This window comes from Micromonospora sp. NPDC047756, from assembly GCF_055587245.1.
The window spans coordinates 561,510-675,320 of sequence record NZ_JBVJGQ010000005.1; the positions used below are offsets into that span (position 1 = coordinate 561,510).

104 protein-coding genes, 1 tRNA gene and 1 other RNA gene (1 of these 106 cut by a window edge) are annotated in these 113,811 nt (G+C 71.3%); 24 read left to right on the forward strand and 82 right to left on the reverse strand.

What is annotated here, in order from left to right; translation table 11 throughout:
* Window positions 1-1,070: 1,070 nt before the first annotated feature.
* Entirely contained in the window at window positions 1,071-1,835 is a 765-nt protein-coding gene (locus ACZ6NZ_RS19280; RefSeq protein ID WP_465859385.1) for an alpha/beta fold hydrolase, read from the reverse strand.
* A gap of 96 nt (window positions 1,836-1,931) precedes the next feature.
* On the opposite strand from ACZ6NZ_RS19280, the gene ACZ6NZ_RS19285 reads away from it, so the two are divergent.
* On the forward strand, window positions 1,932-2,369 hold the full coding sequence (locus ACZ6NZ_RS19285) for a VOC family protein (RefSeq protein ID WP_465859386.1): 438 nt from the start codon (window positions 1,932-1,934) through the stop codon (window positions 2,367-2,369).
* Between the two features lie 24 nt (window positions 2,370-2,393).
* On the opposite strand, the gene ACZ6NZ_RS19290 is transcribed toward ACZ6NZ_RS19285, so the two are convergent.
* From ACZ6NZ_RS19290 to ACZ6NZ_RS19310, 5 genes are all read right to left on the reverse strand, one after another.
* Window positions 2,394-3,614 carry a hypothetical protein gene (locus ACZ6NZ_RS19290; RefSeq protein WP_465859387.1) on the reverse strand — a complete coding sequence of 407 codons (1,221 nt, stop codon included), beginning with the start codon at window positions 3,612-3,614 and terminating at the stop codon, window positions 2,394-2,396.
* Window positions 3,615-3,700: 86 nt separating this feature from the next.
* The gene (locus ACZ6NZ_RS19295; protein ID WP_465859388.1) at window positions 3,701-4,096 is read right to left on the reverse strand and encodes a VOC family protein; all 396 of its coding nucleotides are present in this window, start codon (window positions 4,094-4,096) and stop codon (window positions 3,701-3,703) included.
* The gene (locus ACZ6NZ_RS19300; RefSeq protein ID WP_465859389.1) at window positions 4,093-4,839 is read right to left on the reverse strand and encodes an arsenate reductase/protein-tyrosine-phosphatase family protein; all 747 of its coding nucleotides are present in this window, start codon (window positions 4,837-4,839) and stop codon (window positions 4,093-4,095) included. The genes ACZ6NZ_RS19295 and ACZ6NZ_RS19300 overlap by 4 nt, the downstream gene beginning before the upstream one ends.
* Window positions 4,840-4,901: 62 nt before the next feature.
* Window positions 4,902-5,435, reverse strand: a complete 534-nt coding sequence (locus ACZ6NZ_RS19305; protein ID WP_465859390.1) for a WapI family immunity protein — start codon at window positions 5,433-5,435, stop codon at window positions 4,902-4,904.
* Window positions 5,436-5,480: 45 nt separating this feature from the next.
* A complete protein-coding gene (locus ACZ6NZ_RS19310) occupies window positions 5,481-6,626 on the reverse strand; it encodes a hypothetical protein (RefSeq protein WP_465859391.1) in 1,146 nt (381 codons plus the stop codon).
* 133 nt (window positions 6,627-6,759) lie between these two features.
* Here ACZ6NZ_RS19310 and ACZ6NZ_RS19315 point away from each other — a divergent pair, with 133 nt between their 5' ends.
* A complete protein-coding gene (locus tag ACZ6NZ_RS19315; protein ID WP_465859392.1) occupies window positions 6,760-8,337 on the forward strand; it encodes a gluconokinase in 1,578 nt (525 codons plus the stop codon).
* Window positions 8,338-8,343: 6 nt separating this feature from the next.
* On the opposite strand, the gene ACZ6NZ_RS19320 is transcribed toward ACZ6NZ_RS19315, so the two are convergent.
* Window positions 8,344-8,628 (reverse strand): putative quinol monooxygenase, encoded by a 285-nt coding sequence (locus ACZ6NZ_RS19320; protein WP_465859393.1) that lies wholly within the window; start codon window positions 8,626-8,628, stop codon window positions 8,344-8,346.
* A gap of 225 nt (window positions 8,629-8,853) precedes the next feature.
* Here ACZ6NZ_RS19320 and ACZ6NZ_RS19325 point away from each other — a divergent pair, with 225 nt between their 5' ends.
* Window positions 8,854-10,221 (forward strand): serine hydrolase, encoded by a 1,368-nt coding sequence (locus ACZ6NZ_RS19325; RefSeq protein ID WP_465859394.1) that lies wholly within the window; start codon window positions 8,854-8,856, stop codon window positions 10,219-10,221.
* Between the two features lie 7 nt (window positions 10,222-10,228).
* On the opposite strand, the gene ACZ6NZ_RS19330 is transcribed toward ACZ6NZ_RS19325, so the two are convergent.
* The 8 genes from ACZ6NZ_RS19330 to ACZ6NZ_RS19365 all read right to left on the reverse strand — a co-directional run bounded on the left by ACZ6NZ_RS19330 (window position 10,229) and on the right by ACZ6NZ_RS19365 (window position 19,098).
* Window positions 10,229-10,999 carry a hypothetical protein gene (locus ACZ6NZ_RS19330; RefSeq protein ID WP_465859395.1) on the reverse strand — a complete coding sequence of 257 codons (771 nt, stop codon included), beginning with the start codon at window positions 10,997-10,999 and terminating at the stop codon, window positions 10,229-10,231.
* 53 nt (window positions 11,000-11,052) lie between these two features.
* Window positions 11,053-11,811, reverse strand: coding sequence for a MerR family transcriptional regulator (locus ACZ6NZ_RS19335; protein ID WP_465859396.1), 759 nt, complete (start codon window positions 11,809-11,811; stop codon window positions 11,053-11,055).
* Window positions 11,812-11,861: 50 nt separating this feature from the next.
* Window positions 11,862-14,117, reverse strand: coding sequence for a putative bifunctional diguanylate cyclase/phosphodiesterase (locus ACZ6NZ_RS19340; protein ID WP_465859397.1), 2,256 nt, complete (start codon window positions 14,115-14,117; stop codon window positions 11,862-11,864).
* Window positions 14,118-14,432: 315 nt separating this feature from the next.
* Window positions 14,433-14,666 (reverse strand): zinc-ribbon domain-containing protein, encoded by a 234-nt coding sequence (locus ACZ6NZ_RS19345; protein WP_465859398.1) that lies wholly within the window; start codon window positions 14,664-14,666, stop codon window positions 14,433-14,435.
* Window positions 14,667-14,838: 172 nt separating this feature from the next.
* Window positions 14,839-15,708: an SRPBCC domain-containing protein gene (locus ACZ6NZ_RS19350; RefSeq protein ID WP_465859399.1), complete on the reverse strand. Its 870-nt coding sequence runs from the start codon at window positions 15,706-15,708 to the stop codon at window positions 14,839-14,841.
* Window positions 15,701-16,258 carry an ArsR/SmtB family transcription factor gene (locus ACZ6NZ_RS19355; RefSeq protein ID WP_465859400.1) on the reverse strand — a complete coding sequence of 186 codons (558 nt, stop codon included), beginning with the start codon at window positions 16,256-16,258 and terminating at the stop codon, window positions 15,701-15,703. Before ACZ6NZ_RS19355 ends, ACZ6NZ_RS19350 begins: the two co-directional genes overlap by 8 nt.
* 102 nt (window positions 16,259-16,360) lie before the next feature.
* A complete protein-coding gene (locus ACZ6NZ_RS19360) occupies window positions 16,361-17,704 on the reverse strand; it encodes a class I SAM-dependent methyltransferase (protein WP_465859401.1) in 1,344 nt (447 codons plus the stop codon).
* A complete protein-coding gene (locus ACZ6NZ_RS19365; protein WP_465859402.1) occupies window positions 17,701-19,098 on the reverse strand; it encodes an FAD-binding oxidoreductase in 1,398 nt (465 codons plus the stop codon). The genes ACZ6NZ_RS19360 and ACZ6NZ_RS19365 overlap by 4 nt, the downstream gene beginning before the upstream one ends.
* A 93-nt stretch (window positions 19,099-19,191) precedes the next feature.
* Between ACZ6NZ_RS19365 and ACZ6NZ_RS19370 the strand changes: the two genes are divergently transcribed.
* Together ACZ6NZ_RS19370 and ACZ6NZ_RS19375 are read left to right on the forward strand one after the other, a co-directional pair.
* Window positions 19,192-19,662, forward strand: a complete 471-nt coding sequence (locus ACZ6NZ_RS19370; RefSeq protein WP_366610492.1) for an aminoacyl-tRNA deacylase — start codon at window positions 19,192-19,194, stop codon at window positions 19,660-19,662.
* A gap of 64 nt (window positions 19,663-19,726) precedes the next feature.
* Window positions 19,727-20,440 (forward strand): RICIN domain-containing protein, encoded by a 714-nt coding sequence (locus ACZ6NZ_RS19375; RefSeq protein WP_465859403.1) that lies wholly within the window; start codon window positions 19,727-19,729, stop codon window positions 20,438-20,440.
* 48 nt (window positions 20,441-20,488) lie between these two features.
* Here ACZ6NZ_RS19375 and ACZ6NZ_RS19380 read toward each other — a convergent pair whose 3' ends face one another.
* Entirely contained in the window at window positions 20,489-21,844 is a 1,356-nt protein-coding gene (locus tag ACZ6NZ_RS19380; protein WP_465859404.1) for an MFS transporter, read from the reverse strand.
* 1 nt (window position 21,845) lies between these two features.
* On the opposite strand from ACZ6NZ_RS19380, the gene ACZ6NZ_RS19385 reads away from it, so the two are divergent.
* Window positions 21,846-22,853 carry a GlxA family transcriptional regulator gene (locus ACZ6NZ_RS19385; protein WP_465859405.1) on the forward strand — a complete coding sequence of 336 codons (1,008 nt, stop codon included), beginning with the start codon at window positions 21,846-21,848 and terminating at the stop codon, window positions 22,851-22,853.
* Window positions 22,854-23,318: 465 nt separating this feature from the next.
* Here the strand turns inward: ACZ6NZ_RS19385 and ACZ6NZ_RS19390 are convergent, their stop codons facing one another.
* The 8 genes from ACZ6NZ_RS19390 to ACZ6NZ_RS19425 form a co-directional block, all read right to left on the reverse strand.
* A complete protein-coding gene (locus ACZ6NZ_RS19390) occupies window positions 23,319-23,783 on the reverse strand; it encodes a hypothetical protein (protein ID WP_465859406.1) in 465 nt (154 codons plus the stop codon).
* A 28-nt stretch (window positions 23,784-23,811) separates the two neighbouring features.
* Window positions 23,812-25,764, reverse strand: coding sequence for a VWA domain-containing protein (locus ACZ6NZ_RS19395; protein ID WP_465859407.1), 1,953 nt, complete (start codon window positions 25,762-25,764; stop codon window positions 23,812-23,814).
* A gap of 2 nt (window positions 25,765-25,766) precedes the next feature.
* On the reverse strand, window positions 25,767-27,227 hold the full coding sequence (locus ACZ6NZ_RS19400; RefSeq protein WP_357206932.1) for a sigma 54-interacting transcriptional regulator: 1,461 nt from the start codon (window positions 27,225-27,227) through the stop codon (window positions 25,767-25,769).
* Between the two features lie 55 nt (window positions 27,228-27,282).
* Window positions 27,283-28,359 carry a hypothetical protein gene (locus ACZ6NZ_RS19405; RefSeq protein WP_465859408.1) on the reverse strand — a complete coding sequence of 359 codons (1,077 nt, stop codon included), beginning with the start codon at window positions 28,357-28,359 and terminating at the stop codon, window positions 27,283-27,285.
* 76 nt (window positions 28,360-28,435) lie between these two features.
* The gene (locus tag ACZ6NZ_RS19410) at window positions 28,436-29,086 is read right to left on the reverse strand and encodes a response regulator transcription factor (protein WP_355005536.1); all 651 of its coding nucleotides are present in this window, start codon (window positions 29,084-29,086) and stop codon (window positions 28,436-28,438) included.
* Window positions 29,083-30,327, reverse strand: coding sequence for a sensor histidine kinase (locus ACZ6NZ_RS19415; RefSeq protein ID WP_465859409.1), 1,245 nt, complete (start codon window positions 30,325-30,327; stop codon window positions 29,083-29,085). The genes ACZ6NZ_RS19410 and ACZ6NZ_RS19415 overlap by 4 nt, the downstream gene beginning before the upstream one ends.
* Before the next feature lie 55 nt (window positions 30,328-30,382).
* Window positions 30,383-30,880, reverse strand: a complete 498-nt coding sequence (locus tag ACZ6NZ_RS19420; RefSeq protein ID WP_465859410.1) for a hemerythrin domain-containing protein — start codon at window positions 30,878-30,880, stop codon at window positions 30,383-30,385.
* Between the two features lie 5 nt (window positions 30,881-30,885).
* Window positions 30,886-31,866 carry an aldo/keto reductase gene (locus tag ACZ6NZ_RS19425; protein ID WP_465859411.1) on the reverse strand — a complete coding sequence of 327 codons (981 nt, stop codon included), beginning with the start codon at window positions 31,864-31,866 and terminating at the stop codon, window positions 30,886-30,888.
* A 70-nt stretch (window positions 31,867-31,936) separates the two neighbouring features.
* Here ACZ6NZ_RS19425 and mgrA point away from each other — a divergent pair, with 70 nt between their 5' ends.
* Entirely contained in the window at window positions 31,937-32,932 is a 996-nt protein-coding gene (gene mgrA / locus ACZ6NZ_RS19430; protein WP_465859412.1) for an L-glyceraldehyde 3-phosphate reductase, read from the forward strand.
* A 142-nt stretch (window positions 32,933-33,074) separates the two neighbouring features.
* Window positions 33,075-33,197 carry a 50S ribosomal protein L36 gene (locus ACZ6NZ_RS19435; protein ID WP_030490864.1) on the forward strand — a complete coding sequence of 41 codons (123 nt, stop codon included), beginning with the start codon at window positions 33,075-33,077 and terminating at the stop codon, window positions 33,195-33,197.
* 88 nt (window positions 33,198-33,285) lie between these two features.
* On the opposite strand, the gene ACZ6NZ_RS19440 is transcribed toward ACZ6NZ_RS19435, so the two are convergent.
* From ACZ6NZ_RS19440 to ACZ6NZ_RS19450, 3 genes are all read right to left on the reverse strand, one after another.
* Window positions 33,286-33,648: an SdpI family protein gene (locus ACZ6NZ_RS19440; protein ID WP_465859413.1), complete on the reverse strand. Its 363-nt coding sequence runs from the start codon at window positions 33,646-33,648 to the stop codon at window positions 33,286-33,288.
* Between the two features lie 160 nt (window positions 33,649-33,808).
* Window positions 33,809-33,881, reverse strand: a tRNA-Ala gene (locus ACZ6NZ_RS19445).
* A gap of 88 nt (window positions 33,882-33,969) precedes the next feature.
* Window positions 33,970-34,560, reverse strand: coding sequence for a YqgE/AlgH family protein (locus tag ACZ6NZ_RS19450; RefSeq protein WP_112582369.1), 591 nt, complete (start codon window positions 34,558-34,560; stop codon window positions 33,970-33,972).
* Window positions 34,561-34,870: 310 nt separating this feature from the next.
* On the opposite strand from ACZ6NZ_RS19450, the gene mdlC reads away from it, so the two are divergent.
* Entirely contained in the window at window positions 34,871-36,466 is a 1,596-nt protein-coding gene (mdlC, locus tag ACZ6NZ_RS19455) for a benzoylformate decarboxylase (protein ID WP_465859414.1), read from the forward strand.
* 29 nt (window positions 36,467-36,495) lie between these two features.
* On the opposite strand, the gene ACZ6NZ_RS19460 is transcribed toward mdlC, so the two are convergent.
* The 10 genes from ACZ6NZ_RS19460 to pruA form a co-directional block, all read right to left on the reverse strand.
* On the reverse strand, window positions 36,496-37,449 hold the full coding sequence (locus tag ACZ6NZ_RS19460) for a hypothetical protein (RefSeq protein WP_465859415.1): 954 nt from the start codon (window positions 37,447-37,449) through the stop codon (window positions 36,496-36,498).
* A gap of 44 nt (window positions 37,450-37,493) precedes the next feature.
* Window positions 37,494-38,018: a hypothetical protein gene (locus ACZ6NZ_RS19465; RefSeq protein WP_465859416.1), complete on the reverse strand. Its 525-nt coding sequence runs from the start codon at window positions 38,016-38,018 to the stop codon at window positions 37,494-37,496.
* A gap of 159 nt (window positions 38,019-38,177) precedes the next feature.
* On the reverse strand, window positions 38,178-38,855 hold the full coding sequence (locus ACZ6NZ_RS19470) for a hypothetical protein (protein ID WP_465859417.1): 678 nt from the start codon (window positions 38,853-38,855) through the stop codon (window positions 38,178-38,180).
* Window positions 38,856-38,924: 69 nt separating this feature from the next.
* Window positions 38,925-39,300: a transfer-messenger RNA gene (gene ssrA / locus ACZ6NZ_RS19475) on the reverse strand.
* A gap of 104 nt (window positions 39,301-39,404) precedes the next feature.
* A complete protein-coding gene (smpB, locus tag ACZ6NZ_RS19480) occupies window positions 39,405-39,884 on the reverse strand; it encodes an SsrA-binding protein SmpB (RefSeq protein ID WP_357690599.1) in 480 nt (159 codons plus the stop codon).
* Between the two features lie 149 nt (window positions 39,885-40,033).
* Window positions 40,034-40,909 carry a permease-like cell division protein FtsX gene (ftsX, locus tag ACZ6NZ_RS19485; RefSeq protein ID WP_366610459.1) on the reverse strand — a complete coding sequence of 292 codons (876 nt, stop codon included), beginning with the start codon at window positions 40,907-40,909 and terminating at the stop codon, window positions 40,034-40,036.
* Window positions 40,910-40,976: 67 nt separating this feature from the next.
* Window positions 40,977-41,657 carry a cell division ATP-binding protein FtsE gene (ftsE, locus tag ACZ6NZ_RS19490; RefSeq protein ID WP_030331491.1) on the reverse strand — a complete coding sequence of 227 codons (681 nt, stop codon included), beginning with the start codon at window positions 41,655-41,657 and terminating at the stop codon, window positions 40,977-40,979.
* 118 nt (window positions 41,658-41,775) lie between these two features.
* Window positions 41,776-42,897 (reverse strand): peptide chain release factor 2, encoded by a 1,122-nt coding sequence (gene prfB, locus ACZ6NZ_RS19495; protein ID WP_366610458.1) that lies wholly within the window; start codon window positions 42,895-42,897, stop codon window positions 41,776-41,778.
* A gap of 121 nt (window positions 42,898-43,018) precedes the next feature.
* A complete protein-coding gene (locus ACZ6NZ_RS19500) occupies window positions 43,019-43,534 on the reverse strand; it encodes a PadR family transcriptional regulator (protein WP_091393967.1) in 516 nt (171 codons plus the stop codon).
* A gap of 176 nt (window positions 43,535-43,710) precedes the next feature.
* Window positions 43,711-45,339, reverse strand: coding sequence for an L-glutamate gamma-semialdehyde dehydrogenase (gene pruA, locus ACZ6NZ_RS19505; protein WP_465859418.1), 1,629 nt, complete (start codon window positions 45,337-45,339; stop codon window positions 43,711-43,713).
* A gap of 291 nt (window positions 45,340-45,630) precedes the next feature.
* Here pruA and ACZ6NZ_RS19510 point away from each other — a divergent pair, with 291 nt between their 5' ends.
* On the forward strand, window positions 45,631-46,758 hold the full coding sequence (locus ACZ6NZ_RS19510; RefSeq protein WP_465859419.1) for a hypothetical protein: 1,128 nt from the start codon (window positions 45,631-45,633) through the stop codon (window positions 46,756-46,758).
* Window positions 46,759-46,907: 149 nt separating this feature from the next.
* On the opposite strand, the gene ACZ6NZ_RS19515 is transcribed toward ACZ6NZ_RS19510, so the two are convergent.
* Window positions 46,908-47,417, reverse strand: a complete 510-nt coding sequence (locus tag ACZ6NZ_RS19515; RefSeq protein ID WP_465859420.1) for a DUF6912 family protein — start codon at window positions 47,415-47,417, stop codon at window positions 46,908-46,910.
* Between the two features lie 216 nt (window positions 47,418-47,633).
* Here ACZ6NZ_RS19515 and ACZ6NZ_RS19520 point away from each other — a divergent pair, with 216 nt between their 5' ends.
* Together ACZ6NZ_RS19520 and ACZ6NZ_RS19525 are read left to right on the forward strand one after the other, a co-directional pair.
* Window positions 47,634-47,861 carry a helix-turn-helix domain-containing protein gene (locus tag ACZ6NZ_RS19520; RefSeq protein ID WP_030490852.1) on the forward strand — a complete coding sequence of 76 codons (228 nt, stop codon included), beginning with the start codon at window positions 47,634-47,636 and terminating at the stop codon, window positions 47,859-47,861.
* A gap of 252 nt (window positions 47,862-48,113) precedes the next feature.
* Entirely contained in the window at window positions 48,114-48,704 is a 591-nt protein-coding gene (locus tag ACZ6NZ_RS19525) for an Rv3235 family protein (protein ID WP_465859421.1), read from the forward strand.
* Between the two features lie 104 nt (window positions 48,705-48,808).
* Here ACZ6NZ_RS19525 and secA read toward each other — a convergent pair whose 3' ends face one another.
* Window positions 48,809-51,736, reverse strand: coding sequence for a preprotein translocase subunit SecA (secA, locus tag ACZ6NZ_RS19530; protein ID WP_366610451.1), 2,928 nt, complete (start codon window positions 51,734-51,736; stop codon window positions 48,809-48,811).
* Window positions 51,737-51,904: 168 nt separating this feature from the next.
* On the opposite strand from secA, the gene ACZ6NZ_RS19535 reads away from it, so the two are divergent.
* Together ACZ6NZ_RS19535 and ACZ6NZ_RS19540 are read left to right on the forward strand one after the other, a co-directional pair.
* On the forward strand, window positions 51,905-53,068 hold the full coding sequence (locus ACZ6NZ_RS19535) for a GNAT family N-acetyltransferase (protein ID WP_465859422.1): 1,164 nt from the start codon (window positions 51,905-51,907) through the stop codon (window positions 53,066-53,068).
* Complete coding sequence (locus ACZ6NZ_RS19540; protein ID WP_465859423.1) at window positions 53,065-54,177, forward strand: GNAT family N-acetyltransferase; 1,113 nt, start codon at window positions 53,065-53,067, stop codon at window positions 54,175-54,177. The genes ACZ6NZ_RS19535 and ACZ6NZ_RS19540 overlap by 4 nt, the downstream gene beginning before the upstream one ends.
* Window positions 54,178-54,232: 55 nt before the next feature.
* Here the strand turns inward: ACZ6NZ_RS19540 and hpf are convergent, their stop codons facing one another.
* The 8 genes from hpf to efeU all read right to left on the reverse strand — a co-directional run bounded on the left by hpf (window position 54,233) and on the right by efeU (window position 63,675).
* Window positions 54,233-54,868 carry a ribosome hibernation-promoting factor, HPF/YfiA family gene (gene hpf, locus ACZ6NZ_RS19545; RefSeq protein WP_366610449.1) on the reverse strand — a complete coding sequence of 212 codons (636 nt, stop codon included), beginning with the start codon at window positions 54,866-54,868 and terminating at the stop codon, window positions 54,233-54,235.
* A gap of 245 nt (window positions 54,869-55,113) precedes the next feature.
* The gene (locus ACZ6NZ_RS19550) at window positions 55,114-55,788 is read right to left on the reverse strand and encodes a ComF family protein (protein WP_465859492.1); all 675 of its coding nucleotides are present in this window, start codon (window positions 55,786-55,788) and stop codon (window positions 55,114-55,116) included.
* Between the two features lie 37 nt (window positions 55,789-55,825).
* Window positions 55,826-57,604, reverse strand: coding sequence for an LpqB family beta-propeller domain-containing protein (locus ACZ6NZ_RS19555; protein WP_465859493.1), 1,779 nt, complete (start codon window positions 57,602-57,604; stop codon window positions 55,826-55,828).
* 32 nt (window positions 57,605-57,636) lie between these two features.
* The gene (gene mtrB / locus ACZ6NZ_RS19560; RefSeq protein ID WP_465859424.1) at window positions 57,637-59,394 is read right to left on the reverse strand and encodes an MtrAB system histidine kinase MtrB; all 1,758 of its coding nucleotides are present in this window, start codon (window positions 59,392-59,394) and stop codon (window positions 57,637-57,639) included.
* 12 nt (window positions 59,395-59,406) lie between these two features.
* Window positions 59,407-60,096: an MtrAB system response regulator MtrA gene (gene mtrA, locus ACZ6NZ_RS19565; RefSeq protein WP_030331519.1), complete on the reverse strand. Its 690-nt coding sequence runs from the start codon at window positions 60,094-60,096 to the stop codon at window positions 59,407-59,409.
* Between the two features lie 226 nt (window positions 60,097-60,322).
* The gene (efeB, locus tag ACZ6NZ_RS19570; RefSeq protein ID WP_465859425.1) at window positions 60,323-61,600 is read right to left on the reverse strand and encodes an iron uptake transporter deferrochelatase/peroxidase subunit; all 1,278 of its coding nucleotides are present in this window, start codon (window positions 61,598-61,600) and stop codon (window positions 60,323-60,325) included.
* A 19-nt stretch (window positions 61,601-61,619) separates the two neighbouring features.
* On the reverse strand, window positions 61,620-62,753 hold the full coding sequence (efeO, locus tag ACZ6NZ_RS19575; protein ID WP_465859426.1) for an iron uptake system protein EfeO: 1,134 nt from the start codon (window positions 62,751-62,753) through the stop codon (window positions 61,620-61,622).
* A 22-nt stretch (window positions 62,754-62,775) separates the two neighbouring features.
* Complete coding sequence (gene efeU / locus ACZ6NZ_RS19580; protein WP_465859427.1) at window positions 62,776-63,675, reverse strand: iron uptake transporter permease EfeU; 900 nt, start codon at window positions 63,673-63,675, stop codon at window positions 62,776-62,778.
* 136 nt (window positions 63,676-63,811) lie between these two features.
* Between efeU and ACZ6NZ_RS19585 the strand changes: the two genes are divergently transcribed.
* The gene (locus ACZ6NZ_RS19585; RefSeq protein ID WP_366610441.1) at window positions 63,812-63,958 is read left to right on the forward strand and encodes a hypothetical protein; all 147 of its coding nucleotides are present in this window, start codon (window positions 63,812-63,814) and stop codon (window positions 63,956-63,958) included.
* 228 nt (window positions 63,959-64,186) lie between these two features.
* Here ACZ6NZ_RS19585 and ahcY read toward each other — a convergent pair whose 3' ends face one another.
* From ahcY to ACZ6NZ_RS19640, 11 genes are all read right to left on the reverse strand, one after another.
* A complete protein-coding gene (ahcY, locus tag ACZ6NZ_RS19590) occupies window positions 64,187-65,686 on the reverse strand; it encodes an adenosylhomocysteinase (RefSeq protein WP_465859428.1) in 1,500 nt (499 codons plus the stop codon).
* A gap of 279 nt (window positions 65,687-65,965) precedes the next feature.
* Window positions 65,966-67,129, reverse strand: coding sequence for a mannose-6-phosphate isomerase, class I (gene manA / locus ACZ6NZ_RS19595; protein WP_465859429.1), 1,164 nt, complete (start codon window positions 67,127-67,129; stop codon window positions 65,966-65,968).
* 3 nt (window positions 67,130-67,132) lie between these two features.
* Window positions 67,133-68,140: a cation diffusion facilitator family transporter gene (locus tag ACZ6NZ_RS19600; protein ID WP_366610436.1), complete on the reverse strand. Its 1,008-nt coding sequence runs from the start codon at window positions 68,138-68,140 to the stop codon at window positions 67,133-67,135.
* 67 nt (window positions 68,141-68,207) lie between these two features.
* On the reverse strand, window positions 68,208-69,404 hold the full coding sequence (locus ACZ6NZ_RS19605; protein ID WP_366610435.1) for an SIS domain-containing protein: 1,197 nt from the start codon (window positions 69,402-69,404) through the stop codon (window positions 68,208-68,210).
* Window positions 69,401-69,586, reverse strand: a complete 186-nt coding sequence (locus tag ACZ6NZ_RS19610) for a Trm112 family protein (protein WP_091394023.1) — start codon at window positions 69,584-69,586, stop codon at window positions 69,401-69,403. Before ACZ6NZ_RS19610 ends, ACZ6NZ_RS19605 begins: the two co-directional genes overlap by 4 nt.
* A gap of 61 nt (window positions 69,587-69,647) precedes the next feature.
* Window positions 69,648-71,033, reverse strand: a complete 1,386-nt coding sequence (locus ACZ6NZ_RS19615) for a phosphomannomutase/phosphoglucomutase (RefSeq protein WP_465859430.1) — start codon at window positions 71,031-71,033, stop codon at window positions 69,648-69,650.
* Between the two features lie 69 nt (window positions 71,034-71,102).
* Window positions 71,103-72,164 (reverse strand): hypothetical protein, encoded by a 1,062-nt coding sequence (locus ACZ6NZ_RS19620; RefSeq protein ID WP_465859431.1) that lies wholly within the window; start codon window positions 72,162-72,164, stop codon window positions 71,103-71,105.
* A gap of 848 nt (window positions 72,165-73,012) precedes the next feature.
* Window positions 73,013-73,297, reverse strand: a complete 285-nt coding sequence (locus ACZ6NZ_RS19625; RefSeq protein ID WP_465859432.1) for a hypothetical protein — start codon at window positions 73,295-73,297, stop codon at window positions 73,013-73,015.
* Window positions 73,298-73,322: 25 nt separating this feature from the next.
* On the reverse strand, window positions 73,323-77,225 hold the full coding sequence (locus ACZ6NZ_RS19630) for a toxin glutamine deamidase domain-containing protein (RefSeq protein ID WP_465859433.1): 3,903 nt from the start codon (window positions 77,223-77,225) through the stop codon (window positions 73,323-73,325).
* A gap of 15 nt (window positions 77,226-77,240) precedes the next feature.
* The gene (locus ACZ6NZ_RS19635) at window positions 77,241-77,573 is read right to left on the reverse strand and encodes a hypothetical protein (RefSeq protein WP_366610425.1); all 333 of its coding nucleotides are present in this window, start codon (window positions 77,571-77,573) and stop codon (window positions 77,241-77,243) included.
* Window positions 77,570-77,992 carry a YbaB/EbfC family nucleoid-associated protein gene (locus tag ACZ6NZ_RS19640; protein WP_465859434.1) on the reverse strand — a complete coding sequence of 141 codons (423 nt, stop codon included), beginning with the start codon at window positions 77,990-77,992 and terminating at the stop codon, window positions 77,570-77,572. Before ACZ6NZ_RS19640 ends, ACZ6NZ_RS19635 begins: the two co-directional genes overlap by 4 nt.
* A gap of 78 nt (window positions 77,993-78,070) precedes the next feature.
* Here ACZ6NZ_RS19640 and ACZ6NZ_RS19645 point away from each other — a divergent pair, with 78 nt between their 5' ends.
* The 3 genes from ACZ6NZ_RS19645 to gabT all read left to right on the forward strand — a co-directional run bounded on the left by ACZ6NZ_RS19645 (window position 78,071) and on the right by gabT (window position 82,521).
* Window positions 78,071-79,318 carry an SUKH-3 domain-containing protein gene (locus tag ACZ6NZ_RS19645; protein WP_465859435.1) on the forward strand — a complete coding sequence of 416 codons (1,248 nt, stop codon included), beginning with the start codon at window positions 78,071-78,073 and terminating at the stop codon, window positions 79,316-79,318.
* Between the two features lie 311 nt (window positions 79,319-79,629).
* Complete coding sequence (locus tag ACZ6NZ_RS19650) at window positions 79,630-81,066, forward strand: gamma-aminobutyraldehyde dehydrogenase (RefSeq protein WP_465859436.1); 1,437 nt, start codon at window positions 79,630-79,632, stop codon at window positions 81,064-81,066.
* 147 nt (window positions 81,067-81,213) lie between these two features.
* Window positions 81,214-82,521, forward strand: coding sequence for a 4-aminobutyrate--2-oxoglutarate transaminase (gabT, locus tag ACZ6NZ_RS19655; RefSeq protein ID WP_465859494.1), 1,308 nt, complete (start codon window positions 81,214-81,216; stop codon window positions 82,519-82,521).
* A 63-nt stretch (window positions 82,522-82,584) separates the two neighbouring features.
* Here the strand turns inward: gabT and ACZ6NZ_RS19660 are convergent, their stop codons facing one another.
* The 14 genes from ACZ6NZ_RS19660 to ACZ6NZ_RS19725 form a co-directional block, all read right to left on the reverse strand.
* On the reverse strand, window positions 82,585-83,259 hold the full coding sequence (locus ACZ6NZ_RS19660) for a hypothetical protein (RefSeq protein WP_366610419.1): 675 nt from the start codon (window positions 83,257-83,259) through the stop codon (window positions 82,585-82,587).
* 58 nt (window positions 83,260-83,317) lie between these two features.
* Window positions 83,318-83,995 (reverse strand): M15 family metallopeptidase, encoded by a 678-nt coding sequence (locus ACZ6NZ_RS19665; protein ID WP_465859437.1) that lies wholly within the window; start codon window positions 83,993-83,995, stop codon window positions 83,318-83,320.
* The gene (locus tag ACZ6NZ_RS19670) at window positions 83,992-85,122 is read right to left on the reverse strand and encodes a D-alanine--D-alanine ligase family protein (RefSeq protein WP_465859438.1); all 1,131 of its coding nucleotides are present in this window, start codon (window positions 85,120-85,122) and stop codon (window positions 83,992-83,994) included. Before ACZ6NZ_RS19670 ends, ACZ6NZ_RS19665 begins: the two co-directional genes overlap by 4 nt.
* Complete coding sequence (locus ACZ6NZ_RS19675) at window positions 85,119-86,180, reverse strand: threonine ammonia-lyase (protein WP_465859439.1); 1,062 nt, start codon at window positions 86,178-86,180, stop codon at window positions 85,119-85,121. The genes ACZ6NZ_RS19670 and ACZ6NZ_RS19675 overlap by 4 nt, the downstream gene beginning before the upstream one ends.
* A gap of 73 nt (window positions 86,181-86,253) precedes the next feature.
* Entirely contained in the window at window positions 86,254-87,318 is a 1,065-nt protein-coding gene (locus tag ACZ6NZ_RS19680) for a sensor histidine kinase (RefSeq protein WP_366610414.1), read from the reverse strand.
* Window positions 87,315-87,980, reverse strand: a complete 666-nt coding sequence (locus ACZ6NZ_RS19685) for a response regulator transcription factor (RefSeq protein WP_366610413.1) — start codon at window positions 87,978-87,980, stop codon at window positions 87,315-87,317. The genes ACZ6NZ_RS19680 and ACZ6NZ_RS19685 overlap by 4 nt, the downstream gene beginning before the upstream one ends.
* A gap of 430 nt (window positions 87,981-88,410) precedes the next feature.
* Window positions 88,411-89,256 carry a DUF559 domain-containing protein gene (locus ACZ6NZ_RS19690; protein WP_465859440.1) on the reverse strand — a complete coding sequence of 282 codons (846 nt, stop codon included), beginning with the start codon at window positions 89,254-89,256 and terminating at the stop codon, window positions 88,411-88,413.
* Window positions 89,257-89,520: 264 nt separating this feature from the next.
* Entirely contained in the window at window positions 89,521-90,297 is a 777-nt protein-coding gene (locus ACZ6NZ_RS19695; RefSeq protein WP_465859495.1) for a G5 domain-containing protein, read from the reverse strand.
* 269 nt (window positions 90,298-90,566) lie between these two features.
* The gene (locus tag ACZ6NZ_RS19700; RefSeq protein WP_465859441.1) at window positions 90,567-91,748 is read right to left on the reverse strand and encodes a saccharopine dehydrogenase family protein; all 1,182 of its coding nucleotides are present in this window, start codon (window positions 91,746-91,748) and stop codon (window positions 90,567-90,569) included.
* Window positions 91,748-93,214: an NAD(P)/FAD-dependent oxidoreductase gene (locus tag ACZ6NZ_RS19705; protein WP_465859442.1), complete on the reverse strand. Its 1,467-nt coding sequence runs from the start codon at window positions 93,212-93,214 to the stop codon at window positions 91,748-91,750. Before ACZ6NZ_RS19705 ends, ACZ6NZ_RS19700 begins: the two co-directional genes overlap by 1 nt.
* Before the next feature lie 70 nt (window positions 93,215-93,284).
* Window positions 93,285-94,121 carry an ABC transporter permease gene (locus ACZ6NZ_RS19710; RefSeq protein WP_465859443.1) on the reverse strand — a complete coding sequence of 279 codons (837 nt, stop codon included), beginning with the start codon at window positions 94,119-94,121 and terminating at the stop codon, window positions 93,285-93,287.
* Window positions 94,118-95,026 (reverse strand): ABC transporter permease, encoded by a 909-nt coding sequence (locus ACZ6NZ_RS19715; protein ID WP_465859444.1) that lies wholly within the window; start codon window positions 95,024-95,026, stop codon window positions 94,118-94,120. The genes ACZ6NZ_RS19710 and ACZ6NZ_RS19715 overlap by 4 nt, the downstream gene beginning before the upstream one ends.
* Window positions 95,023-96,174, reverse strand: a complete 1,152-nt coding sequence (locus tag ACZ6NZ_RS19720; RefSeq protein WP_465859445.1) for an ABC transporter ATP-binding protein — start codon at window positions 96,172-96,174, stop codon at window positions 95,023-95,025. Before ACZ6NZ_RS19720 ends, ACZ6NZ_RS19715 begins: the two co-directional genes overlap by 4 nt.
* A gap of 5 nt (window positions 96,175-96,179) precedes the next feature.
* Window positions 96,180-97,364: a polyamine ABC transporter substrate-binding protein gene (locus tag ACZ6NZ_RS19725; RefSeq protein ID WP_366610403.1), complete on the reverse strand. Its 1,185-nt coding sequence runs from the start codon at window positions 97,362-97,364 to the stop codon at window positions 96,180-96,182.
* 214 nt (window positions 97,365-97,578) lie between these two features.
* Between ACZ6NZ_RS19725 and ACZ6NZ_RS19730 the strand changes: the two genes are divergently transcribed.
* Window positions 97,579-98,091, forward strand: coding sequence for an Lrp/AsnC family transcriptional regulator (locus ACZ6NZ_RS19730; protein ID WP_366610401.1), 513 nt, complete (start codon window positions 97,579-97,581; stop codon window positions 98,089-98,091).
* 804 nt (window positions 98,092-98,895) lie between these two features.
* A complete protein-coding gene (locus tag ACZ6NZ_RS19735; RefSeq protein WP_465859446.1) occupies window positions 98,896-100,242 on the forward strand; it encodes an aspartate aminotransferase family protein in 1,347 nt (448 codons plus the stop codon).
* A gap of 175 nt (window positions 100,243-100,417) precedes the next feature.
* On the opposite strand, the gene ACZ6NZ_RS19740 is transcribed toward ACZ6NZ_RS19735, so the two are convergent.
* Complete coding sequence (locus ACZ6NZ_RS19740) at window positions 100,418-100,786, reverse strand: DUF3499 domain-containing protein (RefSeq protein WP_124822852.1); 369 nt, start codon at window positions 100,784-100,786, stop codon at window positions 100,418-100,420.
* 153 nt (window positions 100,787-100,939) lie between these two features.
* On the opposite strand from ACZ6NZ_RS19740, the gene ACZ6NZ_RS19745 reads away from it, so the two are divergent.
* Window positions 100,940-101,389: a metallopeptidase family protein gene (locus tag ACZ6NZ_RS19745; protein WP_366610397.1), complete on the forward strand. Its 450-nt coding sequence runs from the start codon at window positions 100,940-100,942 to the stop codon at window positions 101,387-101,389.
* 178 nt (window positions 101,390-101,567) lie between these two features.
* Here the strand turns inward: ACZ6NZ_RS19745 and ACZ6NZ_RS19750 are convergent, their stop codons facing one another.
* The 6 genes from ACZ6NZ_RS19750 to ACZ6NZ_RS19775 form a co-directional block, all read right to left on the reverse strand.
* On the reverse strand, window positions 101,568-101,825 hold the full coding sequence (locus ACZ6NZ_RS19750) for a WhiB family transcriptional regulator (RefSeq protein WP_007455784.1): 258 nt from the start codon (window positions 101,823-101,825) through the stop codon (window positions 101,568-101,570).
* 459 nt (window positions 101,826-102,284) lie between these two features.
* Window positions 102,285-102,614 (reverse strand): phospholipase, encoded by a 330-nt coding sequence (locus ACZ6NZ_RS19755; RefSeq protein ID WP_366610395.1) that lies wholly within the window; start codon window positions 102,612-102,614, stop codon window positions 102,285-102,287.
* An 18-nt stretch (window positions 102,615-102,632) separates the two neighbouring features.
* Window positions 102,633-104,027: a DUF4331 domain-containing protein gene (locus ACZ6NZ_RS19760; RefSeq protein ID WP_465859447.1), complete on the reverse strand. Its 1,395-nt coding sequence runs from the start codon at window positions 104,025-104,027 to the stop codon at window positions 102,633-102,635.
* Between the two features lie 51 nt (window positions 104,028-104,078).
* Window positions 104,079-104,357 carry a hypothetical protein gene (locus ACZ6NZ_RS19765; RefSeq protein ID WP_355005597.1) on the reverse strand — a complete coding sequence of 93 codons (279 nt, stop codon included), beginning with the start codon at window positions 104,355-104,357 and terminating at the stop codon, window positions 104,079-104,081.
* Window positions 104,358-104,518: 161 nt separating this feature from the next.
* Complete coding sequence (locus ACZ6NZ_RS19770) at window positions 104,519-107,062, reverse strand: bifunctional FO biosynthesis protein CofGH (protein WP_465859448.1); 2,544 nt, start codon at window positions 107,060-107,062, stop codon at window positions 104,519-104,521.
* 294 nt (window positions 107,063-107,356) lie between these two features.
* Complete coding sequence (locus ACZ6NZ_RS19775; protein WP_465859449.1) at window positions 107,357-108,400, reverse strand: hypothetical protein; 1,044 nt, start codon at window positions 108,398-108,400, stop codon at window positions 107,357-107,359.
* A gap of 97 nt (window positions 108,401-108,497) precedes the next feature.
* Between ACZ6NZ_RS19775 and cofD the strand changes: the two genes are divergently transcribed.
* Together cofD and ACZ6NZ_RS19785 are read left to right on the forward strand one after the other, a co-directional pair.
* A complete protein-coding gene (cofD, locus tag ACZ6NZ_RS19780; protein WP_465859450.1) occupies window positions 108,498-109,445 on the forward strand; it encodes a 2-phospho-L-lactate transferase in 948 nt (315 codons plus the stop codon).
* On the forward strand, window positions 109,442-110,527 hold the full coding sequence (locus ACZ6NZ_RS19785) for a coenzyme F420-0:L-glutamate ligase (protein ID WP_366610388.1): 1,086 nt from the start codon (window positions 109,442-109,444) through the stop codon (window positions 110,525-110,527). Before cofD ends, ACZ6NZ_RS19785 begins: the two co-directional genes overlap by 4 nt.
* Before the next feature lie 11 nt (window positions 110,528-110,538).
* Here the strand turns inward: ACZ6NZ_RS19785 and ACZ6NZ_RS19790 are convergent, their stop codons facing one another.
* Window positions 110,539-111,531 (reverse strand): ArsR/SmtB family transcription factor, encoded by a 993-nt coding sequence (locus ACZ6NZ_RS19790; RefSeq protein WP_465859451.1) that lies wholly within the window; start codon window positions 111,529-111,531, stop codon window positions 110,539-110,541.
* Between the two features lie 374 nt (window positions 111,532-111,905).
* On the opposite strand from ACZ6NZ_RS19790, the gene ACZ6NZ_RS19795 reads away from it, so the two are divergent.
* Window positions 111,906-112,523: an NUDIX hydrolase gene (locus tag ACZ6NZ_RS19795; protein ID WP_465859452.1), complete on the forward strand. Its 618-nt coding sequence runs from the start codon at window positions 111,906-111,908 to the stop codon at window positions 112,521-112,523.
* Here the strand turns inward: ACZ6NZ_RS19795 and ACZ6NZ_RS19800 are convergent.
* Both ACZ6NZ_RS19800 and ACZ6NZ_RS19805 read right to left on the reverse strand, forming a co-directional pair.
* A complete protein-coding gene (locus ACZ6NZ_RS19800; RefSeq protein WP_465859453.1) occupies window positions 112,492-113,583 on the reverse strand; it encodes a mannose-1-phosphate guanylyltransferase in 1,092 nt (363 codons plus the stop codon). The genes ACZ6NZ_RS19795 and ACZ6NZ_RS19800 overlap by 32 nt on opposite strands.
* Before the next feature lie 63 nt (window positions 113,584-113,646).
* Window positions 113,647-113,811, reverse strand: partial view of a glycosyltransferase family 4 protein gene (locus ACZ6NZ_RS19805; RefSeq protein ID WP_366610382.1) — the 3' portion only. The gene runs 981 nt beyond the window's last position; only the last 165 of its 1,146 coding nucleotides appear in the window; the start codon falls outside the window, past its right edge — the gene reads right to left on this strand; it ends in the stop codon at window positions 113,647-113,649.

Below are 113,811 nucleotides of genomic sequence, written 5' to 3' on the forward strand. Positions count from 1 at the left end.
CACCAAGGGAGTAGTCCGCAGCCGAGATCTGGGCAATGGGCAGCTCGGCGCCTCATGCGCCAGGCGGTCGATTAGATCGTCGCTCTTCTTGTTCGTCTGCGCGATGACGCTCCGCTCCTCGTGCCCGCCGCCGACTCTCACCGCAGTGCGGACGGCAAGCTTCGCCCTGCCGGCCCGAGGCAGCGAGTCGACCACGACGCCCCGGCGTTCGGCAGACCGTAGGTCCGCAAGAACCGCCGAGGCCACTCTCTCTGCCTCCACCCCAGGCAGAAGCGCCAGCTCGGTAAGCACCGTCACCCCGCTTTCACTGACGGTGCTCGGACCCTATCGCCCTTGGTCCTGCCGGCGGGACCCCCAGTATTCAGCCGTTTAGTTGGTCCCGGCTGCCCTACTCGCGCTGTCAATAACCTCAGAAGTTGATGTTGCCGCTGAGCAATCGGTGATGGTCGCTGACGACATCTGCCCTGTTCAGCGGCGATGGCCGCCCGCCCGGGCTAGCGAGCCACGGGCACGGCGAAAGTCGGATTACATTCGACTGCCGGGCAGTCGGCGGTGCGGCGAAGCGTGTCGCCTGTCCGAGATCTGACAATCGCGGCATTAGAGACGCCTGGTCGAGCTATGGGGGCGGTGGCTGAGCCACATCGCAACTAGGCGCCCACCGGCCATGGCCACTAATGGACAGTGCTTTCCCGTCCTCGACCGTGAATGCCGTGTTGACCCGCTGCTGGATCAATCGGCTGTCACACATCGACCGGGCTGCCGCCAGCCGCCGCCGTCGGCGATGTACCTACTTCTTGACGTCGACATGCAGCATCGCGCGGGGCACGCCCGCCGAGCGGCCCTACCCCTGGGACCAATTGTTTCGCCCGTCTGAAGCAGCAGCACCATGCTGGTAGGCATGTCAACCCCACTTTTACTGGGCGATTCCCGGACCCCCTACCGCCGGCCGTCCCGGGTCCTGTGGCAGCTCCGTCACGCCCTACCCGCCGACGTGTACGCCACCGCCCGAACGATCGCCGCTCGGTGCTCCTCGCGAACCCGATCCGTCGCGCTGCGCACACTCCCCTGGCTCAGTGCCGCTTGGACAGAAAGGCACGGATAGCAGCGGCGAACTGCGCTTGCGCATCGTGATGCACGACGTGACCTGCTGGCAGCTCGACGAGCCGAGCCTGGCCTGGGCGGCGGGCGATCATTTCGCGAGCATGATCGGCGGCAAGCTCGTCGCTGCGCGTGCCGCGGATCAGAAGGGTAGGGCAGGTCACCGCTATCCAGTCCTTCCAGTGGTCGCCGTTGAGAGCTTTCTGGGACGCCACCGTGTCATCAATGCCGAAGGAGAAGCCCCAGCCGTCTTCCGACTGCCGGAAGGAGCACTCCAGGTAGGGCGCCGCCGCGCCCAGTGCCGAGGCCAGCGCGTCGCGGGATGGTGCTCGGTGAGGAAGGCGGGTGGTGAACGACCAATCGCAGTCCACGACCGCGCCGATGTCCTCGACGATCAGCGCAGTGACCAGATCCGGGTGCCGGCTGGCGTACTGGTAGGCGTTCACCCCGCCGAGTGAGTGGCCCAGCACCGCAGCCGGGCCCGCCTTGAGATGCCGGTGAAAGGCGGCGAGGTCGGCAACGTAGTCGTCTCGCTCGTAGCTTTCGGTACGGTCGGACTCTCCGTGCCCACGCTGGTCGAGCGCGATCACCCGCCAATGTGGTGCCAACGCCTCCGCCAGCGGCGCGAAAGCCGAAGCCTCGTTGTAGTGCCCATGCAGAGCCAGGAGGGGCTGACCCGGACCGCCAAAGTCCAGATACGAGAGCCTCCGACCGCCGACCGTGAAGAACTCCCGCATGACCTGGAATCCTAGATCAACGACCGTCGGCTTCCGTTGCACGAACGGTTTGGGGACGAGGGGTGCGGGAGAACTCCTAGCGCTAGGTTGAGGACCATGGAGCAGCGGATCAGCCTGATCACCCTGGGAGTCGCGGACGTGGCCCGCGCGAAGACCTTCTACGAGCAGCTCGGCTGGCGGGGTCAGGAGGTCGAGGAGACGGTCTTCATCCAGGCCGGCGGCCTGGCCCTCGTCCTCTGGAGCCGCGACAAGCTGGCCGAGGACGCGGGCATCGACGACCCAGGCACCGGCGGCTTCGGCGGGATGGGGCTCGCCCAGAACGTCCGCTCCCGAGCCGAGGTCGACGAGGTGATCACCACGGCGACCAGGGCCGGCGCGACGGTGACCAAGCCGGCTCGGGAGACCTTCTACGGCGGCTACGCCGGCTACTTCGCCGACCCGGACGGCCACCTCTGGGAGATCGCCTGGAACCCCGGCTTCACCCTCGCGGAGGACGGCTCCCTCACCGTCCCCGACTTCAGCGCCATGAACTGAGCGAACGGCAGGCGGAGACGCCGATCAGGGCGCCGGAGACGGGCAGAGCAGCGGGTCCAGCACCGGCAGCTGAACAGGGTCCAGGCAGATCGCCAGCAATCCCGGATCCGGCGAGGGCGTAGGCGTGGCGGTCGGGGTCGGCACCGGCGAGGCCGACGCGACGGGCGGCGTCGGAGGAGCCGAAGCGGGCGGGTCTGTCGGAGGAACCGACGTCGGTACCGGGCTAGCCGACGGGGTCGGCACGACGGACGGCGTAGCGGCCGGCGGCAGAGCCACCGCCACCACCGGGGACGGCACTGTGGAGACCTCTGCCGAGGCGGACGGCCGGACAATCGGGGCGGACGGCGGGTGCCATACGGCACTGTCGGCTGAGCCGACCCGCGACCGGGGTGCCACCGGACCGGTCGGCACAAGAACCGCCCCAGCCTTCGGCACGTCCCAGGCGATGATCTCCGCCGAGGGCACCGGCTCACGAGGACCCCACGCGCCAGGCCCCAGAGCGGTGGGCCCCAGCGCGCCCGGTCCGAGCGTCACGAACACCACCGCGGCGACGGCGGCAGCGCCGAGCGCCCGGCGGTCGGGGCGTACCGCCGTCAGCGGCGCGTCGTCGGGGTCCACCACCGGAGGAGGCGCGGGGGGATCGGCCCGGTGTGCGGCCAACAGCGCGTCCATCTGCGCGATGACGGCAGCCCGATCCTCGCTGGCCGCGAGGGTGAGATAGAAGCGGAAGTTCACCACGGCGTTGACCGGGACCAGCAGACCCTGCAATCGACCCCGGTCCGGCAACAGGGTGACCGGCACGTCGGGGTGGTGGGCGGGGCCGACCAGGTCCGCGTACCGCCACTCGCGCCGGTGCTCCCGTCCGCCGAAGGCCACCCGCCGGCTGGTCACCACGGCCATCCCGGCGTCCACGATCCGTAGGCCCGGCGGCAGGGCGTCGGAGGAGGGCTCAGCGAAGGAACATGGGCCAGGGGTGGGCAGACCGGGGACGTGCCGCGCCTCAGCCTCGACCAGCGTGGCGACGGGGAGGACGCGGAAGACCAGTTCGTCGTCGTCGAGCTCCACCGGTAGGCCGGTGCGGGGCTGCGTACACCCGAGGAAGCTGGCGGCTTCGATGCGGAGCCGGGCCAGGTGGTCGTCGCGGTGCCGCCAGGCGTCGGTGGCGTCGCGGTACGCGCGCTGCCGGCGCTCGTTCTCGCGCTCGGCCCAGGCGATCCGCCAGGGGGCGTGGGCCACAGAGGTCACGGTCACACGCGGTACAACCGCTCACGTACGTGACAGGCAACGCGACCAGGATCGATGCATCCCGTTGCGCCCGATAGAAGAGAATTTCAGGCAGCGGCAGGCTCGAAGAGTTCGACAGGATTACCAGCCGGATCGTCCAGGACGATCTGCCGACCGCCCGGCCCTGTGATGACGTCGCTGCGGAAGGGCACTCCGGCCGAGCGCAGCCGGGCAACCTCCGCGTCGATGTCGGCGACGATCAGGTGGATGCGGTTCCAGCCGCCGGGGTGTGGACGACGTCCGTCGGGCATGGACCGGCCTGCGGAACTCTTCGGCCCGGACAGCAGCAGCCGCAGGTTCCCGCGCCGGACGTCGGCGAACGCGGGCAGGAACGCGCTGATCGGGGTGAACCCGAGGTTGGTGGTGTAGAAGTCGAGCGCGGCAGCGACGTCGTCGACGAGGTAGCGCACGCTGACGGTGTCGTCATGGATGGGCTTGGTCATGATGCCTTCTCTCGTGGGGCGGAGAGTGTGTGCAGCAGGAAGCTGATGCGCTGGGCGAGTTCGGCTGCGACCCGCTCGAAGGCGGGCAGTCCGTCGGGGTCGGCCGCCGGGTCCGGGATGCTCCAGTGCACGAGCCGTGGATGCCCGAGGACCTCGGGGCAGACCTCCCTGACCCGGTCACACAAGGTGATCACGACGTCGAACTGCTGGGCGGTGAACTCGTCCACGTGTTTGGGGCGCGCCGTGCTCAGGTCGATGCCGCGCGCCGCCATGGCGGCTATCGCGTGGGAGTGGATCGATCTGGGCCGACTTCCGGCGCTGTAGGCCGCCACGGCACCGGCGGTGCCCTCCCGTAGCAGCGCTTCGGCCATCTGTGAACGCGAGCTGTTACCCGTGCAGAGGAACAACACTCGACCGCTCACCGAGGTGGCCGGTTCGGGTGAGGTGAGCCGCAACCCGGGGTGCAGTGCGGCACCGGTGCCGGACAGCAGGTGCCCACAGTGGGCCAGGTCAAGCGAGTAGTAGGTGTCGCGGCCGTCGGCGCTGCTGCGCCGCGCGGTCACCACCTCGGCCTTGCGCAGCTTGCCGAGGTGGTACGAGACGAGGTTCTGCGGTTGGCCGAGGAGCGCGGTCAGCTCACGCACGGCCAGGTCACCGCCGGCCAGTTCACTGATCAGCCGCCACCGCACCGGGTGCCCGACGGCCGTCAGGAACCCAGGAGGCGCGACGGGTGCCTCTCGCATCACAGGTCGGAGATTACATCAAATCAATTTGATGCAAAAGCGCGTTCAGCGTAGGCCGGTGCTCAGCCGGCGCGTCGGCGGTACGGCTGCGGGCCGTGGGTCGGGAACCGCGACTGGGTACGCGGTGGGTACGCCTCGCAGTGCTCGGCCCAGTGTTCGGCGGCGGTGACCAGGGCGTCAGCGGAGACGGTGAGGATAAGCGGATAGATCGCGGTGGACGGGCGGCGCATCCACGGTGGCAGTGACTCGGCGGAGAACTCCACTGTCAGCTCCAGCCGGCGGCGGCGCAGCACCCGGCTGCGCAGGGCCAGGTTGGGTTCGGTGAACCGGACCGTCGCCGGTGGCGCGCTCAGCGCGAGGGCGGCGGTGGCCTGCCCGTGCAGCCAGCCGCCGAGCGCGCGGGCCTCCTCGACCATGAGGCTCGGGTAGTGGTGTGACCAGGTCTGGCCGTCGGCGGTGCGGGCGTCCACCTCGATGAGCAGCCAGTCGTGCCAGCCGGGGGTGGCCCCGTCCGGGTCGTCGGGCGGGTCGATGCCGGGCTGGTAGCCCACCGGGCGTACCCGCACCCGAGCGCCATCGTCAGACCGGATCTCCACTCGATCATTCTGGCCGAGCGAAGCGGACTTCCGGCCCCGAATCGGTCACTTCGTGACGGTTCTCCGCACGCCCTGGTGCTCGGCGCAGGCGGTGGACCGGCCGCCGGCCAGGCTCACCGAACCGTCGCGGCACTGCACGAGGTAACCGCGTCCGGCCCAGAACTGCGGTACGCAGTCGAACCAGTCGCACACCTCGGCGGCCGGCTTGCGGATCCGCGTGCCGCCGCAGAAGCCGTACCCCAGCGGGTTTTCCGGTGCCCCGCAGCGCGGGCCCTGGGTCGCGCTGGGCGACGGGCGTGGTGACTTCGTCGGTTTCGGCGGCGGCGGGGGTTTCAGGGCGAGCGCCGGGCCGATCCGCGCGGGTGCGGCGCTGGCGGTGGGCGCCGGGGTGGCCGCGGCGGCGACCTCCGCGCCGCCGGTCGGGTCGGACGGGTTCGACTCGATGAGCGCCGCCGGCACCAGCAGCGCGATGGCCGCCGCCACCGCGATGGTCCTGCGGCCACCGGGCACGAACGACGACAGTCGGGCCTGCCCGGGGGTGGCCGCGGCCGGCCGGAACGGCTTGAGCTGAGCGTGCTCGGCGATCAGCTCGTCGAGTTGGGCGATCACCGCGGCGCGCTGTTCGATCGCGTCGGCGAAGGCCAGGGTGAGCGTGAACCGGAAGTCCGGCGCGGCGTCGGTGGGCAGCAACAACCCGGAGGTACGCCGCCGGTCCAGCACCTGGATCAGGGTGACCGGGGCCGTCGGGTCGTGGGACAGGCCGGTAATCCGCCCGTACGCCCAGTCGCGCCGGCCCCGCCCGCCGAGCAGCACGAGTCGACGGCTGGTGATCACGGCCATGCCGGCGTCGGTGACGCGTACGCCGTCCGGGCGGCGCGGGCGCAGCGGCCCGGTTCGCGGGGCGACGGTGAGGTCCGGCGCGGGCAGGACAGCGGTGTGCCGCACCTCGACCAGTTGCGCCGCGGGTAGCACCCAGAGCACCACCTCGTCGGCGGCCAACTCCAACGCCAGCCCGGCGCCGGCCGCGGCCGAGCCCTGGAAGTCGGCGGCCAGGGCGCGTAGCCGCCGTAACTCGTCGTCGCGTCGCCGCCACGCCGTCTCAGCGCCGCGGTACGTGCTGACCCGCCGCACGTTCTGCCGGTGCGCCCACCGGTACCGCCATGTGGAACCCGTCGAATCAGTCTTTGCCACGCCGACTCCTTCGCCGCGCAGGCCACCAATCTGGGGTGTCACACGGTTTAACAGGCGCGGCGCGGCACCCGGACACGCCGAAACGGGCGAACTACCCGATCGGCGGAGCAACCAGCACGATAGGGGGATACTGATGCCAACGTTCATGTTCTCCGAGGGGGTGACGGTCGTGCCGGCAGTCACGCTGCCCAAGGTCGTGATCGGGGTCGACATCGGCACCACCAGCACGAAGGCCGTCGCGTACGACACCGACGGGCGGCAGCTCGGCAGTCACCTGGTCGGCTACCCGCTGAACAACCCGCAACCCGGCTACGCCGAGCAGGACCCGCAGCTCATCCTCAACGCGGTGCTCAAGTCGATCAGCATGGTCGTGGCGGAGCTGGTCCAGCCGGTGGCCGGGTTGTCGTTCGGCTCGGCGATGCACAGCCTGATCGGGTTGGACCGGGACGGCACTCCGCTCACCCCGTCGGTGACCTGGGCCGACTCGCGGTCCACCCGGCAGGCCGAGCGGTTACGGGCGGTGCCGTCGGGGTTGGCCCTGCACCGGCGCACCGGCACACCGATGCATCCGATGTCGCCGCTGCCCAAGCTGCTCTGGTTCGCCGAGCAGGAGCCGAAACTCTTCGAGCGGGTGGCGCACTGGGTGGGCATCAAGGAGTGGGTGCTGCTGCGGCTCTGCGGCGTACTGGTCACCGACCACTCGATCGCCTCGGCCACCGGCCTGCTCGACATCCACGAACTGAGATGGGACGACGAGGCGCTGACCATCGCCGGCATCACCCAGCAACAGCTCCCGCAGCTCGTCGCCACCACCGCCGTGCTGCCGAACCTCACCCCGCAGGCCGCGGCGGAGACCGGCCTGCCGGAGCGCACCCCGGTGGTGGTCGGCGCCGGCGACGGGCCACTGGCGAACCTGGGTCTGGGCGCGGTGCACCCGGGCATGGTGGCCTGTTCGATCGGCACCAGCGGCGCGATGCGGGTGATGGTCGAGCGGCCCGGCGTGGACCCGCTCGGCGGGGTGTTCTGCTACGCGCTGACCGAGCACCGCTGGGCGGTCGGTGGCGCGATCAACAACGGCGGCATCGTGCTGAAGTGGGCCGGCGCGGCGCTCGCCCCGGACCTGGGCGAGCACTCCGAGGAGGACCTGGTCGCCCTGGCGGCCCGCGCGCCGGTCGGCTCGGGCGGGCTCATCATGCTGCCGTACCTGCACAGCGAACGGGCCCCACACTGGAGCGCCCTGCCGCGCGGCGCGTACGTGGGGCTGACCCACGCCCACCGCCGTGAGCACCTGGTGCGGGCCGCGCTGGAGGGCGTCTGTCAACAGCTCGCGCTGGTGCTCAGCTCGGTGCGCGCGGCCGGCAACGAGGTCCGGGAGGTCCGGGCCGGTGGCGGCTTCGCCCGCAGCGGCCTGTGGCGGCAGATGCTGGCCGACGCGCTCGGCCTGCCGGTGAGCTTCCCGGCCGCGCACGAGGGGTCGAGCTTCGGGGCGGCGCTGCTCGGCATGGAGGCGCTGGGGCTGATCCCCAGCATGGACGTCGCCGCCGACCTGGTGCGGATCGAGGAGACGGTCCGCCCCGACCCGGCCGCCGCGGCCACCTACGCGGCGCTGCTGCCGCTCTTCGCCGAGCTGTACGAGGCCCTCACGCCGACCTTCACCTCGATCCGCCGGATGGCGCCCGGCCTGCCCACCGGCCCCGAACCGTCGGCGTGACCAGGGTCAGGGCGCCTCGACCCCGGCGATCAGGTAGCGCCGCACGTCGGCGTCGAGGATGGCGACCTCCTGCGCGTCGTCCGGCCCGGAGCCCCGGAACGCGGCCAACTGCTCTGGTGACTCCCAGCGTTCGTAGACGTGGATCCGGCCGGGCTCCAACGGGTCGGCCGCCAGCAGGAAGTCGAGGCAACCGGCGGCGGCGCGCGCCCGCGCGATGACCTGCTCGCAGTCGGACAGGTACGCCTCGCGGGTGGCCGGTTCGACAGTCAGGCTGCCGGCGATGATCAGCACGGGTCCTCCGGGGTGATTGGCCGAGTGGCTGACCTTTGCTCTGCACCCGCCCGTGCGCCAGGCACGGTCCGTAACCGGCGCATCGGCGGGTGCAGAGCAAAGCGTGATTGCCTGCCGGGTCACAGTTATACCTGCGGGCCGCCGCTGAGGGGGACATTGCCGCCCGGACGGGTGACGACGGTCCCGCCGGTCCCACCCGCCCCCGGCGCTCCATATCGTGCAAACGTGAGAAAAAGCGACAAGAGGCGCTCATCTTCCCTGCTGGGGAACTCTGCCCGCGTACCGCTGAAGGTGTTGACGGCGGCGGTCGCGCTCGCGGTGCTCGCGACGACCGGGCCGGCCACCGCGGACGGCCCGGGTCGCCCGCCCGTCGCGGACCCGCCGCGGACAACCGAGCCGGGGTACGGGGTGCAGCCCGGCGACGGCCAGAGCCACGAGCCCGGCGTGGACCCGACGCCGGAGCGCCCGCCGACCAGTGAGGTGTCCTGGCTGTCGTTTCCCGGCGGAGTGTTCGCCGTGGACTCGCTCGGGCACACGGTGCGCTACCGCGCCTGCGACGGCGACACCGGTCGGGTCGCCGACCCGGGCATGCGGGTCGCCGCCGGGGTGGCCAGCGGCGCTGTCGTCGTCGGAGGCACCGCCTACCGCTACCGGGTGCCGCTGGTCGGGCGCAGCGAGGGCACGCTGGAGGTGATCGAGCGGCACCGCCCGCCGACGACGCTCACCGGAACGGTGGTGACCAGCCCGCAGCCACCCACCGACCCGGTCGCCGGGGCCCGACTGTTCCCGCTCAGCGGGCAGCTCGCCCGGGTGGTCGCCGACGCCAGCCTCAACCCGGCCGGGGTCACGGTGCGCGACCTGTCCGGCCGCTACGGCGACCAGCAGATCGCCGTCAACGGCTCGCTGCGCCCCAAGGCGGCAAGCGTCATCAAGCTGTGGATCCTCGTCGAGCTGCTCCGCCGGGTCGACTGTGGACAGGTTTCCCTCGACGACGGTGTGCTGGTCACCCCCCAGGATGTGGTCGGCGGCACCGGCCAACTGCAGTTTGAGACGTTCCCGCAGGTGGTCACCCTGCACCGGCTCGCCCAGTACCTGATCAAGTACAGCGACAACGTGGCCGCGAACGTGTTGATCACCTACCTGGGTGGGTTCGCCCCGGTCAACGCGCTGATCGACTCGATGAACCAGCGGTCCACCATCCTGGCCCGGCGGATGCTCGACAGCGCGGCGGCGCAACGCGGCGAGGAGAACTACACCAGCCCGGACGACGTGGTGTCACTGCTCGGCGCGGTCTGGGACGGCGAGATCCTCACCCCCGCCTCCCGCGACCTGATGATCGGCTTCATGCGGGAGCAGACCCTGAACACGAAGATCCCGGCGGCGTTGCCCCCCGGCGTGCCGGTGGCCCACAAGACCGGTGACCTGCCGGACGCCTCCCACGACGTCGGCTACTACCTGATCCCCGGCACCGAGACCGCCGTCGCGTTCCTCACCTCCGGCCCCATGGCCACCGGCGACGAGACGGTCCGGCGGATGGCCCGCACCGTCTACGACTTCCTGGTCACCCCCATCGAGGGGGCGGTCGAGGAGTGAGCCGCCCTCAGGCGCCGGGAATGTTCGCCGGCGGGTCCTCGTCGACGAGGTCGGCCGCCGGCGGGTCCGCCGACACGTTCAACCCGAAGTCCGAGTACGTCAGGTCGAGCTGGGCGGTCTGCGACTGCTCGCTGGCCAACTCGATGCGGTAGCGGACCAGCCGACCCTGCTCGTCCACGGCGGCGGTGAACGGGACCGCCCCGGCCCGGTCACCCAGCACGGCGCCGACGCCGCTGCCCAGCACCGCGCCGCTCTGACGCAGGTCCAGCGTGCCCGCGTACTCCCGCTCGGCGGTCAGCCGGACCCCCGTCGGCGCGCCCAGCGTGCTGGCCAACCGGGTGTTGTCCAGACCCTGCTTGGCCGCCGGGGCACCGGCCTTGCCGACGTGCCACCAGGTCTTGCCGTCCCAGACCGGGACGCGGCGGTCCGGGGCGGTGACCCGCACGTACACGTCCGGCCCGGTGGTCAACCGCTCGATCTTCACCACGCCGGTGGGCACCTTCAGCGAGGTGGTCTCCAGACCACGCTTCGCCGTCGGGTCCCACAGCAGCACAGTGGCGTCGCCATCCGTGCCGCCGGTGCCGACCGTCAGCTTGTACGGCTGCTCGTCGGCCTTCGCGGCGGCGGCCTTCAGCACACCGACCGGGTCGGCGTTCGCCGACACCGCCGGACGAACCGGGCCCGGGTCGTCGTCGCCGGCGGCGACCAGCGCCCACGCCCCGGCACCGACCGCCACCACGAGCACGGCGACAGCGGCGATCAGCTTCGGTTTCGGCACTGTCATCTCCCCGGGGCGGTGCGGTCCGGCCAGACTAGCCGGACCGCCCGTCGTCACGCCCGGCTGATCGCGTTGGCGTGGATCGCCTCGTGCAGATACCCGGCCAGCCCCGGGGCGATGTTCTCGTAGAACGCGGTGAACCGCTCGTCGGCCAGGTACATGTCGGCCAACCCGGTGTGGATCTCGTACGAGCACTCGTAGAACCAGCGGCTGATGAGCTGCCGGTGCTCCTCGGCCAGGTCCATCGCCTCCGGGCTGTCCGCCGCGGCGCCCGAGGTCAGCACCGCGACCATCCGCCGACCCCAGTCCTCGTTCTCCGCCTTGTTGCGCAGCCAGTCGTCCTTCGTGTAGCGGGACACCCGCCGGTTCGACTCCCGGTACGCGTCGGTGTCACCCCAGCGCTGCTCCGCCTCGGCCCGGTGCTGCTCCGGGTCGAAGTCCCCGAAGACCTCGAACCGCTCCTCCGGCGTGAGTTGAATGTTCATCCTGCTCGCCTCCATCGCGAACTCGATCGCCGCGACCATCTCCTGCAACCGGGTGAGCCGTACCGTCAGCAGTTCGTGCTGCCGGCGCAGGTGCGCGGCCGGATCGGCCGCCGGGTCGTCGATGATCGCGGTGATCTCCTCAAGCGGGAAACCAAGCTCCCGGTAGTACAGGACGAGTTGCAGCCGTTGCAGGTCCGCGTCGTCGTAACGGCGGTAACCCGCCGAGGTGCGCCCGCTGGGCGAGAGCAACCCGATCTCGTCGTAGTGGTGCAGCGTCCGCACCGTCACGCCGGCCACCTTCGCCACCTGACCCACCGTGTACGCCATGGTCCCCCTCCCTTCCGGGAACCAGGCTCCTGCCTGCCGCTACGTGAGAGTCAACTCCAATTCTGGCCCACCATGGCGGGGCCGTCCGGCCGCCCGTACAGATAGCCCTGGCCTCGCGGGCAGCCGATCGCGGTGACCGCCTCGTGCTGACGCTCGGTCTCCACCCCCTCGGCGACCACCGCCAGGTCGAACGCGCCGGCCAGGCGGGTGACCATCTCCACCGTCGCGTACGCCCGGTCGTCGGTGCCCAGCCGGGCCACGAACGACCTGTCGATCTTCAGCTCGGTGGCCGGGATGCGGTGCAGATAGCTCAACGACGAGTAGCCGGTGCCGAAGTCGTCGATGGCGATCCGGATGCCCAACTCCCGGAGCTGGTGCAGCCGCTCCAGCACCGCCTCGGTGCCCTCGATCAACGCCGACTCGGTCAACTCCAGGGTCAACGCCCGCGGCGCCAACCCGGCGGCGCTGGTCGCCGCGGTGACCGTGGCGATCAGGTCCGGCCGGCGCAGGTGCGCGGCGGCGATGTTCACCGCGACCGTCGCCTCCGGCATCCGGTCCCGCCAGGTGGCGGCGGCCCGGCACGCCTCGTGGATCACCCACCGGTCGATCGGCAGGATCAGCCCGGTCTCCTCGGCCAACGGCAGGAACCTCGACGGCGGCAACATCCCCAGCCGGGGGTGCCGCCAGCGCACCAGCGCCTCGGCGCTGCGCACCGCGCCGGTGCCCAGGTCGACGATGGGTTGGAACTCCAGGTGCAACTGGTCCTCGTCGACGGCCCGGCGCAGGTCGGCGATCAACTCGGCACGGGAGACGGCCGACTCGCGCAACGCCGCCGTGCACGTACGGTACGCGGACTTCCCGGCCGCCTTGGCCGCGTACATGGCGATGTCGGCGTCGCGCAGCAGGTCGCTGTGGGAGGCGTGCTGCGGGCCGTACTCGGCGATACCGATGCTCGCCGACGGGTGCACCCCGACGTCCTCCTCGTCGTCGGAGGGCCGCAACGCGTCCAGCAGCCGCTCGGCGAGCCGTTCCGGTGACACCGGCCGGTCGCCGTCGACCAGCACGGCGAACTCGTCACCACCGAGCCGGGCGATGGTGCCGTCACCGTTCACGGCAGTGTGCATGCGGGCCGCCAGCCCGGTCAGCAGGGTGTCACCGGTGGCGTGCCCGAACCGGTCGTTGACCTGCTTGAACCCGTCCAGGTCGAGCAGCAGCACCGCCACCGGCCGCCCGTCGCGCAGGGCCAGACGCAACCGCCGGTTGAACAACAGCCGGTTGGGCAGCCCGGTGAGCTGGTCGCCGTACGCGAGCCGGCGCAGCCGGGCCACCAACCGCAGGTTCTCGTTGGCCGCCAGCCCTTGCCGCACGGCGAGGGCGGCCAGCAACACCATCATGGTCACGAACACCAGCTGCGGGGTCTGCCCGGTGGGCCGACGGGCCAGCACCACCGCGATGATCGCCCCACCCACCGGCAGGTACGGCAGCGCCACCCGCCACCAGGGCGGCAGTGGTGACTCGGCGGTGTCGTCGGTGCCGTCGCAGTCCGGTGGCGGCGGGTTCCGGGTGGCCAGGCCGATCAGCAGATAGCTCAACGGCCAGCACAGGTCGATCGGGTGACCGGCGGTGTAGTCGGCACGGGCGACCAGCGACACGTAGACGACGTCGGCGACGACCCGCAGGGTGAGGCTCGCCGCGAGGATCGTCATCGGCCGCCACATCGGCCGGGCCGGCCCGGAGACCGCCACCAGGATGGTGAGCTGCATCAGGTCGAACATCGGGAAGAGCAGCCCCAGCGTGCGCGCCGGATCGGCCAGCTCGGCGGCGGCGACCCCCCGGAAGACCAGCACCCATCCGATCGGCACCAGAGCCAGGGCGACGATCACCCCGTCCAGCAACGTCCGGGCTCGCCCCACCGCGCTCTTCGGTGCCGACGGCGAGCTGAGCAGCGCGGCCGTGCCGGTGAGGATGCCGGCGGTGAAGACCACCCCGACCACCGGCGTGTGCGGCAGGTCATCGCCGACGAGCCGCTGCACCGTCCAGATCGCCCGACCCATCGCGGCCAGCCCCATGGTGAGAGCGAGCAGCGTCCAGAACCGGCGCAGCGGCGGCGGATGACGACGGGCCACCCCGACGCACGCGACCGTCGCCCAACCGGCGACAAGCATCGCGCCGATGTCGCTGACCAGCGCGGCACCGGGCAACGCGGCGAACAGCCAGCCCGCCTCCAGCAGGATGACAGCAGCCGCGACGAAAGCACCGGCGGGGTTCAACGCCCCCGCAGCCTGCCTTCCGTCCTGTCGGGACACGGTCGCTCCGGCTCTTTCGTCGTACGTGCACCCTCGGCGGCGCCGGTCCACGGCAAACCCCGAAAGCCTAACCAGCGCCCAGAAACGCCGCCACAGCCGAACGTTCACCCCGCTGCGGCTCCGGCCTGCCGTCAGCGGCCCGCAGATCGGTTCCAGGGTGAGCGGGGCAGCGCGGTGCCGGCCAACGGACGGCGTGCGCGGCGGCGTCTGCGCCGACCGGGGGTGCAGGGCGGGCGGGCAACGGTGTGCACCGCCACGTCGACCGAGGACGTGTGTCGGCCGATCAACCAGCAGAGGAAGCGTTCCATCGTCGGATCAGCCGACCGGGAGGCGCTCGGCGTCGGACCTGGCAATCTCGTACTCCGCCCCGCAGAACGTGCACTGCTGCGCGTACCGGGTGCGAATCGGGATGAGCGGAATGAAGAAGAGGGTGAATTTCGTCGAACGGCGGGTGATCACCTGGGCGGCCTGGTTGCCGCAGTGGCGGCAGACCTGCTGCATGACACCGGACCGGTCGACCTTGGTACGCAGACCAAAGATGAAGAACATCGCCAGCCAGTACCCACCCAACCGCGAAAAGTCACCAGATCCCGCCGGTGGAGTCACACGATCTGCTCAAGTACGGGGAAACTGCTGCCTCCCGCGTGGCTGGAGGCAGCAGTTTCCCCGATGTTGCTCGGCTCTTGGGTTCGCGTGACGGTGGCGTGGGCGGACGTGCGACTCAGTTGGTCGGCGCGGGCTCCAGGCCGGGGATCTCCTCGGAGAGCCAGATCGGCTGCCAGTTCGGCATCTCGTGGAAGCGGCGCAGCTCGAACAGCCCGGCAACCGACCCGCTCCAGGCCCCGTACGGCGGGTTGGCCTCGTCGAAGCCGCTCTGCACGAAGGTCAGCGTGGTCTTGCCGCCGGACTCGGCCAGCTCCCAGCTCGTCACGCCGGTCGGTCCCCAGTCGACGGACATCCGGCGACCGGGTTCCAGGTCGACGACCTTCGCCGCGTAACCGGTCTCGAAGCCGCCCATGGCGTACCGGCCGCCGACCCAGGGCTCGATGCCGATCGGGTAGCCGAACCACGCGCTGGCCTGCTCGGAGTCGGTCAGCGACTCCCACACCTTGTCGGCGGGGGCGGCGATGACCAGCTCGCCCCGCAGGTCGGCGGAGGTGAAGTCGGTGCGGGGCAGCAGTGGCTTGCCCTCCAGGTGCGCGGCCAGGTTGGCGATGGACAGCGCCCAGTACGTCTGGAGCACGCCCCGGATGGTGGAGCCGCTCATCGCCTCGGCGAAGTCGAAGTGGCTCTGGATCAGGGTGAGCACCGTGCTGTCGGTGCCCTCGGCGGTCAACTGGAACTCGGTGGTGGTCTCCACGCCGTCGAGCAGCCAGCCGAAGCGCAGCGTGTCGTCGTCGGCGTGCAGCAGCCGCTGGTGCGGGGCGTCGCCTTCGGGCGTGTAACGGCCCCAGAACTCGTACCGCCGGGGCAGCTCGATCTCGGCGTGCTCGGCCAGCCAGAGACGCAGCTCGGCCGGGTCGGTCAGGGCCTGGCGGACGCGCCCGACGGGCGCGGAGAGACGGGCCTGGACCTTCATCGGCTCACTCATTGTCGTTTCCCTTCGGATAGCAGGCGACGGCCAGCTTGAAGGCATCCCCTTCGCTGCCGCCGTAGCGAATGAACAGGTCTTGAAGCGCGGTTTGCAGGTCGTGCAGGAACTGCTGACGCTGCTCGGCCGGCACCCGGATCTCGCCGGAGACGCCGATCGAGGGCAGCTCGGGTGCCGCCCGGTCCAGGCCGGCGATGTCGGCCTGGACCTCCTCCATCAGGTCGAGCAGGTAGCCCAGGCTCAGTTCGTCGCGGGCCCGGCGCAGGCCGATCCGGCCGACGAGTCGCGGCGAGAGCCAGTAGGAGCGGGCGGCGGCCTGGTAGATGCCTTCGGTGATGCCGCGGACCTTGCGTTCGTTGACCAGCTCGACGAGGCCGGCCGCGACGAGCTGCTTGACGTGGTAGTAGACGCGCTGTGGCGTCTGGTCGAGTCGGGCCGCGACCTCGGTGCAGGTGCGCGGTTCGGCCAGTTGCCGCAGCACCTCGACGCGATGCGGCTTGAGCAGGACTTCGGCCTGCTCGATCTGCTCCAGGTACAGGACGTCTCTCATGACAAAACCAGTTTGTACGTACAAAATTTGTTTGTCAATCGCTTCGCGAGAAGCCGCGCCGACTTTCTCTCGACGCGGCTTCAGGCGACGGTCAGCGGGTGATCAGGGCAACCAGTCCGGTCGCAGCGGGTAGCCACTCACGCCGTTCGGGCCGTTGTGGGTGGCCAGCACCTGGTGCAACTGAATGCCGTTGCGCTCGAACGCCATCCGCGACCCGGCCATGTAGAGCCCCCACACCCGGGCGGTGCCCGCGCCCACCTCCGAGACGCAGAAGTCCCAGTGCTCGACCAGGTTGCGACACCAGGCGGCCAGCGTCAGCGCGTAGTGCTGGCGCAGGTTCTCCTCGTGGTGCACCTCGAACCCGGCGTCGTGCACCTCACTGACCAGTCGACCCGGACCGGCCAGCTCACCGTCCGGGAAGACGTACCGGTCGATGAACGCTCCCGAGCGGTGCGGCGCGCGGTTGTCCGCGCGGGTGATGCAGTGGTTGAGCAGCCGCCCACCGTGGCGCAGCCGGGTGCGCAGCGCCCCGAAGTAGGTCGGGTAGTTACGCACCCCGATGTGCTCGGTCAGCCCGATCGAGGAGATGGCGTCGAACTGCTCGGCCGGCGCGTCCCGGTAGTCGAGGTATCGCACCTCCGCCAGCTCGGTCAACCCCTCCCGCTCGATCGCGGCCTGCGCCCACTGCGCCTGCGCCTTCGACAGGGTCACCCCGAGCGCCTTGACGCCGTACTCGCGGGCCGCGTGCCGCACCATGCCGCCCCAGCCGCACCCGACATCCAGCAGCCGCATCCCCTTCTTCAGCGCCAGCTTGCCGGCGACCAGGTCGTACTTCGCCGCCTGGGCCTGCTCCAACGTGTCGTCCAGAGACCGGAACACCGCGCAGGTGTACGTCATCGACGGGCCGAGAACCTTCTCGTAGAAGGCGTTCGACACGTCGTAGTGGTGCGAAATGGCCGTGCTGTCCCGCACCCGCGAGTGCCGCAGCCCGTTCACCACCCGCTTCCAGCGGGGCTGCGCCTCCTGCGGCGGCGCCGGCGGCGGCATCAGCCGCTCCCAGCCCAGCCCACGGACCAGCGCCAACCCCTCCGCCAGCGACGGTGGGCGTAACCGCAGCTCGTCCTTGAGCACCCGCAACGCCTCGTACGGGTCACCCGGGTGCACGCCCTGCAACGCCAGGTCGCCACTGACGTACGCCCGGGCCATGCCCAGGTCGCCGGGCGCGGTGAGCAGGTACGACAGCCCACGCTCAGTTTGGATCGCCAGGGTGATGCCGGCGTCGGACGGGCCGACGGCGCTGCCGTCGTACCCGGTGATCCGCACCGGCAACGGCCCCGTGGTGACCGCGCGAACGACATCCGCGACGGTCGGACCCGTGTGCCGGCCCCCCGCCGGCGGGGTGGCGGGGACGCTCGCCGCCCCCTGATCTCTGTCGGTCAGGCTCATGCTCGTGCTACCGCCTTTTCGTACAGTCCCGTCAGCCGGTGGTCCGGGTCGTAGCGGTCTTTCACCGCGCGCCACGTGTCGCCGCCGTAGAGGCGATCGAAGGCGTCCCGGTCGTAGTACGCATCGGAGTAGAGCGACTTGTGCCCGCCCGACTCCGACACCCTGCGTTCGATCGTGCGGTTGACGTCGCCGTCGGCGGCGCCCGGCGCGATCGGCACGCTCCCCCAGAACCCGATGTTGACGTAGTCCTGCCCGGGCCGAAGCGGATACAGCGGCCAGGACCGCGCCGAACCGGGCCCCGCCGGCTCACGCAGTCGCAACGGACACAGCCACACCGGGTTCATCCCCACCCTGCCTGCGAACCAGCGCAGGAAGTCGGCCGTACGGTCCAGCGGGATCTCCACGTCCTGCACGACCCGCTCCCGGGCCGGTTGCCCGCGCAGCCGGTCGATCCGGGCCGCCACCTGGTGGCGGTGCTCCAGCCGGACCAGTCGGTGGTAGAAGTCGCTGCGCCGGTAACGCGCCGGCCAGAGCCTGCGCACCACCGGGTGCTGCGCGCCGAACGCCGACGAGCACCAGAACCAGTCGGTGTCCCAGCGCCACAGATAGTCGTACGCGGTGAGCACGTCGCGGGTGCGCTGGCGCAGCGAGCGGTAGTAGATCGACTGACCGGTGTAGTCGCTGGGCGGGTCGGCCCCGTCGGTGAACGTGGCGAAGACCAGGTACGCCTCGCCGGGGCTGAACATCACCCCGTCCATCGCGTCCACCGGTTCGCCGGCCCAGGACCGGGTGGCGGTCACCTCCGCGATCGCGTCGGTCAGCGCCTCCAGTTGGGTGAACCGGACGTTGCGCAACGACACGTACCGGCCGACCGGTTGCAGCTCGATGCGCAGCCGGGTGGCGTAGCCGAGGCTGCCCAGCGAGTTGGGGAACGCGGTGAACAGGTCGGCGTGCTCGCCGTCGGGTCGGGCGGTGACGATCTCGCCGGAGCCGGTGAGCACGTCCAGCTCCTGGACGGACTCGTGCGGCAGGCCGTTGCGGAACGAGGTCGACTCGATGCCGAGGCCGGTCACCGCGCCGCCCAGCGTGATGGTGCGCAACTGCGGCACCACCAGCGGCATCAGGCCGTGCGGCAGCGTCGCGTCGACCAGATCCTCGTAGGTGCACATGCCCTGCACGTCGGCGGTGCGGCCGGTCGGATCGACCGACAGCACGCCGTTCAGGCCACTCACGTCGAGCCCCGGAGTCCGGGGAGCGGACCGGGGGCGGAACAGGTTGGAGGTGCGTTTGGCCAGCCGGACAGGCTCGCCCGTGGGCACCGCGGCGTACGACCGTCGCAGCGTGTCCACCGCTTGATCATGGTCAATGGGGTGATCCACACGCTCAGCGCGCATGTGATCACCTTACGCTCGCCTCTTGGAAACCGTGGGATGTCGGCGGTGGCAGTTTCCCGTCCGGTGGCAGGCCCGACGGCTACCGTGGCGGGCATGCCATCGCCAGCGATCACCGCCCTGGACGCCGCCCAACTGCCGTATCGGCTGGTCAGCCACGGTGCCGTCGGCAGCCTCGCGGAGGCCGCCGCCGCCCGGGGCGTGAGCGTCCCCGACGTGGTCAAGACGATTGTGGTCCGGCGCGGCGAAGACGATCACCTGTTCGTGCTCACCCCCGGCGACCGGGTCATCTCCTGGCCCAAGCTTCGCGCCCTGCTCGGGGTGCACCGGCTCTCCATGCCGGACGCGGCGGGCGCACTGGCCGCCACCGGCTACGAACGCGGCACCATCACCCCGTTCGGCGCGAGCACCGCCTGGCCGGTGGTCGCCGACGAGCGACTGCGCGGCCGGGAGATCACCCTGGGGGCCGGCGAGCGGGGTCTCGCCATCGCGATCGACGCCGACACCGCGATCGCCGCCCTCGACGCCACGGTGGCCGACGTCACCGACGAGCAGCCCACCCGCTGAGCCTCGCCGCCCCCCGCACCGCCGGGCTGGCTCCGGCGCGACGTCGTGGGTGAGGATGGCGCGTATGTCCGCGCCCGAGGAACGCCCCGACCCCGCCGGCACCGTCTACGGCGGGCACCGGGCACCGCGCTCCGGCCCGCTGGCCGATCCGCTGCTGCGCGTCGCGGCGGCGGTCGGGGCCGTCGGCGTACTCCTGGGGGTCGTCTTCGCCACCGGGCTGCTCGACGGTGACGACGAGCCTTCCGTGCCGGCATCGGTCGGTACGCCGTCCAGCGCGGCGCAGCCCAGCGAGCCGGCCGGCGAGCCGAGCCCGACCGCGCCGGCCGAGCCGTCACCCACCCCGTCGGCCAGCACGCCGGCCGCACCGCCCACCGGGCCCCGGGTGCTGCGCGCCGCCTCGGGCCTCTGCCTGGGGCTCGACGGTGACGGCAAGGAGGCCAAGGCCGAGTTGGCCGTGTGCACCGGCACCCCGGAGCAGCAGTGGGTGGTCAGCCCGGCCGGCACGGGTGTGCTGACGTTGACCAACGCCGCGTACGGGCAGTGCCTCGACGTCGAGGGTGGCAGTCAGGACGACGGCGCGCGGTTGCTGCAGTTCCCCTGCCACGGTGGGGCCAACCAGCAGTGGCGGTTCGGCGGGACCGGCACCAGCGCGGTCCTGCTCATCGCCGCGCACAGCAACAGGTGCGCCCAGGCCGACGACGACGCCGTGGAGGCGGGCGACGACATCCGGCAGCGACAGTGCGACGGCCGGCCGGCCCAGCAGTGGACCCTGAGCTGACCGGCCGACGCGTCGCACGTCCCGTGCGGCCGTCAGGTTCAGCGCGGGTCAACCCCGGAAGCTCCACGCCCTGGGCGCGGTCGCGGCCAGCAGCACGGCCTCCGGCACCGCTCGGCCCGGTCGGCGGCGCAACAGCAACGACAGCCCGGCGGCCCCGATCGACAGCGCGCCCGCCACGTACCAGGCCATCGCGTAGTCGCCCAGCCGGTCCCGGACCAGGCCCGCGCCGGTGGCGGCGGCCGCCGCGCCCAGTTGGTGCGCGGCGAACACCCAGCCGAACACCACAGCGCCCGCGCCACCGAAGTACTCCCGGCACAGCGCCACCGTCGGCGGCACCGTGGCCACCCAGTCCAGGCCGTAGAAGACGATGAACACCAACATGCTCGGCTCGGCCGTGCCGGAGAAGAGGCTCGGCAGCACCAGCAGGGACAACCCGCGTAGCGCGTAGTACAGGCCGAGCAGCAGCCGGCTGTCCACCCGGTCAGTGAGCCAGCCGGAGGCGATGGTGCCGACGATGTCGAAGAGTCCCACCAGGGCGAGCAACCCGGCCGCCGTGGTCTGGGCCATGCCGTGGTCGTGCGCGGCCGGCACGAAGTGGGTACCGACCAGGCCGTTGGTGGTCGCCCCGCAGATCGCGAAGCCTCCGGCCAGCAGCCAGAACGGTCGGGTCCGGGCCGCGGTGGCCAGCGCGCCGAGCGCTCGGGTCGCCGCGCCGCCGGTCGCCGGCGGCGCCGCGACGACCTCGGTCGCCCCGTAGGCGGGCAGACCGAGATCCGCCGGGTGCTCGCGCAAAAGCCACACCACCAGGGGTACGACCGCCAGCGCCGCCACGGCCACCACGAGTGCGGCGGTACGCCAGCCGTGATCGCGTACCAGGATGGCGATCAGTGGCAGGAACACCAGTTGCCCGGCCGCCCCGCCGGCGGTCAGCACTCCGGTGACCAGGCCCCGCCGGTGCACGAACCAACGGCCGGTGACGGTGGCCACGAACGCCAGCGCCATCGAGCCGGTGCCCAGCCCGACCAGCACGCCCCAGCAGAGCAGAAGCTGCCAACTGGCGGTCATGAAGACCGTCAGACCGCTGCCCGCGGCGACCAGCAGCAACGCCACCGAGACCACCCGGCGGATGCCGAACCGGTCCATCAGGGCGGCCGCGAACGGCGCGGTCAGCCCGTAGAGCAGCAGGTTGACCGAGACGGCCGCGGAGATCGTGGCCAGCGGCCAGCCGAACTCCTCGTGCAGTGGGTGCAGCAGCACCGACGGGGTGGCGCGGAAGCCGGCCGCGCCGACCAGCGCCACGAAGGCGACGGCGGCGACCAGCCAGGCGGGATGCAGACGGCGGTTCTTGGTCACCGGCCAAGTCTGAGCCGGTCCACCCACCTCGACGAGTGGCCGGAAAGCCATCATGCGCAATAATCGGGCCATGACCGTTCGCCCGCACCGGATCGCCGTGCTCGCCCTGCACCAGGTGGTCGGCCTGGACCTCGGCACCCCGTCCCAGGTCTTCAGCACGGCCCGGGCCGCCGACGGGACACCCTTCTACGACGTCCGGGTGTGCACCCCTGACGGGCAGCCCGTACGCAGCACGGCCGGCTTCCAGGTGCTCCCCGACCACGGGCTGGAGTTGCTCGACACCGTCGACACGGTGATCGTCCCCGGCATTCACGACGGCACCGTCCTGTCCTCGGGCACCGTGAAGCCGGAGGTGACCGAGGCGCTGCGCGCGGCGTACGACCGGGGTGCCCGCATCATGTCGATCTGCACCGGAGCGTTCGTGCTCGCCGCCGCCGGACTCCTCGACGGGCGGCGGGCGACCACCCACTGGGCGTACGCCGAGCAGTTCCGCCGCCTGCACGACCGGGTGGACCTTGACCCGGGCGTGCTCTTCATCGCCGACGACCGGGTGCTCACCTCGGCCGGAGTCGCCGCCGGCATCGACCTCTGCCTGCACGTCATCCGCCTCGACCACGGCAGCGAGGTGGCCAACCGGGCGGCCCGCCGCTGCGTCATGCCGCCGTGGCGCGACGGCGGTCAGGCGCAGTACATCGAGCAGCCGGTACCCAAGGCGACCGACACCAGCACGGCGGGCACCCGGGAGTGGGCGCGGCAGCGGCTGCACGAACCGATCGCGCTACGCGACCTGGCCGAGCAGGCACGGATGAGCGTGCGCACCTTCACCCGACGCTTCCGGTCGGAGACCGGCCTGAGCCCGGCGCAGTGGCTGCTGCACCAGCGCACCGACCACGCGCGACTGCTGCTGGAGACGACCGACCTCACCGTCGACCAGATCGCCCACCGCTGCGGTTTCGGCACCACCGCCGCCCTACGTCAACAACTGCACCAACGCATCGGCGTGGCCCCGTCCACCTACCGCCGCACCTTCCACCCCCGCCCCGAACCAGCCAAACCCTGACCCCACCCCACCCCACCCCACGCCATGCCCCGGCCCCGGGCCTGCACCCGCGCGCTGCACCCCCAAGCCCCACACCCCACACCGCACCCCACGCCCCACGCCCCACGCCCCACGCCCCACGCCCCACGCCCCACGCCCGCGATCTTGCACTTTCGGTCGTTTGTATGCGCGGTATGCCCCAATAGCGGGGACAGTAAGTGCAAGATCGCGTAGAGCAGGAGCACGGGGCAGGGCTCGCTCGGGGCGGGGCGGGGCGGGGCGGGGCGGGGCGGGGCGGGGCAGCACTACTTGAGAGCGTGATGTCTGTGGGTCATCAAGATGACTCACAGACATCACGCTCAACAGACCACGGCACCCCACGCCGGGTCACACTGATCAGCCGCCGCCCGGCCCGCCGCCGCTTCAACAGACCACGGCGCCCCGCGCCGGGTCACAGTGATCAGCAGCCGCCCGGACCGCCGCCGCTCAGGAGCGGAGCAGGTGCAGTTGGGACTGATGCTTCGGCAGGTGCACCCGGGTGTGCAGGTCCAGGGTGCGGGACCAGGGCAGTGGCTCGTCGACGACGAGGTCGAAGCCCTCGCGGAGGTGCGTCTCGACCGGGGTCTCCGCGGCCAGGCCGAGCTGGTCGACCAGCCCGCACAGCCGGTCGCTGGTGCCGTGCAGCAGCGCGGTCAGGCCACGCAGGCCACCCTGCTCGGCGGCGAGCGCGTCGAGCTGCGGGCGGTGCACGTCCTCCTCCAACTCGTAGTACGCGAACGGCGACCCGGCCAGCAACGCCTCCGTGGCGTGGATCATCAGCTCGTCGTTGGCGACCAGATGCGCGACGATCTGTTCGGCAGTGAGCTGCCCCTCCGGGGCCGGACCGAACCCGCCGGCGTCGACCTCCGCTAACAGGGCACCGTAGGCCCGCCGCAATCCCCCGCTCTCCATCCCCCCAGTCAACCCGCCGCGGCGGGAGTTAGCGGCGGGATTGGCGGGAGCGGAGGTAGTCGCTGACCACGTACTCGCCCAGGTCGTCGGTGTCCGGCGTGAACATGCGACCCCGACTGCGGCGGGCCACCGCGTCGACGAAGCGTCGCAGGCCCGGGTCGTCACCGAGCATGAACAGGTTGAGCGTGGCACCGTAACGGCTCAGCCGGTCCACCTCACGGACCGTCGCCTCGATCGTCTCCGGCAGCGGCGGCCAGTGGAAGAGCGCCTCCCCGTCGTCCGGGTCAAGGTGCGCCGTCGGCTCGCCGTCGGTGACCACCAACACGATCGGCTCGGCGTCCGGGTGCCGGCGCAGGTGCCGGCCCGCCAACCGCAGCGCGTGCTGGAGGTTGGTGCCCTGCTCCATGTCCGGCTCCACGGCCGCCAACTCCTGCTGGGTGAGCGTCATCGCCTCCCGGCCGAAGCCCACGATCTGCAGCGCGTCCTGTGGGAAGCGCGTCTCCATCAGGTGCGCCAACGCCAGCGCCGTCTGCTTCATCGGCCCCCAACGACCCTGCGAGATCATCGAGTACGACAGGTCGACGCAGAGCACCACAGCGGCCGAGGCGCGCCTCTCGGTCTCCACCACCTCGAAGTCGTCCACCGCGAGCTGCACCGGGACCGTCGGCCCGGCCCGACTGACCGCCCGGGTCAACGTGCGGACCACGTCCAACGGTTGCTCGTCGCCGTACTGCCATGGCCTGGACGCGCCGCTGACCTCGCCCGCCGCACCGGCCGAGCGCAGGTCGTGCTGGCCACGCGGCCCGGCGGTCAGCTCGGCGAAGACCTGCCGCAGCGCGGTCCCGCCGAGTCGGCGCAGCGCCTTCGGGCTCAGGGTGAGCCCCTCCGCGTCCCGGCTGACCCAACCCTGGCGGCGCAACTCCCGCTCCAGGTCACGCAGCCGGCGAACGTCGTCGGCCGCGTCCCGGCCCAGCGTGCGCGCCACCGCGTCGACGTCCACGTCGTCGAGGGTCGCCCCCGGGTGTTCCTGGTCGAGCTGGTCCAACAGGTCGTCCAGGTCGCCGATCTCACCCAGCGCGCCGGCCGCGTCGGCGTAGTCCAGCGGCTGGTCGCCGCGGACCCGCTCGCCCCGCCCCCAGCGCAGATCGGGTCGCAGCGCGCGCAGGTTCGCGTCGAGCGCGGACAACTCCCCCGCGAGGCGGTCGCCGAGCGACTGCTGCATGAGACCGGTCAGCTCGGCACGCTGCCGCTCGGAGAGCGAGTTCATCAGCCGCTCACCGGCCGCCGCCCGGCGGGCCAGCACGTCGATCAACTCGTCGACGTTCGCCGGCTTCTCCGGGAAGAAGTCGCCATGTCGGCGCATGAACTCCGCGAACGCGTCGGTGGTGTCCTCCGCGCGACCGTGCCGGGCCAGCAGGTCGTTCAGATCGCCCATCATCTCGGCGAGCCGCTGCTGGGCGGCCGGGTCGGCGGAGGCGCGCACCGCGTCGCGCATCCCGGCGAAGCGCTGGCCGAGCACGTCGTCGCGGAGTTGGTCGAGAATCTGCTGGTACGCGCGGCGGGCATCGTCGCTGGCCCACCGGTAGCCGGACAGCTCCTCCACCGCCCGCGCCGTCGAGCGCGGCAGATTGTCCAGCACCGCCTCGGCGAACCGCGCGGCGTCGTCGTCGCGGCCCCGCAGCTCGTCCCGCTCCGCGGCGAGGGCCTGGTCGAGCAGGGCCTGGGCCCGGGTCACCGCCCCGTCCAGGTCGCCCCTGCGCAGCGCCTCCCGGCGCAGCCGTCGAGCCCGGGCGGCCAGGTCGTCCAGGCCACCCCGTCCCTGCGGGCCACGGCGCAGCAGATCACGCAGCGCTTCCCGCAGGCTGCCGCCGGCCAGCACCTCGGCACCGACCGCGTCCACCGCCTCGCGCACGTCGTACGGGGGTGCGAGCGGGTCGGGCCCGCCGTTCCACTGCCCGTAACGGAACCGGTTACCGGCCACGGTCAGCCCCGGCCGCCGTAGACGGTGCGCCCCGAGTCGGTGACGTCCTTGCCGAGCCGGCGGGTCAGGTGCAGCCCTTCCAGCACGAACTCGACGGCGGCGGCGGCCTCCTCCGAGGTGGGCGCGTCGCCCAGGTCGAGCCGGTCCAGGACCTTCGCCAGCCCGGGTACGGTGCCGACCTGACGCAGCAGCTCGGCGGCGCTGACCAACTCGCCGGTCTCGATCGCGGCGCCGTCCTCGACCAGGGCGGTGAACCCGGACAGGTCCAGCCCGGCCAGGCGGGCCCGGAACGTCTCGGCGGTCGCCGTACGCAGCAGGTGCGCGAGGATCTCGGTCTCCCGGCCTTCCTCGCCGCTCTCGAACTCGACCTTGCCACGCAGGGTGCTCGTCACCGACACCGCGTCGCCGACGCGGGCGACGGCGGCCTCGGGGCGTCCGTCCGGGGTGTCCGAGGCGGCGAGCAGACCGGCGCGACGCAGCGCGGCACCGGCGACCGTCTCGGCGGCGGCGATGGCGAAGCGGGCGGAGACACCGGAGCGCGGGTCCACCGACGGTGACTCCCGGACGGCGCGGGCGAAGCGGGCCAGCACCTCCAGCACGTGTTCCGGCACCTCGGCGAACAGGTCGGCCTCCTGGCGGATCAGCGCCAGCTCCAACTCCAACTCGACCGGGTAGTGGGTGCGGATCTCCGCGCCGAACCGGTCCTTGAGGGGAGTGATGATCCGGCCCCGGTTGGTGTAGTCCTCCGGGTTGGCGCTCGCCACCAGGAGCAGGTCCAGCGGCAGGCGCAGCTGGTAGCCGCGAACCTGGATGTCCCGCTCCTCCAGCACGTTGAGCAGCGCCACCTGGATCCGCTCGGCCAGGTCGGGCAGCTCGTTGACGGCGAAGATGCCCCGGTTGGTACGCGGCACTAACCCGAAGTGGATGGTCTCCGGGTCGCCGAGGGTACGACCCTGGGCGATGCGGATCGGGTCGACGTCGCCGATCAGGTCCCCGACGCTGGTGTCCGGGGTGGCCAACTTCTCGCCGTACCGCATCGAGCGGTGCAGCCAACCGATCGGCAGGTCGTCACCGGCCTCGGCGACCTGGGCGACCGACGCCGGGGTGAGCGGGTGCATCGGGTGCTCGTTGAGCACCGAGCCGGGCAGAACGGGGGTCCACTCGTCGAGCAACGCGCCCAGTGAGCGGATCAGCCGGGTCTTGCCCTGGCCGCGCTCGCCGAGCAGCACCATGTCGTGCCCGGCGAGCAGGGCCCGCTCGACCTCGGGCAGCACTGTGTCGTCGTAGCCGACGATGCCGGGGAAACGGGTCTCGCCGGAGCGCATCCGGGCGAGGAGGTTGTCGCGGAGTTCCTGCTTGACGGTGCGGTACTGGTGACCGGCCGCCCGTAGCGCGCCGAGCGTGCCGGGCAGGTCGGCCGGTGGAACCGGGATTACCGGGGTAGGCGCAGTCACCCGACCCACGCTAGCTCACATTCGCGGGGGCGCCCCGGGCATCAGGGCACCCCCGTGCCCACCCTCAACCGCGGTCGCAACGCCGGCAGGCACCGCGACGGCGCAGGTGGTACGCGTACGTGGCGACGCCGAGGGCCACGCCCCACAGCGGCCAGAGCAGCATCGGCGCCCCGGTCATGCTGAATCCGCCGGTCAGCCGCCAGAACTCGGGATTGCTGAGCAGTCCGAGCGAGGCCGCGGTCACGGAGACGGCGACCAGGGTGGCCGGCACCACCGCCAGCTTCACCGGCACCCGACGGCCGGCCAGGCCGAGCATCCAGCGCGGGAACCGCTCGCCCCAACGTTGCACCAGTCCGAGGGTGAGGATCGCGCCGACGGTGGCGAACGCGCCCAGCCCGAGCCCGGCCCAGACCAGCCCGGTGTCCTGCATCTCGGTCAGGAACTCCCGGGAGATGCCGAGCGGGATGCCGGCCGCCCAGGCGAACCGGGTCACCGCGTACGTCAGGGGGATCACCGCGGCGATGCCGGCGGCCCACCGACCCCAGCGGGTGGCGGCGGCCGGGGTGGTCCACCGCTGGCCGGTGTCGGCGCGGCCGCAGCCGACGCAGGCCCCGGCGGTACGGCGCTGCCAGGCGAGTACCGCCCCGACCAGCAGCACCCCGCCGGCCAACGCCGCGAACCGGGCGAACAGCGCCCAGTTGAAGACATCGGAGTAGTCGATGGGCGGCCAGCCGAACGGCGCGCCGACGAGGAGTATCGGCAGGTAGCCGAGGACGATCAGCACTCGGACGTCCGGCACGACCAGGACAAGGGCGAACGCGACCGCCCAGCCGTAGCCGGCGAGCAGCGCCCGCAGCGGGCCGGGTGGTCGCGCCGCCGGGCGGCTCATGGCCAGGGCGGCCACCGCGGCGGTGAGCAGCACACCGGCGAAGAGCGGGGTGGCCACCGCCACCGGCACCAGGCGGAGCAGGCTGACGTCGCCGCCGTTGGGGTCGTTCGGGCCGAACGGGTAGCCGGTGCCGGTGAGCGTGCTGAGCAGGGCGAGCACGCCCCACAGGCCGAGCCAACCGGCGGCCAGTGGAGCGAGCCGGTCCGGCCAGCGGGAGTCGGTACGGGGTGGCGGGTGATCGATCGTCGTCATGCTCTCAGCCTCGGCCGGCAGCCGCCCGATTCCCTCCCGGCCGGTGGTGAACCCGCTCCCCCGATGGAGGGACCGTTCAGCCGGACGGGGTGACGAAGCCGGACTCGTAGGCGGCGATGACGGCCTGCGTACGGTCGCGGACGCCGAGCTTGGCCAGCACGTTGCCGACGTGCGTCTTGACCGTCTCCACCCCGACCACCAGGTGCGCGGCGATCTCCGGGTTGGACCGGCCGGTGGTCATCAACCGCAGCACCTCGGCCTCCCGTTCGGTGAGCCGGGCGGTGCTCAACCGGTCGCCGCCCGCCGGCCCGTACGCCCCGACCAGTTGGCGGATCGCGGCCGGGAAGAGCAGCGACTCGCCGGCCGCGACCACCCGGACCGCCTCCACCACCTCGGCGGGCCGGGCCCGTTTGAGCAGGAACCCCGAGGCGCCGGCGCGCAGCGCCTCGTAGACGTACTCGTCGTTGGCGAAGGTGGTGACCACCAGCACCCGGGGCGGGTCGGCGGAGGTGGCCATCAGGTGTCGGGTGGCCTGGATGCCGTCGATGCCGGGCATCCGTACGTCCATCAGCACCACGTCGGGCCGGTGCCGGGCGACCAGCGGCGGCACCTCGGCCCCGTCGGCGGCTTCGGCGAGCACACGCAGGTCGGGTTGGGCGTCGATGATGGCGCGCAGCCCCACCCGGATCAGCTCGTCGTCGTCGACGATCAGCACTCCGGTGGTCATGTCGTCTCCTCGTACGGCAGGCGGGCCCGAATCAGCCACCGGTCGCCGTCCGGACCCACGGTGAGCCGGCCGCCGAGCAGCAGCACCCGTTCCCGCATACCGTCCAGGCCCCGACCGCCGCGCCCCGGCCGGCCCTGGTCGGGGTGGCGCACCGCGTTGGTCAGCTCCAGCTCCAGCGCGTCGCCGCGCAGGTCCACGCGTACCGTCACCGGCCCGCGGCCGTGCCGGGCGGCGTTGGTGAGTCCCTCCTGGACGATCCGGTAGCCCTCCCGGGAGACCACCGCCGGCACCCGGGCCGGGTCGCCGGCGCGTTGCGCGTGCACGGCCAGGCCGGCCGCGCGGGCGTCGGTGACCAACCGGTCCAGGTCGGCGAGGGTACGCTGCGGCGCCACCACGGGCTGGTCACGTCCGTTCTCCCGGAGCAGCCCGAGCACGTGGTCGAGGTCGTCCATCGCGGTCCGCCCGACGTCCTCGATGGCGGTGAGCGCCCGCCGGACGAACTCAGGGTCGGTGTCGAGGACCTCGCGGGCGGCCCCGGCCTGGAGAGTGGCAACGGTCAGCGCGTGACCGACGGAGTCGTGCAGCTCCCGGGCCAGCCGGTTACGTTCGGCGAGCCGGGCGGCCCGCGCTTCGAGGGCGGCGATCCGCTCCGCCTGGGCCGGGCCGAGCAGCACCGGCGCCATGATTCCGGCGAGCGCGCCGAGCCCGGCGACGGCATAGCCGAGGACGACCAGCAGGAGCACCCCGGTCACCGTCAGCCAGCCGCCGTCCTCTCCGTCCAGGGGCCCGAACTGTTCCCGGCTGATCAGTTCGGTGCCGATGCCGAACTGTTGGGCGATGAACGCCAGTGCCATCGGCAGGGCGCTGAACAGCCCGATTATCACCAGCGCGCCGACGATGAGGTGGGTGGCGATCCAGAGCGCGCTGCGCAGCCGGGTCTCCCGGTCGCCGTGGTGCCCGGGCGCGGGGTCGGGCAGGTCGACGCCGAGCAGGGCCCGGACGGCGGCGATCTCCAAGGCCCGACTGCCGTCCAGCAGCAACGGGACGAGGGCGATCAGTACGGCGACGACCAGTAGGACGTAGACCATGGGACGGGGGATCGCCGAGTCGGCGAGCATCTGCGCGAAGGTCACCGCGAGCAGCCCGTACGGCAGTGCCAGCACGCCGCCGAGCAGCAGGAACACGCCGCGTCGCCAGGTGGTGCCGGCGACCAGCGGGGCCCACGCCGCTCGGAGGGTCACCCCGTCATTCTGCGGCCCGGACGGGTCCCGCCGACTCCCCCGCGTCGGGGAGATGTCAGCGGTGGTCGGCGACGTACTGCTGCGGGTCCTTGTCGCGGAACGGCAGGTTGCGGCCGAACTTGTGCTCGCCGTAGAAGGTCAGCCAGCGTTGGCCCAGCTCGGCGCGGAGTTCGGTGCTGGCGTGCCGGCGGAAGTCGGGCAGCGCCTCGTCCTCTTCCTCGGCCAGGTGTTCGCTGTTCTCCCGGCGGGCGGTGCCGACCGCCTCCCACCACCGGTCCGAGCCGACCGGGTGCAGTTTCGCCTCGGCGATGGCGTCGCGAATCTTGTTGTGGTCGCCGATCGCGTCGGCGGTCTCGTCCTCGCCGTCGTCGCCGTGCTTGACCAGGTGCGGGTAGAGGATCGCCTCTTCCGCCTCGGCGTGGATGTCCAGGTGCAGGGCGAGAGCGTCCCAGATGGCGAGCATCTCCTGCTCGTCGCGGGCGTCGTCGAGGCGGGCGAAACCACGCCGGAAGGCGGCGTGGTCGTCCAGGATCAGTGCGGTGATGTCGTCCACTGTGCTCACTTTCCGGTTGGGTTGCCGAACCGGGCACGCAGCATCGCCGGCATCGCGGCGAGCCCGGTGATCGGGCGGAAGCGTTTCGCCGCCTCGGCCAGCGCCGTGTGCTCGTCGTCGGCGAGGTCGATGTCCGCGGCGGCGGCGTTGCGTTCCATCTGCTCGACCCCGGACGCTCCGGGGATGGCCAGCACGTTCGGGTGGCGCAGCAGGTAGGCCAGCGCGATCTGGCTGGGGGTGGCGTCGTGGGCGTCGGCGACCTGGCGCAGGGTGTCGATCAGAGCCGCACCGCGCTCCAGGTTTTCCGGCAGGAAGTACGGGTTGGCACGCCGGACCGCACCGCTCGGCGGGTTCTTGGCGTCGTAGCGGCCGGAGAGGAAGCCCTGTGCCAGCGGGCTGTACGCGATGACCACCCGGCCGGCCTGCCGCGCGTACGGCAGCAGGTCCTGCTCGGGCGCGCGGTCCAGCATGCTGTAGCGGACCTGGTTGCTGAGCACCCGCCGGCCGAGCGCCGCTTCGGCGATCTGCCAGCGACGCAACCCGTAGTTGCTCACGCCGACGTCGCCGATCAGCCCGATGTCCTGCAGGGTCCGCATGCCGCGCATCGTGGTGTGGTCGGCGACCAGCGGGTTGTGCTGGTGCAGCTGGTAGAGGTCGATGCTGGTGACGCCGAGCCGGGCCGCCGAGGCGACCGCCCGCTGCTGCACCACAGCGGCCACCGGCAGCACCGGCAGGATCTTGCTGGCGACGACGACTTTCGGCCGGTCGTCGCCGAGGGCCGCGCCGAGGATGCGCTCGCTGCGCCCGAAGCCGTAGATCTCCGCGGTGTCGAAGACCGTCACGCCCAGCTCGACGGCTCGCCGGACGATCTGCGCCGCCTGCCGCTCGAAGTCCGGGCCGTACCCCCACTCCCGGGAGCCGAACTGCCAGGTGCCCAACCCGATCTTGGACAGCGGTTTGGGGGTGTCGAGCGCAATGAAACGCATGGCGTCGAAACTACCCCGATGTCCTGGTTTCCACGCCCGATCCACGCCAGGGCGGGCCGGAGCTAGGCTCATGATCGTGACTTACCTCGCCGCGGATGACCGCTACGACACCATGACCTACCGGCGCAGCGGACGCAGTGGCCTGCGACTGCCTGCCGTCTCGCTCGGGCTGTGGCACAACTTCGGTCCGGACCGCCCGTTCGAACGGCAGCGCGACATCGTCCGCCGCGCCTTCGACCTGGGTGTCACCCACTTCGACCTGGCCAACAACTACGGCCCGCCGCCCGGTTCGGCGGAGGAGAACTTCGGCCGGATGCTCGCCACCGACCTGAAGCCGTACCGGGACGAGTTGGTCATCTCCAGCAAGGCCGGGTACCTGATGTGGCCCGGCCCGTACGGCGAGTGGGGCTCGCGCAAGAACCTGATCTCGTCGCTGGACCAGTCGCTGGGCCGGATGGGGCTGGACTACGTCGACATCTTCTACTCGCACCGGTTCGACCCGGACACCCCCCTGGAGGAGACGATGGGGGCGCTCGACGCCATCGTCCGCTCCGGTAAGGCGCTTTACGTCGGCATCTCGAACTACAACTCGGAGCAGACCACGCGCGCCGCCGCGATCCTGCGTGAGCTGGGTACGCCACTGCTGATCAACCAGCCGTCGTACTCGATGCTCAACCGCTGGACCGAGGCCGACGGCCTGCTCGACACGCTGGAGCAGGTCGGTGCGGGCTGCATCGCGTACAGCCCGTTGGCGCAGGGGCTGCTGACCGACCGCTACCTGGGCGGCATCCCGGCCGACTCGCGGGTTCGCACCAGCGTCTTCCTCAACGAGAGCGATCTCAGCGACGAGAAGATGGCCACCATCCGTGGGCTCGGCGCGGTCGCCGGGGGGCGCGGCCAGTCCCTCGCGCAGCTCGCGCTGGCCTGGGCGCTGCGTGACCCACGGATGACCAGCCTGATCATCGGGGCGAGCAGCGTCGAGCAGTTGGAGACAAACATCGCCGCCCTGGACAACCTCGACTTCACGGCCGACGAGTTGGCCGAGATCGAGCGCCATTTGGGCTGAGCGGAAACGGACTGTTTGTCCCATTTGCGGAGATGGCCAACCACCCACCGGTACGACAGCCGTCCGACGCCGACCGGCCGGGAATCCGGCGGGTGGGCGCGGCGTTTCGATACTCGGAACCGCTAGCACCGAGGAGGCAGACATGAAGGTACGTAGCTCGTTGCGTGCGCTCAAGCAGAAGCCGGGTTCGGTGGTGGTCCGCCGTCGCGGCCGGGTCGTCGTGGTGAACCGCGCCAACCCGCAGTGGAAGAGCCGCCAGGGCTAACCAGCCCCCGCACTGACCTGACAGTCGAAGAACGCCCTGACCGGATCCCGGTCAGGGCGTTTTGTCGTCCGGGCGGGTGCCGGCTCGTTCACGACTCGTCGTCCACCGCGAGCGCAGCACGGTTACCGACATGACCCAGGTAGAGCAGGTAGGGCACGACCAGCACGGCGAGCACCAGGACCGCCACGATGACCGGCGGATCACCGAAGGCGGCACCGAGGACGACCGGCAGCGGGGAGACGACCGCCAACAGCATCCCGGTCCGGTAGAAGGGGCGCTCGACCCGACGGTGCGCCGCGTACCAGTGCTCGGGTGATCTCATGGTCGCGGCGGTCCGCACCCCGGGGCTGCGGAACATGTCGACCGAAGGCCGCAGGGACGCTCTGGCGGTGAACGCCACAAGCCACCCGAGGAGGGCGTAGACCACCGAGATGAACGCTCCAGCCAGCAAAGGTCACCTCCCGACGCATCAGTCGGTGTCAGCGTAGGTTCACCGCCCCGCTGCGCACCAGCGGCTGCGGGCGTCGGGGTGGCTCCACGCTGCGCCGGAAACCGCCAGAGACAGCAGAAACGCCCTGGTCGGATTACCCGACCAGGGCGTTTCTCAAGGGTGGAGCCGAGGGGACTCGAACCCCTGACCCCCACACTGCCAGTGTGGTGCGCTACCAGCTGCGCCACGGCCCCTTGCTGTCGTCCCGGTCGCCCGGGCACTGGGAAACTATACACAGACCGGCCCGCATGGTCATCTCGCGGGGTCCCCCGCCCGGCCGGGTCAGTTGAGCGCCACGTCCGGCGGAAAGTGCGCGACCGCGGCCATCATCCCGCCCTGCCGGCGCAGCACCATCGGCCACAGGTCGTCGGGCCGGTCGACGAAGGCGTCCCCGGGCAGCCCGTCCAGCACGAACCAGGACCCGTCGGCGATCTCCTGCTCCAACTGGCCGCTGCCCCAGCCGGAGTAGCCGGCGAAGACCCGGATGCCGCCGATGCTTTCCCGCAGCCGCTCCGGGTCGACCGAGAGGTCGATCGTGCCGACCGCTCCGGAAACCTGGTGGAAGCCCTTCACCCGGCGCATCGGGTGCCGCATCCGGGCGAGGCAGATGGCCGAGTCGGGCTGCACCGGGCCACCCTCGAACAGCACCGCCGGGTGGCGGGCCAGGTCGCTCCAGTCACCGAGCACCTCGGCGACCGGCACCTCGGTGGCCCGGTTCAGCACCACGCCGAGCGCGCCGCCCGGCTCGTGGGCGACCAGCAGCACCACCGTACGGTCGAAGTTCGGGTCCTTGAGCGCCGGAGTCGCGACCAGCAGCCGCCCGGTCATCGACTCCATCGCTCGTCCGCCGATCGCCTGGCCCTCTCCCTGCATGCCACACACCCGTCAACCGTGAGCCCGCGCCGGGCGCCGGTCATCGACCGGATCCGCCCGCCGCATCGGGTTCAGCCGCGCTGTCAACGCCATGCCTGGCACCATAGCCTGCGTGCTGGGTGCTGGCTAAGGTCTGACCGGCGGGTGATCGGACAGTTGAGACGCACCCGGTGGCGGACGTCCCGGTGATCGACCAATCGGGGCCACCGACGGCCGAGAAACGCCCGAAAGGTCCGTCACATCCCGATAGATTCGGCTGATCGGGAGGGCGAGCGCGGTTGCCCCTGCCCGCGAGACGGAGGCGGGTGCGATGGCTACTGTCCGGGACGCGACGTACGACGTGCTCCGCACCCTCGGTATGACCACTGTCTTCGGCAACCCCGGCTCCACCGAGGAGCCGTTCCTGCAGGACTTCCCCGCCGACTTCCACTACGTCCACGCGCTGCACGAGGCGACGGCCGTCGCGATGGCCGACGGCTACGCCCAGGCCACCGGGATGCCCGCCCACGTCAACCTGCACACCGCGCCGGGCACCGGCAACGGCATGGGCAACCTGGTCACCGCCTGGCACAACAAGACCCCGCTGATCGTCACCGCCGGCCAGCAGACCCGGGAGATGCTGCTCCTGGAACCCCGGCTGGCCAGCCGCCGGCCCACCGAACTGCCGCAGCCCTACGTGAAGTGGTCCTACGAGCCGGCCCGGGCGCAGGACATCCCCGCGGCGGTGCTGCGGGCGTACGCGACGGCGGTGCAGCCACCGGCCGGGCCGGTCTTCCTCTCCCTGCCGATGGACGACTGGGCCCAGCCGGCCGACCCGCCGCCCGCGCCGCGAACGGTGGCCACCCGCTTCGCGCCGGACCCCCAGCGGTTGGAGGAGTTCGTCCGGGTGCTGGCCGAAAGCCGCAACCCGGTGCTCGTGTACGGGCCGGGGGTGGACCGCTCCGCGAGCTGGTCGACGGCGGTCGCGCTGGCCGAGCGGCTCGCCGCGCCGGTCTGGTCGGCGCCCGCCACCGAACGGGCGGTGTTCCCCGAGGACCACCCGCACTTTCGCGGCGTGCTGCCGTACGCGATCGGTCCGCTCGCCGAGGCGCTGCACGGGCATGACACGGTGCTGGTCGTCGGCGCCCAGGTGTTCCGCTACTACCCGTACGTGCCGGGCGGGCACCTGCCCGAGGGGGCCCGCCTGCTGCACATCACCGACGACGCCGACGAGGCCGCGCGGGCCCCGGTCGGTGACAGCCTGCTCAGTGACCCGGGACTGGCCCTGGCCGCGCTGCTCGAAGGGGTGCCGCCGAGCGACCGGCCGGCACCGAGGCGGCGGGACGCGCTCGCGCCGCCGGAGATCACCACCCCGCTCAGCGCCGACGCCCTGTTCGCCGCACTGGCCGCACACTGGCCGCCCGACGGCGTGCTGGTCCAGGAGTCACCATCCAATCTGTCCGCGCTGCGTCGTCAGCTGCGGATCAGCCGCCCGGCGTCGTACTTCACGATGGCCAGCGGCGGCCTCGGCTACGGCCTGCCCGCGGCCGTCGGCATCGCCCTGGCCGAGCGGGACACCGGGCGCGGTCGCCCGGTGGTGGCGGTGATCGGCGACGGATCCCTCCACTATTCGGTGCAGGCACTCTGGACGGCCGCGCGCCTGGCACTGCCGGTGGTGGTCGTCGTCCCGGTCAACCAGCAGTACGCGATCCTCAAGGCGTTCGCCGAGCTGAAGCACACTCCCGGGGTGCCGGGCCTGGACCTGCCGGGGTTGGACGTCGTCGCGATCGCCGCCGGCTACGGCTGTGCCACGCAGGTGGCCCAGACCCCCGACCAACTCGGCGCGGCGCTCGCCGCCGGGCTGCGCGCCGACCGGCCCACCGTGGTGCCGGTACCGATCAGTACCGAAGTGCCCAGCATCCTCTGAGCCGGGTCAGCGCGGTCCGATGAGCCGGGTCAGCGCGGTCCGATCGACAGCGGGGCACCGGTGGAAACGTCCAGCACCGGTCGGCTGCCCAGCGGTGTCGCCAGGGTCACGGTCACCGGCTCCACCTTCAGCAGGTCGATGCATTCGCCGGTGGCCCGGGTGACGCCGCCACCGACCACCACGACGTCCGGCCGTTCCCACACCAACGGCGTGATCCCGGTGTCGCACGCGCCGACGCCGAGGCGCACTGTCAACCGGGCGCCGTCGACGGCGCCCAGGTTCTGGGCCGCCACCAACCCGTCCGGCAGCGGCTGGGCCGGCGTGGTCGGCTCGGGCACCGGGGTGACCGCCGTCGGCGCGACGGCGAGCCGGACCACCGGCGTGGTCAGCTCCTTGATGGTGAACAGCCAGGCCGGGACCTGCGCCACTCCACGACTCGTCCGCACCGGCACGGCGCCCAACGTGACAGCGGTGACGGTGAGCGGGAGGCACGCGGTCTGCGTGCTGCTCGTGACCCACCCGTCGGGCCCCGGTTCGACTGTGGGGCCGCCGGGGGTGGGCCGTCCGGGCCGCTTCGGCCGCCCCGGGCAGGGCAGCGGGTCCCCCTGGTCGAGCTGCCGGTACGCCTCGGCGGCACTGACCAACGGCAGCGTCAACCGTCCGTCCGGAAACCGGATCTCGCCGCCGACCCGGGTGGGCGGTATGCCGACCTGCTCGCGGTACCACCCGGCCCGGAACGCCGCCTCGGTCTCGGGGGTGAAGCCCGGGTCACCGGTGAGCAGGGTCGGCCCCTCCAACGGCACGTAACCCGTGCGCCACTCGACGCCGGGCCGCCACGCCTCGGCGACCTGAGCGGCCCGCCGGTCGAACGCCTCCGCCGCGTCCGTGCGGCCGGGCGGGCCGCCGGCCGGACCGGCGTCGGTCGCGGCACAACCCACCAGAAGCAAAAGCGGGGGTACGAGCAGCAGTGCGAGCCGATTCATGAACGGTTCGACGCCCCCGCCGACCGGCCGGTTCCCGACCTGAGTCAGGTCTCGCCACCCAGATCCGTCTGGTACGCCTCCCAGAGCAGGTCGGCGCCGCGCCGCCGGTGCCGGGCCAACCGCCGCAGCAGGTGCCCGGCCCGGTGCCGCAGCTCATCGGGGCGCGTCTCGGGCCGCTCGGCGATCTGCTGAACAGCCAGGATCGCGGCGACGATCGCCACGTGCTCCCGGGTCAGCAGCCGCACCCCGTGGTCCAGCCGGGGCGACTGGCTGAGCAACTCCCGGTAGAGGCCGGTGGGACCTTCGGTGACCCGGACGTGCTCGGCGAAGCCGTGGCGCACCGGACGCAGCCGAAGGAGAATTTCCTCGCGCCAGCGCGGCTCGGTGCTCGCGACGGCGACGGCCCGGCTGAGGGCATGCACGTCACCGGCGAGGCCGGCCGGGCGCGGCATGCCGGGCAGACCGAGGGCATGAGGATCGGCGGGAAGCCCCGCCGGATGTGCGACGCGCGCGTGGGCGACGACTGACGGCTGCTGGACCGGACCGGTGACCATTGGCACCTCCCGCACGGCGGCTCTGCTACCCCATACCGCGATGGTGAGGCTGCCCGGCCCGCCCTGTCCAGAGCCACGGCTCGTCTCATCTGCCCCGTTGACCCCGCTGACCCCACCAGCCCCGCTGCGGTGGCCTCCAGCCCCCACACCGGCCTGCCGGGGCGTACGACCGCCTCAGTCGGCCGACGGGCGCTCTGCCAGCCGGCGCAGGTGGTCGGCCACGGCGTGCGCCTCGCCGGCCCACTCGTCGCCTGGCCGATGTGTCGTGATGGCGTCGGCAAGCGCCCGAAGCTCGGACGGCGGCAGGACGGGCAGGCCCATGCCGCGCAGGGGGATGGTGACCCCGCGTGCGCTCCCCCGGTCGGTCGCGAGGACGGCCCGCACCTGCCGCCCGGAGGTCGGGCCGTCGTCGTCCGCCTCGCGGTACGACACCGCGCCGGACTCGATCCGGGCGGTGGCGAGGTCGACGGTGCGGGTGCGCAGCGCGCCGCGTACCCGAGCACGGCTGCCGTCCAACCAGGCGGACGTACGGAGCACCCGCAGCACCAGATAGAGGCCGAGCAGGACGAAGGGCAGGCCGCAGAGGCCGATGAGCGGGCTCGGACCGGACTGGTTCGGGTCGGCGGAGTCGCGCAGCGCGGGCGGCAGCAACCCCGGAGGAAGGTCGCGAGCCTCCTCATAGGAGGCGAAGGGGTCACCCGGGCCGGTCAGCCGGCGTAGCAGCCCACCGGCGACGAGGGGCAGTGCCACGAATGCCGCGCCCACCGCCGCCAGCAGGACACCGAACACCACCGCCACGACGCGCTGGCCGGGCGACGCGCCGACCGACAGGCGCAACTCCTGGTTGGTCACAGGGGGCAGCGTAAGACCCGCTCCACACGAAAGCGCCCCGGCTGGTGGGCCGGGGCGCTTCGTTCGAGGTGGTGGAGGTGCCGGGAATCGAACCCGGGTCCTTCGCCGGTTTGTCAGGGCTTCTCCGAGCGCAGCTCGCTGTGCCTCTACTCGGCCCCACCGCTCACGCGAGCAAGTTGGTGTGACGGGCCCAGTCGCTGATTAATCTCGCCGCACGGACCCCGCGACCGGGTCCGATTGGCCAGCCTCCTAGCTGATGCCGGCTACTGGGACGAAGGCGTTCCCAGGCCGACAGACTTAGCTACTCGCCTCAGGCGGCGAGAGCGAAGTCAGCGCGATTTTGCTTGGCGCTTATAAGTTTCCGACGACCGATTCTCGAGACGACGTCGGCTTCCTCGGCTCGCTTCCCCTGTCGCTGCGTACGAAGTCGAAACCAGTCACCCCCTCGACAGGCCACCGATGTGGTGGCACTGACAAGACTAACGCCTGCCGCAACGGCTTTCATCCCGAGCCCCGGGCCGACGTGCCGACCCGGACAAACAGGATGAACTAGTCGTCCATGCCCTTGCCGCGTCGACCGGACACCCGGGCGATCTCCCGGTCCGCGTCCCGCTTGGCGAGGTCCTGACGCTTGTCGTACGACTTCTTACCCTTGGCCAGGGCGATCTCGACCTTCGCCCAGCCGTCGGAGAAGTAGACCTGCAACGGGACGATGGTGAAGCCACCCTCGCGGGTCTTGCCGACGAGCTTGTCGATCTCGACCCGGTTGAGCAGCAGCTTGCGGGTACGCCGGGGCTCATGGTTGGTCCAGGTGCCCTGGGTGTACTCCGGGATGTGCATCGCGTGCAGGTACAACTCGCCGTCACGTTCCTGCGCGAACGCGTCGACGAGCGACGCCCGCCCGGCCCGCAGCGACTTGACCTCGGTGCCGGTCAGCGCCATGCCCGCCTCGTACGTGTCGAGGATGGCGTAGTCGTGACGCGCCTTCTTGTTGGAGGCGACCACCTTGCGCCCCTTTTCCCGTGGCATCGGTGCCACCCCCTCTCCTGGCGTCCGCGACCGGGCTCACCCCGGCCGGACAACCGATCATGCTACCGGAATCACAAGGACCCTCCCGCGCCGTTTATTTCCGGCTGCGGGAGGGCCCTCGGGAGACCACGGTACGACCCGTACGGTGCCTAGACCCGCAGGTAGAACCGCAGGGTGATCCAGGCGGTGCCCGCGCTGACCAGACCACCGACGCCGGCCATCAGCGGGAAGATGAACAGGATGTCGCCCCAGGTGATCGGCGAGAGCAGACCCTGCAACGCGCTCAACGACCCGTCGAAGAGCAGATACTTCGCCGCGACCAGGGCCACCAGACCGAGCAGTGAACCGATCAGGCCGGCCACCACCGCCTCCAGCACGAACGGCGCCTGGATGAACCAGTTGGACGCGCCGACCAGCTTCATGACCGCCACCTCACGCCGCTTGCTGTACGCGGCCACCTGAATGGTGTTCGCGACCAGCAGCAGGGCGGCGATCGCCATCACGACGGCGGCAGCCAGCGCGATGTTCTGGATCGAGGTGAGGATGTTGAAGATCTTGTCGAGCAGTCGACTCTGGTCGATGATCTCCTCGACACCCGCGGTGTCCTTGTACTGGTCGTAGACGTTCTTGTACTGCTCCGGGTTGTTCAGCTTGAGCCGGAACGCCTCGGGCAACTGGTCCGGCTTGACCGCGTTCACCAGGTCCGGCGCGTCCTGGTACATCTCCTTGAAGCGCTTGTACGCCTCGTCCTTGTTGACGTAGAGGACGTCCTTGACCAGGGGGTCACTGTCGAGCTTCGTCTGGAGTTCGGTGCGCTCCTGCTCGGTCACCTCCTGGGTCAAGAAGATCGAGACTTCGATGTTCTTGTAGTAGAGGTCCTTCATGTCGTCGACCTGGCGGTACATGAGACCGCTGGCGCCGAGCATGGTCAGCGAGACCGCCATCGTGATGATCATCGCGATGGACATGGTCACGTTGCGCCACAGTCCGACCAGTACCTCGGACAGGACGTATTTCACGCGCATCGGGATTTCCTCCGGGTCTCCGGCATGAGGTGTTCGTCGTCAGGCTGCGCAGGGGTGGAGCGCCGGCTCACCCGTAGACGCCGCGGGCCTGGTCACGCACGATGCGACCGCTCTCAATCTCAACGACGCGGCGGCGCATCTGGTTCACGATGTTGGAGTCGTGGGTGACCATCACGACGGTCGTGCCGGTGCGGTTGATCCGGTCCAGCAGGCGCATGATCTCGATCGAGGTGTCCGGGTCCAGGTTTCCGGTGGGCTCGTCCGCCAGCAGGATCAGCGGACGGTTCACGAACGCCCGGGCGACGGCGACCCGCTGCTGCTCACCACCGGAGAGCTCGTGCGGGTAGCGGTGCTCCTTGCCACCGAGCCCGACCAGCTCCAGCACCTCCGGCACGACCCGGCGGGCGACCGCCTTCGTCTTGCCGATCACCTCGAGAGCGAACGCCACGTTCTCGTAGGCGGTGCGGTTGGGCAGCAACCGGAAGTCCTGGAAGACGCAGCCGATCGAGCGCCGGAAGTGGGGTCGCTTCCAGGAGCGCATCGACGTGACGTCCTTGCCGTTGACGACGACGCGCCCCTTGTTGGGGGCGACCTCGTGCAGCAGCATCTTGATGATCGTGGACTTGCCGGAGCCGGATGGACCGATGAAGAAGACGAACTCGCCCTTCTCGATCGAGACGGACACGTTGTCGAGCGAAGGCCGGGACGCCTTCGGGTACGTCTTCGTCACTTGCTCAAGCTGAATCACGGGTGGTGAGTCTACGCGGTGTAACAACTGAGCCAAGCCCCACGCCCCACAGATCCAGCGCGCGTCGTCGAATCAGGCCTCTACCTGGAGATCGATGACGCGCTCCGCCCGCGAGCCGTCACGCAGCGTCGTCGGCAAGTTGACGCTGCTTACGCCAACGGATGCCGGCCTCGATGAAATCGTCGAGGTCGCCGTCGAAGACCCCGCTCGGATTGCCGGTCTCCTGCTCGGTTCGGAGATCCTTCACCATCTGATACGGGTGCAGGACGTAGGAGCGCATCTGGTCGCCCCACGAGCTCGTGCCGCCGCTCTTCAGGCCGGCCATCTTCTCTTCCTCCTCCTGGCGCTTGCGCTCCAGGAGCCGGGCCTGGAGCACCCGCAGGGCGGAGGCCTTGTTCTGCAACTGGGACTTCTCGTTCTGGCAGGTCACCACGATGCCGGTCGGGATGTGCGTCAGGCGCACCGCCGAGTCGGTGGTGTTGACGCTCTGCCCACCCGGCCCGGAGGAACGGTAGACATCGACCCGAACCTCGTTCTCGGGGATGTCGATGTGGTCGGTCTGCTCGGTGACCGGCAGAACCTCGACGCCCGCGAAGCTGGTCTGCCGACGCCCCTGGTTGTCGAACGGGCTGATCCGGACCAGACGGTGCGTGCCCGACTCGACGCTGAGCGTGCCGTACGCGTACGGCACCTTGACCGCGAAGGTGGCCGACTTCAGGCCCGCCTCCTCGGCGTACGACGTCTCGTAGACCTCGGTGGGGTAGCCGTGCCGCTCCGCCCAGCGCAGATACATCCGCAGCAGCATCTCGGCGAAGTCCGCGGCGTCCACACCGCCCGCGCCGGCCCGGATGGCGACCAGCGCCTCCCGGGAGTCGTACTCGCCGGAGAGCAGGGTGCGGACCTCCATCTCCTGGATGGCCTTGGTCAGCCCGGTGATCTCCGACTCGACCTCGGTCAGCACACCCGGGTCGGCCTCGGCCTCGGCCAGTTCCAGCAGCACCTGGGCGTCGTCGAGGCCGGAGCGCAGGCTGCCCAACTTGCTGATCTCGCCGTTGACGTACGACAGCTGCGAGGTCACCTGCTGGGCCTTGGCCTGGTCGTCCCACAGATCGGGGGCGGAGGCCTCCTGCTCCAAGCGGGCCTTGTCCTCGTGGAGCCGGTCGAGGTTGAGGACGGCCTCGATGTTTCGCAGGGTCGCGTCGAGTTCCTTGAGCTGTTCGGCGTAATCGGCAGCGGTCACGACAGACAAGCGTACTGCGCGGACGGGGAGTGAGCTTGCGAGCCCCGCGGACCCGCGCCAAATCGACACCACGCCCGCGGGCGCGGAGCAGCTCGTTTCCGGTGCCCGAACCCGCCGACCGTCACCCGACGGGGGCGGACTTCAACCACGACAGGGCCGCGCGGTGGTAGGCGACGGCGAACTCCAGCGCGCTGGCGTCGTACGTCTCGCCGTCCCGTTTGGCGTTCTTCACCTGCTCCCGGACCTGGGCGAGGGCCTCGGTGTGGTATTCGTTGGCCGAGGCGTACAGGCCCTTGAGCTGGCTGGCGGAGTGCAGGTTGCCGAACGCCATCCGGAGCGCTATCGGGTTGCGGATGGTGTCCCGCCCCGGGTTCTCCGCGAGCCAGCGGGAAAACGTCCGTTTTCCGCTGGCGGTGAGTGCGTAGGGCTGGCTCATCCGCGGGCCCGGCTTGCCGAGCCGCACGAAACCCCGCTCAGCCAGCACCGGCAACTCGCGGTACACCTGACTGCGGGTCATCGACCAGTACGGCGCCAATCGGCGCTCAGCGGCGGCCATCAACTGACCGCCTGTCATCGGGCCCTCGTGGAGGAGGCCGAGCAGGGCCGCCGCCGTAGGGTTGACTCCGGAATCCGCCATGGCCACTACGCTGCCACTTTGCGCACCCGGCGTCCAGGATTTGCCGGTTTGCCACCCGACAGGACTTCCTAAGTGCACTGTCGGCGGCAGACTGTCCGTTGAGGACTATCGATGGATTGCCACATTCCGGCCATCCCGCCGGCAGCGCCCACGCGCCGCCGGCGGGTCGTCGCCGGTCAGCCCATGTGGGGGTACGTGTGGTCGGTCGGCGGCACGAAGGTCTCCTTGATCGTCCGCGGGGAGACCCAGCGGACCAGGTTCAGCCAGGAGCCAGCCTTGTCGTTGGTGCCGCTGGCGCGGGCGCCGCCGAAGGGCTGCTGCCCGACCACCGCGCCGGTCGGCTTGTCGTTGATGTAGAAGTTGCCGGCCGCGTACCGCATCCGCTCGCCGACCGACTCGACGACCCGGCGGTCGGTGGCGAACACCGAGCCGGTCAGCGCGTACGGGGCGATCGACTCCGCCTGCGCGACGACCTCGTCGAAGCGGGCGTCGTCGAACACGTGCACGCCCAGGATCGGGCCGAAGTACTCGGTGGTGAAGGTCTCGTGAGCGGCGTCGCCGCACTCGAAGAGCGTCGGTCGCACGAAGTAGCCGACCGAGTCGTCGGCGGTGCCGCCGGCCAGCACCCGGCAGCTGTCGTCACCGGCGATCAGCTCCAGCGCCGCGGTGTGCCGGGCGAACGCCTTGTCGTCGATGACCGCGCCGCCGAAGTTGCCGAAGTCGGCCACGTCACCGTAGGTCAGCGAGTCGGCGGTGGCGGCCAGCCGGTCCCGCAGCCCACCCTCCCAGATCGAGCGCGGCACGTACGCCCGCGAGGCCGCCGAGCACTTCTGACCCTGGTACTCGTACGCGCCACGGATCAGCGCGGTGTGCAGCGCGTCCACGTCGGCGCTGGTGTGCGCGACGACGAAGTCCTTGCCGCCGGTCTCGCCGACCAGGCGCGGGTAGCCCCGGTAACGCGAGATGTTGTCGCCCACGGTCCGCCACAGCTGCTGGAAGACCTTCGTCGAACCGGTGAAGTGGATGCCCGCCAGATCCGGGTCGGCGAGCACGACGTCCGAGACCTCCTCGCCCCGGCCGGTGACCATGTTGATCACGCCGGGCGGCAGGCCGGCGGCCTCGAACAGCCGCATCGTGAAGTGCGCGGCGAACTGCTGGGTCGGGCCCGGCTTCCAGACCACGGTGTTGCCCAGCAGGGCCGGCGCCGACGGCAGGTTGCCGGCGATGGCGGTGAAGTTGAACGGGGTGACCGCGTAGACGAAGCCCTCCAACGGGCGGTGGTCGAAGCGGTTCCAGACGCCGGGCGACGATGCCGGCTGCTCCTCGATCAGGCGACGCGCGAAGTGCACGTTGAACCGCAGGAAGTCGATGAACTCGCACGCCGCGTCGATCTCCGCCTGGATCGCGGTCTTCGACTGACCGAGCATGGTGGCGGCGTTGAGCGTGTCCCGCCAGGGGCCGGCCAGCAGCTCGGCGGCGCGCAGGAAGATCGCGGCACGCTCCTCGAAGGGCAGCGCCCGCCACATCGGCGCGGCGTCCTTGGCCGCCCTGGTCGCGGCACGCGCGTCCTCGTGGGTGGCGTGCCCGGTCACCCCCAGCACGTGGGCGTGCTTGTGCGGCTGCACCACGTTGATCGGGTCACCGCCGGCCATCCGCTGCTCACCGCCGATGGTCATCGGCAGGTCGATGCGCTCGGCGGCGAGCTCGGTCAGCCGCCGCTGGAGCCGGTCCCGGTCGGGGCTGCCCGGCTCGTAGTTGCGAACCGGCTCGTTGCGCGGCTCGGGAACGGAGAACACGGCATCCATCAAGGCTCCTGGCGATCTCGACAGCAGTGGCGAAACCGGACCCGCGGGCACCGACCGGATGGCCGGACACCGGACGCCGCACGGGAGGCCGAGCAGCGGCGGGACCTCCCGTGATTCTCCCACGGCGGGCCACGCGACCCACTTCCGCCACCGCCCTGAGCCAAGGACCGCCCCACCCCTCCTCTCCTTACCGACCGGCCTCGATCCGTCCCACCGTCCCGGGGCGACAGGCAGCCCAGCGGGCCCGCGTACCCTGAATGGTCGGTGACCTGCCGCCTCGAAGGGGAGACGATGACCAAGGAGCCCGGCCGCGTCCCGGCCGCCGAGTCGGACGAGCCGGCGGTCGACGCGGCCAGCGCGGGCAGTCGGCCGCTGCCCGCCCCCGGCGCCGCAGTGCTCGCGCTGCTGGCGCTCGGTTGGCTGGCCGCCATGCTCTGGTCCACCCGGGAGGCCATCACCTCGGCGGCGGCCGGGGTCACCGCGATCAGTCTCTCCGCGTTCGCCCTGCCCGGCGTGATCTCGGCCGCGCTGGTAGCCGGGGCGGCCGTCGCGCTGGCCGCCGGTAACCTGCTGGCCCGCCGGTACGGCGACTGGGCCACCCTGCGCTTCGCCGGTGCGATCGGCGGCGGCATGCTGGTCGGGCTCGCCGCCGCGGTGGCCATCAACCTGACCTACTTCGACACGTCCACCACCAACGTGATCGCCGGCACCACGGCGGCCGCGGCGATCATCGGCGGCGCGCTGGCCGGCGCGCGGAACGCCCCGGCGACCGGTGCTGTGGTCACCGCCGCGCTGGGCACGCTGATCTTCGTGGTCGCGTTCAGCCGCGCCCGGGACCCGCTGTTCGACCTTTTCGGCTCCGGCGACAGCCAGGAGTCGCTGATCAACGCAGCCAAGTGGGTGTCCCGTACCGAATCGCTCGTCGCCGGGCTGCTCGCCGGGCTACTGGCCTACGGCTACCTGACCTGGGCGCGGCGTCGAGCCGTCCGCCGCGATCCCGAGGCACCGACGCTGCGCTGGCCGGCCTACCTGTTGGCCGGCGCCGGCCCGGGGCTCCTCCTGCTGCTGGCCGAGGTGATCATCAGGATTGGCGGCCGTTCGCTGCTCGACCTCGCCAGCGCACTCAGTGAGGCGGACGCGGTAGCCCAGACCTCGCTGGGCACCTCGCGGGTCGACAACGGCATCTGGGTGCTCTTCGTGGGGGCGCTGACCGCGCTCATCGCGTTCGGCCGCACGCTCGGCCCCGCCCACAGCGACGACGACGAACCCGCCCCGAACCCCGTCGTGGACCAGGCCGACCCGGCGGACGACAAGCCGGGCTACGCCACGGCGTTCGACGCCGACCCAGCCGAGACCTTCGACGCACCGGAAACGCCCGACGCCGACGCCGACCCGGCAAAGGCAGACCCAGCGCGCTAGGCCCTTTCCTCCCCGGTCGCAGCCCTCCTCCCCGGTCGATCATGGAGTTGTGGTGGGCGGTTCACCCGCTTGTGCGGCTTGTGTCCACCACCACAACTGCATGATCGAGGGCCGGGGGGCAGCTCGGGCCGTCTGGGCTGGGTACCCGGTCAGTCGGTGGCGCGGAGAAGCTGGTCCAGCTCGGTCACGTCGTACCACTCCAGCTCGTGATCTTCGGCGCCGTCGACGGTGAACTGCGCGTCCGGGTCACCAGCCGCCGCCTCGGCCACCACGTCGGCAGCCGCGCCGACCTCCTCGGCCGCGTCCGCGCCGTCCACGTGGATGGCCGCGACGGCACGCACCGGCACGGCGTCGGTCAACGTCACCGAGCTGGAGCCCAGCTCACCGTCGCCGTGCCCGACCGCAGCCGACGGCAGGTCGACCGAGACGACGACCCGACGGCGGGGAGCGGTCGGATCAGCCCGAAGCAGGTGCAGGGCATCCTGGGCCGCACGGGTGAAGGCGACGTACTCCAACTCCTCCTCGTCACCCTCGGCGTACCACTCGCGAAGCGCCGGAGTCACGGCGTGCGCCTCGTCGGCGGCCAGCCCCTCCTCGCGGAGCCGGGCCAGCATCGGTACGGTCGCCGGCACGTACACCCGGACAAGCTCGTCGGTCACCGGTCGTCTCCCCGCATCGTCCTCCACCGGCGGCCGCCGGCACGGGCGCAGATCATGCCGCACGCCGTGACCGTCATACACCCCGCCTCCGGCCGGAGGAAGTTTCCAACCGGTGTGTCCCGCGCGGGTTGATCCGCCACCGAACCGGTGCGGCGCTGGGCGGCGGGGTCTGTCGGTGGCAAACTGAGCCAAACGACATCAACCCCGGGAGTCTCTGTGGAGCCCAGGTTCCTGCTGCTCTCCGACGTGGCCGCCGAGCTCAACGTGTCGGATTCGCAGGTCTACCACATGGTGCGCAGCGGTGAACTGCCGGCGATCAAGATCGGCGGGCGAGGCCAGTGGCGCGTCGAGCGCGCTCGGCTGGAGGAATACATAGCCCGCAAATACGACGAGACGGCAGACTGGGTGCAGAGCAACCCACTCGTCGACCGCGACCCCGAGTAGCAGAGCCCCGGGCCCACCCGTCCATCCCGCACGCCGAGCCGCGCTGAGCCCGCTGCGGGCATGATCGACTCGGTTTCGCGGAAGTCGGGGCGTTGGGGCCGCTCGGACACCGCGTTGTCACGGAACCCGAGTGGATCATGCCCTTCGTCGGGCCGAAGTCAGCGTGGAGCCATTGACCGGGGCCATTCCGTCGCTCAGAATCAAGCTTGTCGGAGGCAAACGTAGGCAAACGCAAGATCAAAAGGGGCCAAGATGAGCGGAGCGCGACCCGGTCCTTCCCGACCACCAGTGCGGCTACGCCCCGTTCCGCCCTTCGACCCGCCCTACCTGGACGAGAGCGACGGGTCGTACTGGCCGGGGCCGACCGACGGTCAGCTCGCCCTCGACCTCTTCGCCTCCAGCCGGCCCAGCCCGGTCCGGCCGGCGGAGCGGCGAGCAGCCCTGCGCCCGGTGCCCGACCGGTCCACCACCCACCCGGTCGCGTCGTTGCCGCCGTCGACCGCACCGGAAACCACCCGGGCCGCGCACCGCTTCGTCGGCACCTGCCTGGAGGTGGTCAACGGCTACCGTTCGCCGACCCAGGTGCGAGCGCTGCTCGACCCGGCCCGGGCGGGCGACCTGCTGACCGAGCTCGCCCGCGCATCCGGCCGGGCCGGGTCATCGCGCCGTCGAAGCGGCCGACCACTGGTCCGACTGCTACGCCTGCGGGTCTGCGAGCCGCAGGAGGCCGCAGTGGAGGCGGCAGCCGTCCTCACCGGCGCGGCCGGCCGCAGCTGGGCGATGGCCCTGCGCCTCGAACATCGGCGGGGCCGCTGGCTCTGCGTCGCCCTGCACGTGCTCTGACCCAACCGGCCCCGGTCGGTGGCGATGCTCACAAGACACCGACGGGCCCCGGCCTGGTCGGCCGGGACCCGTCGGTCAGACGCTGTCGGTGCAGCTGCTATTGGTCAGTTGCCGCCGTTGGGCGCGCCGTGGCAGCGCTTGTACTTGCGGCCCGAGCCACACGGGCACGGCGCGTTGCGGGACGGGCCGTTGCTGGCCTCCGCCTGGTTCGGTGCCGGCCGACGGGCAGCAGCCGACGGAACAGCCGGGCCACGCAGCCCGGATGCCGGCCGCTGCGGCGCGGACGGCGCGCTCCGCCCCGGTGCCGCCGGAGCGCCCGGAGCCGGTCGGCCCACACCGAGCGCCGGTGCCTGCTGCTCGGCCTGCTCCACGGCGACCGCGCCCGGGCTGGCCTCACCGTCGATGGTGGGGGCGGAGTATTGCAGGCCCTGCCGCCGCGGTGCCTGGTTGAGGCCCTTGGCCCGGATCTCCACCGGCTTGTCGAGCAGGGTGACCTCGTCGGCCCCCTCCTCCGGCTCCGGTTCGGTCACCTGGACGTCGATGTTGTAGAGGAAACCGACGGTCTCCTCCTTGATGCCGTCCATCATGCTGGCGAACATGTCGAAGCCCTCGCGCTGGTATTCCACCACCGGGTCGCGCTGGGCGTACGCCCGGAGGTTGATGCCCTCCTGGAGGTAGTCCATCTCGTAGAGGTGCTCGCGCCACTTGCGGTCGATGACCTGGAGCAGCACCATCCGCTCGAGCTGGCGCACCCCCTCGGTGCCGAGCTGCTCCTCACGCCGGTCGTACGCGGCGTTGGCGTCGTCCTTGAGGCGGGCGACCAGGAAGTCGGCGTCCATGCCGGCCCGGGAGCCACCGGCTTCCTCTTCCAACTCCTCGATCGTCACGCCGACCGGGTAGAGCTGCTTGAGGCTGGACCAGAGCTGCTCAAGGTCCCAGTCTTCGCCGTAGCCGTCCGAGGTGGCGCCCCGCACGTACGCCTCGACGGTCTCGTCGATCATGTTGCGGACCTGGTCGGAGAGGTCTTCACCGTTGAGCACCCGGAGCCGCTCGGCGTAGACGACCTGGCGCTGCTTGTTGAGCACCTCGTCGTACTTGAGCACGTTCTTGCGGATCTCGGCGTTCTGACCCTCGATCTGGGCCTGGGCGCTCTTGATCTGCCGGGTGACCATCTTCGACTCGATGGGCACGTCCTCCGGGATGTTGAAGCGCTCCATCACCGCCTCGACCGCTCCGGCCCGGAAGCGCCGCATCAGCTCGTCCTGAAGGGACAGGTAGAAGCGGGACTCGCCCGGGTCGCCCTGCCGGCCGGCACGACCACGCAGCTGGTTGTCGATCCGCCGGGACTCGTGCCGCTCGGTGCCCAGCACGTAGAGGCCACCGGCGGCTGAGACCTCTTCCGCCTCGGTGTCGCAGGCCTGCTTCCAGGTCGGAAGGACCTCCTCCATCGCCTTGGCGTACTCTTCCTCGTTTTCCAGCGGGTCGAGGCCGCGCTGGCGCAGCTCGCTCGCGGCGAGGAACTCGGCGTTGCCACCGAGCAGGATGTCGGTGCCGCGGCCGGCCATGTTGGTGGCCACGGTGACCGCGCCCTTACGCCCGGCCTGGGCGACGATCTCGGCCTCCCGGGCGTGGAACTTGGCGTTCAACACGTTGTGCGGGATGCCACGACGGCGCAGCAACTGGGAGAGGATCTCGGAGTTTTCCACCGAGACGGTGCCCACCAGCACCGGCTGACCGAGCTGGTGCCGCTCGGCGATGTCCTCGATGACGGCGTTGAACTTGGCCTTCTCGGTCTTGTAGATCACGTCCGGACGGTCCTCGCGAACCATCGGGCGGTGGGTCGGGATGGTCACGACGCCGACCTTGTAGACCTTGTTGAACTCGCTCGCCTCGGTCTGCGCCGTACCGGTCATCCCGGACAGCTTCTCGTAGAGGCGGAAGTAGTTCTGGAGGGTGATGGTGGCCAGGGTCTGGTTCTCCTGCTTGATCTCCACCCCCTCCTTGGCCTCGATCGCCTGGTGCATGCCCTCGTTGTAACGACGGCCGTGCAGGATGCGACCGGTGAACTCGTCGACGATCAGGACCTCACCGTCGCTGACGATGTAGTCCTTGTCGCGCTTGTAGAGCTCCTTGGCCTTGATGGCGTTGTTGAGGTAGCCGACCAGCGGGGTGTTCACCGACTCGTACAGGTTGTCGATGCCGAGCCGGTCCTCGACCTTGGCGACACCTCGTTCGGTCACCGCGATGGTGCGCTTGGAGTGGTCGACCTCGTAGTCGCCCTCGCCGTCGGTGCCGGGCTGGAGTCGGGCCACCACGCCGGCGAACTCGCCGTACCAGCGGGCGGAGTGCTCGGCCGGGCCGGAGATGATCAGCGGGGTGCGGGCCTCGTCGATCAGGATGGAGTCGACCTCGTCGACCACCGCGAAGTTGTGCCCGCGCTGCACCAACTCTTCCTTCGACCAGGCCATGTTGTCGCGCAGGTAGTCGAAGCCGAACTCGTTGTTGGTGCCGTAGGTGATGTCGCACTCGTAGGCGGCCTTGTGCTCACTCGCCGGCCGGTTGGGCAGCACCACGCCGACGGTCAGCCCGAGGAACTCGTGCACCCGGCCCATCCACGCCGCGTCACGCTGGGCGAGGTAGTCGTTGACCGTGATCACGTGGACGCCCTTGCCGGAGAGCGCGTTGAGGTAGACGGCCATGACCGAGGTCAGCGTCTTACCCTCACCGGTCTTCATCTCGGCGATGTTGCCGAAGTGCAGCGCCGCGCCGCCCATCACCTGGACGTCGTACGGGCGCTGGCCGAGCACCCTCGCAGCCGCCTCTCGGGCCACCGCGAACGCCTCCGGCAGCAGGTCGTCGAGGGTTTCACCCTCCTCGAGCCGCTCTCGGAACTGTTCGGTCATGCCGGCCAGTTCCTCGTCGGTGAGGTTGATGTAGTCGTCCTCGATCGAGCTGACGGCATTGGCGATCGCCTTGAGGCGGCGCACCATGCGGCCCTCGCCCGCGTTAAGGACCTTTTCCAGAATCGACACGGATCAACGCTCCCCTAGACAGTCTCGACCCATCGTAGGCGCTCCATCGGCGCGATGGTCACTGGTGGCGGTGCTCGACCCCGCCGAACCCGACATAACTCGCGTCCTGCACACGCCCCAAACGTTATCCGGTTACGCCGTCGGCGAACGCTACGGCAGGATGCACGGGTGGAGCTCGTGGAGATCATCGAGGACGGCGTGCTGCTGCGGCCCTGGCGAGAGACGGATGCCGAGGCCGTGCACCGGGCCTGCCAGGACCCGGACATTCAGCGTTGGACCACCGTACCGCGCCCGTACCGGCCGGAACACGCCCACGGATTTGTCACCGCGATGAGCCGGAATGCCTGGGCCGAGGGCACCGGAGCACCGTTCGCGGTGTGCGACCCGGACACCGGGGAGCTGCTGGGCTCCAACGGGCTCGTCTCGATCGACGGGAACGGTACCGGTGAGATCGGCTATTGGACGGCACCGTGGGCGCGTGGTCGAGGCGTGACGGTCCGGGCCACCCGGGCGGTGGCCCGCTGGTCCTTCGACACCCTCGGGCTTCGCCGGCTCATCTGGCAGGCCGAGGTGGGCAACCACGCCTCCCGGCTGGTGGCCCTCCGGGCGGGCTTCCGGATCGACGGCCGGTTGCGGCTGGCCGACCCGGCGCTGGCCGGCAGCGCGGACGGCAGCGCGGACGGCTGGATCGGCTCGCTGCTGCCCGGCGAGGTGCCGGCCGCCGGGTCGACCGGTCCGGCCGGACCGGGCACCCTCGCCGCCCGGCGGGCCGCCGTCTTCGGCCGCCCGCAGCCCGTTCTGTTCGCCGAGACCGGGGCCGGCGAACTGCGGCTGCGGCCCATGGAGGAGAAGGACCTGGACGCGGTGGTGCAGACCTGCCGGGACCCGGAGACCATCCGCTGGACGACCGTGCCAGACCCGTACGACCGCGCCGACGCGGAGGGCTACCAGGCGTACGGCCGCGACTCCTGGGCTCGGGGGGACGCCGCCTGCTTCATGATCGCCGACGCCGACGACCGGTACGTGGGGACGCTCGACCTGCGGCTGTCCCCCACCGACCCGCTGGTGGCCGACACCGGCTTCATGATCGCGCCGGCGGCCCGGGGCCGGGGTTACCTGCCCGCCGCGCTGGTCGCGCTCAGCGCCTGGGGCTTCAGCACGTTGGGTCTGGCGCGGATCGAGTGGAAGGCGAACGTGGGCAACACCGCCTCCCGGCGAGCGGCGGAGAAGGCGGGCTTCGTGATCGAGGGGACCGCCCGGGGTGGCGTGCAGCACCGGGGCGAGCGGGTGGATGTGTGGATCGGCGCGCTGCTCGCGAAGGATCTGGGATGACCATGCCGCCGGTGGTCGAGGCGCACGGCGTGCGGCTGCGTCCCTTCCGCCCGCAGGACAGCGCCGACGTCGTCGACGGCTGCGCGGATCCGCTGACCCAGCGGTTCGTGTCGAACCTCCCGACGCCGTACACCGAGGCCGACGCCCGCTGGTGGATCGACGTCGGCGCCCCGGCGGCCTGGACCGGCGGCGGCACGGCGTACGCCGTCGCGGACCCCAGAACCGATCGGCTGCTCGGCGCGGTGGGGCTGAACAATCCGGTGCCCGCCCGGGGTCAGCTGGAGATCGGCTACTGGATGCGGCCGGCGGCCCGCGGTCGCGGGCTGGCCACCGCCGCGACCCGCGTGCTGAGCGAGCACGCGTTCGCCGAAGGGGCGGCCCGGCTGGAACTGCTCACCGAACCGGAGAACGGTCCGAGCCAACGGGTCGCGCTGGCCGCCGGCTTCCGGTACGAGGGTCTGCGCCGGTCGGCCGGTGCCTCCCGCGACGCGGGCCGGCACGATCTGCTGGCCTGGGTACGCCTCGCCGGTGATCCGCCCGGCCCGGCCGCCCGGCTGCTGCCCGACCTGCCCGGCGGGGTGCTCACCGACCAGGTGGTGGCGCTGCGCCCGCTCGCGCCGGACGACGCGGCGCTGATGTACCGGTTGCACAGCCGACCCGAGGTGGTGGCGAACCAGGCGCCGCCGGTGCCGCCGACCCGCGAGGCGATCGAGCGGCGCTGTCGTCTCGCGCAGAGCGGCTGGCTGACCGGCGAGATCGCCAGGCTGATGATCACTGACGTGACCAGCGGCGAGCCCGTGGGCAGTTGCGGCTTGTCGTACACCGACGTGGCCGCCGGCGAGGCGTCGGTCGGCTACGCGTTGCTGCCGGACTGGCGCGGCCGGGGGTACGCGACTCGGGCAGTCCGCTTGCTCGCGGGCTGGGCGTTCGGCTCGGCCGGTATCGCCCGGCTGTCGGCCGGCACGGTGCCCGACAACACCGCGTCGCACCGGGTGCTGGAGCGGGTCGGTTTTCGGCGCGAGGCAGTGCAGCGCGGCCGACTGCCCGGACTGGCCGGCGCCCGCCTGGACGACCTGACCTTCGGGTTGCTGCCCGCCGACCTTCGCTGACCGGTGTCGTGGGGTTGTGGTGGGGACGCCCCAGCACAACCCCACGAGCTGCCGGTCAGGTGGCGAGGGAGATGATGCCGTAGTCGTACGCGTGGCGTCGGTAGACGACGCTGGGGCGGCCGGACTCCTTGTCCTGGAAAAGGTAGAAGTCGTGGCCGACCAGTTCCATCTCGAACAACGCGTCGTCGATGGTCATCGGCTCGGCCGGGTGGACCTTCTCCCGGGCGATGTGCCACGGCTGGTCGTCCTGCTCCTCTTCGACCCGCTCGGCGACGGCGGTGCCGGCGCGGGCGCCGTCGCTCGGCGCGCTCAGCGCGTTGGGCACCAGGTCAGCGACCGGCAGGCCCGCTGTCGCCTCGGCGACGGAGATCGGCGCGTGCCGCCCCCGGTGTACGCGGCGACGGTCGGCCGCGCGGCGCAGCCGGGTGTCGAGCTTCGCGATGGCCGCGTCGAGCGCGCTGTAGAAGTCGTTGGTGCAGGCTTCGGCCCGAATCACCGGGCCCCGGGAAACGCAGGTGATCTCCACCCGCTGGCAGTGGTCGGCTTGGCGCGGATTGCGCTCGTGAAACAGCTCGACATCAACGCGAATAAGTTTGTGGTCGTAGCGTTCGATCTTCGCGAGTTTCTCGGCTACGTGTACCCGGTAATGGTCCGGCACTTCGACGTTTCGGCCCTTGACCACGATGTCCACGTGACCTCCCTTGTTCGGACGGTCTTCGATCCGGTTGCCCGGCCGCGCGCCGTGGGGAGACCCGCTGGCGTCGACCGGTTGGTACGGCTACGCCTCCTCTCACCGCCGAGGGTGGTGGGAACGACCTCCTACCCCCGACAGCGAAACGCTAACTCCTGTTTGCCCGACAGTCACCCCATGTTGCCGAGACGACCCAGGAATTTTCGCAGCTCGTACACCAACGGGTGAAACGGAAACACAATGGGTTACGACTGGTGTCTTTTCTCGGTCGCCGCGAGCACCGCCGCGACACCCGGTGCCCATCCGGTCGCGGTCAGCACCCGGCTCGCGGCGGCGAGGGTCACGCCGGTGGTGACGATGTCGTCGAGCAGCACCACGACCGGTGCCGCAGCCCCGGCACGACCCCGGACCGGCCCCGTCGGGCGGGGCTGGAAGGCCGCCTCGGCCGCCGCCGCGCGCCCGGCGCTGTCCAGGGTGACCGAGTCGGGCCGGGGCGACGCCCGCAGCGGACGGTGCACCCGCGCCGCCCAACCGCTGCGGTTGAGTCGGGCCGCGCACTGCCGGGCCAGCCGGTCGAGGTGGTCCCCGTAGCGGGACCGGGCCGCCGCCGCGGTGTCCGGGACCGGAATCAACGCCACCGGACGGGCCCCACCGACGGCCGCCGCGACGACCTCGGCGAGCAGCGCGCCGAGCGGGCGCGCAAGCCCGTGTCGGCCATGTTCCTTGTACGCCAGCAGGGCCTCGCGCAGCGGTCCCGCGTACGGGCCGAGAGCGACGCAGGACGGCAGGCCCGGCGGTGCGGGAGTGGGGCGGACCGTTCGTGGCCGCAGGGCGTCCAGCGCCACGACACAGGCTGGGCAGACCCCGTGCCGCAGGCCGGGTCGGCGCTCCCGACAACCGGCGCAGTCGGCGGGCAGCACCAGGTCGGCGAGGTCCGCCCAGAGCCCGCTCACCGTGTCAGTAGAGGAAGAAGGGCGCCGACGGGTTGCTCGGCCGGACACCGGCCGGCACCGGGGCGATGTCGCGTACCCGGCCGGGCTCGATCCGTTCGAACGGGCTGCTGCGGTAGGCCACCCCGTTCGCCTCGTACATGTACGCCCCGCTGGGCGTCCGCACACTGCGGTTGGTGGGGTACGCGGTCAGGTGGCTGACCTTGGCGCCGAGGTCGGTCCGCAACGGCGTCTCCAGGGCGCCGTCGACACTGATCTCGTAGATCGCCGGCTGGCCGACCGACCCCGCCACCACCAACTGGTCCTCCCTGCCCCAGTCGACCGCCGTCGGGTTGGTCAGCGAGGTGACCAGCTCTCGGGGCGGGCCGACGGAGGCTCCGCCGCCGTCGAGGTTGACCGCGGCGACGTAGAGACGGCCGCCGGCGATCAGCGCCACCCGCTGGCCGTCCAACGCGGCGGCCACCGCGGTGACCGCGGCGGAGGGCAGGTTGAGCGGGACCGGATACATCCGGGCCGCCTCGTCGAACCGGTAGAGCTGCCCGTCGGCAACCACCAGACCGCGGCTGGGACGGTTGTCGACAGTACGCAGCCAGACCGGCCGCCCGATCGAGGAGAATTCGGCACCGCTGCGGCTGACCACGGAGACCGGGTCGGCACCCGTGCCCACGGCGAGTCGGTACCGGTTCTTGCCGCTGCCGGCGACCACCATCGCGGCGAGGATCCGGCGGTCCTTGGCCAGCCCGAGGCTGGCGGAGACGACGTTACGGTTGGCCTCGGGCGTCAACGGCACCGTGCCGCTGGGCTCGCCGTCGAAGTCGAGTGGGTGGATCGCGCCGTCGTAGACGCCGAACCGCTGCGGGCTGGCGGCGTACGGGTAGAGCACCCGGGCGTCTCGTCGCTCGCCCAGGTCCACCACGGGCTGCGCGTTGTTGCGGATCTTCACCTCGAGCTGACCGGTGAGGTCCCCCAGCGACCAGGCGATCTGCGTGATCAACTGATCGATCCCGCTCTGGTCGTCCCCGGACATGTCCAGGTTGACCTCCCACCGACCGTTGCCGCCGGTGGCGTTGTTGATCAGCTCGGTGCGGTCCGGTAGCCCGACGACTGCCGGGCGCAACCAGTCGGAGGGGCCACCGACCAGCCACTTCACCACCTCGTTGACCTGCCGCTCGACCGGCACCGCCTGCGGCCGGTAGCGCTGGTCGGGCACCAGGCGGCTGCGGTCGGAACTCCAGAAGTAGATCGTTTCGTCCTGGTAGTACTCCCGCAGGGCGGTGTCGCTGAGCAGCAGCACGTTGGGCGGGTTGATGACGTAGAGGCCGGCCCGGTCGTCGTTCACGCCGCCGTTGAAGGACGCGCTGCGCAGCCCGAACTCGTACTCCGTCTCGGTCGCCACCGGTGGGGCCAGGATGCCGTTGGTCCGCAGCACCCCGAGCTGCTGCACGGCGATCTTGACGGTCGTGGTCGAGTCGCTGTTGAGGGTGTAGACCGCCTCGCGCAGCCGGACCACGTTCAGCGCGACCTCGCTGCCCTTCTTGTCCTGCAGGCGAGTCTTGTCCTCCGGGGCGACGAACGCCTTGACCCGCTCGTACGCCCGATCCGGCTCGCCGGCGGCGGCGGACAGGAAGTTGCGGACGAACGTCTCGTTGACGCTGCCGCTGGCCGTCCGCGTCGGTGGCTCACTGCCCCGACTGATCACACCGGCCTCGGTCGCGGCGCTGCCCTTGCCGTCCACCCGCACGTCGGATGCCGCCGGAATGCCACAGCCGGCGCCCAGCAGCACCATCACGCCGAAGGTTCCGAGCAGAGTCGGCCGTCTCACGAGCGCACCTCCGTCCGCTGCCCGTCCCCGGCCGGAGCCGGACCGATCGCCAGTGCCCCGCCGGTGCCGGGACCGATGGCCAGTGGCCCACCGTCGCGGGGGCCGCCGAACGGCAGGGCGGCGTCGGCCGGCACCAGCCGCAGCGGTGAGGTGGTCAGCCGATCGCCCGCACGGGCCGGCAGGGTGAGTCGGAACTGCGCGCCCTGCCCGGGAGCACCCCACGCCTCCAGCCAGCCGCCGTGCAGCCGTGCGTCCTCCAGGCTGATCGACAGGCCCAGCCCGGTGCCCCCGGTCTGCCGGGCCCGCGACGGGTCCGCCCGCCAGAACCGGTTGAACACCAGCTTCTCCTCGCCCACCTTCAGCCCCACACCGTGGTCGCGGACCGTGATCGCCACGGCGGTCTCGTCGATGCCGAGCGTGATCAGCACCGGGCGGGCCTCACCGTGTTCGACGGCGTTGCCGACCAGGTTGCGCAACACCCGCTCGACCCGGCGCGGGTCGACCTCGGCGATCACCGGGGTGCCCGGCAGGTCGAGTTCGATCGGTACGCCCACCCGCTCGGCCAGGCCCGACAGCCGGTCGACCACCCGGTGCACCACCGGCACCAGGTCGGTCGGCTCGGAATCCAGCATGGCGAAGCCCGCGTCGAACCGACTGATCTCCAGCAGGTCGGTGAGCAGCTCCTCGAAGCGGTCCAACTCGGCCTGGAGCAGCTCGGCGCTGCGGGCGACCGCCGGATCGAACTCGTCGCGCTCAGCGAAGATGAGGTCGGCGGCCATCCGCACCGTGGTCAACGGGGTACGTAGCTCGTGGGAGACGTCCGAGGTGAAGCGGCGCTGCAACCGGGACATCTCTTCCAGGCGCAGGATCTGCCGTTGCAGGTTGGTGGCCATCTGGTTGAACGACGCGGCGAGCAGGGCCAGGTCGTCCTCGCCGTTGACCACCATCCGCTGGTCGAGAAGGCCGGCGGAGAGCCGCTGGGCGGTTCGCGCGGCGACCCGGACCGGGTTGACCACCAGCCGGGTGACAAGCGCCGCGAGCAACCCGAGCAGGATCACCAGCGCGACCCCGGTGGCCACCACCGTGGCGCGGGCGTCGGCGGCGGTGACGTCCTGCCGGCCCAGCGGGACCAGGTAGTAGAGCTCGATCTGGCCGAAGCGGGTGGGCACCGGCGAGCCGTACACCAGGTATTTGGTGGTCTCGCCGGTGAGTCGCCCGGTGCGGATCTGACTGGCCACCTTGCCGTCGGCGATCGCGGCCCGCAGCTCGGGGCTGATCAGCGACTGCACGTTCGCCGACGGGGAGGTGCGCGTCTGGATGTCGTTGGGGTAGTCGTCGGCGGTGATCGCCACCACCACCCCGCTGGTCTGCTGGGGGTCGCCGCCGGCCAGGTAGTTGACAGTCCCGTCGATGGTCTCCTGGAGCTGCGCCTCCTGCGGCTGCCCGTAGAAGGAGACCTGCTTGGCCGCGTAGCTGGCGCCGCTCGTCACCCGCTGCCGGACGTCGCTGCGCGCGCTGTCGAGCAGGATCGTGGTGATCTTGTCAGCGATCAGGACCGCGAACCCACCGACCAGCAGACTGGACGCGACCAGCGTGATGGTCACGACCCGAACCTGGAGCGAACGCCGCCAGGTCTGGTGTGCCCGACCCACCGCGCGAGCGAGCCGCCCACTCACCGCACGCCAGAGCTCCCCGCCGGCGCTGGGCCGGCGGGCAGCCGTACTCGGGGAGGGTGGGGGCGGCGAGGTCGACACAGTGCGACCAGGCTATCCGGTCCCCGCCTTGTAACCCACGCCCCGCACGGTGAGGATGATTTCCGGTCGCTCCGGGTCTGGTTCGATCTTGGCCCGCAACCGCTGGACGTGCACGTTGACCAGACGGGTGTCGGCCGCGTGGCGGTAGCCCCAGACCTGTTCGAGCAGCACCTCGCGGGTGAAGACCTGACGTGGCTTGCGGGCGAGCGCGACCAGCAGGTCGAACTCCAGCGGCGTCAGCTTCACCTCCTCGTCGTTGCGACTCACCGTGTGCGCGGGCACGTCGATGGTGATCTGGTTGTCCGGCGGCCCGATGGTCAGCATCTCCGGGGCCACGTCCTCGCCTCGGCGCAGTCGGGCCCGCATCCGGGCCACCAGCTCCTTGGGCTTGAACGGCTTGACCACGTAATCGTCGGCGCCGGATTCCAGGCCGAGCACGACGTCGACGGTGTCGCTCTTGGCGGTCAGCATGACGATGGGCACGCCCGACTCCGCCCGGATCGACCTGGCGACGTCGATCCCGCTCATTCCGGGAAGCATCAGGTCAAGCAGCACTATATCGGGACGACTGTCGCGAAAAGCGGCCAACGCCCGCTCGCCGTCCGCCACAAAAGAAGGCAGGAAACCCTCACTGCGCAGCACGATGCCGAGCATCTCGGCGAGCGCGGGGTCATCGTCGACCACCAGTACGCGGGCTCTCATGGGATTAATATTGCATCCTCATTCAATTCGGTGGGACCGGCGTCGCCGGCAACGCTCCGCGCCGCCGTCGAACCGGGTGGCCACGGCCCGCGGCGGCGGCGCCACGTGCTGCGGTGCCTGGGCGCACGGATGGCCGCAGGGCCAGGCTGCCACCATGATCCCCCTTCGGCGCCGCCCGGCGCCACCGCAAGCCGGAGCGATCCGGCTGTCGCCATCCGGACGACGGTCAGCCGAACAGCCCACTCCCCCAGTGTTCCCCGCCGTCGCGCACCCCGGGCGGGCAGGCGAACACCCCGCTGGAGACGTGCCGCAGGTACTCGTTCATCACGTCGTGCCGGGCCAACTGCGTCTGGATCGGCACGAACTGACGGCGTGGATCACGCTGGTAGGCGATGAAGAAGAGGCCCGCGTCGAGCCGGCCGAGGCTGTCCGAGCCGTCGACGAAGTTGTAACCCCGGCGGAGCAGGTGGGCCCCGCCGTTGCGGCTCGGGTGGGCCAGCGTGACATGGGCGTGCTCGGCGATCACCGGCTTCCCGTCCGCGCCACGGGCGGCGAAGTCGGGCTCGTCGAACTCGTCGCCGCGACCCAACGGCGCGCCGCTGCCCTTGGCCCGGCCGACGATCTCCTCCTGCTCGGCGAGGGAGGTCCGGTCCCAGGTCTCCACCAGCATCCGGATCTTGCGGGTCACCAGGTACGAGCCGCCGGCCATCCAGTCCGGCCCGTCGCCCGGCTGCACCCACAACTGGTCGCGCAGCAGGTCGGTGTCCTCGGCCTTGAGATTGGCCGTGCCGTCCTTGAACCCGAAGAGATTGCGCGCGGTGGCCTGCTCCCGCGTCGTCGACGAGGTGCGGCCGAAGCCGAGCTGCGACCAGCGGACGCTCACCACACCCATGCCCAGCCGGGCCAGGTTGCGGATCGCGTGCACCGCCACCTGCGGGTCGTTGGAGCAGGCCTGGACGCAGAGGTCGCCGCCGGAAAGCTGCGGCTGCACCGCGTCGCCGGGAAACTTCGGCAGCTCGGCGAGGGCGGCAGGACGACGCTCGGCGAGGCCGAAGCGGTCCCGTCCGTCGGCGTCGCGGAACAGCGTCGGCCCGAAACCGATGGTGAGGGTGAGCTGGGAGGGAGGCAGACCGAGCGCTTCACCGGTGTCGTCCGGTGGGGCCTCCGGCATCCCGCCGACCGCACCCAGCACCCCGGCGTCGCGCCCCGCGGTCATCCGGGCGGCGGCAGCCGTCCACTCTTCGAGCAGTTCGACGAGCCGGGCCCGGTCCTTGGTGATCACGTCGAAGGCCACGAAGTGCAGCCGGTCCTGTGCCGGGGTGACGATGCCGGCCTGGTGCTCTCCGTGGAACGGCACCGCCCCGGCCGGGTGGTCGCTCGCCGCGGCCGGGCCGTGGGAGCCGTTCACCATCGCCCCCACGCCGACCGCCGCACCGGCGACCCCGGCCACCCCGGCGCCGGCGAGCGTGATCGCCCGCCGCCGGGTCAACCTGCTCCCGCTCATCTGTCCCCCTGAGGTCCGGTCACTTCGCGACGGCCGCGGCGACCTTGCTGATCGGCTCGGCGAGCGCGTTGATCCCGTCGGAGAGTTCCTTGAGCTCGGCCTTGCTCAGCGCGGTGTGCAGCTTCCACCCGTCGCCGTCGCGGTGCTTGCCGAGCAGGCCCTCGACGTTCGTGAACTCGGCGTCCAGCTGGCTGACCAGCTCCGGCGAGCGCTGCTGCAACGCGGGCCGCAGGGCGGACACGGCGGCCTTGGAACCTTCGAGGTTGGCGGCGAAGTCCCACAGGTCGGTGTGCGAGTAGCGGTCCTCCTCGCCGGTGATCTTGCCGCTGGCCACCTCGTCGAGCAGCTCCTTGGCACCGTTGGCGAGCTGGAGCGGGGAGAGCTTCTCGGCGTTCGCCTTGGCCACGATCTCCTTGACGTCCACCAGCAGGCGGTCGGCGATCGGGCCGTCCTTGCTGATGTCGCCGGACTGCCAGAGGTCCTTCTCGATCCGGTGGAAGCCGGTGAACTCCATCCCCTCCTCGAGGACCTCCTCGCGGCCGTCGATCTTGGGGTCGAGGTCGCCGAAGATCTCCGCCACCGGCTCGATCCGCTCCCAATAGGTGCGGGCGACCGGGTAGAGCGCCTTGGACTTCGCCACGTCACCGGCCTTGACCGCGCCGACGAACTCCTCGGTCTTGTCCAACAGCGCGCTGGTCTGGCTCTTCACGTACCGCTGGTAGTTGTCCGTGGCGTCACCCAGCGCGGCGTCGGCGGTGAGCGGCTGCGCCGACCCGCTGACCTTGAGCGCGCCCCGAATGCCCTTGCCGCTCATCCCCGGCTTGCAGGCCGTCTGGTACGTGCCGGCCGGCAGCTCCACGTGCAGCTCGCGGCTCAGCCCCGGGGCGATGTTTTCCACCTCGCCCATCACCCGGTCGCCGTCGGCGTACACGTAGAACTCGGTCACCTTCGCGCCCGAATTGGTGATCTTGAAGGTGACGGTGCCGGCGCCCAGGTCGGTCGAGCCGACCTCACAGGCGGTGTCGCTGGCCTTGACCACGATCGGTCCGCCGGAGCCGGCCGAGTCGCCCTTGTCGGAGTCGGAGCAGGCGGCCAGACCGGCCGTGGCCAGCACGCCGGCGGCGGCCAGCGCGAAGAACTGGGTGGTACGCATCGAAGCTGTCTCTCCTCGTGGGTCAGGCACGCTGCGGCGTGGACGCCGCATCGGCCTCGGCGCCGGCGTCGGCCCCGCGCTCGGTGACGGTGGTGGTGGTCGCGGTGGGTGCCGGCTGACGCCGGGCCGGTCGCAGGAAGAGCAGGAGCACCGGTACGGCGTACGCGACCCAGGCGATCGTCTCCAGCACCGTGGGCGCGGGGGTCACGTTGAACATGCCGGCGAGCAGGGCCGCGTACCAGGTGCTCGGGTCGAGCACGCTGCTGATGTCGAAGGCCAGGTCGTTCAGGCCGGGCAGGACGCCGGCCTCCTGGAAGTCGTGCACGCCGTACTTGAGGATGCCGGCGGCGACCAGGATCAGCAGCGCGCCGGTCCAGGTGAAGAACTTGCTGAGGTTGATCCGCAGGGCGCTGGCGTAGAGCAGCACGCCGAGGACCACGGCGGTGACGATGCCGCCGATCAACGCGAGCAGCGGGCCGCTGTCGCCGGCCGCGCCCTGGGCGGCCGAGTAGAAGATCAGCGCCGTCTCCAGACCCTCGCGGATCACCGCGAGGAACGCCATCCCGGCTACGGCGAGAGACCCGACCGCCAGCGCCTCGGTGAGCTTGCCCCGCAGCTCGCCGGCGATGGTCCGGGCAGCCCGGCGCATCCAGAAGATCATCCAGGTCACGAAGACGACGGCGGCCACCGAGGTGATCGCCTCGAACAACTCCCGATCCTCGGATCGGGACAGCAGCGAGGTCGAGGTGTACTCGATCAGCCAACCGAAGAGCACCGAGAGCGCCACGGCCAGGCCGACGCCCGCCCACACCTGCGGCAGCCGGTCCCGGCGCTGCGACTTCACCAGGAAGGCGACCAGGATGCTGACCACCAGGGTGGCTTCCAGCCCTTCCCGCAGACCGATCAGGTAGGTGGCGAACATCCGGGCTCCGAGTAGGTTAGGCACGCCTTGGCTGACTTAGGGCAGGCTCACCTTCCTCCTGGTCAGAGCCGTCGTCAAGTCGTTCACGACAAGCTCACCCTGTCTCCGGCGAACTCCACTGTGCGAAGATCGCGCCGTGAGGGGATTCCTGCCGTGGTTGACGGTTCTGGCCGTGGTGCTGCTGCTCAGCGCACTACGCCTACGGGCACTGGCCACCATCGTCTCGCTCGGCTGGCTGGCCTGGTGCATCTGGACCTGGTTCCGCCCCACCCGCCGCCCCTAACCACCCCCCGGCCCGCACCCCGCACCCCGCGCCCGCGGCCCGCGGCCGCGGCCCGCGATCTTGCACTTTCTGCGGAGACATATCGCTCCTAAAGCCGTGAATCTCCAACCGAAAGTGCAAGATCGCGGGAGCGCAGGGCGGGGCGGGGCACGGCAGGGCGGGGCGGGGCGGGGCGGGGACGACGAACCGGGCCGGCTGTGAACAGCCGGCCCGGTTCGGAGATGTCGATCAGTAGCGGTAGTGATCCGGCTTGAACGGACCCTCCGTGGAGACGCCGAGGTAGGCGGCCTGCTCCTTGGTCAGCGTGCTCAGCTTGGCACCGAGTGCGCCGAGGTGCAGTCGGGCCACCTTCTCGTCCAGGTGCTTGGGCAGCACGTAGACGCCGATCGGGTACTCCTCGGTCTTGGTGAAGAGCTCGATCTGGGCGATCGTCTGGTTGGCGAACGAGTTCGACATGACGAAGCTCGGGTGCCCGGTCGCGTTGCCCAGGTTCAGCAGGCGACCCTCGGAGAGCACGATGATGGCGTGCCCGTCGGCGAAGCGCCACAGGTCGACCTGCGGCTTGATGTTGATCCGCTCGACGTCGGACCGCTTGGCCAGCCCGGCCATGTCGATCTCGTTGTCGAAGTGGCCGATGTTGCCGACGATGGCCTGGTGCTTCATCCGGGCCATGTGCTCGTTGGTGATGACGTCGAAGCAGCCGGTGGCGGTGATGAAGATGTCGGCCTGCTCGACAATGTCGTCCAGGGTGGCGACCTGGTAGCCGTCCATGGCGGCCTGCAACGCGCAGATCGGGTCCACCTCGGTCACCACGACCCGGGCGCCCTGGCCGCGCAGCGACTCGGCGCAGCCCTTGCCCACGTCGCCGTAGCCCAGGACGACCGCCATCTTGCCGCCGATCAGCACGTCGGTGGCGCGGTTGATGCCGTCGATGAGCGAGTGCCGGCAGCCGTACTTGTTGTCGAACTTGCTCTTGGTCACCGAGTCGTTGACGTTGATGGCCGGGAAGAGCAGGGTGCCGGCCCGGTGCATCTCGTAGAGCCGGTGTACGCCGGTGGTGGTCTCCTCGGTCACGCCCTTGATGCCGCCGGCGATCCGGGTCCACCGCTGGCCGTCCTCGCCGAGCGAGCGGTGCAGCAGCTCGAGGATGACCGCGTACTCCTCGGAGTCGGCCGACTCGACCGGCGGAACCACCCCGGCCTTCTCGAACTCGGCGCCCTTGTGCACCAGCAGGGTGGCGTCGCCGCCGTCGTCGAGGATCATGTTGGGGCCCTGCCCGTCCGGCCAGGCGAGCACCTGCTCGGTGCACCACCAGTACTCCGGAAGGGTCTCGCCCTTCCAGGCGTACACCGGAACCCCGGCCGGAGCCTCGGGGGTGCCGTCCGGGCCGACGACGATCGCCGCGGCGGCGTGGTCCTGGGTGGAGAAGATGTTGCAGGACGCCCAGCGCACCTGCGCGCCGAGCGCGACCAACGTCTCGATCAGGACGGCGGTCTGGATGGTCATGTGCAGAGAGCCGGTGATCCGCGCGCCGGCGAGCGGCTGCGCCTCGGCGAACTCGCGACGGATTGCCATCAGGCCGGGCATCTCGTGCTCGGCGAGCTGGATCTCCTTACGCCCGAACTCGGCGAGCGACAGATCCGCCACCTTGAAGTCGCCGTCGGCGAGCGTGCTCGGCCGGGCCTCGGACGGCGTGCCGCTGGCGGACGCCGGGAGGGTGCTGGTCATGAAAGCTCCTGTCGAACGATGTCTGCGCCGACCTTCCACCTTACGCGCGTCGGCGACGGGCATCGGGCACGGTCGGCGGACAGCGCACGGGGCGGTCGGTGATGAACGGACCTTCCCGCCCACGTCCCGCCCGCCCCGTGCATCCCCCCGGTTTGGTTCCCCCGCACGTTCTCGGACCGTCGTCGCGATAACGCTGCGTACTCATAGAGTCACACTGAGGCAGGGCGACGTCAAGCTATTCCGGGAAAGTCGGACTTGTGTCGTTGGCCCGGGTCGGGGTCAGCGCAGCCCGGACGTCGCCACGAACGCCACACCGGCGCCGTCGATCCGCAGCGGCGCCTCCAACGCCGTACCGATGGCCGCCTCGCCGGAGGCCAGCGTCAACGCGCCGGCACCGTCGTCCACGGTGATCGAACCACCAGCGCAGAGCACCACCCGGGGGCCGGGCAGCGACAGGGTCACCGACGGCACCGCCGCGTCGACCCGGACCCGGTGCAGCGCGAAATCGTCCACCGGCACCGGCCACCAGTCCACCCCCGGGCCGACCGGCTCCGCGGCCCGGACCGGATCGACGAGCACCTCGAAGCGCAGCACCTGCAACAACTCGTCGACGTCCACCCGCTTCGGGGTCAGGCCGCCGCGCAGCACGTTGTCGCTGGCCGCCATGATCTCCACGCCGCAGCCGCTCAGGTAGGCGTGCAGGTTGCCGGCGGGCATCCAGATCGCTTCCCCCGCCTCCAGCCGCAGGTGGTGCAGCAGCAGCGCGACCAGCGCACCCGGATCCCCCGGGTACGCCGTGGCCAGTCGACGGGTCAGCTCCGCGTCCGGGCCGTCGACCGGCGCCGCCACGACAGCGGCCAGCAGGTCGTGACGCCTGGCGACCGGCCAGCCGAGCAGCGTCCGCACCGCCGTCCGCAACCCCGCCGGCCCGGACCGCAACGCGGCGACCACCGGCGCCAACGCCGGTACGCCGAACGCCACGAGCGCCTCGGCCGACTCCGCCGGATCCCGGAAACCGCACAGCGCCTCGAACGGGGTGAGCGCGACCAGCAACTCCGGCTTGTGGTGCGGGTCGGAGTAGTTCCGATGCCCGTCGGCGCGTCCCGCCTCCGCGGCGTAGCCGGCCTGCGCCTGCTCGGCGTCCGGGTGGGCCTGCAGGCTCAGCGGAGCGTCGGCCGCGAGCACCTTGAGCAGGAACGGCAGCCGGTTGCCGAAACGCTCGGACACCCGCTGACCGAGCCACTGCCCTGGCTCGTCCCGCACCAGGTCACAGAGGCTGACCCGCAGACCGGCACGATCCACGTGGGCCGGGGCGCCCGGGTGGGCCCCCAACCACAGCTCCGCCTCCGGGCCCGCGCTCGGCACCGCTCGCCCCTGCAGGAGGGCGATGGCTGAGCGCGAGCCCCAGGCGTAGTCCCGGATCGGACCGTACAGTGGCTCCACCCGTCAGCCCCCGGGCCGCCCGGCCGGGTCGCCCGACGTGTCCTGCGGCTGCGGCACCGCGGTGTCGGCCGCGGCACCGGTGCCGGCCTCGGCGGCAGCGGTGCTGTAGACGTCCGGCTCCAGATAGATCACCCGGGCGATCGGCACCGCGGCTCGGATCCGCGCCTCGACGGCGTTGATGCCACGGGCCAGGTCGTGGGCGCTCTCCCACTCCGGAACACCGATCTTGGCGGCCACCATCAGCTCTTCCGGGCCCAGGTAGAGCGTCTTCATGTGGATGATCCGCTCCACCTCGGGGCCGTCGGTGACGGCCCGCTCGATGGCGGCCAGCTCGGACGCCTCGGCACCCTCACCGAGCAGCAGGCTCTTCGTCTCGATGGCCAGCACGATGGCGATGACCACCAGCAGGATGCCGATCATCGCGGTGCCGGCGGCGTCCCACCGGCCGTTGCCGGTGATCAGCGTCATGCTGACACCGAAGAGCGCGAACACCAGACCGATCAGCGCGCCGAAGTCCTCCAGGAGCACCACCGGCAGCTCCGGGGCCTTGGCCCGACGGATGAAACGCACCCAGGACTGCGTGCCCCGGCTGTGGTTGGACTCCTTGATGGCGGTCCGAAATGAGAACGACTCCAGGACGATCGCCACCACCAGGACCACGACCGGCAGCCAGTGCCAGGACGTGATGCCCTCCGCGTGATCCCACTTGTGGTACGCCTCGTAGAGCGCGAAGAGGCCACCGATGCTGAACAGCACGATGGACACGATGAACGCGTAGATGTAGCGCTCCCGGCCGTACCCGAACGGGTGTTCCGGGGTGGCCGCCCGCTTGGCCCGCTTGCCGCCGAGCAGCAGCAGGCCCTGGTTACCAGAGTCGGCGACCGAGTGGACCGCCTCGGCCAACATCGACGACGAGCCGGAGAGCAGGAACGCGACGAACTTGGTGACGGCGATGCCGATGTTGGCCAGGAGGGCGGCGATGATCGCCTTCGTCCCACCGTTGGCGCTCATGCCACCGCTCCGCTTCGCCCCGCGAAGCCGACCGGTCCGCGCATGACGCGCCGCCCCCTACGTTCGTTCACTGGTTCGACAGTTCCTTCATCTCGGTGATGGCCGGAACGGCCATCGGGTCCAACCCGTGTGCCAGAGCAAGGTAGATCGAGGCGAAGTCCGGAACGGCGATCAGCGACGCCAGCCGCTCCAGGGCGGAGCCGCCCTCGGCGGTCACCACGTCGCACCGCACGCCACGGCGCTCCGCGAGGGTCTGCACCGCGTCCGCACGGCGCTCCTCGACGGCGAGCGGCTCGTCGGTGTCGTCCTCGGCGTTGAGACCGCCGTCGCGCAGCAGCACCAGCCGCAGCCGGGTGCCCTCGCCGTCGTCCTCGGCCGGGTCGGCGAAGATGTCCCGCTCCCCCTCGGCCAGGCCACCGAAGACGCCGTCGAGCAGCCCGACCCGACCCCGCCCGGCCTCACCCAGCGCTCCGGTGACCACCGGGTAGCGGGCGTTCGCCGACAGGGTGTCGCCGAACCGGCGGGCCGCCACCGTGGCCAGCGGGGACGAACCCCAGACGATGGGGATCGAGCCGGCCAGGCCCAGCGCCAGTGACTTCGCCGGGTTGACGAAGGACTCGGCCGCCGATCGGCAGCGGTCGGCGTCCGCGTCGAGCCTGGCCGCGGTCTCGGCCAGGTCCGCCTCGTTGACCTTGACGAGCCCGAGGGAACGGGCGGCCAGCAGGACCGGCACCGTGAGCGCCCAGAGACTGGCCCGGGCCGGGGCCCGCCGGGGCACCGGGATGAACGGCGCCCGGGCCTGCTCGGCGATCGACTGCAACCGTGAGTCCGGGGCACCCACGGCGACCAGCCGCGCACCACGGCGGTGGGCCGCCTCGGCGGCGCCGAGTGCCTCCGGGCTACGCCCGGACGCGCTCACCGCGATCACCACGTCGGCCGCACCCACCCAACCGGGCACGCCGGCGGATCGGTGCCCGATGATCGGGACCGGGCAGCGGGGCCCGGCGACAGTGGCCAGCACGTCCCCGGTACGCCCGGCGGTGCCGATGCCGGCGATCACGACGGCCCGGGGCCGCCCGTCGTCGGCGAGCACCGCGAGGTTCGCCTCGGCCGCCAGCGCGGCGCTCTCGCGAACCTGCGCACCGGCCGACGCCGTGTGCCGGAGCATGCCGCCCGGGTCGGCCTCGGCCAACGCCTGCGGGTTGTCGAGCAGGGCCTCGTCGGCGTCACGACGCCCGCTGACCCCGGCCGTACCGTCGATCATGAGGACTGCCCGGGGCCGCCGCGCGCCTCGTCGAGCAGCAGCACCGGCACGTCGTCGCGGACCTCGAAGATCCGGCCGCACTCCGTGCAGGTCAACGTCTGCGCCTCGGCGTCATAGGTGAGCGGGGCGTGGTGCGTGTCCGGACAGGCAAGGATCTCCAGCAACTGCGGATCCAGGGCCATGGCACGGCTCCTTCCACGTGTACGGCTTGACCGACGGCGGTGCCGACCGGCGCAGGTGATCTTATCGGCGAACGCGGCCGAGCACGTCGTCCCGGAGCGAGACCATCCGATCCCGGGTGGGCGCCTCGACGTTGAGCCGCAGCAGCGGCTCGGTGTTGGAGGCGCGCAGGTTGAACCAGGCGCCGTCGGGGAAACGCAGGGTGAGTCCGTCCATCTCGTCAGCGACAGCATCGGGGTACGCGGCCCGCACCTCGGCCACCGCCGCCGCCTGGTCGGTCACCGTCGAGTTGATCTCGCCGGAGGCGATGTAGCGCTCGTACTCACCGGCCAGCACGGACAGCGGCAGCGACTGCTCACCCAGCGCGGCCAACGTGTGCATCGCCGCGAGCATCCCGGTGTCGGCGAACCAGAAGTCGCGGAAGTAGTAGTGCGCGGAGTGCTCCCCGCCGAAGACGGCGTTGGTGCGGGCCATCTCCGCCTTGATGAAGGAGTGCCCCACCCGGGCGACGACCGGCTTTCCACCGTGCTCCCGGATGATCTCCGCGACGGCGCTGGAGGTGATCAGGCCGTGGATCACCGTGGAACCCGGGTGCTTGGCCAGCTCACGTGCGGCGACGAGTGCGGTGATCGCCGACGGTGAGACCGGTTCGCCGCGCTCGTCCACCACGAAGCACCGGTCGGCGTCACCGTCGAAGGCCAACCCGATGTCCGCCCCGTGCTCGACCACGGCGCGCTGGAGGTCGACCAGGTTCGCCGGGTCGAGTGGGTTGGCCTCGTGGTTGGGGAAGCTGCCGTCCAACTCGAAGTAGAGCGGAACGATCTCCAGCGGCAGCGGCGACAGGGCCGCGTCGCCCAGCACCGTCGGAACGGTGAAGCCACCCATGCCGTTGCCGGCGTCGACGACCACCTTCAACGGCCGGATGCCGGAGAGGTCGACCAGCTTGCGCAGGTAGCCGGCGTAATCGGGGAGCAGGTCGCGCCGCTCGGCGGGCCGGGTCGGTTCTCCGGCGGGACGGCTGTCGTCCGAGTCCAGGAGGGCCTGGGCCCGCTCCCGGATCTCGGCCAGGCCGCTCTCCTGGCCGATCGGGCGCGCGCCGGAGCGGCACATCTTGATGCCGTTGTACTGCGCGGGGTTGTGGCTGGCGGTGAACATCGCGCCGGGCAGGTCGAGCGAGCCGGACGCGTAGTAGAGCAGGTCGGTGGAGGCGAGGCCGATCTCGATCACCGAGCGGCCCTCGGCGCGTACGCCGGCTGCGAACGCGGCGGCCAGGCCGGGCGAGGTGGCCCGCATGTCGTGCCCGACGACGACGGCGTCGCCCGGCTCGTCGGTGGAGTTGAGCAGTTGGGTGAAGGCGGCGCCCAGTGCCTCGGCGGCCCGTTCGTCCCACTGGTCCGGCACCGTCCCGCGGACGTCGTAGGCCTTCACAATCTGGGACAGATCAGACACGTGTTCCACTCCTTGGCCGCAGGTTAGACACCGATCCTGAGCCTAACGGAGGGCCGGGCCGTCCTCCGCTCAGCCGGGGAGGCGGGGAATGAACACGGTGTGACCGTCACCGTCGGCGGGCGGGTCACCAGGCTTCGGGCGACCGTCGGGCCGGCCCGGCATCGGCTGGGTGGCCTCCGGGGCGGGGGTGTCCGGGCGGGCACCGTACACACCGCCGGTGGCGGGACGCGGTGCCGGCACCGCGCCACCCCAGGCGGCGGGCGGCGGCTGCTGGCCGTACACCTGACCGGGGCGACCGGGCGCGGCCGGCAACCCACCCCCGGCCCGGTAGGTGGTGCCGCCGGGGTTGCCCGGCAGGCTCTCGGGCGCCTCGTCGGACGGCTTGCGGTCCTGCCGGGAGCGACGGAACAGCAGCACGATGAGCAGCAGTCCGACCGCCACCAACACGATGCCGAAGTACATCACCGGCGATCCACCTCCGGACGACTCGGCAGCGGCCGCCGTGGTGTTCGGCGCCGCGGAGACGCCGGTCTGCGCCGCCGGGTTCACCGCCTCGTCGACTGTCGCGACCTCGGTCGGGCTCGGAGTTGGCGTCGGCGTCTTCGACCGCGACGGAGTCGGCGACGGAGTGACCCGCGCTCCGGTCAGCCGCGCCGCGTCGGTGGCGTGACCCAGCGTCTGGCCGGAGGCGCTGATGCCCGCGCCCGTGACCACGAGACGGCCGCCCGGCGAGCCCGCCGCAAACGCCACCCGGTAGCGCACCGTGATGCCCTTGCCCTTGCACAGCGTCGGCTTCGCGGGTGACGTCTGCGCGGTCGACACGGTGCCGGTGCCGCCGGTGACAGCCACCGGGAACCAGCGTCCGCCCGCGTTGACCTCGACCGACACCTGGTTCGGCTGGAGACCCGTCAGGCTGAAACCCAGCGCGGTACGCAGCAGAACGCAACCGTCGGTGCGCTTGCGCACCGCGACGTTCACCCCCTGCGCGGAACCACCGGCGGCGAAGCTACTGGCCGCGCCCACCCGGACCGAGTCCTGATCGGCCAGCGCCGGTGACGCACCGAGCATCACCAGGCCGCCCGCAAGACCGCAGACCGCCGCGAGCCGTGCCACGCGTCGACGCACTGTCATGATTACCTCGCCGTTCTCCCCGGGTGGGGTCCGCCGGCCAGGCTACTACCGGCCCACCTGTCCCACCGGTCATAGAGCGCCCCGCATGTGTGCGGCGTTACGGTTTACCACCCCTCCCGGCGGCCGGGCTGACCAGCCAATCAGCGCGCACGGCGCGCGCCCGTGATCCACTCGACTTCACGGAAGTCGGGCGGTCCCACCGCCCCGGATGCCCCGACATCAATGAACCGGAGTCGATCACCCGCGACCCGAGGCACCGACGCCATCCCCGGCGGCCCCGCCATCCTGGCCACCCCGGGCAGGACCACCCTCTGCCCGGCCCCTGATCGCACCCAGGCCGAGGGCGAAGGCAGTGCAGAAGGCGATACCGAAGGCAACGCCACCCTTCGCACCGAACACGGGAATGCCGATCGCCAGACCGATCAGGAGGCCGACCGGCCAGGCCCAGACAGTGGTCCTGACGCCCTGCGTACCAGATTTCGCCATGTGTCGATCTTATGCGGCCCCGCCAAGGCCCCGCCGATTGCTCCGACGCTCAGGCAAGCCCACGCCTAGTTCGCTCTCCCGATGTCGGGGTCCGCGGCAGGATCACCGGCCGCGCGAAGCTGCTCCTCGAACATGACGAACGTCCGCTGCCGAATCCCACGAATGAGCGCCTGCTCCCTCGCGTGCACGCGCAACCACTACGGGCCGGATGGCTGCGGGCCGCTGGCGCCGACATCAGGCGTGAACATGGCTCGGATGCGGTCCTCGTCGGCAGCGCAATACCCCCGCCGATGGTCTCAGCCACCATCTCGGCCGCGGTCCGATCGACGGTTTCGAAGCGGTCGACCATGTCGCTTCGATGTCTATCGCCGGCTCTCGATCGAAACCACCTGCACGCCCGCCGCCTCGACCTCCGCCCGGATCGCAGCCAACAGATCCTGCACGTCCGAGTCGCTCGGCTCCGCCGGCACGTCGAGGTCGAGGCGCCACCCTTGGCTGTCCACGTCGCGCCAGAGCCCAACGCTCGTACATAGCCCCGCGATCGTCCGTGTGACTTCGCCGAACAACTCGTCCCAGTCGTCGCCAAGGCGGCCGACTTCGTTCAGGCCGAGCACCGCCCGCAGACGACCCAAGGTGGCCCGATCCATCTCCCCGTGTAGATCAATTACCCAGCTAGCTGACATCCGGTTCCCCGACAATCCAGTCCGAATCTTGGAAGTGGGACGACACTCCGGTTCCGGACCGATCCGGCGGACCGGCACCAGGAAAAATCGCCGGCACCACGTCGCGGCCCAGATAACGGCCATGGCGTTCGGCCCAATCAAACAGGTGAGGGAAGCATTCTCGCGCCACCTTCTTCGTCACAAAACCGTACCTCGCGTTGACGACACGAAGGCCGGGATATTTCTCGGCCGCGTGCTGCCGGGCCTGCTCCACCATCTCATCCGAGGATATCTGGAAGTCGAAATCACTCGGCTCTTCCAGACCCAGCCGGTACATAGCGTCGAACGGCCTACGCAGTGGAAGCGGCAGCCCCTGCGACCAGTCCTGCAGACGCGCCAACGCCTCCGGGTCGTCGACCAACTCAGACTCCGTCGGCATCTGCTTGTGGGGACCGGAGAAAAAGCGGGCCGATGAGCCCTGGAGCCGGATGTCGACAGTTGACGGGTCTAGACCATCCTCCCGCAATGCATCGAAGAGATCGGCCGTCATCTGTGCAAACTGCGCACGGGTAGCTCCGAGAGGCGCCGACCTGTCGGCCCAGGCCAGGACGGCATCAGGTGTGATGCCGAGGAACTCGCAATCCTTCGGGTTCAACTGGCGGCCCGATTCATCCGCGGGCAACAGTGGACCGGCAGCCTGCCAACCGCGGTTGCCCCGCTCTTCTGCCGCGGTCTCGATTCGGTTCTGCCCGCTATCGGCATTCGACGAGCCTGGGCCGTCGAGGAGCAGGTGCATCCGGTTGATGTACGGGTCGCCGTGGCCGCCGTCGTCGCGCGTCGTAGGGTGATCCGGCAGGTCGGGCCGTTCGCTGAACCGGCCCCGGGGCAGTCCGCCGAGCGGCATCGGTCGGCCGTCTCCGCTGAGCACCAGCGCGTCGATGCCGACCACGTCGGGGTAGAGCGGCCGGTCCCGGACCACGCCGTTCTGCGGGTCCACGTAGAGCACTGTGCCGTTCTGGTTGAGCGCCACCCAGGCGTGTGAGCCGCCGTGCGCCCACTCGGTGACCAGGAACGAGTAGCTGCCGTGCCCGCCCAGCAGCAGTTGGTCGTGCAGGTTGCGGTAGCCCCGGTCGGCGGCCTGCCGCGCCTGCGCGGAGTCCGTGTGTTGGCCGGACGCGGGGGCGAGGAGTTTCTGGAAGCGCCCGCCGGTCACGTCCTCCACCCGGCCGGGGCCGCCCGCCTCGCCACGGATGGGGCGCCGGATGTCGCCGTCGAGGTAGCCGTCGAAGGTTCGCGGTGCCGACACGCGGGGACGCCCGTGCACCCACGTCTCGAACAGCGACAGTGTGCAGTCCAGGCAGTTGATGCCCCGGGTGGCGTCGGCCGCGGGACCGCCGTCGTTGAGTAGCCCGAACCAGCCCCCGTGTCGGGGGTCGGCGGTGCGGATGACGGTGCCGTCGGGTCCGCGGGGCATCTGTCGTTCGACGTCGACCTGGTGCAGGGCGAGCGGTGGCCGGAGTCCTCCGGGCTGCCCGTACGGCCGGGAGTCGTCGATCGGCGGCGGATCGTCGTCGCCGGTGAGCCTGGACGGGCCGGTGGTCTCCACCGCGCCGAGCGCGAGCGCGCCCACGTCCCGGTTGGCGTGCTCGAAGGTGGCGCTGATGTCCACGACGGGCGGGGCTGTGGTGCCGGCCAGCACCGCGTCTGCCAGGTCACGCCATCGGGAGTACGCGCGAGCTTCCTCGTTCGCGGCGCGCTGCCAGCCGTCGGCCCACTGCCGGTTGCCGGCCTGGTGCAGTTGGCGGGCATAGGTGGCGTACTCGACGGCTCGGCGATCGTGCTCCACGGCACGGGTGCGCAGTCGGGCGGCCTCGGCCTGGCGGCGGTTGTTCTCCAACCCGATCCGCAGCGATTCGTAGTGGTCCTGGTAGCGCCGCCGCTCGGCGGCTTCCGCCGCTGCGGCCCACTGCGCCGCGTACGCGTCGTTGGTCTCGGGCTCGCGCACCGACGGGGCACCGAACGCGGCGACGTCGACGGGGATCGACGCCCTTCCCCGGGCGGGATGGTCGGGGGCGCGCACCGGTGCGGGCGTCTGCCGGGTCGGGACAGGTGCCGGCACGGTGAACCGACCCACCACCGGTGGGGTGGAGGCGACCGGCGGCGGCCCGTTGGTGGTCGCCGGGACGCCGAAGGTCATCGGTGCCGCCGGGCCGGGGGCGGTCGTGGGCGCGGAGGGGCCGGTCGCCGGAGACCAGCCGGTCGGTCCGGGGGTGGTGACGTGCGGGGAACTGCCGGACTGGGTCGGCGGCACACCGGTGGCAGCCGGCCCGCTGCCGGATTCGAGGGGACCGACCACGGGCGCGGACGCCGACGACAGCCTCGGGTCGGCACCCGTCACAGAGCGGCCCGGATCAGCAGCCGGCGCCGACGTGGCCGGGTCGGTGGTCGTCGGGAGCGTGGAGTCGGCCGTGACCGGGTGCGGTACGCCCGCTCTGTCCCAGAACTGCCCGCCCGTCGACGGTGTCGTCTCGGAAGCGCCCACCGCTGAGTCCATGTCGGGCACCGCAGCAACCGGCGTCGGCGAGGAGGTGTGCGCGTCGGGCGCGACCGGAGTCGCCGGCCCGGTGCCCCGCGACTGTTCGACAACCGGTGACGTCGGCGCGGTCAACTGGTTCGACGCCGCGACGGCCTCCGTGGCCTGCACCGGAATGCCCGCAGCCGTGACCAGACCACCCGAAGCCACACCACCGGCCGCCCCCGCCGCAGACGGGACCGCAGCAGACGGGACCGCCCCAGACGCGGCCGCCGAGGAGGCGGACACCCCCGAGGAGGCCGCATCCCCCGCGAGAGGCGACACGGGCGGAAGGGACGGGCCCGTGAACGATGCTCCGGCGAGGGCGTTGGCCTGCGCGTCGAGCCGGGCGCGTAGCGCGTGGTCGGTCTGCGCGGTCGCCGAACCCGTGGCTCCGGACGCGGCGGCGCGCGCCACGTCCTCCATTGAGGTCAGACCCTGACCGGTGGCCAGGCTCGCCGCGCTGTCGGCGAGCACCTCCCCGGTCATCTCCCGGCCCAGGTGCTCGCCGACCTTCGCCGCCCGCCCGGTGGCGTGCCGGCCCAGGCCGGCCAGCGGTGCCACCGCCCCGCCGGCCAACCCGCCCACCGCCGACGCGCCGAGATCGGTCAGGTCCAGGCCGTGTGCCCGCCCGGTGGAGTTCTGGTACGCCTGGGTGGCCAGGGTGACCCCGGCCTCCTCGGTGGCCTCCTCCAGCCCACCCCGGGCGGCCCGCTTGGCGAGCCCGCGTGCGCCACCTCGGGCGACCTCCTTGGCGGCCCGCTCGCCGGCCTCCTTGAGCCCGTGCTTGAGGGACTTGCTGGCCAGCTGGCCCATCAGCCGCTTGAAGATCTGTTGAACCAGCAGCCGGGTCGCGGTGATCGCCGCCCCGGCGGCCGGGGTTGCCGCCCCGGCGGTCAGCACCGCCGCCACCGCGACGGTGAGCAACTCGATGACCAGGATGCCCAGCTCGATCCAGACTTCCAGCTTGGCGCCCTCGATGTCGCAACCGCACTCCTCGACCAGTCGGCCCAGGTCGGCCGTGACCGCGAGCAGCACGGGCAGCGGGGCGTCGGCACCCTCGGCTATCCCCCGCCAGGCCGCCTCGAACGCCGCGTCGACAGCTCCGACACCGCCATACCCGTTGTGCACCTCCACGGCGGCCGTGGCGGCGTCGGCGTGCGGCCCGGCCAGCACGGAGGCAACCGCGTACCACTGGTCGGCGACGTCCCAGACGGCCCGCTCGTTGCCCTCCGGCCACTGCACGCCGACCACCCAGTCGAGGGCCTCGTAGATCCAGCCGGGCACGTCCCACGGGGCGAGGTCCAGGGGGTGCGGGATGGGGCTCGGCAGCACGCTCATCTCGATCGTCGGCCGTCAGCGCCGGTCGGCGGTCCGACCGACCCGGGCGGCGTTGGCCCCGTCGGTCTGCACGCTCGCGTCGACCGCCTCGACCACGTCGCCGCCCAGCTCGGTGAGCCGGTGCCCGACGCCGGCCCAGGCCCGCAGCACGGTCTGCTCGAACCCGCGGTAGTTGCGCTCGAAGGCGGCGCCGATGTCGTCGCGGCCCCAGGGCCGGGCACCGCTGGCGGCCTCGATCGCGCCCCCCTCGGCCGCACGGCGGGCCGTCACGGCCTCGCCGGCGAGCGCCAGATCGGCACCGCCCCGGCGGGCCCGCGACGGATCAAGCCAGAGCTGCCCATCGGTCATGGCTTTGCCTCACCTGTGCCGAGAACGGCGTCGGCCCGACCGAGCAGCGTGGCGTAGTCGCCGGTCTTGAGGAAGTCCGTCGCCCCGGAGTCGCCCGGCATGCTCTCGGCGACGAGGTCGCGGGTGGCGTCGGCGGCGGCGGTCGCGGCGGCCCGAATCGTCTCGGTGACCTTTCGGCCGAGCGCGTCGGCGTCGCGGTCCCGGTAGATGGCCGGCGTCAGCTCGACCTCGATCACCTGGCCCTGCGCGCCAACGGTCGCCGTCACCTGCCCGTCGGCCGATCGGCGGGTCACCCGCAGCGCCGCGAGTCGCGACTGGAGAGTGTCCAAACTGGATCTGAGCTGCCGGTATTGCCCATAGACGTCGTCGAATCGGGCCCGTAGCTCGCGATTGACGCTCCGGTCCGCCTGTTCGTCCACCGCCGCCCTCCCGTCACCGTCGGTAGAGCGAAACAATACCGGCCGCCATCGATCCGCGTAGTCCGGTAGTTTCATAGCGTGATCGACCGTCGACAGGCCGAGCAGCTCGCCGCCACCTGGGCCCGCCGTGACTCGCAGCGTCTCGGCCACGAGTGCACAGCGATGGTCGACGAGTTCGACCTGGGGTGGGTCGTCACGTCCGTCGTGCCCACCGAGGTGCGTACGGTGCCGGGTGACCTGCCGACGACAGTCATCGACAAGCAGACCGGCACTGTCACCACCTGGCCCCGGGTGCCGAGCACTGTGGTGGCGGAGCTGTACCGGCGTAGCCGACCCTCCGGGCCGACAGCCCCCCGCACCCTCGACCCGTCGAGCCTGCTGGTCCGGGAGATCCATCGGGGCGCCACCCCGAACACCGCCGCGCACCTGACCATCGACGGACGGATCTGGACGGCCCAGGGCACGAAGGCCGACGTGCCGCTCAACCATCACCCGCTGGTCCGCGACTATCTCGCCCAGCTGCCGCCCGGTGAGTTGGTTCGCGGCGGGGCGGCGCACGCCGAGCTGATCGTGGTCTCCGACGTCCTGCACGAGTACGACCACCGCCGCGCCGCCGAGGGCATCGCGCCGATGGGGCGGGCCGAGGCGGCGGCGCTGCTGGAGGGGGCCCGCTTCGAGATCTTCCGGGTCCGTGAGCCGGGCGACCCCGCCGGCGGGCCCGCCGAACGGCCCTGTGACTCGTGCATCTCCTTCCTCGTCCGGGCGAACGTCCTGCCGGAGTCGACTCGCGCCTGGACCGAGACGTGGAATGCGCCGGAGGCACCCGACCCCGATCCTGGGCGGTTCCCGGCGGAGGTCGCGAACGCGCTGGTCGCGGCCGGTTGGGAGCCGCACATCGGGGATCAGATCATGGCCGCCGCCGCCGTCCGGGATGTCACGTCGGTGCCGGGGCGCAACCATCGGCACGAGGTCTTTCCCGCCGCGGTGGAGGCGCTCACCGCGTTCCCCAGCCTGGTCGGTGCGCGACGCGGCCGGGGCGAGCAGGTGTGGATCTCCCGTTTCGACATCCGCCCGCACGCCATCGCGCACACCGCCGACACTCTCGCGGACTTCGGCGCGGTGCTGGGCGTACGCCTCTTTCCGATCGGCACCGAGCAGCAGGACAGCATCCTGGCGGTGGACGAACGCGGTCGGGTCTTCGCGCTCGACCAGGCCGGCGAGTGGTTCCTCGGCGACACCATCGACGCCGCCCTGACCACCCTGCTGCTCGGCCGCGCACCCGCCCGGGTGCGCGACGACGGCACCTGGCCGGCCGACTCCGGTTAAGACCTGTTCACAAGAACGAGCCGACCGCCCTTCGACACCGCACGCCCGACCTCGGCGCGGGCCTACGCGAGCGGCTTGCCGTTCTCGGCGCTGATCAGGGCGGCGACCTCGCCCGCGCGCTCGCCGGGCCGCCGGGACGGGACGCGACGAAGAAGGGCGCGGGCTCCGCGGCGAGCAGAGCAGTCGAGCATCTGGCCGACGGAAACAGTCGCGATAGCCCTTGTCTGCCGCGAATTCAGTAGCCAAGATGGCAGAGAGATTGCGATAACCGCCGCAGAACCGCGCCCCCGGCCCCCTCGGAGTGATCCCTCATGAGTGACCACCAGCAGCTGCGCAACTTCGTCAACGGCTCCTACGTCGACCCGTCCGACGGCGGCTACGCCGACCTGGTCGACCCCTGCACGGGTGAGGTGTTCGCCCAGGCCCCGGTCTCCGGCGCCGCCGACGTGGACGCGGCGATGAACGCCGCCGCCACCGCCTTCGAGGGCTGGCGCGAGGTCACCCCGGCCGAGCGGCAGCGGGCACTGCTCAAGCTCGCCGACGCCGTGGAGGCACGCGCCGCCGAGCTGGTCGACGCCGAGGTACGCAACACCGGCAAGCCCCGCCAGCTCACCGCCGAGGAGGAGCTTCCCCCGGCGGTGGACCAGTTCCGGTTCTTCGCCGGGGCCGCCCGGATGTTGGAGGGGCGGTCGGCCGGGGAGTACCTGGCCGGGCACACCTCCTACGTGCGGCGTGAGCCGATCGGCGTCTGCGCCCAGGTCACCCCCTGGAACTACCCGCTGATGATGGCGGTCTGGAAGATCGCCCCCGCGCTCGCCGCCGGCAACACCGTGGTGCTCAAGCCGTCGGACACCACCCCGGTGTCGACGCTGCTGCTGGCCGAGATCGCCGCCGAGTTCTTCCCACCGGGAGTGTTCAACGTGGTCTGCGGCGATCGGGACACCGGTCGTACCCTCGTGTCACACCCGACCCCGCAGCTGGTGTCGATCACCGGCTCGACCCGCGCGGGCATGGAGGTGGCCGCCGCGGCGGCCCCCGACCTGAAGCGCACCCACCTGGAGTTGGGCGGCAAGGCCCCGGTGGTGGTCTTCGACGACGCGGACGTGGCGGCGGCCGCCGAGGCGATCGCGATGGGTGGCTACTTCAACGCCGGGCAGGACTGCACGGCGGCCACCCGGGTGCTGGCCGGCCCCGGCGTCCACGACGACTTCGTGGCGGCGCTCACCGAGCAGGCCCGCACCACGAAGACCGGGGCACCGGACGACGCGGACGTGCTCTACGGCCCCCTGAACAACGCCAACCAGCTCACCCGGGTCAGCGGCTTCGTGGACCGCCTGCCGGACCACGCGGCGATCCAGACCGGTGGGTCCCGGCAGGGCGAACGCGGCTACTTCTACGCGCCGACGGTGGTCTCCGGGCTGCGTCAGGCCGACGAGATCATCCAGGACGAGGTGTTCGGGCCGGTCATCACCGTGCAGCGCTTCTCCGACGAGGACGAGGCGGTGCGCTGGGCCAACGGCGTCGACTACGGCCTGTCCGCGTCGGTCTGGACGCGCGACCACGGTCGGGCCATGCGGATGACCCGTCGACTCGACTTCGGCTGCGTCTGGGTCAACACGCACATCCCGTTCGTCTCCGAGATGCCGCACGGTGGCTTCAAGCACTCCGGTCACGGCAAGGACCTCTCGGTCTACAGCCTGGAGGACTACACCCGGATCAAGCACGTCATGCACAACATCGAGGGCTGACCGGTGAGCGCGAGGAGTGAGCCGGGTCTGCGAGCCCCGCAGCCGCGAACGAAAGGCGGCGCAGTGAGCGCGAGGAGTGAGCCGGGTCTGCGAGCCCCGCAGCCGCGAACGAAGGGCGGCGCAGTGAGCGCGAGGAGTGAGCCGGGTCTGCGAGCCCCGCAGCCGCGAACGGAGAGCGGTGCCGCGCCGACGTCCGAGGAGCTGCACAGGCGGCGCGGCAATGCCGTGGCCCGGGGGGTCGGCAGTGTGATCACGTCCTACGTGGACAGCGCGTCCGGCGGCACGATCACCGACGTGGACGGCCGGGAGTGGATCGACTTCGCCGCCGGCATCGCCGTGACCAGCGTGGGCAACTCGGCCCCGAGGGTGGTTGAGGCGGTCCGGGCGCAGGTGGAGCGGTTCACCCACACCTGCTTCATGGTCGCGCCGTACGAGTCGTACGTGGCGGTCTGCGAGCAGCTCAACGCGGTGACGCCCGGCGGGTTCGCGAAGCGCTCGGCGTTGTTCAACTCTGGCGCGGAGGCGGTGGAGAACGCCGTCAAGGTCGCCCGGCACGCCACCGGGCGGCCGGCGGTCGTGGTGTTCGACCACGCGTACCACGGCCGGACCAACCTGACCATGGCGTTGACCGCGAAGAACATGCCGTACAAGCACCGGTTCGGGCCGTTCGCCGGGGAGGTCTACCGGGTGCCGATGTCGTACCCGCTGCGTGACGGCGGGCTCTCCGGCGCGGAGGCGGCGACCCGGGCGATCGAGATGATCGAGAAGCAGGTCGGCGCGGAGAACGTCGCCGCGCTGCTCATCGAGCCGATCCAGGGCGAGGGTGGCTTCGTCGTACCCGCGGCGGGTTTCCTGCCCGCGCTGCGCGCGTGGGCGACGGCGGCCGGGGTGGTCTTCGTCGCCGACGAGATCCAGACCGGTTTCTGCCGTACCGGTGACTGGTTCGCCTGTCAGCACGAGGGCGTCGAACCCGACCTGGTGACCCTGGCCAAGGGCATCGCCGGTGGTCTGCCGCTGGCCGCGGTGACCGGTCGGGCCGAGCTGATGGACGCGGTGCACGTGGGTGGGCTCGGCGGCACGTACGGCGGCAACCCGGTCGCCTGCGCCGCCGCGCTGGCCACCATCGAGACCATGCACGAGCTGGACCTGGCCGGTGCGGCCCGACGGATCGAGTCGGTGCTGGTCCCCCGGCTGCGGGCCATCGCCGAGCGGGACCCCCGGGTCGCCGAGGTACGCGGCCGGGGCGCGATGCTCGCCGTGGAGCTGGTGCTGCCGGGCACCCTCACCCCCGACCCGGTCGCCACGGCGGCGATCTCGGCGGCCTGTCACGCCGCCGGCCTGCTCACCCTGACCTGCGGCACGTACGGCAACGTGCTGCGCTTCCTGCCCCCGCTGGTGATCTCCGACGAGCAGCTCAACCGGGGGGCGGACATCCTGGACGCCGCCTTCGGCTGAGCGGGCAGGGGCACGCCGCGACCGAGCGGGCAGGGGCCCGGTGTGCGGGCCCCTGCCCGGATGTCAGCGGAGCACCTCGACGGTGTTGCGGCGCACCAGGTTCTTGCCCGGCTCGCGGATCTGCTCCATGGCGGCGGAGTTGAGCAGCACGCAGCTGCCCGACGGGCCGGTCACCGTCACCGTGGTCGCCCGGTTGTTGTCCAGGTTGGTCACCCGAAGCCGGGTGCCCACCGGGAACTGCCCACTGGTCGCCGCCGGTCCGGCCGCCTCCTCGAAGAAGGTGATCGCCCCGGAGCACACCGACTGGGGCGCCGGACCGGGCGCGCCGGGAGACGCGGCACCGGGACGGACGGTGCCGGGGGCCGGAGCGCCGGCGGGCGGGGCCGCACCGTCGACGCGTTCCACCACGTTGCGGCGGATGACGTTCTTGCCCGGCTCGCGGACCAGCTCCATAGCCGCCGCGTTGAGCAGCACGCAACTGCCCGACGGGCCGGTCACCGTCACGGTGGCCGCCCGGTTGTTGTCCAGGTTGGTCACCCGAAGCCGGGTGCCCACCGGGAACCGGTCGCTGGTCGCCGCCGGTGCCCCGCCCTCCGCCGAGAAGGTGACCGAGCCGGAGCAGACCGAGGACCGTGCGGGGGACGTGTCGGCGAACCCGAAGCTGGTCCCCACCGACACGCCCACCGCGGCGAGCACCGCCACACTCGCTGCCAGCACGTGCCTGCGCTGCACCCTCATCGCCGTCACTCCCGTCCTCGGTGGTGTTTCTTCACCCACCGGTACGGACCGGAGCGTCCTACCGTTCAGCCGGCACGGGTATCGATCGTGTGGCGACCAGGTCGACCGGCCCGTACCGGGTGCTCGGAGCCCCGGTGATCAGCGCCCAGTAACGGTCGCCGTACGACCAGTGCCACCACTCGGTCGGGTAGTTGACCATTCCCACGCCGCCGAGGGCGTCCACCATGATCTGCCGGTGCCGGCGCGCGGCGCCCCCGATCCCCGGCGCGTCGGTGAAGCAGGCGTCGGCGCTGTCCTCGGGTGTGGCGTCGATGGCCGTGCCCAGGTCCAGCTCCACACCGTCGTCGGTGCAGAGCGTCAGGTCCACCGCGCCACCCGTGCTGTGCGGGGCCACCTCGACCGGCGACACGAACTTCGTGGTCTCCCGGTGCAGCCGCTGCGGCGACCAGTCCGGGTGCCGTCGGCGCAGCTCGTCGCGGTAGCCGGTGAAGATGGCCAGTTGCGCCTGGTACGGCCGGTAACCCTCGACCACCAGCAACCGCAGCCCACCGGGCAGGGCACGCTGCGCGGCCAGCAGTCGGTCCACGACACCGGCCCGCAACCGGGCGTACGCCCCGGCCGGGTCGGCCGCCCGGCCGTCGAGCCGCAACTCCGGCAGCTCACGCAGGTCGACGAACTCCTCGCCGTCGTCCGCGCTGGGCACCGCCGCCACCCGAGGGTCGGAGAGCAGGATCATCGGACGCTCCCCATGGTGCCCGTCGGCCGTTCCGCGTGCCGCACCCGGGCCAGCTCGACGAGTCGGTCCACCACCTCCCGGTAGCCGACCCCGACGGCGGCCCACACCTTCGGGTACATCGAGTGCGCGGTGAAGCCGGGCATCGTGTTCAGCTCGTTGACGTACAGCTCGCCGGCCGCCTCGTCAAAGAAGAAGTCGACCCGGGCCAGACCCCAACCGCCGATCGCGGCGAACGCGCGCAGCGACAGCTCGCGGACCCGCGCGGCCACCTCGTCCGGCAGCACGGCGGGGACGATCATCGGGTCGGCGTCGCCGAAGTACTTCTGCTGGTAGTCGAACCAGCCGCCGCTGACCTGCACCTCGCCCACCGCCGACGCCTCGGGACGCCAGCCACCGAGCACCGCGCACTCCAACTCCCGGCCGACGACCCCCTGCTCGACCAGGACGAGCTGGTCGTGGCGAAGCGCCTCCTCCACGGCGGCGGCCAGGTCGTCGCCCTCGTCGACGCGGGAGATGCCGATCGACGAGCCCATGCTGGCCGGCTTGACGAACAGTGGCCGGCTCAGCCCGGTCACCAACTTCTCCGGGTCGTCGACCTCCCGGTAGGTGTGCGCGTCGAACGACACGTACGGGGTGACGGGGATGCCCTCGGCGCGCAGCGCCCGCTTCATCGCCACCTTGTTCATGCCGACCGCCGAGGCGAGGATGCCGCACCCGACGTACGGCACGTTCAGTGACTCCAGCAGCCCCTGCACCACACCGTCCTCTCCGTACGGGCCGTGCAGCACCGGGAAGACCACGTCCAGCTCGGCGTGCACCGCGCCGGGGGCGTTGCCAGCGGACACCTGCACGACACCCGGACGCGGACCGGCCCGCAACTCGACGGCCGGCCCGCTGACCACCAACTGGTCGTCGATGGCCCGCTCGCCGGCCGGTCGGTCGCGCAACTCGGCCAGCAGCGCGTCGGGCATCAGCCGGAAGCCGCCGCCGCGGGTGACACCGATGGCCACCGTGCGATAGCCGCCGCCGGCGAGCGCCCGGGCCACCCCGAGCGCGGAGGCACAGGAGACCTCGTGCTCGGCCGACGGCCCACCGAACAGGATGCCGATCCGAACTGGTGCGCTCACGCCGCCACCCCTTCCTCCGCCAGGTCGGCCGATCGCGAGGCCATCAACCGGGCCACCAGCGCCGCCTCCACGTTCCCGCCGGTCAGCACCACGCCGACCGTGCGCTGCCGGTCGATCGCCGACGCGCTCTGGCTTCCGCCGTCCGGTGGAAGCCTCCGGCTTGCGCCGTCCGGTGGAAGCCGAAGGGCGCCGGCCAGGCCCGCCGCCCCGGAGGGCTCGGCGAGCACCTTGAGCTCCGTCAGGATCAGCCGGAACGCCGCCGCGATCTCGTCGTCGTCGACCCGGACGACCCCCCGCAGCGTGTCCCGCACGATGGCGAACGGCAGCTCCCCCACGCAGGACGGCCGCAGCCCGTCCGCGATGGTGGGCGTCGGCGCCACCGGCACGCGTACACCCGCCGCCAGGCTGCGGGCGAGCGAGTCGCAACCCACCGGCTCCACGCCGTACACCTCGATGCCGGAGCCGGCGGCGGCCAGGCACGCGCCGGCAACCCCGCCACCACCACCCACCGGTACGACCAGCGCGTCCAACGGCGTCCCCGCGCGCTCGGCGTCCTCGATCAGTTCCAGGCTCGCGGTGCCCTGCCCGGCGATCACGTCCGGGTGGTCGTACGCGTCTACGACGGGGTGACCGCTCTCGTCGCTGAGCCCGTTGGCCACCGCCACCCGCTCCTCGACGCCGGTGCCGGCGAACACCACCCGCGCCCCCGCCGCGCGCGCCCGGTCGACCTTCGTCGACGCGGCATCGACCGGCAGCACCACTGTCGCCGCGAGCCCGTGCTGCCGGGCCGCCAACGCCACCGCCACCGCGTGGTTGCCGGTGCTCTGCGCGATCACCCCGGTGTGGCCGGCCACCGCGAGGCGGCCGACCGCGCGCAGCGCACCCCGCATCTTGTACGAGCCGCCGTGCTGGAGGTTCTCCGCCTTGAGCAGCACCCGCGCCCCGGCAAGCTCGTCGATCACCGGGGAGCGCAGCACGGGGGTGCGGACCACGCGACCGGTCAGCCAGCGGCCGGCCTCCTCGACATCGGCCCGGACCTGACCAACTGTGCCTGTCATCGTCTCTCCTTTTCGGGCACGCCACAGGCAGGGTCCAGCGGTACGCGGACCCCGGTGACCGTGGGTGGAAGTGTCAGTTCAAGGTGGGTAGCTGGACGTCGACCCGCAGGCCGCCGTACTCGGCGGGCCGGGCCGCGATGATGCCGTCGTGGGCCTGGGTGATCGACCGGGCGATGGCCAGGCCCAGCCCGGCCCCACCGCCCTGCGAGGTCCGGTCCCGGGCGAGTCGGCGGAACGGCTCGAACAGACCGGCGACCGCCTCGGCCGGCACGGGCTGGCCGGTGTTGACCACTGACAGCGCGGGCACGCCGCCCACCACGACGGTCAGCGAACCGCCCGGCCGGTTGTACTTGATCCCGTTCTCCACCAGGTTGGTGACCAGGCGTTCCAGCAGCACCCGCTCGCCGACGACCATCCGGGGTTCGAGATGGGTCTCCACTGTGACGCCGGCCTCCCGGGCCCGGTCCAGGTAACCCGCCAGCACCGCCTCGACGATCGCGTCCAACCGCTGCGGTATCCGCGAACGGAGACCCTGGTCGCTCTCGCTGAGCGCGAGCAGGCCCTCGATCAGTCGTTCGTTGCGCTCGTTGGTCTCCAGCAGCTGATTGGTCAGCAGCTCCAACTGCTCGCCGGTGAGCGCCCTGGCCATGCCGACCTCGATGAGCGTCCGCTGCACGGCGAGGGGTGTACGCAGCTCGTGCGAGGCGTTCGCGGCGAACCGCCGCTGCCCCTCGTACCCGGCGGAGACGCGTTCCATCATCTCGTCGATCGCCCTCGACAGCCGGGCCAACTCGTCGCCGCCCCGGGGCCGGATCCGGTGACCGAGGTTCTGCGGGCCGAGCTGCCCGATCGGCCCGGCCAGGTCAGCGACCGGGCGCAGGCACCACGCCGCGGCGAACCAGAGCCCCACCAGGACAGCCAGGGTCACGAGCAGGACAGCCACCAGGGGCAGCAGGAAACCCCCCGGCCGGACGGTGCGGCACACCGCCGACATCCCCGGCACGGGCAGGTCACAGAACCGCTGCCCCCAGTTCCAGGTCACCTGCGACAGCAACTTGCCCATCGCCGGCAGCACCGGGCCGGCCAGCAGCGCCAACAGCCCCACCAGCAGCACCCGGCGTCGGGGCGTCCAGCTCACGCCGTGCCACCGATGCGGTAGCCGGCCTTCGGAACGGTGTGAATGATCGCGGGATCGCCGAGCTTCTTGCGCAGGGTCATCACGGTGACCCGTACGGCGTTGGTGAACGGGTCGGCGAACTCGTCCCAGGCCTGCTCCAGCAACTCCTCGGCGCTGACCACCTGGCCGTCCGCGCGCAGCAGCACGTGCAGCACCGCGAACTCCTTGGGGCTCAACGCGAGGGGGCGACCATCCCGGGCGGCCAGGTGCCGACCCACGTCCAGGGTCAGGCCGTCCTGGGCGAGCACCGGTGGCAGCGCCGGAGTGGACCGCCGCCCGAGGGCCTGCACCCGAGCCACCAACTCGGCGAAGGCGAACGGCTTGGTCAGGTAGTCGTCCGCGCCGAGGCCGAGGCCCTCCACCCGGTCCCGGATGCCCGCCGCCGCGGTGAGCAGCAGCACCCGGGTGCCGAGATGCGAGTCGGCGATGCTGCGGCACACCTCGTCGCCGGTGTGTCCAGGCATGTCCCGGTCCAGCACCGCCACGTCGTACCGGTTCACCCCGACCCGCTCCAGCGCACCGTCACCGTCGTAGCAGACGTCCACGGCCATCGAGAGGCGGCGCAGCCCTTCGGCCACCGTGTCCGCCAACAACCGCTCGTCGTCCGCCACCAGCACCCGCACGTTTCCCGCTCCCCCAGTTCGGCTTGCCCGGCATACCGTCGCAGGCCCGGGTTAAGGGTTCTGTAAGCACCCGCCGCAGCCATCCTCCACGCGCCTGTCCAGCAGGCAAACCACCACACCCCAGCCCCCGCCCCCTTCCTCCCCGTGTCGGGCCCCCTGAGCCCCCCGTCCCCAAAGCCCTCCGCACCCAGGCACCCAACAGTGACCCGCGCCACAAGACCCCCCGGCCCGCCCCAGCCCCGGCCCCGGCCCCGCCCGGCCCGCCCCAGCCCGGCCCGGCCCGGCGATCTTGCACTTTGTGTTGTCGAAATAGGCGTAAGGCGTCTTTTGTCGGAGCAGAAAGTGCAAGATCGGCGTGAGCGAGGGCGAGGGCGAGGGCGAGGGCGTGAGCGAGGGCGAGGGCGGGGCACGGGGCTCGGCAGGGGGGTGGTTAGGAGAGGGCGGCGCGGATTGTGGCTTTGATGTGTTCGGGGCGGCGGTAGAGGTCGCGGTCGGTGAAGTAGCGCATCCGCCAACCCGCTGCGGCCAGCCAGTTGATCCGCTCACGGTCGTGCCTGAGTCGATCGCGGTCCAGGTGCGACTGTCCGTCGTACTCGATGCCGATTCGGCGTTCGCGGTAGCCCAGATCGAGGCGGTACAGCGGGATGCCGTGGCGGTCGGTCACCCATAGTTGCGGCTCCGGCGGGGGCAGGCCGCCGTCGATCAGGATCAGTCGCAACTGGCTTTCCTGCCGGCACTCCGCCCTGCCGTCTGCCAGCGGTACAAGTTGGCGGGCCTGGCGGACACCCCGCAACGCGTTGTGGGCCGCAACCTCGGCCAGCAGGTCATCCTGGGTGACCAAGCCGGATCGCAGGGCGGCGTCGAGCACTGGGAGTGCGTCGACCCGACGAGCGGCGCGCGCAAGGTCGACTGCACAGCGCGCCGGCGGCACACAGGGCAGGCCTGCGACGAAGACCGGCCGCGCGGGTAGAACCGTCCGGTGAACAACCACCCCGGGCAGACGGGGCTTTGGCACCTCGGCGGGCAACTGGATGTGGATCAGATCGTCGCGCAGGACCCCGAAGCCGTATCGGCGGGCGGCACTCTGCCTCGCTAACATCGCTCCGTCGGGCAGCCGGAGCATCAGGGCGCGTAGTTCGTCGTCGTCGTCGCAGGGCTTGTCGGCGTAGACCCCTCTGCGCACACGCAGGATTTCCTCGCGATCGAGCCGAGTCCGTATCCGTCCAACGGTGAGCTGCCGCATCAGCGCGTCCGTACGCCATAACTGAGTTGCCATGCGGGGAGGCTGACCGACCCGGGCCTCCGCCAGTGCCCCGCAACAACGACCTGTGGAAAACCAACCCCTCTGTGGACAACCCCCACAACCCCCCTCACCCGTGCTAGCACCACCCCCTCGCGCACCCCTTCGCTCCCGCGATCTTGCACTTACTGTCGACGATATGCCCGATAGGAGGCATAAGTGACCACAGAAAGTGCAAGATCGCGGGAGTGGGGGGTGGGGACGGGGCGCGCGGGGGCGGGGGCGGGGGCGGGGGCGGGGTTAGTCGCAGGCTATTCCGTCGCCGTCTCGGTCAAGGTCGTAGATGTCGTCGCCGATGACCCTGATCGGCCCTCTGACGTAGGCGGGGCCGTTGCCACTACCACCCGCGCAGTCGACGTCGCTGGCGATCGGGACGCAGCCGCTGTAGTTCGGGTCGCACTTCGACGACTGCGGCTTCTTCGTGCCGACGGCCACGACCTGAGTCACCGGCTGTTTCGTCACCGCGGATTTGACCAGCTTCTTGGCTGTCCGCACGCCGTCGGTGGTGGTCACCTCGTAGGTCATGGTCCGGACGCCGTTGACGCCCTTGGTCCGGACGACCCGCTTGCCCTCGGCCAGTGACGAGTCTTTGACGGTCCGCTCGCCGTACCGGATGGTGGCCTTCTCCGTCACGGTCGTCACCTGCACCACCGGCACGGCCGCCGCGCCGGGCGGGCTGGGCGCGACCGATGACGGGGCCGACGAGGGCACCGTGGAGGACGCATCGGTCGGCGATTCCTCCTGGGCCGGGGCCTCCTCGGTCGGCTCGCCGGGCGCGGCCAGGATCGGCTGTTGCGGTTGCTCGGCCGCGGTGCCGGTTCTGGTCGGCTCCGGCTCGCCGGTCAACGCGCCGATGATGGCGGTCCCGGCGCAGCAGAGCAGCAGGATCGACAGCGTCACCGAGCCGAGGATCACGGCGACGCGGCTGGCGGGAGTGGCCCGGCGGAACCAGTTCGGTCGGGGCGTCTGGCCGAACGACGGCGGGTACGGCGGCCCCGGGTGCTGTGGTGGTTGCATCGTCACGGCGATGAGTGTCGTCGCAAACACAGCGTGCAATATCCCCCGTCGCGTTCGTCACCTGCGCCTTTCGCTTCGCGGGAAAGATCGGTGGGCGCGTTGGCGGGCGACGAGTCGGCAGGTGCGGCAACCCTCCAGGTTGCGGGGCAGGGCCGATCGTGCGGGTATCAGCACAACAAAAGCCGCAGATCCCCCCCGCACCGTGTCGACAGCGGTCGGAGAGCAAACGACCATGACGGAACTGTCGCGATGCCGTCAGCGGGGCGGGCTCACCGCTCCTCCATCGCCCATGGTGAGCCGTAACCGTTGAGCAGGTCGAGGAAGGGCATCGGGGGTAACGCCTCCGGTCCGAGCACCCCGACGCCGGCCCACGCGCCGCTGGCCAGCAACTCCAACGCGACGACCGGGTTGACGGCGGTCTGCCAGACCACCGCCTGGTGCCCGTACTCCCGCATCGACCACTCGTTGTCGACCACGTGGTACAGGTAGACCTCGCGAGGTTGGCCGTCCGGGCCGAGGCCGCGTACCCAGGTGCCGGCGCAGGTCTTGCCGCGCATCCGGGCGCCGAGCGTGGCCGGGTCGGGCAGGCTGGCGGCCACCACGTCGCGCGGGGAGACGTCGACGCCGCGTACCCGCACCGGGGAGACGGCGTCCAGACCGAGCTTGTGCAGCGTCTTGAGCACCTCGATGAACTCGTCGCCCAGGCCGTACTTGAAGGTGACCCGCCGGGCCTTGACCCAGCGCGGGATGAGCAGCACCTCCTCGTGCTCCACGTTGACGCACTCGACCGGCCCGATCCCCTCGGGGAAGTGGAAGACCTCCGGCTCGGAGAACGGTTCGGTGGTGAACCAGCCCCGGTCCCGTTCCCAGACGACCGGCGGATTGAGGCACTCCTCGATGGTGGTCCAGATGGAGAACGAGGGCGCGAAGTCGTACCCGTCGACGGTGAGGTTCGCCCCGTCCCGGACTCCGATCTCGTCGATCTCACTGAACAGTTCGTCGGCGGCGTAACGGGCGAAGACGTCGGAGAGGCCGGGCTCGACCCCGATGCCGCACAGCGCCAGCCGACCGGCCGCCGACCAGGTGTCGGCCTGCGCGAACTGTTCGTCGCCGAGCTTCACGCCGGTTTCGACGTGCGACAGCGACATCGCCATGTCCAGGTAGTCCGCGCCGGCCGCGAACGCGCCGTCGAAGATCGGCATCACGAACCGCGGGTCGACGGCGTTCAGCACGTGCGTGATCCGGTGCTCCCGGCACAGTGCGGTGACCGCGTCGGCCGAGGCGGCGTCGACCTGGGCGGCGACGAAACGGTCGTCGTGCCCGGCGACCGCCCGTTGGGCCCGAACGGGGTCGTGGTCGGCCACCACGATGGTCTCGAAGAAGGTCCGTCGGGCGGCGATGGCTACGGCGGCGGAGCCGACGCCACCGGCGCCGACGAGGAGGACACGCATCAGGAATCAAACCCCAAACCGAAACGATCGAGAGTACGAAGCCAGAGGTCGCGCCGGCCCTCGCGCGCGTCGGCGCGGGCCAGTGACCAGCGGGTGAGATTGATGCCGACCGCGCGGACGGGTTCCGGTGGGAACGGCAGTGGCTTGCGGCGGACCAGGTCGAGCCGGGTCAGCGGGGTGTTCCCGCCGTCGAGCAGGTCGAGCAGCACCCGGGCCCCGAAGCGGGTGGCCCCGACGCCGAGGCCGGTGTAGCCGGCCGCGTACGCCAGCCGACCGTTGTAGGCGGTGCCGAAGAACGGGCAGAACCGGGTGCAGGTGTCGATGACCCCGCCCCAGCGGTGGCTGAACCGCACGTCGGCGAGCTGCGGGAACGTGGTGAAGAAGTGGCGGGCGAGGGTGGTGAAGGTGGCCGGTCGTTGTTCCAGTTGGGGCGCGACCCGGTTGCCGTAGTGGTAGACGGCGTCGTAGCCGCCGAAGAGGATCCGTCCGTCGGTGGTGATCCGGTAGTAGTGGAACTGGTTGGCGGTGTCGGCGAGCCCCTGCCGGTTGCGCCACCCGATGGCGTCGCGCTGGGCGGCGGTGAGCGGCTCGGTCATCAGCACGTGGTCGTAGACCGGCACCAGGTACGCCCGCAGCCGGCGTAGCAGCGGCGGGAACGCGTTGGTGGCCAGCACGACCCGGCGCGCCCGGATCGAGCCGGGCAGGCCGGTGGCAGTGGTGTCGGCCCGGCCACTGTCGGCCGGGTGGGCGGCGGGGCCGGCGCCCTGGGTGCTGGCGTGCAGGGCCGCGCCGTCGGAGCGCAGTCCGGTGACCCGGGTGTGCTCGTGCACGCGTACGCCGAGGTCGAGGCAGGCGCGGCGCAGCCCCCAGGCCAGCTTCGCCGGGTCCACCATGGCGACCCGGTCGGCGTCGAACATCCCACCCAGGTACGTCGGCGAGCGCACCTCGGCGCGCACCTCGTCCCGGTCGAGCAACCGCACCCGGTGGCCGTACCGGCGGGCCAGGTCCGCGTCGGCGGCCAACCCGTCGAGTTGGTACGGCTCGACGGCGACGGCCAGCTCGCCGGTGCGCTCGAAATCGCAGTCGATGTCGAACGTCTCGACCGTGGCCGCGATGGCGTCCAGGTTGTCGCGCCCGAGGCGTTCCAACTCGCCGACCTCGTCGGGGAACCGGTCGACGCCGTTGGCGAGGCCGTGGGTCAGCGAGGCGGCGCAGAAACCGCCGTTGCGCCCGGAAGCCGCCCAACCGCAGGTCCCGGCGTCGACGAGCAGCACGTCCCGGTCCGGGTCCGCCTGTTTCGCCAACAGCGCGGCCCACAGTCCGCTGTAACCGCCGCCGATCACCAGCAGGTCGGCGGAGTGCCGACCGCTCAGCGGCGGTAGCGGGTCGGGGCGGTCCGGGCGGTCGAGCCAGTACGGCACGGGTGCCGCGTCGGCCAGAGCCCGGCCGGCATGCGCGGGCGTCATGAGGGCAGACCCCACACGCGGGGCGGGTGACCCGTAGGACGGTTTCCCCGACCGGCGCGGCGGGCTGTGGTCATGACGGCCGCCGCGCCTGCGGTGTCGACCCGACCAGCAGGTTGGCGCGGCGGGCCCGTCGACCGCGCAGCGAGCTGAGGCCCACGAGCAGCAGCGCGACCGCGAACATCGCCGTGCCGATCACGTTGACCTGTGGTGGGATGCCACGCTGGGCAGCGCCCCAGACGTACATCGGGAAGGTGACGGTGGTGCCGGCGTTGAAGTTCGTGATGATGAAGTCGTCGAAGCTCAGCGAGAAGGCCAGCAACGCGGCGGCCACGATGCCGGGCAGCACCAGCGGCAGGGTGATCCGCCGGAAGGTCTGCCACTCGGTGGCGTAGAGGTCCATGGCGGCCTCCTCCAGCCGCCGGTCCATGCCGGCGAGCCGCGCCTTCACGGTGACCACCACGAACGACACACAGAACATCACATGCGCGATCACGACGGTCCAGAAACCCTGCGGTACGCCCGCCGACACGAACAGGGCCAGCAGCGACGTGCCCATCACCAGTTCCGGGGTGGCCATCGGCAGGAAGATCAGCACGTTGATCCCGGATCGGCCACGAAAGCGGTGCCGGACCAGCGCGAACGCCATCAGGGTGCCGAGCACGGTGGCGATCACAGTGGCGAGGAAGCCGATCTGCACGCTGCGGACCACCGCGTCGCACATGTCCGAGGTGGCGCACGGCTGCCGCCAGTTGTCCAGAGTGAACTCGTTGAAGTCGTACGACAGCCGGCTCGACGGACGGTTGAACGACAGCCCCGCCACCACCAGGATCGGCAGCGCCAGGTAACCGAGCACCAGCAACGCCACGATCATCACCCAGCGGTCCGCCAACCAACGGGAAACCCTCACAGGACCTCCTCCGTGCCGGCTCGACGGAGGTAGCCGAAGACCACCGCGAGGATCGCCGCCATCAGCAGGAACGACAGCGCGGCGCCCTGCGGGTAGTCCAGTCGGACCAGGAACGCCGAGTCGATGACGTTGCCGATCATGTATTCGTTCGGGGTGCCGAGCAGCTCCGCGTTGATGTAGTCGCCGCTGGCCGGGATGAAGAACAGCAGCGTGCCGGCGACCAGACCGGGCATGGACAGCGGCAGTGTCACCCGACGGAACGCCTGCACCGGGCTCGCGTACAGGTCGCTGGCCGCCTCCAGCAACCGGGGGTCGAGCCGCTCCAGGCTCGCGTACAGCGGCAGCACCAGAAACGGCAGGAAGTTGTATGTCAGGCCGAGCACCACAGCGAACGGGGTGGCCAGCAGCCGGCCGTCCGGGGCGAGCAGGTGCACGTCGCGCAGCAGACCGACGAGCGCGCCGTTGTCCGACAGGATCGTCTTCCAGGCCAACGTGCGGACCAGAAAGCTGGTGAACATCGGCGCGACGACGCACACCAGCAGCAGGTTCTTCCAGCGGCCGGCCTTCTGCGCGATGGCGTACGCCAGCGGGTAGCCCAGCAGCAACGCCAGCACCAGGGCCAGCCCGGCGTAGCCGAACGAGCGCAGGAACTGCGGCCAGTACGCCTGGAGCACGTCCGGGTAGTTGCCGACCGCCCAGGTCATCGCGTACCCGGTGGAGAGCGAGCCGCTGGGGTCGTACAGGCTGGCCGCCGCCAACTGCACGAGCGGCACACCGAAGAAGATGACCAGCCAGGCCGCGCCCGGCAACAACAGGAGGTACGGCAGGAGTCGGCGTCGCCCCGACCGGGCTGCCGGTGGCGCGGGCGGCGGGTGCCCCGAGCCGGTGGGGGCCAGCAGGGTCACGACGACGCACCCACCGGCTCGTCCGGCACCGGTGCGGTCCGGTCGGTGTCGGCGGCGTCGCGGGGCAACAGGAACGCATGCCGTGGATCCCAGTACGCCACGGCCTCGCCGCCGACCGCCACGGTCGTCGACGTCCCGCTGTTGGCGGCGAAGACCGACACCTCGGTGCCCCAGCCGGTACGCAGCAGGTACTGCGTGCTGACTCCCACGTAGGAGGCGTCGGTGACCACTCCGGTGACGTGCTGATGCCCGGCGGGCACCTGGTCGGCGGAGCCGACCAGAATCAGCTTCTCCGGGCGTACCCCCAGGTGGACCGGACCGCTCTCGGCCCGTGCCCGGCCGACGGGCACGGAGAAGCGCGTGCCGTGTGCCGTCACCGCGACGTCGCCGCCGCTGACGCCGGTGGCCTCGCCGGCGAGCAGATTGGACTGGCCGAGGAAGTTCGCCACGAAGGCGGTGGCGGGAAACTCGTAGATGTCGGCCGGGGCACCCAACTGCTCGATCCGGCCGGCGTTCATCACCGCGACGGTGTCGGCCATGGTCATGGCCTCCTCCTGGTCGTGGGTGACGTGTACGAAGGTGATGCCGACCTCGGTCTGGATGCGCTTCAGCTCGATCTGCATCTGTCGGCGCAGCTTGAGGTCGAGTGCGCCCAGCGGCTCGTCGAGCAGCAGCACCTGCGGCCGGTTGATCAGAGCGCGGGCAAGCGCGACCCGCTGCTGCTGACCCCCGGACAGCTGGGCCGGGCGGCGGTTGCCATAGCCGTCGAGCTGCACCAGCGACAGCATCCGGGCAACCTCGTCGTCGACCGAGCGGATGCCGCGTCGGCGCAGCCCGAAGGCCACGTTCTCGAAGATGCTGAGGTGCGGAAAGAGCGCGTAGCTCTGGAAGACGGTGTTCACCGGCCGCTTGTACGGCCGCAGTCGGGCGATGTCGGTGTCACCGAGCAGCACCTGGCCGCTGGTCGGCTCCTCCAGGCCGGCGATCATCCGCAACGTGGTGGTCTTGCCGCAGCCGGACGCGCCGAGCAGCGCGAAGAACGAGCCCTGCTCGACGGTCAGGCTCAGGTCGTCGACGGCGGTGAAGACGCCAAACCGTTTGGTGAGGTCGGCCAGGCGCAGGTCGCCGGCGGGTGTCTCGCGGGCCATCCTGATCACGCCCCGATGACCTGTTGGAACTTGCCCTCGTACTCCTTCTCCTGCTTCTCGTCCAGGGCCATGAACACCTTGGACTTCGACAGCAGCGCCTCGTCCGGAAAGATCAGCGGGTTGGCGGCCAACTCGGGGTCGATCTTCTCCATCTCGGCCTGAGCGCCCTTGACCGGGCAGATGTAGTTGACGTACGCGGCCAGCTTCGCCGCGACCGCCGGCTCGTAGTAGTAGTTGATCAGCGCTTCGGCGTTGCCCTTGTGGGTGGCCTTGTTGGGGACCATCATGTTGTCGCTGTAGAGCATCACGCCCGAGTCCGGCGCGACGAACCGTACCTTCTCGTCCTCACCGGACAGTTGGATGACGTCGCCGGACCAGCCGATGCACGCGGCGATGTCGCCCTTGGCCAGGTCGGGCGCGTAGTCGTTGCCGGTGAACTTGCGGATCTGCCCGGAGTCGACTGCCTTCTTGAGCTTGTTGAGGGCGTCGTCGAACTGGGCGGCGGTGAAGTTGGCCGGGTCGTGCCCGTTCGACCCGAGCAGCAGGCCCATGGTGTCGCGCATCTCGCTGAGCGCGGTCACCTTGCCCTTGAGGTCGGCACGGGTGAGCAGTTCGTCGACGGTCCGCAGTTCCTTCGTGACGTTGCCGTTGTACGCCAGGCCCGCGAGGCCGGACTGCCACGGGATGGAGATCCGGTTCTCGGTGTCGAAGGGGCGGTTGAGCAGCGACGGAAGCAGGTTGGCCTGCACGTTCGGGATCTTCGCCGGGTCGAGCTTCTGGATCCAGCCGAGCCGGATCATCCGGGCCGCCATCCAGTCGGTCAGCACGATGATGTCGCGGTCGGTGCTCTGACAGGCGGCAAGCTGGTTCTGTACCTTGCCGAAGAACTCGTTGTTGTCGTTGATGTCCTCGGTGTAGGTCACCTGGATGCCGGTCTTCGTGATGAACTCGTCGAGGCTCGGCCGCTTGGACTCGTCAGCGTCGTCAACGTCCATGTACTGCGGCCAGTTGGCGAAGGCGAGTTTCTTCTCGGTGCCGGAGAGGTCCTCGCTGACGCAACCAGCCTCGGTCTGCTGTGCGCCCTTGGTGCCGCAGCCCGCGAGGCTGCCGCCCATGGTGAGCAGGGCGGCCGAACCGAGAGTGCCGGTGAGCAGTCCACGCCGGGAGAGGGGCCGGAGGGGAGTACGCATGACGACTCCTAGGGGTCATCGTCGGCGGGCGGGACGGGGGAGGCACGCCGGCGGGAATGTCGGGAGGGTCAAGTGCCATGGACGACTGATCCTGACATGAGGTGACCTCCCTTACAAGGGATTCCGTTGCGGGAATAGCGATGTACGACGAAATACGCCAGACTACGCCGGGATACACGCGCGACATCACGATTCGGGACATGGGGAGCGGGCAATGACAAACCGGCAGCACGAGAACAGCAACGGCGGTCGACGCGTCGCTGTCCGTGAAGGCGCCAATCACGCTCTGCTGGATGACGTGGCCAAGCAGATCATCGAGCAGCTCCAGGAAGACGGCCGCCGCCCGTACGCGACGATCGGCAAGGCGGTGGGGCTGTCCGAGGCGGCGGTCCGCCAGCGGGTGCAGCGACTGCTCGACTCCGGCGTGATGCAGATCGTGGCGGTGACCGATCCGCTCCAGCTCGGCTTCAACCGGCAGGCAATGGTCGGCCTACGCACCGACGGCGACCTGGAGGCGGTCGCGGACCGGCTGGCCGAACTGGACGAGGTCGACTACGTGGTGATCACCGCCGGGTCGTTCGACCTGCTCACCGAGGTGGTCTGCCGCAACGACGACCACCTGCTGGAGATCCTGCAACGGCTGCGCGCGGTGCCCGGGGTGCTCTCCACCGAGGCGTTCGTCTACCTCAAGCTGCGCAAGCAGACCTACACCTGGGGTACGGCCTGACGCCCCGGTTTCACCGCACCGACGAACGACGCCCAGGCGGATCCCCGCCTCAGACCCACCCCTCCCGACCTCCAGCCCGCACGTTCCCCGACCCAAGACCCACCCCTCCCAACCTCCATCCCGCGCCTCCCCGGCCCCGCGAGGCCCCCTCCCCCGCGAGGCCCCCTCCCCGCGGTTGATCCACTCGACTTCACCGATATCGCGGTATCCACCACGTCCGGACACCGCGTTTTCAGCGAACCGGTGTGGATCGAGCCGGCGGCCGAGGGAGGCACCACCATCGGGCAACCCCTATGGAGCTGATGTCGCAAACGATTCGGCGATGGGCAGGGCAAACCCGGAAGGACAGCGGACACCGAACCAGGGCCCACCTCGACGGGCAGCCGTGATGTCGCAGCCGATTCGCCGATCCGCAAGGCGAACCCGGGAGGGCAACGGGCGACGAGCCGGGGCCCACCCCGACCGGCAGCCGTGATGTCGCAGTCGATTCGGCGATCCGCAAGGCGTACCCGCAAAGAGCAACGGACACCGAACCAGGGCCACCCCGACGGGCAGCCGTGATGTCGCAAGCGATTCAGCTCCAAAGGCCGCCAGCAGCACACGTCCACCCCGCCGCCCGATGATCACCCGGGCGGGCAGCAGTACGGATTCCGTTGCTGCTGTGACGCCTTCACACTGAATCCGTCGCCAACTGACCGTGGAACCGCCGATAACACTTGCCCTAGAGGTCTCGGCTGTGCGATAACCGTTGGCAGAGCGGCCGGCCTCACCCCTTTGACCGGCCCGACGACCGATGGGGCTGACATGGCCAACGCCACCGACCACCTCTGGATGCACTTCACCCGGATGGCGAGCTACTCCGCCGGTGAGGTGCCGACCATCGTGCGCGGCGAGGGAGCGTACGTCTGGGATGCACAGGGCCGCCGCTACCTGGACGGGCTCGCCGGGCTCTTCGTGGTCAACGCCGGCCACGGCCGCACCGAGCTGGCCGAGGCCGCCGCCAAGCAGGCCGGCGAGCTGGCCTACTTCCCGCTCTGGTCGTACGCGCACCCGAAGGCCGTCGAGCTGGCCGAGCGGATCGCCGCGCTCACCCCCGGCGACCTCAACCGGATCTTCTTCACGACCGGCGGCTCCGAGGCCGTCGAGGCGGCGTGGAAGTTGGCCCGCGCCTACTTCAAGCGCACCGGGAAGCCCAACAAGTACAAGGTGATCAGCCGCTACATCGCCTATCACGGCACCTCGATGGGCGCCCTGTCGATCACCGGCCTGCCCGGCATCAAGAGCGACTTCGAGCCACTGGTGCCGGGTGCGATCAAGGTGCCGAACACGAACTTCTACCGGGCGCCCGAACACGGCGACGACCCCGAGGCGTTCGGCCGCTGGGCCGCCGACGAGATCGGGCGGGCCATCGAGCGGGAAGGCCCGGACACGGTCGCCGCGGTCTTCCTTGAGCCGGTGCAGAACTCCGGCGGGTGCTTCCCACCACCGCCCGGTTACTTCGAACGGGTACGGGAGATCTGCGACGCGTACGACGTGCTGCTCGTCTCGGACGAGGTGATCTGCTCGTGGGGGCGGTTGGGTGAATACTTCGGCGCGGTGCGCTACGGCTACCAGCCGGACATCATCACCACCGCCAAGGGCATCACCTCCGGCTACGCCCCGCTGGGCGCGATGATCGCCAGCGACCGACTGATGGAACCGTTCCTCACCGAGACTGGCATGTTCGCCCACGGGGTTACCTTCGGTGGGCACCCGGTCTCCTGCGCGGTGGCGCTGGCCAACCTGGAGGTGTTCGCCCGCGAGGACCTGGTCGGGCACGTACGCGCCAACGAGGACGCCTTCCGCGCCACCCTGGAGAAGCTGCACGACCTGCCGATCGTCGGCGACGTCCGCGGTGACGGCTACTTCTACGGCATCGAACTGGTCAAGGACAAGACCACCCGGGAGACCTTCACCGAGGCCGAGTCGGAGCGCCTGCTGCGCGGCTTTCTCTCCACCGCCCTGTTCCAGGCGGGCCTCTACTGCCGGGCCGACGACCGGGGCGACCCCGTCATCCAGTTGGCCCCACCCCTGATCGCGCAGCAGCAGCACTTCGACGAGATCGAGCAGACCCTCCGCGCAGTCCTGACCCAAGCCTGGACCAAGCTCTAACCCCACCCACCCCCACCCACCCCCACCCCCGCCCCCGCCCCCGCCCCGTTGATCATGAAGTTATTGCCACGACACGCCGAGGGGCGGGGCAATAACTTCATGATCAACGCCGGAAGGAAGGCGCGGCCGGCCGGCCGGGCCGGAAGGGGGCGCGGCGGGTTGGTGGGCGTGGGGGTTAGTGGTTGGGGGGGATTACTCGGAGGTGGCCTCGGCGGCCGGTTTGGTGGGGATTCTCGGGACGGCTCTGGTCCGGCTCCGGGGGGCGGGGGGCCGGGCGGGCGGCTTCGCGGACCGCTTCGGCCAGCGCGACCAGGTCGTCCGTTGTGGGCGGCGGCGGTTCGAACTCGCCCTCGTGCCGGACGACGTCCCAGCCGCGCGGCGCGGTCAGGCTGCGGGCGTGCGGCTCGCACAGGTCGTACGTGTGCGGCTCGGCGAACGCCGCCAGCGGCCCCACCACCGCTGTCGACTCGTTGTAGACATAGGTCAATGTGGCGACCGCTTGCCGGGGGCAGCCGTTACGAGAGCAGCGCCGTGGTGACCTCACGTGCGGCAGGGTATCTCCATTACCGGGTCCGGCGCATCGCTTCGCGTTGCGACACGCCCGTCATGGTGATCACAGTCGAACGTTCTGGGCGCGCCGCGCCACGGGAGCGGCGCTGCCGCTGACCAGCCCGGCACGGGCGCTACCCTTTGCCTCATGACGAGCCCGGAACACCGCCGCCCCGCCGCTGGTCGGCGTGGGCATCGTGACCGGCACGGGCGCGGCCTGCGCGGGCGGCTGGTTCCGGCCACCGTGCCGCTGGCGCGGACCAAGGCCGAGGTCTTCGACGACCTGGTCCTGGACACCGTCGAGACGCTGGAGCGTCGGTTCGCCAAGGAGTTGGCCGGGGTCGAGTTCGCTGTCGAGGACGTCCCGCCGGACTTGAACGTCTACGACTCGGACGTGCTGGAGGACGGCGAGGTCCCGTTGGCCCGGCTGCTGCCCGGGCGCCCAGGCCGGCAGGAGGTGCCGCCGCGGATCGTGCTGTACCGGCGGCCCCTGGAGTTCCGGGCGATGGACCGTGAGGACCTCGCCGATCTCGTCCATGACGTGATCATCGAACAGGTGGCGAACCTTCTCGGGGTCGACCCGGACGAACTCGCCTGAGCCGAGCCCGACGGCCGACCGCGCGGGAAGCGGACGGTCGGGCGGCCCCCGCCGCCCCGACCTCAGGCCGCCCCCCGGCAGCCCCGCCCCGACCCGCACACCCGCCGAGGCAGCCCTCGCCTCGACCCTCGAACCACGCCGGCCCGTCGAGCCACGCGCAGGCAGGCCCGCGCACCGCTCAGGCGGCCCGCCGCTTCAACTTGCGCCGCTCCCGCTCGGAGAGCCCACCCCAGATGCCAAACCGCTCGTCGTGACCCAGTGCGTATTCGAGGCACTCGGTCTTGACCTCGCAACGCGAGCAGATCCGCTTCGCCTCGCGGGTCGAGCCGCCCTTCTCGGGAAAGAACGCCTCGGGGTCGGTCTGCGAGCACAATGCCCGCTCCTGCCACTCCGGCGCGTTTCCGAGCAGGTCGGCCACCTCAAGCTGGCCGTCCATCAAATGCCTCCTTGTCGCGCACCGGCGTCATCGCCGCTGCAACCCCCCACGCGAAAGGCGTGCTTGTCCGTCCCGTCCCGTTTTGTTGCGTTCCGCGCGAACAACCCCATTCAAATTACACGCGTGTAATGCGTGCGCCGTCAAGCCAAACTTGATAATGGAGTCGCCCTCCCGACACCCCCGGTCGGCCACTCGGGCCGTCCAGCCTCGCAACCTGCCCTATCGATTCAGACCCCGGCCGAGTAACGCCCTCTCCGGCGAGTTGCCCGACTTTTCTGCCGTGGCGCTTCTCCGACGAGTCCATGACCGGCCGGCACCAAAGATCGTCACCCCTAAGCTGATCTTGGGTGGGGGACAGGTTAACGCGGTGCGGCGCAGACCGCCCGTCCAGCCTTGGACAGCACTCGCGCCCCGTCCACAATGTGGACGGGGCGCGGTGGTGAAACAGGTGCGTCGAGGTCAGCCGGCGACCCCGAAACCGCTGCTCGGCCAGACAAACTCGGCCACCGCTCCACCATGGACGGTGACCGTGCCAGCAGACGTGTGATCATCCCACCAGACGGTATAGATCCCGCTCGGCAGATCGGGATAGACCGCGCTGTGGAACGAGCCGTCGCGGACCAGGCGCTCACGCACCGCCGAGTGGACCCGCCGGTCGTCGTCGCGGCTGATCTCGATCTCCCGACCGTGCAGGTCCCGACCCGTGTAGACGATCAGGGCACCGGTGTCGCCGCCCAGATCGAGGACGACGGTCCCCGTCTCCGTCGGCCCGTACGCGTGCTCGTGCATCCGCGCTCCCCGCCCCGTTCAGGACGCCGCCGACGGGTTGTTGAACCCGTCGTACGGCGTACCCAGGTAGGGGAAGTTTCCGAGGAACGGCGCGGTCACGTCGGCGGAGCTCAGCCCCGGGGTGACCGCGGCGGCCGCCGCGTCCGGTCGAAATGTCTTGTCCACCAACGGGACGGTGACCCCGGCGATGGCCCGCAGGGCGATGCTGACCACGTCGTCGCCGACCCGCCGCCCGTTCGGGAACCCGGCCAGGTCACCGCCGAGCACCCCGAACCGGTCCGGGCGCCTGGTCGGCGGGATCGCGGTGTTCAGTCGCAGCATGTCGGCCTGCACGTCACCCGTGGTGTTGGTGAAGCCGTCGATCAGCCCGGCCGGCACGCCGGTGAGCAGGATCGCCACCAGGTCGGCCCGGGCCTTCTTCGTCTTGTTGAGCTTGTCCAGGTTGGGAAAGACGTCCGGGTAGAGCGCCGGCAGCAACGCGGCCAGCTCGGGCTGCTCGACGAACGGGGCGAACCGCTTGTCCTCCGACGGCGGCAGCGAGTTCCACAGGTCCTTCTTGGACATCGGCACGACGACCTCGTTGAACAGTGGATTGCCCAACCGCGAGACCTGGGTGAACGGGCCGGTGCTGGTGTCCGCCGCGCCCCGGTCGCCGAGCACCCGCACCTGCCGGCGCGACGCCGACGTCCACACCCCGATCACCGACGCCCGATCGCCGGCACCGTAGCGGTTGGCGCGCCGACGGACCCGCTCCATCGGCACCTGCACGGCGATGCTGTGCACGTTCATCCGGTCGGTGGCGTTGACCGGCTCCCCCTCGGCCTTGAAGATCTTCTTCCCCGCGACGTGCAGTTGCTGGAACGGCCGCAGCGTGCCCAGGTCGAAGATCGCCCCGAGGTCGACGAAGAACCCGTCGGCGCGCTGCCCGGCGAAGACCCGCTCCCCGGTGGAGAGCGAGTAGGTGGCCTGGCGCACCAGGTCGGCGTACTTCGGAGTGGACAGCGGGCCGACGTTGCACGGCGGGCACTGCAGCTTGTGCGCCAGCCGGTGCTCGCGGCCGTCGGCCACCCGGGTCAGGCTGTAGAACTGCCGCCGGTTCCAGTTCCTGCTGTCCAGCGAGTCGATCGGACCGGTGTTGTAGAGAAAACTGTTCGGGTTGGTGATCTCGGTGGTGAATTCGAACCGGTAGGTGACATCCGGACGACCGTCACCGTCGTTGTCGATATGGATCTCGTAGCGCACGTCGTCGCCGAACTCGAAGAAGTTCGGGCCCCCGGAGGGGAGCTGCAGCGGCACGTAGTTGGCGATCAACGTGACCGTGTCGCGTTTGTCGGGGCTGACGAACGCGTACAGGTCGGAGCTGTCGGCGACCGGATCCTTGGCTATCTCCGGGGCCTCGCGGTGGGAAGACATGACGGACCAACCTCACTGGGCGGGGACAGGATGGCGGGGCGGAAGGTGGGGTCAGCGCCGGGCGGCGCGCCGCAGCCGGTCCGCCAGGCCGCGGTCGCGTACCTCGATGCGCCTCTCACCGACGAAGACGTCCATCGTCCCGGAGTCGGCGTCACGCAGGTGCACGACGATCGGTTCGTCGGCGCGTCCGGCCGCGCCGGGGGCGTTCTGCGCGGCCGACAGGCCCGGCACGGTGAGCGCGGCCGCACCGAGGGTGGCGCTGGCCGCGGCGGTCAACGTCTGCCGGCGGGTCAGTCGCGGCCACTGCCGCTTCCGCTGATCACTGGTCATGGGCAACCTTTCCGGCGGTGGCGCGAACGCGCCCGCGGAGACGGACGGGCCGGTGCCGTCTCGCGACGCCGCCGGGCCCCTGAGGGGACACCGGCGGCGGTCCTCGCCGCGACCGCCACCGGCATCGCGTGGTACGGCCGGTGGCGGGGAAAGGTTCGACGTCAGGGCCGGGCGTGACCGTACGCAGTCGACCGCTTGCGCGCCGGACGACCGGCGGCCTTCGCGATGGCCCGCAACTGCTCCTCGGTACGCGCCGAACCGTTGTCGGAGCCGGCCATCCGGGAGATGGTCTCCTCCATCAGCGTGCCGCCCAGGTCGTTGCAGCCACCCTGGAGCATCGCCACGGTGCCCTCGTCGCCGAGCTTCACCCAGGAGCACTGGATGTTGTCGATCCGGCCGTGCAGCAGCAGCCGGGACATGGCGTGCACCACCCGGTTCTCCCGCCACGTCGGCCCCGGGCGGGCGATACCCGCCAGATAGATCGGAGCATTCGTGTGTACGAAGGGCAGCGCCACGAACTCGGTGAACCCGCCGGTGCGGTCCTGCACCCCGGCCAGCACCCGGAAGTGCGCCAGCCACTGCCCGGGGTGGTCGACGTGGCCGTACATCATCGTGGAGCTGGACCGGATGCCCAGCTCGTGAGCGGTGCTGACCACCTCGACCCAGGCGGCGGCCGGGAGTTTGCCCTTGGTCAGCACCCAGCGCACGTCGTCGTCGAGGATCTCGGCGGCGGTGCCCGGAATGGTGTCCAGCCCGGCCTCGCGCAGCTGGAGCAGCCACTCACGGATCGGCACCCCGGCCTTCGCGGCGGCGGTGACGATCTCCATGGGCGAGAACGCGTGCACGTGCATCTCGGGCACCCGGGCCTTGATCGCGCGCACGATGTCGGCGTACCCGGTGACCGGCATCTTCGGATCGATGCCGCCCTGGAGGCACACCTCGCTGGCCCCGGCGGCCCACGCCTGCTCCGCCCGGTCGGCGACCTGCTCGACGGAGAGCCGGTAGGCGTCGGCGTCCCGCTCACGCTGCGCGAACGCACAGAAGCGGCAGCCCACGTAGCAGACGTTGCTGAAGTTGATGTTGCGGTTGACCACGTAGGTGACGTCGTCGCCGACCGCCGCACGGCGCACGTCGTCGGCGAGGCGGCACAACTCGTCGAGCGCCGGCCCGTCCGCGCCGAACAGCGCCAGCGCGGCATCGGTGTGCGCGGGGTCGAGCAACGCCGCCGGATCGTCGGCGGCGAGCCGCAACCCGGCCGTCAGGTCACGGTCCGCGCCGACCCCGGCCGACACCGGGGGTACGCCCGCCCGGCGGGCGGTCGCCTCCGGGGTGACCTTGCCAGCGACCTCGGACCAGTCGCCGTAGACGCTGTCGAAGTCGCCGCGCCGGTCGTCGGTACGGCCGGTGGTGTCGATGGTGGCGTGCAGGTCGACCCGCCCGCCGAACACCTCCTCCGGCTCCTGCCACGGTCGTCCCTGCGGCATCGCCGACTCGACCGCCATGCCCGTCGACGGATCGGCCAGGGCGCCGACGTGCGGCAGCAGCCGGGGATCGAGCCACGGGTCACCCGCGCGCACGTACTCCGGGTAGATCGTCAACCGCTCCCGCAGCGTGAACCCGGCCAACTCGGTGTGCCGGGCCAACTCGTCGATCTGCGGCCAGGGACGCTCCGGGTTGACGTGGTCGGGGGTGAGCGGGGAGACGCCACCCCAGTCGTCGATGCCGGCGCGCAGCAGCAGGTCGTACTCGCCGGCGATCAGGTTCGGCGGAGCCTGGATCCGGGCCTTCGGGCCGAGCAGCAACCGGGCCACCGCCACCGTGGCGGCCAGATCGTGCAGCTCCGCGTCCGGCATACCGCGCATCGCCGTGTCCGGCTTCGCGCGGAAGTTCTGCACGATCACCTCCTGGAGGTGGCCGTACTCCCGGTGCGCGCGGCGGATCGCGAAGAGCGCGTCCACCCGCTCCGCCGGGGTCTCCCCGATGCCGATCAGGATGCCCGTGGTGAACGGCACCCCGACCCGGCCCGCGTCCTCAAGCACCCGCAACCGGACCGCCGGCTCCTTGTCCGGTGAGCCGAAGTGCGGGCCCCCCGGCTCGGACCACAACCGCGTCGCGGTCGTCTCCAACATCATGCCCATGCTCGGCGCGACCGGCTTGAGCCGTTGCAACTCCGACCAGGACAGCACCCCGGGGTTGAGGTGCGGCAGCAGCCCGGTCTCCTCCAACACCGCCACCGCACACGCCCGCAGGTAGTCGAGGGTCGAGTCGTAACCGCGTTCGTCCAGCCAGGTCCGCGCCGCCGGCCAACGCTCCTCCGGCCGGTCACCCAGGGTGAACAGCGCCTCCTTGCACCCCTGCGCGGCACCGGCCCGGGCGATCGCCAGGACCTCGTCGCGGTCCAGGAACGGCGCCGGCAACCGGTGCGGCACCGTCGCGAACGTGCAGTAGTGGCAGCGATCCCGGCAGAGCCGCGTCAGCGGAATGAAAACCTTCTTGGAGTACGTGACCACACCCGGCCGCCCGGCGTCGCGCAGCCCGGCGTCGCGGACTCCCCCGGCGAGCCGCAGCAACTCGTCCAGCGCGTCGCCACGAGCGGACAGCAGCGCGGTCGCCTCGTCGACATCCAGCGCCCGCCCGTTCGCGGCCCGGCCCAGGGCCCGCCGCACGCTCGCATCGCTCGGGCCGGAGTGGGTGCGATCAACCATCCACTCACCCTATGCGCAGCCCGACGCCACCCCACCAGTCCCCACCGAGCCCCGCGCCGTGCCGTGCTCCGTGCGCCACCCCCGCCCCGGGCGCACGAGCCCCACGTCGCCCCGTCGATCAAGGAGTTGTGGTGGGTGACAAAGCGTCTCGTAAAGCGCGAATCCGGCACCACAACTCCATGATCGACGGAGTTGTGGTGCCGGAGCTTCGCGATCTTGCGGTTTGTGTCCCGACTTAGGGGACATCTCACTCGTTTCGACTACCGAAAGTGCAAGATCGGCGCGGTGTTCGGGTCAGCGGGGCTGGTCGGGGTGGTCGTTGGGCTTGATGTGTTGGGTGCGGTCGTTGTTGGGGTCGCTGGGGTTGGAGATGACCTCGGTGGGGTCGGCGGACTGGCGCGGGATCGCCTGAGTGGGGTCGGCCGACGGCGGCTGCCCGAACGGCGGCGCGGCCGGGGACGGCGGCGCTGACTGGGGGGCCGGGTTCGCCTGAGGCGCGGACTGCGGCGCCTGGAACGGCGGGGCGGACTGCGGGTGCGGCGGCGCGGACTGCGGGAACAGTGGGGCGGACTGCGGGGACGGCGGCGCGGACTGCGGGAACGGCGGGGCCGACTGCGGGGCCTGGAACGGCGGCGACTGCTGGCCGTACTGGCCGGCCTGCGGGTAGCCACCCGGCTGACCAGCCTGCGGGTAGCCACCCGGCTGACCGGCCTGCGGGTAGCCGCCGGGCTGGCCGGGAGCGGGCCACCCACCCTGCGGCTGGCCGCCGGGCTGACCCGGGGCCGGCCAACCGCCCGGCTGCTGTGGCCAGCCCGGCTGGGGCTGCCCGTAGACGCCCGGCTGCGGCTTGGCTCGCGGCACGTAGTAGTGGGCACGCCAGATGGTGTAGACGACCCAGGCGGCGACCGCGAAGATCACCATCCAGGCGAACCGGGTGAGCACACCGAGCAGCGCGTCGAACACCTCGGCCTCGGCCAGCCGACCCACCGTCCAGATCAGCATGGTCAGCGTGCCGAACAGTGCGCTGACCGCGTACTCGACGAGAGCCGCCTGCGTGATCAGCTTGGCCTTCGGCAGCACCGGCGAGATGTGCGTGGCCAGCAGCACCGCCAGCAGCGGGAGGCCCACCGCCTCCACCCCGACGAACGCGTAGAAGGCGCTACCCGCGCGGTCGGTGAAGGAGCCGTAGTCGTTCGGGGCGATCAGCCGGAGCAGGCCCACGAAGAGGAACACGGCGTTGGCGCCGAGCAGCGCGAGCGCGGCGAGCTCCCGTAGTGGCTTGGTCAGCTGGCGGGCCTGCGTCGCGTCGGCGGACGCGGGCTCGGCGGGGCTGGTCACGAGCTCCCCCTCGGGGCATCAACGGACAGGTGACCGTGAGCCTAGTCTCCCGGGCCACCTAGGGATCGGAGGCGTCACGTGCGCGAGGATGGTCGACATGCGCATCGTGGTTCTGGCCGGCGGCATCGGCGGCGCCCGGTTCCTGCTCGGCGTCCGGGCGTACGCCCGTGACGTCGGCGCGGAGGTGACCGCCGTTGTCAACGTCGGCGACGACCTGTGGTTACACGGGCTGAAGATCTGCCCTGACCTGGACAGCGTCATGTACACCCTCGGCGGGGGCGCCGACCCGGAACGGGGTTGGGGTCGGGTCGGCGAGAGCTGGACGGTCAAACAGGAGTTGGCCGCGTACGGGGCGGAGCCGACCTGGTTCGGCCTCGGCGACAAGGACATCGCCACCCACCTGGTCCGCAGCACCATGCTCAACGGCGGTTACCCGTTGAGCGCGGTCACCGAGGCGCTGGCCAGCCGCTGGGAGCCGGGCGTACGTCTGTTGCCGGCGACGGACGACCGCCTGGAGACCCACGCCGTGGTCCAGGACGACGAGGGTCAGCGGGCGATCCACTTTCAGGAGTGGTGGGTGCGGTACCGGGCCGACATCCGCACGCACCGTTTCGTGTTCGTGGGCGCGGAGACGGCGAAGCCGGCACCGGGGGTGCTGGACGCGATCGCCTCGGCCGACCTGGTGCTGATCGCGCCGAGCAACCCGGTGGTGAGCGTCGCGCCGGTGCTGGCCGTACCGGGGCTGCGTGCCGCGGTGGCGGACGGCCCGGCGCCGGTGGTGGGTGTCTCCCCGATCATCGGCGGCGCGCCGGTGCGGGGGATGGCCGACCGCTGCCTGGCCGTGCTGGGTGCGGAGTGCAGCGCGGCGGGGGTGGGTCGGCTCTACGGCGGCCGGGCGAGCGGCGGTCTGCTCGACGGTTGGTTGGTGGCCGAGGAGGACGCGGGGACTGTGGTGCCCGAGGTGACGGTCCGCGCGGTGCCGCTGCGGATGACCGACGAGGCGGCGACGGCGGCCATGGTCCGCGCCGCGGTGGAGTTGACGTGAGGCTGGAGATTCTGCCGGTGCTCGGCATCGGCCACGTGACCGAGGGTGACGATCTGGCCGCGATGATCGCGACTGCCGCCCCGTGGCTGCGCAACGGTGACGTGCTGGTGGTGACCAGCAAGATCGTTTCCAAGGCGGAGGGGCGGCTCGTCGACGTGCCGGCGGACGGCCCGGAGCGGCTGGCCGCCCGGGACGAGGTCCTGGCCGGTGAGACCGCACGGGTGGTGGCCAGTCGGGGGGCGACCCGGATCGTGCAGACCCACCACGGCTTCGTCATGGCCTCGGCCGGGATCGACGCGTCGAACGTGGACAAGACCCAACTGGTGCTGCTGCCGGTCGACCCGGACGCCTCGGCGCGGGCTCTTCGGGACGCGCTTCTGGAGCGCTACGACCTGGACCTCGCCGTGATCATCAGCGACACGATGGGCCGACCCTGGCGCAACGGGCTCACCGACGTGGCGCTCGGGGTGGCCGGGATGCCGGCCATCCGGGACCACCGGGGCGAGGTCGACCCGTACGGCAACGAGTTGCAGTTGACCCAGATGGCCGTGGTGGACGAGCTGGCGGGTGCCGGCGAGCTGATCAAGGGCAAGTGCGATCAGGTTCCCGTCGCTGTGGTGCGGGGCTATCTGCCGGCCAGCGACCCGGACGACGCCGGTGGCGCGCGGGCGCTGATCCGTGACGCGGCGCAGGACCTGTTCTCGCTCGGTACCGCCGAGGCCCGCGCCGCCGGGCTCGCCGACGCCGCCACCCTGACCGACGGTCCGGGCCCGACACCGGCCGACCTGACCGCGGTGCGACGGGCGATCGACGCGGTCGCCGAGGTGGTCGCCCCCGGCACGGTCTTCACACTGGTCGACGAGGCCGAGGTACGCGCCGGTCTGGTCGCCGAGATGCCCGGCTGGCCGGACGGCGCGGACCTGCTGCTCGGCTCGGCACCGACGCCCGTCGAGCCGATCGGTCTGGTTCGTTTCGGCGCCGATCTGCACCGGCTGCGCGTCGCCCTGGCCGCCCAGGGCGTCGGGTCGACGCTGTTGCCGCCACCGCCCGGCAGCCCGGCGAGCGCAGCGCTCGCCCTCTAGAGCTGGCCGGGTCACGCGTCCAGCATGGCCCGGCCCAGCGGGGTCAACGTGTGCAGCACGCTGTTGCGTTCACGGTGGCTGACCAGCAGACCGGCGTTGCGCAGGACCGTGGCGTGCTGGCTCGCCGCCGCCGGTGAGATGTTGAGCTGGCGGGCGACCTCCCCGGTGGTGCAGCCCTCGTCGCTGGCCTGCAACACCGCCGCCCTGGTGCGACCCAGCAGCGCGGCGAGTGATTCGCGGGCGGCACCGGACGCGGCGTCGGAGTCGGCGGAGACCAGCGCGCCCAGCCGGTCCACCGGGTAGACCAGCACCGGCGGCAGCGCCGGGTCGAGCAGCGCGACCGGGGTGGCAGCGCAGAAGAACGACGGCACCAGCAGCAGCCCCCGGCCGTCCAGGTGCATCTCCCTGGTGTGCGGGTAGCCGCGAACCTCCAGCACACCGCCCTCCCAGCGCATCGCCGGGCGGAGGCTGGCGAGCAGGCCCTCCACGCCGCCGTCGAGCAGCGCCCGCGCCCGCCGCGTCCGGTCCGCCGCGACCGCGGCCTGGATCCGGCTCCAGTACGGGCTGATCGCCAGCGACCGGTACTGCTCCATCGACTCGGCGAGATGGTGCAGCGCCGACAGCTCACCGCGGGCGAGTGCGGCCGCGGAGGAGGGCAGCTGATTCTCGGCAGCCAGCACGCTCAGGTCCCGGTGCAGCAGCTCGGCGGGGGTGCGGCGAAGCGCGTCCAGCCCGGCCTCGAAGCCCTCGACGCTGGCGTACGGGGTGAGGAAGTCGGGGAAGTAGCCACGCGGCGGGTTCAACGCGAAGAGCAGGCGGAGCTGCTCGGAGGCGGAGTCCTGACGCAGATCCCGGGCCACGCTGCGTCGCCAGTTGGCGGTCAGCGGATCGCGGGTGCGGCCGCGCAACACGTGCAGGCTGAGGACCAGCTCCCAGACCGGGTCCGCCGCCGGCGCCACCCGGGTCCGGAGGATGTCCTCCCCAGAAAAGTGGATCTTCAGCATGGAGCGCTCCTGTGTCGCCGACAGGGGGATGCCGGATGACCGTTCGACTCTACCTGGCCGGCAGTAATCTCCATCTTTAAGCCTGGACTGAAAAACCTCGACGCCTCGTGGGCCGGTTGGGCATGCTTCCCATGCCCGCACACGGCGCCGCGCGTCCTTGACGCCCGTGCTGCCCGGGGGCACCGGGACCGGGGAGGCCCCGGTGATCGGACGGCACCACGAGGGTCTGCGGCCCTTGCTCCGCAGAGGTGCCGTCCGGTCATCCCGCCCCCGCGCCGGCTCAACCGACCCGGAGCGCGACCGGCCACCACGAATTCGCCGAGTCGCAGGGTCACCGAGCCGGCATACGGAGCACACGCTCGTACAGTGGCGGGGTGCCCGACACCGTGATCACCGGCCCGACCGCCCAGCCGACCGACCCCGAGACGTACCAGGCGCTGCACGCCGACGCCGCCGCGTTGCTGGAGGGCTGGCAGCCCACCAGCCCGGACGCGGCCGGCGCGCGGGACCGGACCCTGGCGTTGCTCGCCGCCGGCCCGGTCGCGATGAGCCGGCAGCACCGCCCGGGGCACGTCACCGCCAGCGCCCTGGTGCTGGACGCCACCGGCTCCCGGGTGCTGCTCTGCCTGCACGGCAAGTTCGGGCGGTGGGTGCAGCTCGGCGGGCACTGCGAGCCGACCGACCAGACCCTGGTCGGCGCGGCGCTCCGGGAGGCCACCGAGGAGTCCGGGATCACCGGCCTGCGCATCGACCCGGTGCCGATCGACGTGGACGTGCACCAGGTGCAGTGTCAGGGCGGCTCGGCGCACTACGACGTCCGGTTCGCGGTGATCGCCCCGCCGTCGGCCGTGGAGCAGGTCAGCGACGAGGCCGAGGAGTTGGGCTGGTTCCCACCGGACCAACTGCCCGAGCCGCTGGCCGGCGGGACCGCGCAACTGGTCGCACCGGCCCTCGCCGCCCTCAGACGTAGCCCTCTTCGCCTCGCCCCTTGAGCTCGTCGACAAGGCCCTTGACGTCCTGCGCCCGGTCGCGCGGGCAGACCAGCACCGCGTCCGGGGTGTCCACCACGATCAGGTCGCGCAGACCGAGCACCGCCACCAACCGACCCGACTGCGGGACGACCACGAGGTTGCTGCTGTCCCGCAGCAGCACGCCCGGCTTGGCCTCCGAGCCGAGCACCACGTTGCCCGCGTCGTCGGCCGACAGCACGTCGCCGAGGGTGTGGAAGTCACCGACGTCGTTCCAACCGAAGTCGCCCGGCACCGTCGCGACCCGACCCGCCGTGGCCGCACCCTCCATCACCGCATAGTCGACGGAGATCTTCGGCAGGGTCGGCCAGATCGCGCCCAGGACGTCGTCCTGCTCCGGGGTGCCCCAGGCGGCGGCGATCGAGGCGACGCCGGCGTGCAGCGCCGGCTGCTGGCGGGCCAGCTCGGCGAGGAAGACGTCCACCCGCCACACGAACATGCTCGCGTTCCACAGGTGCCGGCCCGAACGGACGTACGCCTCGGCGACCTCGGCGGCCGGCTTCTCCTTGAACTCGGTTACCGGTCGCCACGGCACACCCTCGGTCGGATCGCCGGTCTCCAGGTATCCGTAGCCGGTCTCCGCACGGGTCGGAGTGATCCCGACGGTCATCAGCATTCCCTGCTGGGCTCCGTGGACCGCCTCCTGGACCGTGCAGACCCAGCTGTCCGGGTCGCGGATCAGGTGGTCGGCCGCGAAGCTGCCCATCACCGCGTTCGGGTCGCGCGTCGCGATCACCGCGGCGGCCAACGCGATCGCCGCGCAGGAATCCCGGGGGGAGGGCTCGACCAGGATGTTCTCCTCCGGCAGCACGGCCAACTGCCGGGCCACCGCCGTGACGTGCGCGGCACCGGTGACCACGAGGATCCGGTCCGGTGTGGTCAGCGGCGCGAGCCGTTCGACGGTCGCCTGGAGCAACGAGGCGCTCGTGCCGGTCAGCGGGTGGAGGAACTTGGGATGGCCGGCGCGGGACAACGGCCACAACCTCGTGCCACTGCCACCTGCCGGAATGACCGCATAAAGCATCCGCACATCATGCCCGACGTACCTGCCCAAAGTGGCACGGGTCACCCGCAGCGGTGCGGAGGGTCAGGAACGGGCGCGACTCCACGCGGAGATGTGCACCTCGGCGCTGGACTCCCAGGTGAACTCCTTGGCCCGGTCGAACCCCGCCTTCGCCAGCGACAACCGCCGCTGCTCGTCGTCGAGCAGGGCGGCCAGGTCGATGCCGATCTGCTCCGGGTCCTCCGAGGT

Coding starts and splice junctions, on each gene's coding strand:
- ACZ6NZ_RS19280 (WP_465859385.1), bottom strand. CDS start 1,835: ATGCGGGAGTTCTTCACGGTCGGCGGTCGGAGGCTCTCGTATCTGGAC.
- ACZ6NZ_RS19285 (WP_465859386.1), top strand. CDS start 1,932: ATGGAGCAGCGGATCAGCCTGATCACCCTGGGAGTCGCGGACGTGGCC.
- ACZ6NZ_RS19295 (WP_465859388.1), bottom strand. CDS start 4,096: ATGACCAAGCCCATCCATGACGACACCGTCAGCGTGCGCTACCTCGTC.
- ACZ6NZ_RS19300 (WP_465859389.1), bottom strand. CDS start 4,839: ATGCGAGAGGCACCCGTCGCGCCTCCTGGGTTCCTGACGGCCGTCGGG.
- ACZ6NZ_RS19315 (WP_465859392.1), top strand. CDS start 6,760: ATGCCAACGTTCATGTTCTCCGAGGGGGTGACGGTCGTGCCGGCAGTC.
- ACZ6NZ_RS19335 (WP_465859396.1), bottom strand. CDS start 11,811: ATGGCGTACACGGTGGGTCAGGTGGCGAAGGTGGCCGGCGTGACGGTG.
- ACZ6NZ_RS19345 (WP_465859398.1), bottom strand. CDS start 14,666: ATGTTCTTCATCTTTGGTCTGCGTACCAAGGTCGACCGGTCCGGTGTC.
- ACZ6NZ_RS19350 (WP_465859399.1), bottom strand. CDS start 15,708: ATGAGTGAGCCGATGAAGGTCCAGGCCCGTCTCTCCGCGCCCGTCGGG.
- ACZ6NZ_RS19355 (WP_465859400.1), bottom strand. CDS start 16,258: ATGAGAGACGTCCTGTACCTGGAGCAGATCGAGCAGGCCGAAGTCCTG.
- ACZ6NZ_RS19360 (WP_465859401.1), bottom strand. CDS start 17,704: ATGAGCCTGACCGACAGAGATCAGGGGGCGGCGAGCGTCCCCGCCACC.
- ACZ6NZ_RS19365 (WP_465859402.1), bottom strand. CDS start 19,098: ATGCGCGCTGAGCGTGTGGATCACCCCATTGACCATGATCAAGCGGTG.
- ACZ6NZ_RS19370 (WP_366610492.1), top strand. CDS start 19,192: ATGCCATCGCCAGCGATCACCGCCCTGGACGCCGCCCAACTGCCGTAT.
- ACZ6NZ_RS19375 (WP_465859403.1), top strand. CDS start 19,727: ATGTCCGCGCCCGAGGAACGCCCCGACCCCGCCGGCACCGTCTACGGC.
- ACZ6NZ_RS19380 (WP_465859404.1), bottom strand. CDS start 21,844: ATGGCTTTCCGGCCACTCGTCGAGGTGGGTGGACCGGCTCAGACTTGG.
- ACZ6NZ_RS19385 (WP_465859405.1), top strand. CDS start 21,846: ATGCGCAATAATCGGGCCATGACCGTTCGCCCGCACCGGATCGCCGTG.
- ACZ6NZ_RS19390 (WP_465859406.1), bottom strand. CDS start 23,783: ATGGAGAGCGGGGGATTGCGGCGGGCCTACGGTGCCCTGTTAGCGGAG.
- ACZ6NZ_RS19405 (WP_465859408.1), bottom strand. CDS start 28,359: ATGACGACGATCGATCACCCGCCACCCCGTACCGACTCCCGCTGGCCG.
- ACZ6NZ_RS19410 (WP_355005536.1), bottom strand. CDS start 29,086: ATGACCACCGGAGTGCTGATCGTCGACGACGACGAGCTGATCCGGGTG.
- ACZ6NZ_RS19425 (WP_465859411.1), bottom strand. CDS start 31,866: ATGCGTTTCATTGCGCTCGACACCCCCAAACCGCTGTCCAAGATCGGG.
- mgrA (WP_465859412.1), top strand. CDS start 31,937: ATGATCGTGACTTACCTCGCCGCGGATGACCGCTACGACACCATGACC.
- ACZ6NZ_RS19435 (WP_030490864.1), top strand. CDS start 33,075: ATGAAGGTACGTAGCTCGTTGCGTGCGCTCAAGCAGAAGCCGGGTTCG.
- ACZ6NZ_RS19450 (WP_112582369.1), bottom strand. CDS start 34,560: ATGCAGGGAGAGGGCCAGGCGATCGGCGGACGAGCGATGGAGTCGATG.
- mdlC (WP_465859414.1), top strand. CDS start 34,871: ATGGCTACTGTCCGGGACGCGACGTACGACGTGCTCCGCACCCTCGGT.
- ACZ6NZ_RS19460 (WP_465859415.1), bottom strand. CDS start 37,449: ATGAATCGGCTCGCACTGCTGCTCGTACCCCCGCTTTTGCTTCTGGTG.
- smpB (WP_357690599.1), bottom strand. CDS start 39,884: ATGCCACGGGAAAAGGGGCGCAAGGTGGTCGCCTCCAACAAGAAGGCG.
- ftsX (WP_366610459.1), bottom strand. CDS start 40,909: ATGCGCGTGAAATACGTCCTGTCCGAGGTACTGGTCGGACTGTGGCGC.
- ACZ6NZ_RS19500 (WP_091393967.1), bottom strand. CDS start 43,534: ATGGCGGATTCCGGAGTCAACCCTACGGCGGCGGCCCTGCTCGGCCTC.
- pruA (WP_465859418.1), bottom strand. CDS start 45,339: ATGGATGCCGTGTTCTCCGTTCCCGAGCCGCGCAACGAGCCGGTTCGC.
- ACZ6NZ_RS19510 (WP_465859419.1), top strand. CDS start 45,631: ATGACCAAGGAGCCCGGCCGCGTCCCGGCCGCCGAGTCGGACGAGCCG.
- ACZ6NZ_RS19525 (WP_465859421.1), top strand. CDS start 48,114: ATGAGCGGAGCGCGACCCGGTCCTTCCCGACCACCAGTGCGGCTACGC.
- ACZ6NZ_RS19540 (WP_465859423.1), top strand. CDS start 53,065: ATGACCATGCCGCCGGTGGTCGAGGCGCACGGCGTGCGGCTGCGTCCC.
- ACZ6NZ_RS19555 (WP_465859493.1), bottom strand. CDS start 57,604: ATGGTGCTGCTGGGCGCCGGCTGTGGCATTCCGGCGGCATCCGACGTG.
- mtrA (WP_030331519.1), bottom strand. CDS start 60,096: ATGAGAGCCCGCGTACTGGTGGTCGACGATGACCCCGCGCTCGCCGAG.
- efeB (WP_465859425.1), bottom strand. CDS start 61,600: ATGAGCGGGAGCAGGTTGACCCGGCGGCGGGCGATCACGCTCGCCGGC.
- efeO (WP_465859426.1), bottom strand. CDS start 62,753: ATGCGTACCACCCAGTTCTTCGCGCTGGCCGCCGCCGGCGTGCTGGCC.
- efeU (WP_465859427.1), bottom strand. CDS start 63,675: ATGTTCGCCACCTACCTGATCGGTCTGCGGGAAGGGCTGGAAGCCACC.
- ahcY (WP_465859428.1), bottom strand. CDS start 65,686: ATGACCAGCACCCTCCCGGCGTCCGCCAGCGGCACGCCGTCCGAGGCC.
- ACZ6NZ_RS19600 (WP_366610436.1), bottom strand. CDS start 68,140: ATGAGCGCCAACGGTGGGACGAAGGCGATCATCGCCGCCCTCCTGGCC.
- ACZ6NZ_RS19605 (WP_366610435.1), bottom strand. CDS start 69,404: ATGATCGACGGTACGGCCGGGGTCAGCGGGCGTCGTGACGCCGACGAG.
- ACZ6NZ_RS19610 (WP_091394023.1), bottom strand. CDS start 69,586: ATGGCCCTGGATCCGCAGTTGCTGGAGATCCTTGCCTGTCCGGACACG.
- ACZ6NZ_RS19620 (WP_465859431.1), bottom strand. CDS start 72,164: ATGACAGTGCGTCGACGCGTGGCACGGCTCGCGGCGGTCTGCGGTCTT.
- ACZ6NZ_RS19625 (WP_465859432.1), bottom strand. CDS start 73,297: ATGGATCGGGCCACCTTGGGTCGTCTGCGGGCGGTGCTCGGCCTGAAC.
- ACZ6NZ_RS19630 (WP_465859433.1), bottom strand. CDS start 77,225: ATGAGCGTGCTGCCGAGCCCCATCCCGCACCCCCTGGACCTCGCCCCG.
- ACZ6NZ_RS19635 (WP_366610425.1), bottom strand. CDS start 77,573: ATGACCGATGGGCAGCTCTGGCTTGATCCGTCGCGGGCCCGCCGGGGC.
- ACZ6NZ_RS19650 (WP_465859436.1), top strand. CDS start 79,630: ATGAGTGACCACCAGCAGCTGCGCAACTTCGTCAACGGCTCCTACGTC.
- ACZ6NZ_RS19660 (WP_366610419.1), bottom strand. CDS start 83,259: ATGAGGGTGCAGCGCAGGCACGTGCTGGCAGCGAGTGTGGCGGTGCTC.
- ACZ6NZ_RS19665 (WP_465859437.1), bottom strand. CDS start 83,995: ATGATCCTGCTCTCCGACCCTCGGGTGGCGGCGGTGCCCAGCGCGGAC.
- ACZ6NZ_RS19675 (WP_465859439.1), bottom strand. CDS start 86,180: ATGACAGGCACAGTTGGTCAGGTCCGGGCCGATGTCGAGGAGGCCGGC.
- ACZ6NZ_RS19690 (WP_465859440.1), bottom strand. CDS start 89,256: ATGGCAACTCAGTTATGGCGTACGGACGCGCTGATGCGGCAGCTCACC.
- ACZ6NZ_RS19695 (WP_465859495.1), bottom strand. CDS start 90,297: ATGCAACCACCACAGCACCCGGGGCCGCCGTACCCGCCGTCGTTCGGC.
- ACZ6NZ_RS19700 (WP_465859441.1), bottom strand. CDS start 91,748: ATGCGTGTCCTCCTCGTCGGCGCCGGTGGCGTCGGCTCCGCCGCCGTA.
- ACZ6NZ_RS19705 (WP_465859442.1), bottom strand. CDS start 93,214: ATGACGCCCGCGCATGCCGGCCGGGCTCTGGCCGACGCGGCACCCGTG.
- ACZ6NZ_RS19720 (WP_465859445.1), bottom strand. CDS start 96,174: ATGGCCCGCGAGACACCCGCCGGCGACCTGCGCCTGGCCGACCTCACC.
- ACZ6NZ_RS19725 (WP_366610403.1), bottom strand. CDS start 97,364: ATGCGTACTCCCCTCCGGCCCCTCTCCCGGCGTGGACTGCTCACCGGC.
- ACZ6NZ_RS19730 (WP_366610401.1), top strand. CDS start 97,579: ATGACAAACCGGCAGCACGAGAACAGCAACGGCGGTCGACGCGTCGCT.
- ACZ6NZ_RS19735 (WP_465859446.1), top strand. CDS start 98,896: ATGGCCAACGCCACCGACCACCTCTGGATGCACTTCACCCGGATGGCG.
- ACZ6NZ_RS19745 (WP_366610397.1), top strand. CDS start 100,940: ATGACGAGCCCGGAACACCGCCGCCCCGCCGCTGGTCGGCGTGGGCAT.
- ACZ6NZ_RS19750 (WP_007455784.1), bottom strand. CDS start 101,825: ATGGACGGCCAGCTTGAGGTGGCCGACCTGCTCGGAAACGCGCCGGAG.
- ACZ6NZ_RS19755 (WP_366610395.1), bottom strand. CDS start 102,614: ATGCACGAGCACGCGTACGGGCCGACGGAGACGGGGACCGTCGTCCTC.
- ACZ6NZ_RS19760 (WP_465859447.1), bottom strand. CDS start 104,027: ATGTCTTCCCACCGCGAGGCCCCGGAGATAGCCAAGGATCCGGTCGCC.
- ACZ6NZ_RS19765 (WP_355005597.1), bottom strand. CDS start 104,357: ATGACCAGTGATCAGCGGAAGCGGCAGTGGCCGCGACTGACCCGCCGG.
- ACZ6NZ_RS19770 (WP_465859448.1), bottom strand. CDS start 107,062: ATGGTTGATCGCACCCACTCCGGCCCGAGCGATGCGAGCGTGCGGCGG.
- cofD (WP_465859450.1), top strand. CDS start 108,498: ATGCGCATCGTGGTTCTGGCCGGCGGCATCGGCGGCGCCCGGTTCCTG.
- ACZ6NZ_RS19790 (WP_465859451.1), bottom strand. CDS start 111,531: ATGCTGAAGATCCACTTTTCTGGGGAGGACATCCTCCGGACCCGGGTG.
- ACZ6NZ_RS19800 (WP_465859453.1), bottom strand. CDS start 113,583: ATGCTTTATGCGGTCATTCCGGCAGGTGGCAGTGGCACGAGGTTGTGG.